Below are 82,216 nucleotides of genomic sequence, written 5' to 3' on the forward strand. Positions count from 1 at the left end.
GGAGCACCCCGCCACCCGGGAGAACGTCGCCACGCTGCGCCGCCGCGGGGCCGTCGTCGTCGAACCCGCCGTCGGCCGGCTCACCGGTGTCGACACGGGCAAGGGCCGGCTGCCCGACCCGGACGAGATCTTCGAGACCTGCCGGCGGGTTCTCGCCCGCGGCGTGCGGGCCCCCGACCTGGCCGGACGCCATGTCGTCGTCAGCGCCGGCGGCACCCGCGAACCTCTCGACCCGGTCCGCTACCTGGGCAACCGCTCCTCCGGCAAGCAGGGCTACGCGCTCGCCCGTACGGCGGCCGCTCGCGGCGCCCGCGTCACGCTCGTCGAGGCCAACACCGGGCTGCCGGACCCCGCCGGTGTCGACGTCGTCCACGTCGGTACGGCCGTGCAGCTCCGCGAGGCCGTGCTGAAGGCCGCCGCGGACGCCGACTGCGTGGTCATGGCCGCCGCCGTCGCGGACTTCCGCCCCGCGGCCTACGCCGAGGGGAAGATCAAGAAGAAGGACGGCGTCGAGGCGCCGACCGTCACCCTGGTCCGCAACCCCGACATCCTCGCCGAGATCTCGGCGGAGCGGGCCCGTCCCCGCCAGGTGATCGTCGGCTTCGCCGCGGAGACCGACGACGTGCTCGCCAACGGCCGCGACAAGCTGCGCCGCAAAGGCTGCGACCTGCTCGTCGTCAACGAGGTGGGGGAGCGCAGGACCTTCGGGTCCGAGGAGAACGAGGCCGTCGTGCTGGCCGCCGACGGCGGTGAGACGCAGGTGCCGCACGGCCCCAAGGAGGCCCTGGCCGACATCGTCTGGGACCTGGTCGCGCCGCGTCTGCTCTGAGAAGCTCGCCGAACACGAGGCGGCGTGCGGGTGACGACCCGGCGACGGGAAACCCGTGAAATGTGACGGATCGCTCGCTCTCAGACGCTATCGTCGTACCGACTACGGCCGTGACCCCAGGTCAGCGGACTCCCAGCCTGCGAGACGGGTTGTCCGCTGCCGGAGTCCGACCGATAAACTGGTCGTGGAACGTCGCGGGGCGCAGCCCCCTGCCGGTCCGCCAATGATCAGCCAGCAGCCGCTGCAACCCCAGGGAGCGATGTGTCCCGCCGTCTCTTCACCTCGGAGTCCGTGACCGAGGGCCACCCCGACAAGATCGCCGATCAGATCAGCGACACCATTCTCGACGCCCTCCTGCGGGAGGACCCGACGTCCCGGGTAGCCGTGGAGACCTTGATCACCACCGGCCTTGTGCACGTCGCCGGTGAAGTGACCACCAAGGCGTACGCCGACATCCCCACGCTCGTGCGGAACAAGATCCTCGAGATCGGCTACGACTCCTCGAAGAAGGGCTTCGACGGCGCCTCCTGCGGCGTCTCCGTGTCCATCGGCGCCCAGTCGCCGGACATCGCGCAGGGCGTCGACACCGCCTACGAGAAGCGGGTCGAGGGCGACGAGGACGAGCTGGACAAGCAGGGTGCCGGCGACCAGGGCCTGATGTTCGGGTACGCGTGCGACGAGACGCCCGAGCTGATGCCGCTGCCGATCAACCTCGCGCACCGGCTCTCCCGCCGCCTGTCCGAGGTTCGCAAGAACGGGACCATCCCCTACCTGCGCCCGGACGGCAAGACGCAGGTCACCATCGAGTACGACGGTGACAAGGCCGTCCGCCTCGACACCGTGGTCGTCTCCTCGCAGCACGCCTCCGACATCGACCTCGACTCGCTGCTCGCGCCCGACATCCGCGAGTTCGTCGTCGAGCACGTGCTGAAGCAGCTCGTCGAGGACGGCATCAAGCTGGACACCGACGGCTACCGCCTCCTGGTGAACCCGACCGGCCGCTTCGAGATCGGCGGCCCCATGGGCGACGCCGGCCTGACCGGCCGCAAGATCATCATCGACACGTACGGCGGCATGGCGCGTCACGGCGGCGGCGCCTTCTCCGGCAAGGACCCGTCGAAGGTCGACCGCTCGGCCGCCTACGCGATGCGCTGGGTCGCCAAGAACGTGGTGGCCGCCGGCCTCGCCGCGCGCTGCGAGGTCCAGGTCGCGTACGCGATCGGCAAGGCCGAGCCGGTGGGCCTGTTCGTCGAGACCTTCGGCACCGCCACCGTCGACGTCGACAGGATCGAGCAGGCCATCACCCAGGTCTTCGACCTGCGCCCGGCCGCGATCATCCGCGACCTCGACCTGCTGCGCCCGATCTACGCCCAGACCGCGGCGTACGGCCACTTCGGCCGCGAGCTCCCCGACTTCACCTGGGAGCGCACCGACCGGGTGGACGCGCTGCGCGCGGCGGCGGGCCTGTAGCCCTCACCGCTCAGGCATCGCATCAGGGCCCCGGACCGCGAACGCGAACGGTCCGGGGCCCCGGTGTGTACCGGGCGGCTCCGGTCGTCGGCGGCCGGTGCTGTCAGTGCGCTCTGGCAGGATCTCTACCGTGAGCAGCGACGACAGGCAGCCCGTGGAGCCCGCAGGTGACGGGCCGGAGCAGCTTGCGCTCATCCGCGAGAGCGTGCGCAGGGCGAAGGTGCCCAAGGCCAAGCCGCGCACCTGGCGCGGGGCCGCGCTCGCCAAGGACCTGCCCGTCGCGCGAGTCATGGTCAACAAGGGCGTTCTCCACCTCGACCAGTACTTCGACTACGCCGTCCCCGAGGAGCTCGACGCCGACGCCCGTCCCGGGGTGCGGGTGCGAGTGCGCTTCGGGGCCGGGGCGCACCGGATCCGCGACGGGCGCCGTGAGGGCGGCGGGCTCGTCGACGGCTTCCTCATCGAGCGTCGCGCCGAATCCGACTACTCGGGCGCGCTGGCCGCGCTCGCCTACGTCGTCTCGCCGGAACCGGTGCTCAGCCCGGACATCCTCGGCCTCGCCCGTGCCGTCGCCGACCGCTATGCGGGCAGCCTCGCCGACGTGCTCCAGCTCGCCATCCCTCCCAGGAACGGCCGCGCCGAAGCCAAACCGTCACCGGCGCCGCTGCCGCCGCCCCCGGCGCCCGGCCCCGGCACCTGGGAGCGGTACGGGCGGGGCCCCGCCTTCATCGAATCCCTCGGGGCCGGCGGAGCGCCGCGTGCCGTGTGGACCGCTCTGCCGGGGCCGCACTGGCCCGACGAACTGGCCCGCGCCGTGGCCGCCACCCTCTCCTCAGGTCGGGGCGCGGTCGTCGTCGTCCCCGACGGCCGGCGCGCCGCCCGGGTCGACGCCGCGCTCACCGCGCTGCTCGGCGAGGGGCACCACGCCCTGCTGACCGCCGAATCGGGGCCGGAGAAGCGGTACGGCCAGTGGCTCGCCGTACGCCGTCAATCCGTCCGCGCGGTGATCGGGACCAGGGCCGCGATGTTCGCGCCCGTGCGGGACCTGGGGCTGGTCGTCGTCTGGGACGACGGGGACTCCAGCCACAGCGACGACAACGCCCCCTTCCCGCACGTCCGCGAGGTCCTCGAACTACGGGCCGCCCACGACGGATGCGCCTTCCTGCTGGGCAGCACCGGCTGCACCGTCGAGGCCGCCCAGCTCGTCGAGAGCGGCTGGGCGGCGCCGCTCGTCGCCGACCGGCCGCAGGTCCGGGACCACGCGCCCCTGGTGCGGACCGTCGGCGATCACGACCTCGCCCGGGACGAGGCCGCCCGCGCCGCACGGCTGCCCAGCATCGCCTGGCAGGCCGTCCGGGACGGGCTCGCCCACGGCCCCGTGCTCGTGCAGGTGCCACGACGCGGCTACGCGCCCAGGCTCGCCTGCGAGCGCTGCCGCACACCCGCCCGCTGCCGCCAGTGCGCCGGCCCCCTCGAAGCACCCGACGAACACGCCCTGCGGTGCGGCTGGTGCGGACGCGACGAACCCGCGTGGCACTGCGCCGCCTGCGGATCCGCACGGCTGCGGGCCCAGATCGTGGGCGCCCGCCGCACGGCAGAGGAACTCGGCCGTGCGTTCCCCGCCGTGCCGGTACGGACCTCGGGGCGGGACCACATCCTCGACTCGGTGCCGTCGCGGCCCGCGCTCGTCGTCTCCACGCCCGGCGCCGAACCCGTCGCCGACGGTGGATACGCGGCCGCACTCCTCCTCGACGGCTGGGCCATGCTCGGCCGGCCCGACCTGCGGGCCGGTGAGGAGGCGCTGCGCCGCTGGATCGCGGCGGGAGCGCTGGTGCGGCCGCAGGCGGAAGGAGGCGTCGTGGTCGTCGTCGCCGAACCGACGCTGCGTCCTGTGCAGGCACTCGTGCGCTGGGACCCGGTGGGGCACGCCGTGCGGGAACTCGCGGAGCGGGCCGAGCTGGGCTTCCCGCCGGTCTCCCGGATGGCGGAGGTGACGGGGCGCGCGTCCACCGTGACCGCCTTCCTGGCAGGCGCGGGGCTTCCGGACGAGGCGGAGGTGCTGGGGCCGGTCGCCCTGCCGGCGCCGCGGGTGCGGCGGACGGGCGACCCGCCTGCGGGGGAGCAGTGGGAGCGGGCGCTGGTCCGGGTGCCACCGGGGAAAGGCGCGGCGCTGGCCGCCGCGCTCAAGTCGGCCCAGGCGGCACGCTTGGCGCGCGGCGGCCCGGACCAGGTCCGTCTCCGCATCGACCCCCCGGACATCGGCTGAGGGGCACCTGCGCTCCGGGAGGGTGCGTCGTGGGCGACGTGGCACCTTCCGGTCCGGCGCAGGGTCCGGCTGCCCGCACGGGTGCACTGGGTGGAGCCCGATCCGGGGTCCGCACGGCCGACCGCCCACCCCGCGCCTCCCTTGGGCCCGGGGCGGGGCCCCGGTTCCGGGAAGGGGGCTGCTCCCGGCCCGCACCTGCTCACCGGCGGGGGCGAGACCGCTGCCTCGGGGGAGGGGGACGCGCAGGGGGTCGTGTCCGGGACGTGAAGCGTCGCAACTCGCGCGGAGCGCGGTGAGGAAAGCAGTCCCGGACATGACCACCGGAGCGGCACCCGGACGCCATACGGACAAGACCGGGCCAGCCCAAGGGCGCCACGCGGACCGGGCCGGCCTTGCCCGGGGACGTCAGGCGGACAAGACCGGGCCCCGCCCGGGGGCGTCACGCGGACCGGGCCGGGCCCGCCCGGTACGTGGACGGGTCCGGGCGAGCCCGGGGCGTACTCCGGGCCGGGCCGGGGGCCGCCCGGAAAGCGCACCGGGCCGGGCCCCGCCAGGGGGCGTAGCAGGGAGCGGGCGCGCTCGGGAGCGGGAAGCCGGTGGGCCGCCCGCACAAGGGCCCGTCAGCTGTTGCGGGGGCCCGGGAATGCCCCCGGGCGCGCGTCCGTCGCCTGGGGTGGCATGGAGCGCGCCGCGGGAACCGCGGCCAGCCCCGGCGGCGGGAGCGTCCGGGGCGCCGCCGGGGCCTCGCCCTCCGCCGACGCGGCGGCAGGCGCAGCCGCGGCCTGCCGCCGGGAGCCGTAACGGCGGTGCACCGCCTGCTTGGTGACCCCGAGCGCCGAGCCGACAGCGTCCCAGGAGAAGCCGAGGGAGCGGTCGAAGTCCACGGCGGCGGTCACAAGGGTTTCGACGCTGTCCCGTAGCTCCTGCGCGAGGCGGACGGTCGGGGCGGGGGCCCTGCCGTAGACAACGAAGCCCGTGGAGGGGCCGGAGCGGCGCGGGCGGTAGACGTTCCCCAGCTGGGCGGTCAGCGTGCGCAACGCGTCCACCTGCCGGCGGACCCGCTCGATGTCCCGCACCAACAGGTGCAGACTGGCCCGGGCTTGGGCGTCGTGGGTTGCGTGGTCGGCCATTGACAAGCCTCTCGAACCGGCGATTAAAAGGGTCAATCTCTCTTGACCAACGCGTCGGCGGCCGGTCTGGTCACGCTTCGGGGCGTATGCGCATATGCGCGGGGCGCACGGTCTCCCGTACGCCCCCTGCGGTCAGGGCTCATAGACTGGTGTGCTGCTCGTCACCGCACGCACCCGCCTGAGAGGCAGTCAGCCACCGATGAAGCTCGTCTTCGCAGGTACCCCCGAGGTCGCCGTCCCCGCCCTGGACGCTCTGATCGCCTCCGACCGGCACGAGGTCGCCGCAGTCGTCACCCGGCCCGACGCGCCCGCCGGTCGCGGCCGGCGGCTGGTCGCGAGCCCGGTCGCCCAGCGCGCGGCCGACGCCGGGATCGAGGTGCTGAAGCCGGCGAAGCCGCGCGACGAGGAGTTCCTGGCGCGGCTGCGCGAGATCGCCCCCGACTGCTGCCCGGTCGTCGCCTACGGTGCACTGCTGCCGAGGGTGGCGCTCGACGTGCCGGCACGGGGCTGGGTGAATCTGCACTTCTCGCTGCTGCCGGCCTGGCGGGGCGCCGCCCCGGTGCAGCACGCGATCCTGGCCGGGGACGAGATGACGGGCGCCTCGACGTTCCAGATCGAGGAGGGGCTCGACTCCGGCCCGGTCTACGGGGTGATCACCGAACCCGTCCGCCCGACGGACACCAGCGGCGACCTGCTGACGCGGCTGGCCTTCGCCGGGGCGGGACTGCTCGCGGCGACCATGGACGGCATCGAGGACGGCACGCTGCACGCCGTGCCGCAGCCGGCCGAGGGCGTCACCCTCGCGCCGAAGATCACCGTCGAGGACGCCCACGTCGACTGGTCCGCACCCGCGCTCCGTGTCGCCCGGGTCGTCCGGGGCTGCACACCGGCACCGGGCGCCTGGACGGTCTTCCGCGGGGAGCGGCTCAAGCTCGTCCAGGTCGGTCTGCTGCCGGACCGCAAGGACCTCGGGCCGGGCGAGCTCGACGCGGGCAAGAATTACGTCCACGTCGGCACCGGCTCGCACGCCGTCGAACTCGTCTGGGTCCAGCCGCAGGGCAAGAAGCCGATGCGTGCGGCCGACTGGGCGCGTGGTGTGCGGATCACCCATGGTGAGAGCGTCGGCGCACCGGTCGTAGGCTGAGAGGGATCAGCCCTTCGAACGCGGAGCACCTTGTGAGTGAGCAGTCCCGTCAGCGTCCCCCCAAGCCGCACCGGCGCCCCAAGAAGGACCCCGTGCGGATCCTCGCCTTCGAGGTGCTGCGGGCCGTCGACGAGAGGGACGCCTACGCCAACCTCGTCCTGCCGCCGCTGCTGAGGAAGGCGCGGGAGAAGGAGGGCTTCGACGGGCGGGACGCGGCGCTGGCCACCGAGCTGGTGTACGGGACGCTGCGCCGCCAGGGCACCTACGACGCGATCATCGCCGCCTGCATCGACCGGCCGCTGCGCGAGGTCGACCCGCCCGTGCTGGACGTCCTCGCGCTCGGTGCCCACCAGCTGCTGGGCACGCGGATCCCGACCCACGCGGCGGTCTCCGCGAGCGTGGAGCTGGCGCGTGTGGTGCTCGGCGACGGGCGCGCGAAGTTCGTGAACGCCGTGCTCCGCAAGATCTCGCAGCACGACCTGGACGCCTGGCTGGAGCGGGTCGCGCCGCCGTACGAGGAGGACGCGGAGGACCATCTCGCGGTCGTCCACTCGCACCCCAGGTGGGTCGTCTCGGCGCTGTGGGACTCGCTCGGCGAGGGCCGCGCGGGCATCGAGGACCTCCTGGAGGCCGACAACGAGCGGCCGGAGGTCACGCTGGTCGCCCGGCCCGGCCGGTCGACCCCCGACGAACTGCTCGACGTCCTCGGCGAGGACTCCGGACTGCCCGGCCGCTGGTCCCCGTACGCCGTGCGGCTGGCCGAGGGCGGTGAGCCGGGCGCCATCGAGGCCGTGCGGGACGGGCGGGCGGGTGTCCAGGACGAGGGCAGCCAACTCGTGGCGATCGCCCTGGCGAACGCGCCGCTGGAGGGCGGTGACGAGCGCTGGCTCGACGGGTGCGCCGGTCCGGGCGGCAAGGCTGCGCTGCTCGGCGCCCTCGCGGCGGACCGCGGCGCCTCGCTGCTGGCCTCGGAGAAGCAGCCGCACCGGGCCAGGCTGGTCGAGCGGGCGCTCGCCGGCAACCCGGGCCCGTACCAGGTGATCGCGGCCGACGGTACGCGTCCGCCGTGGCGTGAGGGCTCCTTCGACCGGGTGCTCGTCGACGTCCCGTGCACGGGTCTGGGCGCGCTCCGCCGCCGCCCGGAGGCCCGCTGGCGCCGGCGCCCGGAGGATCTGGACGGCTTCGCCCCGCTCCAGCGCGAACTGCTGCGCGAGGCGTTGAAGGCCGTACGCGTGGGCGGCGTGGTCGGCTACGCGACCTGCTCCCCGCATCTGGCGGAGACACGCGTCGTCGTGGACGACGTGCTGCGTGGCCGCGGCGGCCCGGCGGCAGACGCGGAACTGCTGGACGCCCGCCCGCTGATGCCCGGCGTCCCCGCGCTCGGCGACGGCCCCGACGTACAGCTGTGGCCGCATCTGCACGGCACGGACGCCATGTACCTGGCCCTTCTGCGCCGCACCGGCTGAGACGACCCGGGCGGCGTCCCATCGGCCCCGGCCCGGCCGGCGGGACGGCGAGGACCGGGCCGCGCGCGTTCGCGCCGACGCCGTCGGGGTGCGCTCATTGGTCCGGCCGTGGCCCCGGCCGCGCGCGCTCGCGCCGACGCCGGTCCGCCGGAGCCGGACGGCTCCGGCAGGGGGCGCAGAGCGCCGGGCCCGCGTCGGCGCGCCACCAGGTTGATCCGCTCGGGGCCGGTCGGTGCGCCGCCCGGTACTTGCAGACCGTCGCGACGAGTCCCGGCGTGCGGACGACTGCGGCCGTCGCCGGGACCGAGCGCGGCTCCGTGGGGGTCACGAACGAAATCACCGGGATTGGGATGGACTGGAGCGGTCCGGTCCCTCCTTGGCCCGGGCCGATTGCGGTCCCGGGGCCGGGAACCGGCCGAGGGCATGGCAGTCTTGGCGCATGGCCGTTCAGATCAATCCCAGCATTCTCTCCGCGGACTTCTCCCGCCTGGCGGAAGAGGCCAAGGCCGTCGAGGGTGCCGACTGGCTCCACGTCGACGTGATGGACAACCACTTCGTGCCCAATCTGACCCTGGGCGTGCCGGTCGTGGAGTCGCTCGCCAAGGCGACGGACACCCCGCTGGACTGCCATCTGATGATCGAGGACCCGGACCGCTGGGCCCCTCAGTACGTCGAGGCCGGGGCGGGGTCCGTCACGTTCCACGTCGAGGCAGCGGCCGCTCCGGTACGGCTGGCGCGCGAGATCCGGGCGAAAGGCGCGCGGGCCTCGATGGCGCTGAAGCCGGCCACCCCGATCGAACCCTACGAGGACCTGCTTCCCGAGCTCGACATGCTCCTGATCATGACGGTGGAGCCCGGCTTCGGAGGTCAGGCGTTCCTCGACATCATGCTGCCGAAGATCCGCCGCACCCGTGAGCTGGTCTCCAAGCACGGGCTTCAGCTGTGGCTGCAGGTCGACGGCGGGGTGTCGTCATCGACCATCGAGCGGTGCGCGGAAGCCGGCGCGGATGTGTTCGTGGCCGGCTCCGCGGTCTACGGCGCGGAAGACCCCGCAGCGGCGGTGCGGAAGCTGCGTGACCAGGCGGCCGCGGTGACCGCCTCCGCTCCCTGGGCCTGCGCCCACTGAAGACGACGGCGCCCTGTTCAACCGATGTTGGCCCAGCGGGGCTGATCAAGGAGGGACGGATCTGACAGGATGGCGGGTCCGGAGTGTGTGCAGCGGTAGTGAACTGTGTACGGCATGAACAGCAGTGAGGAGATCGCGGTGTCTGCTAGGTCGGCGGGACGGTCTGCCCTGCGGATGGGACCCGCCGAGCTTGTACAGGCGGCGGCCATGGCCCGCCGCTTCTACCTCGAGGGCAAGTCCAAGATCCAGATCGCGGAGGAGTTCGGCGTCAGCCGTTTCAAGGTCGCGAGGGTCCTGGAGACGGCGCTCGAGCGTGATCTGGTCCGGATCGAGATCCGCGTCCCCGCGGAACTGGACGCGGAGCGCTCCGACGCGCTGCGCGCCCACTACGGTCTGCGGCACGCGGTCGTCGTCGAGTCCCCGGCCGAGGGCGCCGACGAGTCGCCCGACCCGGAGAATCTGGGCGAGGTGGCCGCCGACCTGCTCGGCGAGCTGGTCGACGAGGGCGATGTGCTGGGCCTGGCCTGGGGCCGCTCCACCATCCACATGGCCGCCGCCCTCGACCGGCTGCCGCCGTGCACGGTCGTCCAGCTCACCGGCGTGTACGACGCCGGCACCGCAGAGCGCGGCTCGGTCGAGGCGGTGCGAAGAGCGGCCCAGGTGTCGGGCGGCGAGGCGCACCCCATCTACGCCCCGATGCTGCTGCCCGACCCCGCGACGGCCGCTGCCCTGCGCCACCAGACCGGTATCGCGCGGGCCTTCGAGTACTTCGACAAGGTCACCGTCGCCTGCGTCTCGATCGGCTCCTGGGAGCCCGGCATCTCCACGGTCCACGACATGCTGTCGGACGAGGAGCGCGCACACTACGCCTCGCTCGGCGTGGCGGCGGAGATGTCCGCCCACCTCTTCGACACCCACGGCCGCCGGGTCGGCCGAGACCTCGGCGAGCGCTGCATCACCGTCGAGGCCGACCGGCTGCGCCGGATCCCCGAGGTCGTCGCCATCGCGGGCGGGCCGCGCAAGGCTGAGGCCATCGCCGCCGTGCTCCGCTCCGGACTGGTCACCAGCCTGGTGACGGACACGGCCGCCGCCGATCTGCTGCTCGCCGCGTCCCCGAATCCGCGCCCGGCGCTGGAGCGGGCGGACCCGGACGACCAGGGCATCGCGTCGGGCCGGTAGCGGCGGGCCGTCCGCGCGCGGCTTCTTGTGCGATCGGACCAAGCCACCCCCGCTGACCTGGACGATTGTCCCGGGACGGTCAGGGGCGCCGGCATGGGAGAATGAAGTACGTGCGATTTCCTCCGGCCGCATCGTCGGGGGGCCGACTCCGATCGACTGGGATGCTAAGCACGTGCGTTTCCTCAATGACATCAAGCCGCCGTACGACCTCACGTACGACGATGTGTTCATGGTGCCGAGCCGCTCGGCCGTCGGCTCGCGGCAGGGCGTGGACCTCGCCGCCCCGGACGGGACCGGCACGACCGTGCCGCTGGTCGTGGCCAATATGACGGCCATCGCCGGCCGCCGGATGGCCGAGACCGTCGCCCGCCGCGGCGGCCTCGTCGTCATCCCCCAGGACATCCCGATCGAGGTCGTCACCGAGGTCATCTCCTGGGTGAAGACCCGCCACCACGTGCTGGACACCCCGATCGTCCTGGCGCCCCACCAGACCGTCGCCGACGCGCTGTCCCTGCTGTCGAAGCGGGCGCACGGCGCCGGCGTCGTCGTGGACGAGGACCGCCGCCCCGTGGGCATCGTCACCGACCACGACCTGGCCGGGGTCGACCGCTTCACGCAGCTGTCCGAGGTCATGTCGAAGGACCTGCTGCTGCTCGACGCGGACATCGACCCGCGCGAGGCGTTCAACATCCTCGACGGCGCCAACCGGCGCTATGCCCCCGCCGTCGACGGCGAGGGCAAGCTGGCCGGTGTGCTCACCCGCAAGGGCGCGCTCCGCGCGACCCTCTACACGCCCGCCGTCGACGACGGGGGGAGGCTGCGCATCGCCGCCGCCGTCGGCATCAACGGCGACGTGGCGGGCAAGGCGAAGCAGTTGCTCGACGCGGGCGTCGACACGCTCGTCGTCGACACGGCACACGGCCACCAGGAGTCGATGATCACGGCGGTCAAGGCCGTGCGCGCGCTCGACCCGCAGGTGCCGATCGTCGCGGGAAACGTCGTCGCCGCCGAGGGCGTACGCGATCTGATCGAGGCCGGCGCGGACATCGTCAAGGTAGGCGTGGGCCCCGGTGCCATGTGCACGACCCGCATGATGACCGGCGTCGGCCGGCCGCAGTTCTCCGCCGTTCTGGAATGCGCCGCTGAGGCGAAGAAGTTCGGCAAGCACGTCTGGGCGGACGGTGGCGTCCGGCACCCGCGCGACGTGGCCATGGCGCTGGCCGCCGGCGCGTCCAACGTCATGATCGGGTCGTGGTTCGCCGGGACGTACGAGTCCCCCGGCGACCTCCAGCAGGCCCCCGACGGGCGCCTGTACAAGGAGTCCTTCGGCATGGCGTCCAAGCGTGCCGTGCGCAACCGGACCAGCGAGGAGTCCGCGTACGACCGGGCCCGCAAGGGCCTCTTCGAGGAGGGGATCTCGCACTCGCGGATGTTCCTGGACTCGGCCCGGCCGGGCGTCGAGGACCTGATCGACTCGATCATCGCGGGCGTCCGGTCCTCGTGCACCTACGCCGGAGCGGGCTCCCTCGAGGAGTTCGCCGAGAAGGCGATCGTGGGCATCCAGAGCGCCGCCGGCTACGCGGAGGGCAAGCCCCTGCACGCCAGCTGGAACTGACCGCACGTCACGTCGGCCGGCCCCTCACACCTGTGGGGGGCCGGACCTCGTTGTTTTCGGCCAACTGCGCTTCATGCGCATGTGCCCGGCGAACCGGGGTAAGCGCTCTTTCGCACTGACATCGGAGCAGGGGAGGACGAAGTGTCCACGGCGAGCACGGTCCCGACCGAACTCACGCAGCCTGGAGTGCAGCGCCCCGACATGACGGCGCTGGATCTCCCGGTGGTGGAGAACCCGGGGGAGGTTGCACCGAAGGACGCACGTGAGATCTCGAGAGTCTTCTTCGTGCGGCTCGCCTCCCTCGAGGAGGGCACCCACGAGTACCAGTACGTGCGCAACACCCTCATCGAGCTCAATGTGGCCCTGGTGAAGTACGCGGCGGGCCGCTTCCGCAACCGTGCGGAGCAGATGGAGGACATCGTCCAGGTCGGCACGATCGGCCTGATCAAGGCGATCGATCGGTTCGAACTGAGCCGCGAGGTGGAGTTCGCGACGTTCGCCGTCCCGTACATCGTCGGAGAGATCAAGCGGTTCTTCCGCGACACGAGCTGGGCCGTGCACGTGCCGCGCCGGCTCCAGGAGCTGCGGATCGACCTGGCCAAGGCCGTGGACGAGCTCTCCCAGAAGCTGGACCACACACCCACCACCGCGGAACTCGCGGAGCACCTCGGCCTGGACGAGGAAGAGGTCATCGAGGGCGTGGTCGCGAGCAACGGCTACACGGCCGGTTCCATCGACATGCCCATGGACGACGCGTCGGACCACGCGGCGGTGCCGCTGTCCGACCGGCTCGGCGAGCCGGACGCCGAGCTGGAGACGGCGGAGAACGTGCAGGCGCTCAAGCCTCTCATCGAGGAGCTCGACGACCGCGACCGGCGGATCCTGCAGATGAGGTTCGGCGCGGAGATGACACAGTCGGAGATCGGCGAGGAGCTGGGCGTGTCCCAGATGCATGTGTCCCGGCTGCTGTCGCGGATCACCGGACGGCTGCGTGAAGGGCTGCTCGTGGTGGAGTGACCGAGCGGGCCCGCCGCCCGCGGCGGACATCCTCCGGAACCCCGGCCCGGCGGCGGACGCCGCGTGGCTCCGGGAGACCGATACCAATGCCCCCCACGGGCAGAAGCGGCGTCCTGCCCGGGCAGGACGCCGCTTCTGTGTCGCGCTTCTGTGCCGTGTCGGCGTTGTGTCGGCGCGGGCGTCGTCCGGTTCGGATCGTGGCGACCGAGCTGTGCCGGCGCGGGCGTCGTCCGGGCCTCGGGCGTTGTGCCGGCTCGGACCCCTCGGCCGCGCCGTGACGTTCCTTCAGTAGGCCGTGGTGGACGTCGCCTGGCGCTCCCACGTCGCCTGGATGCTCTTGCCGCAGGGGAGTTGACGGACCTCGACACGGCCGGCGAGCCGCTGCACCATGTGCCAGCCGAATCCGCCGCCGCCCGCGAAATCCGGCTCCCGGGCGATGGGCGGCTGCGGGCTGGAGTCGTCCATCTGCACGAGCAGCATGTCGTGTCCCGCCGTGAGGCGCAGCCGCCACCAGCCGGCGGTGTGGCGCACGGCGTTGGTGACGAGTTCGGAGACGACCAGCAGCACCGCGTCCGGGTCGACCCAGGGACAGTGCTGCAGCAGAAACTCCGCGGCGGCCGTACGGGCGCCCGCGCTGTGCCTGCTCTCCTCGTGCGGCGATTCCTCGATCACCACCTGCGGCTGTGCGTTCATCACGGCTCGCATACCCAGAAGTCGCAGAAGTATCAACGTCGCGAACGGGCCATGTCCCGTCGTGCCGCCCCGAGTGTCCCGCGCCCGGGTTCCCCAGGGGCCGCGGCACGCCCGGCTGATGCGGAGGCGAGGGTCCCTTACGTCGGAGCGCAATGTTTCCCCGTGGCTCCCGGCAGCGCGCAATGATCGGCCGCCGATGCGCAACAACGATGCATTACGGCTGTGACCAGCAGACTCGTAGGCTCGACCCCCGTACCAGGAGTGGCGGTGACCGCCGGCTCGGCGGTTCCCTCACCCATGCGCGGGCTTCTTCCGCCTGTCCGCGGGCCGCCGCAGGGCCGCCCCCGCCGACCCGCAGCGATGAAGGAGCCCTCACGTGCTGGACCACGGCGCAGCGCCACCCACGACCGAGCCGTCGCCGGACAAGCCCCGAGTGCCCGGCTCCCGTCTGATGCGGCGCAAGCCGGTCGAACGCCTGGTCGCCGAGGGCGAAGGCGGTGCGCTCCGCCGCTCGCTGTCCATGTGGCAGCTGACCATGATCAGCATCGGCGCCACACTCGGCACCGGCATCTTCGTCGTCCTCGGCGAAGCGGTCCCCGAGGCGGGCCCCGCCGTCACCGTCTCGTTCGTGATCGCCGGCCTGACCGCCCTCTTCTCCGCCCTGTCGTACGCGGAACTGGCCGGCACCATCCCGGTCGCCGGCTCCTCCTACTCGTACGCGTACGCCACCATGGGCGAACTCGTCGCCTGGGTCTGCGGCTGGTGCCTCATCCTCGAGTACGGGGTCTCCGTCGCCGCGGTCGCGGTGGGCTGGGGCGAGTACGTCAACGAACTGCTCGCCGGCACCATCGGCGTCACCATCCCCGACGCGATCTCCGCTCCGCCCGGCGACGGTGGCTTCTTCAACCTGCCGGCGCTGATCGTGGTGCTCCTCGCCATGGTCTTCCTGCTCGGCGGTGCCCGCGAGAGCGCACGCGCCAACACGATCATGGTCGTCGTCAAGGTCGCCGCGCTGGTGCTCTTCTGCGCCGTCGGCGTCCAGGGCTTCCGCAGCGGCAACTACGAGAACTTCATGCCGCTCGGCATGGCCGGTGTCAGCGCCGCCGGAGCCTCGCTGTTCTTCTCGTACATCGGTTTCGACGCCGCCTCCACGGCAGGCGAGGAGGCGAAGAACCCGCAGCGGGACCTGCCACGCGCCATCATGCTGTCTCTGCTGATCGTCACCACGCTCTACGTCCTGGTCGCTGCCGTCGCCGTCGGAGCCCGTCCCTGGGAGGGCTTCGGCGACTCGGAGGCCGCGCTGGCCGGAATCATGGAGGACGTCACCGGCCAGAGCTTCTGGGCCGTGCTCCTCGCCGCCGGTGCCGTCATCGCCATCGCCAGCGTCGTGCTGACCGTGCTGTACGGGCAGACGCGCATCCTGTTCGCGATGTCGCGTGACGGCCTGGTGCCGAAGGTGTTCTCCCGGGTGCACAAGAAGAGCGGCGCGCCGCGCGCCAACACGGTGATCGTCTCGCTGTTCTGCGGCGTGCTCGCCGCCGCGGTCCCCCTCGGACAGCTGGCCGATGCCACCAGCATCGGTACGCTCTTCGCGTTCGCCCTGGTCAACGTGGCCGTCGTCGTGCTGCGACGGACCCGGCCGGAGATGAAGCGCACCTTCCGGGTGCCGTTGTCGCCGCTGTTCCCGGTGCTCGGCTTCGCGTTCTGCGTGTGGATGATGTTCAGCCTCGACACCGTCACGTGGATCGTGTTCGGCGTCTGGATGGCGGCGGGCCTCGCGGTCTACTTCGGCTACGGCATGCGCCGGTCCGCGCTGCGGTGACCGCGCGAGGACGATGTCCCACGTGTCCTGATGGATACTGTCCTGACCGGGGAACGTCGTTCCCCGGCACGGACCGAGCATGGTGTGAAAGTTGCTGAACGACCTCGACGAGCGGATCGTCCACGCCCTGGCGGAGGACGCCCGCCGCTCCTACGCCGACATCGGCACGATGGTGGGGCTGTCCGCCCCGGCGGTGAAGCGCCGGGTGGACCGGCTACGGGCAGAAGGCGCCATCACGGGCTTCACCGTACGGGTCGATCCCAAGGCGCTCGGCTGGGCGACCGAGGGGTTCATCGAGATCTACTGCAGCCGCAACACGTCGCCGGAGGCGATCGAGCGCGGCCTGAAGCGCTACCCGGAGGTCGCGTCCGCGTCCACCGTGACCGGTGAGGCGGACGCGATCGTCCAGGTCTTCGCCTCCGACATGCGGCACTTCGAGCGGGTTCTCGAGCGGATCGCGGGCGAGCCGTTCGTGGAACGCACGAAGTCGGTGCTGGTGCTGTCGCCGCTGCTGCGGCGCTTCTCGTCGGGGGCGCCGGCGTAATCCGCCAGCGCCCGTACCGCCGCGCGGGGCTCGTCCCCGCCCCGTCCCTTCCCGAAGCCGGGCCGCGCCCGGACCCTGTCACCGCGCTTCCCGCGGTGTCGTCGAGGCTCCGCCCCGGACTCCCGCACCGCGCTTCGCTCGGTGGCCTCGATCGCCGGCCGGGCCGGAGATGCCCGGCGGCGGGATCGCTCCGCGAAACCAGGTTCAACGGCGGGGGCACGTACAGCCTCGCGGGTGGTACCTCCCGCGTCCGTCAGGGCGCAGGGGGAGTCGGAGGCATGGGGCTCCGGGGCGGAGCCCGACGAGACCGGCAGGGCACCGGTTCCGCCAAGGATCGAGGCGCGGGGGTGTCGGCGGACGCCTGGAGCGAGGAGCTACGCGTGCCCGGCGGGCCGGCCGCGCCGACATCCGGCTGAATCCGGTCGAACAGCGGCTGCGGGCGGTCGTGGCCGCCGTGCTCCGCCCGGGAGCCCCGGTAAGCGGACCCCGGGCCCGGACCCCGGGTCGGGAAGGGGCGGGTGGGGAAAGGGCCCGGGACCCGAGCCCGTGCAACGAATCGTCGGATCCCGCCACCACGACGCAACGGATCGCCCGCCCGTGCGCAACGCTCGCGCCTTGTCCCGGTCGAGTGCCTGACCGTACCGTCATAGGCGTCTCCCTTTCACCCGCCCCATGCCCGAGGTCACCCATGCCCCTGCGCACCGCACTGCTCCAGAGTTCCGGCCGACCGGGCTCGGTCGCCGAGAACCTGAAGGTGCTGGACGAGGCCGCGGGCCGGGCAGCCGGGGCCGGCGCGGGGCTGCTCGTCTGCCCCGAGATGTTCCTGACCGGGTACGCGATCGGGGACGACGTACCGGTGCTGGCCGAACCGGCGGACGGGCCGGGCGCGGCCGCGGTCGCGGAGATCGCGGTACGCCACGGCATCGCGGTGCACTACGGCTACCCCGAGCGCGCGGGCGAGCGAAGCGGGACGGGGGTCCCTCCGTCCGAAGGCCAAGGGGTGATCCACAACTCCGCCCAGCTGATCGACGCGTCCGGCGACCGGCTCGCGAACTACCGCAAGACGCACCTCTTCGGCGCCTTCGAGGAGCGGTGGTTCACCCCGGGCGACGAGCCGGTCGTCCAGGCCGAACTCGACGGCGTCCGCATCGGCATGCTGATCTGCTACGACGTGGAGTTCCCGGAGAACGTCCGGGCCCACGCCCTGGCCGGCACCGACCTCCTGCTCGTCCCCACCGCGCTGATGCATCCCTTCCCCTTCGTGGCCGAGTCCCTCGTGCCCGTCCGGGCGTTCGAGAGCCAGCTCTACATCGCGTACGCGAACCGGACCGGGTACGAGGGGGAGTTCGAGTTCACCGGCCTCAGCTGCCTCGCCGGTCCCGACGGGACGGCCCGCGCCCGTGCCGGGCGCGGTGAGGAGCTCGTGATCGGCGACGTCGACTCCGTGCTGCTCGGCGCCTCGCGGGAGGCCAACCCGTATCTGCGGGACCGCCGCCCGGGGCTGTACGGCTCGCTGAACTGACGCCGACGTCCCTTCCCTCTGCCTCACCCCCTGCTTCATCGAGTTCGTGCAAGGAGTCCGTACCCCATGACGTCCACGGTGCCCACCACCGCCGTCCAGCACAGCGACACGCAGCCGCCGATCACCATGTTCGGTCCGGATTTTCCGTACGCCTACGACGATTTCCTGGCCCACCCCGCGGGTCTGGGCCAGATACCGGCCACCGAGCACGGCGCCGAGGTCGCCGTCATCGGCGGCGGCCTCTCCGGCATCGTCGCCGCGTACGAACTGATGAAGATGGGCCTGAAGCCCTTCGTCTACGAGGCCGACCGGATCGGCGGCCGACTGCGTACCGTCGGCTTCGAGGGCACCGGCACCGGCGGGCTGACCGCCGAGATGGGCGCGATGCGCTTCCCGCCCTCCTCCACGGCGCTCCAGCACTACATCGACCTGGTGGGCCTGACCACCGCGCCGTTCCCCAACCCGCTCGCCCCCGCCACGCCGTCGACCGTCGTCGACCTCAAGGGCGAGTCGCACTACGCGAAGACCATCGACGACCTGCCGCAGGTCTACCGCGACGTCATGAACGCGTGGAACGCCTGCCTGGAGGAAGGCGCCGACTTCTCCGACATGAACCAGGCCATGCGGGAGCGCGACGTCCCGCGTATCCGCGAGATCTGGGCCAGGCTCGTCGAGAAGCTGGACAACCAGACCTTCTACGGCTTCCTCTGCGACTCCGAGGCGTTCAAGTCCTTCCGGCACCGGGAGATCTTCGGCCAGGTCGGTTTCGGCACCGGTGGCTGGGACACCGACTTCCCCAACTCCATCCTGGAGATCCTGCGGGTCGTCTACTCCGAGGCCGACGACCACCACCGCGGCATCGTCGAGGGCAGCCAGCAGCTGCCGCTGCGCCTCTGGGAGCGCGAGCCCCAGAAGCTCGTCCACTGGCCCCTCGGCACCTCACTGTCGTCGCTGCACGAGGGCACGCCCCGCCCCGCCGTGACCCGGCTGAACCGTACGGCGGGCAACCGGATCACCGTGACGGACGCGTCGGGCGACATCCGTACCTACCGGGCGGCGATCTTCACAGCCCAGTCGTGGCTGCTGCTCTCGAAGATCGCCTGTGACGACGAGCTGTTCCCCATCGACCACTGGACGGCGATGGAGCGCACCCACTACATGGAGTCGTCCAAGCTGTTCGTGCCGGTGGACCGGCCGTTCTGGCTCGACAAGGACGAGATCACCGGGCGCGACACCATGTCGATGACCCTGACCGACCGGATGACCCGCGGCACCTACCTGCTGGACAACGGACCGGACGAGCCGGCCGTCATCTGCCTCTCGTACACGTGGTGCGACGACAGTCTGAAGTGGCTGCCGCTGTCCGCGAACGAGCGGATGGAGGTCATGCTCAAGTCGCTCGGCGAGATCTACCCGAACGTCGACATCCGCAGCCACGTCATCGGCAACCCGGTGACGGTGTCATGGGAGAACGAGCCCTACTTCATGGGCGCGTTCAAGGCCAACCTGCCCGGCCACTACCGCTACCAGCGCCGGCTGTTCACCCACTTCATGCAGGACCGGCTGCCCGAGGACAAGCGCGGCATCTTCCTCGCCGGCGACGACATCTCGTGGACGGCGGGCTGGGCGGAGGGCGCCGTGCAGACCGCGCTCAACGCCGTGTGGGGCGTGATGGCCCACTTCGGCGGTACGACCGACCCGGCGAACCCGGGCCCGGGCGACCTGTACGACGAGATCGCGCCGGTGGAACTGCCGGAGGACTGAGGGCCTGCCCCTCAGCGCCAGGGCGTCAGCAGGCAGCGCCCGACCAGGCCGACACCGGCGTCCAGCCGCTCGGTGAACTCCTCGGCCAGGTCGGGCAGGTCCCTCAGCCCCCACAGCAGCCGCGCCGCCGACCAGGCGCTGTCGCGGGCCCGTTCGAGACTCCAGGCGCCGACCAGGTGGGTCAGCGGATCGGCGATCTGGAGCAGGTCGGGGCCGGGCATCACGTCCTCGCGGATGTGCTCCTCCAACTGCACGAGGATGTCGCCGACACGGTCGAACCCGCTTTCCAGGCCGGCCGGTTCACGGCCGAGCACACGGCAGGTGTCCACGACCGCGAGGGCCAGGTCGTGCCCGATATGGGCGTTGATCCCGGCGAGCGCGAACTGCAGCGGCCGTACGCCGGGATGGCGGCGGTACTGGAACAGCGGCCGCCAGCAGGCGGGCGGCCGCCCGCCCGCCGCCGCGGTGTCCACGGCCGCCAGATAGCGGCGGGCGAAGACCACGGCCAGTGTGTCGGCGGCGGTCCGGTCGGTGAAGTGCCCGCCCTCGGCATGCCGGGCGAACTCCTCGGTGACCGTGAGGTAGACCCGGTTGAACACCGCGAGCCCGTCCGTCGGGGGCAGTGCTGAACGCAGTGAGCGCATCCGCTCCACCACGGACCCGACCGGGGAAGGACCGTGGGCCGCCCGCACCGCGAACTGTTCCGTCTGCGCCATGGGGGAAGGGTGCCAGCCCCGGGCCCGTTCGCGTGGAGACGGGCCCGGGGCTTCCCCGGAAAGAGGGACGTTTTTGCAGCGGCTACCGGCCGGACCCCCGGCTGTCGGCCCCGGCCCGGCCGCTTTCCTGCACGCCGCCCGACCCGGCGCCGTAGGAGGAGGTCCCGGCGTCCAGCAGGGGCTCCTCCTCCTGCATCCGCTCCTTCATGTGCGCGGGAGCGAAGGCGCGCAGCACGTGGTAGCCGGTGATGACGACCAGGGTGCCGAGCGCGATACCGCCGAGCTCGAAGTTGTCGGTGACCTTCAGGCTGACGCCGCCCACGCCGATGATGATGCCCGCGGCGGCCGGCACCAGGTTCAGCGGATTGCGCAGATCCACCTTGGCGTTGATCCAGATCTGCGCGCCGAGCAGCCCGATCATGCCGTAGAGGATGACGGTGATGCCGCCGAGCACACCGCCGGGGATGGCGGCGACGACCGCCCCGAACTTGGGGCACAGACCGAACAGCAGGGCGAAGCCGGCCGCCGCCCAGTAGGCGGCCGTGGAGTAGACACGGGTGGCGGCCATGACGCCGATGTTCTCGGAGTACGTGGTGTTCGGGGGTCCGCCGACGGCGGTGGAGAGCATGGAGGCGGCGCCGTCGGCGGCGATCGCGGTGCCCAGCTCGTCGTCGAGCGGGTCGCCGGTCATCTCGCCGACCGCCTTGACGTGCCCGGCGTTCTCCGCGATGAGCGCGATGACCACGGGCAGGGCGACCAGGATCGCCGACCACTCGAAGCTCGGTGCGTGGAACGACGGCAGGCCGATCCAGTCGGCCCGGCCGACACCGGACAGGTCCAGCCGCCAGTGGTCCACGGCCTCCGCACCGCCCAGGGGGGAGTGGATCTTCCCGAAGACCCGGTCCAGTGCCCAGGAGAGGACGTAGCCGAAGATCAGCCCGAGGAAGATCGCGACACGGGAGAAGAAGCCGCGCAGGCAGACCACCGCGAGTCCGGTGAAGAGCATGACCAGCAGGGCGGTCCACTGGTCCTGCGGCCAGTACGTCGAGGCGGTCACCGGCGCCAGGTTGAAGCCGATCAGCATGACGACGGCGCCGGTGACGATCGGCGGCATCGTGGCGTGGATGACCCGCGCGCCGAAGCGCCGTACGGCCAGGCCGGCGAGGAAGAGCGCGGCGCCGACGACCAGTACCGCGCCGGTCACGGTGGCACTGTCGCCGCCGGTGGCCCGGATGGTGGCGGCCACTCCGACGAACGAGAGCGAGCAGCCGAGATAGCTGGGCACCTTGCCGCGGGTGGCGAGCAGAAAGATCACGGTCGCGACGCCGGACATCATGATCGCGAGGTTCGGGTCGAGCCCCATCAGCACCGGAGCGACGAAACTCGCTCCGAACATCGCGACCACGTGCTGAGCACCGAGGCCCGCGGTACGGGGCCAGGACAGCCGCTCGTCGGGGCGCACGACGGCACCGGGAGCGGGGGTCCGCCCGTCGCCGTGCAGAGTCCAGCGCACGCCGAGGTTCACGGGCCGCTCCGTTTCGTCCAGTCGTCAACGATCGGCGTCAATGGTAGTGGTCCCGGCACGCTGCTCCCTGCCCCCTCGGATCCTTCTGGGAGTGATCAAGGGCTGATGGAAGGGTTGCGCCGCACGTGCGGTTTCCGGTTTCCGCTCGCGTACCGCGCCGTGACGTGCGCGGGGGTGCCGGGTCCTCGTCGGGTCGGACCCGGGCATGCTGCGGGCCCGCTTCCTGGGGCGGGTGGTTCAGAGCCGAGGGTCGTGCACCGCCGGTGCGGACTTGTCGGCCTTCACGGTCTGCCGCCCGGCCGAGCGCAGCACACCGGCGCCCAGCACCAGGCCCACGGCGAGCAGCGTCACCAGGCCGAACGACACCATCAGGCTCGTCGCGTCGGCGACCGCGCCGATCGCCGACGGGGCGATCAGGCCGGAGGTGTAGGTGATCGTGGCGACACCGGCGATCGCCTGGCTCGGGTTCGGCCCGCTCCGCCCGGCCGCCGCGAAGGCCAGCGGCACGACCACGGCGACACCGAGGCCGATGAGCGCGAAGCCGGACATGGCGAGTGCCGGATGCGGGGCCAGCACCACCAGCAGCCCGCCGATCGTTGCCAGCACTCCGCCGGTCCGCACCGTCCGCACCGGCCCGAAGCGGTCCACGATCCGGTCGCCGGCGAACCGCGCCACGGCCATCGTCAGTGCGAATGCCGTGGTGGACGCGGCCGCGAGGCCCGGCGAGGTGTCCAGGACGTCACGGAGGTAGACCGCCGACCAGTCCAGGCTCGCCCCCTCCGCGAAAACCGCGCAGAAGCCGACCGCGCCGATGGCCAGTGCCGACTTCGGAGGCAGCGCGAACCGCGGCGGCGGCTCCTCCCCGGCGGAGACGCGCACGTTCAGCACGCCCTGGCAGGCGATCAGGCCGAGGGCGGTCAGCGTCAGGGCCGCCAGTGTGTGGTGCAGCCGGGCGTCGCTGCCCAGGTGGGCGGCGACGGTGCCGCCCGCCGAGCCGATGAGTGCGCCCGCGCTCCACATGCCGTGCAGCCCGGACATGATGGACCGGTCGAGGCGGTTCTCGATCTCCACGCCCAGCGCGTTCATCGCCACGTCGGACATGCCCGCAGTCGCCCCGAAGACGAAGAGCGCCCCGCACAGGGTGAGCAGGTCGGGTGCGAACGCCGGCAGGGTCAGGCTCAGGGTCCACAGTGCGAGCAGACCGCGCAGCGCCGTGCGGGCGCCGAAGCGGTGGCTGACGGCTCCGGCCAGCGGCATCGCCACGGAAGCGCCGAGCGCCGGGAAGGCGAGGGCGAGGCCGAGCTGGCCGGCGCTCGCTCCGGCGTGGTCCTGGATCCACGGAATGCGGGTCGCGAAGCTGCCGGTCACCGCTCCGTGCACACAGAAGACGGCGGCCACGGCGAAGCGCGCGCGCCTCACCTGCCGGAAACCCACCGTCGATTCGCCGGACATGCGGACCATGCGGACACCCCTCCCCGAGAACGTGAGAGGTAAACTATCAGGAAACCTGCCTGATAGTTGAGCGCTTTTCGTCTGGGAGGATTCCGGCATGCCCGCATCCCCGAGTACTGCCCGGACCATCAACGACCGGCTCGCCCTGGAATTCCTCCAGCAAAAGGGCCCGTTGACGGCAGGCCAGCTGAAGACCATGACCGGCCTCTCCCGGCCCAGCGTCGCCGACCTGGTGGAGCGCCTGCAGGAGTCCGGGCTCATCCAAGTGGTCGGCGAGGCGGGCGCCGACCGCAGAGGTCCGAACGCCCGGCTGTACGGGATCGTCGCCGACCGCGCACATCTCGCGGCGCTCGACGTGCGCACCGACAGCGTGTCCGTGGCCGTCGCGGACCTGCTCGGCACGCGCCTCGCCGAGGCGTCCCTGCCGATCGGCGACGCCGACGAGTCCGGCCCGGCCGTGGAGCGCGCAGCCGCCCTTGTGGAGCGCACGGCCAGGGGCGCGGGGGCCGCCACCCTGCACAGCGTCTGCGTCGGCGCGCCCGGTCTCATCGACCCGTCCACCGGCGAACTCCGCGACACCACCGGCCTTCCGGCCTGGCACCGCATGCTCGTGGCCGCCCTCCAGGAGCGGCTGCCCGCCCGGGTGATCGTCGAGAACGAGACCAACCTCGCGGCCGTCGCCGAACAGCGCCTCGGCGCCGCGCGCGACCGTGACTCCTTCGCCTTCCTCTGGCTGGGCCACGGAGTCGGCGCCGGCATCTTCCTGGACGGCCGGCTGCGCAGGGGGGTGTCCGGCGGTGCGGGCGAGATCGGCTTCCTCCCGGTACCGGGAACCGCGGGCATCCCCTCGGCCGTCGACTGCGCGGGCGGCTTCCACTCGCTGGCCGGGGCGGCGGCCATCCGCGAACTCGCACAGCGGTACGGTCTCGCCGGCGCGGTTGCGGCGGACACCGTACGGACAGCCGTCGCCGAGGACCGCCACGACTTCCTCGACGCCCTCGCCGACCGCCTGGCCCTCGGCGCCGCCGCGGTCGCCGCGGTTCTGGACCCCGGCTGCGTCGTTCTCGGTGGCGAGACCGGACACGCGGGCGGCGAACCGCTGGCAGCACGCGTCGAGGCGAAGGTCGCCCGCCTCTCACCGCTGCGGACGCAGGTGCGTGCGGGCACCCTCGGAGGCACCGCGGTCCTGAGCGGCGCCCTGCTGACGGCGGGGGAGTCGGCGCGGGGGGAGCTGTTCGCGGGAGGGGCGTGAAGGTGTGGCGCCGGGCCGTCCGTACTCGGATTCTCGCCCTCGGCGGCCCTACGGGGCGCGCGGGCGGTGGGACGGACACGCGCGCGGCTCCACGGGAGAGCACGTGGGCGGCCAGTCGCCGGCGTCGCGCGCCGAGGGCGAGCCGCCGGGGGCCGTCCGTGCTCGGGCACGTGCCGCCGCGTGGGCGTAACGTCCCTCTATGGGGGGTTCGGGTCGTGCGGGTGGATCGCGTCGCCCGCCCGTCGCCCGGACGGCGTTCGTGGACCTCTGGCGTCGGAGGTGTCCTGTGACCAGGCCGGGTGGGCCAGCGACCGACGCGGACGCCCTGGGTGCCGCGCTGGTGGATACGGTACGCCGGACCGGCGCGGGGGTCGGCGCGCTGTTCCTCCTCACGCCGGACGAACGGATCCTGTGCCTGGACGTGATGTGCGGTGTGCCGTCCGGATTCGCCGATCCGTGGAGCAGGGTCCCGGTCACCGCGCCGGCCCCGGTGGCCGACGCGGTCACCCGGGAGCGGCTGGTCTGGGTGGGCAGCCACGAGGAGCTGGCCCGTTCCTATCCGCGGAGCGCCGTGGCGCTGCCCTTCCCGCTCGCGCTCGCCGCCGCCCCCGTCACGGGGATTCGGCGCTGGGGGTCGCTGCTGCTGATGTGGCCGTCCGGCCATGCGGACCGGATGACCCGGCGCGAGCAGGGGCATGTCGCCACGAGCTGCCGTCGCCTTGCCCGGCTGCTGGACGAGGCGGCCGAGTCCGGTCACCCGTACACCTGCGGGGACCGCCCGCGCGTGCTGCCGGTCGAGGCCGGACACCGGGCGACGCAGCCGCCGCTGGCCGCGGCCGACTTCGCGGAGCGCCTGCCCGGCGGTTCCTGCGCGCTCGACCTGGAGGGACGCTTCTCCTTCATCACGTCCGGAGGCGCCGAGCTGCTGGGCCGCAGCGTGGAGCAGCTGCTGGGCACGCGGCCGTGGCAGTCCTTGCCCTGGCTGGACGATCCCGTGTACGAGGACCGCTACCGCGCGGCCGTGCTCAGCCGCCGGCCCGTGTCCTTCACAGGCTGCCGGCCCCCGGACGGATGGCTGGACTTTCATCTCTACCCGGACGCGAGCGGCATGAGCGTCCGTATCGTGCCCACCGGGGCCACGCCGACCGACGCGCCGGCGCCGCCCGCGCCCAGGGCCGCGTCGGCCCCGACCCGGCCGGGGCACCTCTACCAGCTGCTGCATCTCGCCGCCGCGCTGACCGAGGTGGTCGGGGTGCAGGACGTCGTCGATCTGGTGGCCGACCAGGTCATGCCCGCCTTCGGTGCACAGGGTCTCGTCCTGTCCGCAGCCGAGGCCGGCCAGCTGAGGATCACGGGACACCGCGGATACCCCGCGGCGGTCATCGAGCGTCTCGACGGCCTGCCGCTCGAGACCGGGTTCACTCCGGCCGGGCAGGCCCTGGCCACCGGTATCCCTTCGTTCTTCGCCGATCCGAGCGAGATGGCCCGGATCTATCCCGAGGCTCCGAGAGTCAGCGGAAAGCAGGCATGGGCCTTCCTGCCGTTGATCGTCTCCGGCCGTCCCGTGGGCTGCTGCGTGCTGACCTACGAACGTCCCCATGCGTTCTCGGCGGAAGAACGCGCCGTCATGACCTCACTCGCGGGGCTCATCGCCCAGGCACTGGACCGCGCCCGCCTGTACGACACCAAGCATCAGCTCGCGCACGGACTGCAGCAGGCCCTGCTGCCGCACAGACTGCCCGACATCGACGGGCTGGACGTCGCGGCGCGCTATCTGCCCGCCACGCGCGGCATGGACATCGGAGGCGACTTCTACGACTTGATCCCGCTGGGCCGTACGGCGGCGGCGGCCGTCATCGGTGACGTACAGGGCCACAACGTGGCAGCCGCCGCCCTCATGGGGCAGATCCGTACCGCCGTCCATGCCCACGCGAGCCCGGGCGCGCGACCCGACGAGGTGCTGTTCAAGACCAACCAGCTCCTCATCGACCTCGATCCCGGCCTGTTCAGCAGCTGCCTCTACGCCAACATCGATCTCGAGCGCGGCCTCGTGTGTCTGGCCAACGCGGGCCACCCGCCACCGCTGTTGTGCCGTCCCGGCCGCCGTGCGCACCCGCTTGCGGTGCCGGCAGGTCCGCTGCTGGGCGTCGTTCCGGGCGCGACCTACCCCGTCACCGAGATTCCGCTCGTGCGGGGGATGACGCTCGTCCTCTACACCGACGGGCTCGTCGAGACGCCCGGCACCGACATCGAGGTGTCCATCGACCGTCTCGCGGACAGCCTCGCCCGGGCCGGGGGAGACGACCTCGACCGTGTCGTGGAGGCCCTCGTGAGGCAGGCCCCCGCCGGCCGGCAGCGCACCGACGACATCGCTCTTCTCGTCCTGCGGAGACCGGCCGGCCCGCAGAGGGAGTGAAGGCGGGCCGGTGCCGGAGCAACGGCCCGCCGGGGCCCGGCGGCGGCAAGGGCCGTCAACCGCCGCCGGGCTGTCACAGTGCGCGGTGTCAGCAGGGACCGAGGTCCTGCCAGACACCCCACTCACCGGTGGTACCGGGCTCCTCGCCCTTCGTCCACCACTTGGACTTCCACTGGTGCGACGCGTGGGACACGGTCGTCCCGCCGCCGTAGGCCGACGAAGCGTCCCAGGCGGATGCGGCGCAGTCGCCGGGCGACGGTGTGGGTGTCGGGGACGGGCCCGGGTCCGTGCCGCCGCCGGAGCCCGGCTCGACCAGGGTCGTGCCGCGCGCCAGGTCGCCCGCCAGCGCGTAGGTGGTGCCGCCGACGGTCACGGTCCAGTTGGAGGGTGTGGACACCGGCAGGTAGTAGTTGAACGACAGGTCCACGGTCGCGCCCGGAGCCAGTGACTGCCAGGCCGGGAGCTTCAGCGACACCCGGTGGAAGTCGCCCCGCAGACCGCCGATGTTGTCGCCGGTGTGGTCGCTCCTGACCACCGTGGTGCCGAAGCCCGACTGGTCCGAGGCGTTGGCCGGGGCCGCGGTCGCGTAGTCGAACTGGAACTCCGTGCCGCCCGGCAGCGTCGCGGAGGTGTTGTTGGTGATCTTCAGCTTGGGCGTGATCGGGTAGTTGGAGTCGCCCAGCTTGAAGTCGGTGAAGTCCACGGCGATGTCCACCGCCTCTGCGGGCAGCGCGGTGTTGCTCTTCTTCGCCCCGTACGGCGTCGCCGACTTGAACTTCTCGTACATCGACGTCGTCAGCGTGTCGCCGATCTCGTACTGGCCCTTCGTCGCGTTCCAGTCGTAGTCGCCCGCGAGCTCCCAGACCATCGTGCCGCCGATGCCGCGGTCGACCACGTAGTCCGCCTTGGCCGCCACCGACTCCTCGTCCTCGGTGGAGAGGAAGACCTTCTTCTCGGCGTTCCACAGCCACGGCGCCACCAGCGTGGAGTCGTACTTGCGCACATAGGTGCCGGTCAGCTCGGTGTCCGCGAGGAAGCCGTACCGCGTGACGTAGTCGCCGACGATCCCCTTCTCCAGGTTCTTGGCGTGCCACATCGGGTTGGAGCCCGCGGGGGACTCGTTGCCGTTGTCGTCCTTGTCGTGCCAGAGGTTGTCGATGCCTACGGCGCCGTCACCGCACTTGGTGAGGCCGGAGCCGGCCGGGCAGGAGGTCGCGGCGGCCCTGCCCCACAGGCCGTCCGTGCCGCCCTGCACGTTCTTGTGGCCGCGGGTGTAGTACGGCAGGCCGATGTTGATGCGGCCGGCCGGCATGGAGCCGCGGAAGTAGTGGTACGCCCAGTCGGCGTTGAGGTAGCCGATGCCGCCGTACTGCGCGCTGCCGTAGACGTTCGCCGCCGCCAGCTCGGCGTCCCTGCCGTCGTCGAAGAGGGAGGCGTTCGGGCCGACGTACTCGTTCCAGGCGCCGTGCAGGTCGTACGACATGATGTTGACGTAGTCCAGGTACTTCTGGACCTGGAAGGTCTCCATGCCGCGCAGCAGATAGCCGGAGGACGGTGCCGCGACGGTGAGCATGTAGTGCCTGCCGTCGGCCGCCCCGGCCCGGTCGAGCTTCTCGCGAAGGGTCTTCATCAGCGCCGCGTAGCCCTTGTTGAGGCCGGCCCGGCGGGCGTTGGAGACGGGGAAGTCGGCCGGGTGGCCGGCGTCCTTCATCGAGGTCGGGTACTCGTAGTCGATGTCGACGCCGTTGAAGCCGTACTTCTTGATGAAGGCGACGGCCGAGTCGGCGAACGTGTCGATGCCCGCCTGGTTGACCGAGCCGTCGGCGTTGGTGGCCATCGTGTAGAAGCCGCCGGAGTCCACCCGGTCGCCGTTGTCGTCGAAGTAGCCACCGGTCTCCGCCCAGCCGCCGACCGAGATCAGCGTCTTGACGTCCGGGTGCTGCTTCTTGAACTTGTTCAGCAGGTTGAAGTGGCCCTTGTACGGCAGCGCCGGGTCCATCTCGGCACCGGCGACACCCGGCCAGGTCATGCCGGTCGCGGCGTTCTCGGCGCTGTCGGTGCCGACCGAGAGCCTGTTGGCCGAGTCGATGTGTCCGAAGGCGTAGTTGATGTGGGTGACCTTGTCCCACGGGATGTCGGAGGCGAGGTAGGCGGGGGCACCGTCCTTGCCGGTGCGCCAGCCGGTGAAGTAGCCGATGACCCGGCGCTGGTGGTCCGCGCCCATCTTCTCGCGGCCCTCGGTGTCGTAGACCGAGCAGTACGGGACGTCGACGCCGGGGGTCGCGTAGAGCCCGTCGGGGCGGCAGCTCTCCTGCGACGCGGCGTGGGAGACGCCGGGGGACAGCATCCCGGCCAGCAGCGCGGCTGCGGCGGCGCCGGCGGCGAGCAGTGACGCCCCGGCTCTGGTACGGGTGGGGGACTGCACGATCAGTTCCTCCTGGTGGGGATCCCCTGTATCGCCCGCCGGGAGCACAGGGGGTTCGGGCCTCGTCAACTGGCACATCGGGAAAAGAGGTTGGCCCTGGTGTGCGCACACCGGCGGGCCTGGTCCGCGGAGGTGTCGCAGACATTAAGAGGACTAGACCAGGCGGTCAATAGGTCTGGACCAGGTGGAGGTGAATGTGACGCCGGGTGACGCGGTGTGCGCGAATGTGACGGAGTCCACAGAACTCACCCGCATGGCCGAGTGCCGCCCGTGGCACACTGTCCCTGTATCAGCAGCAGCGCACTCCGGGGTCGGTGCAATTCCGAACCGGCGGTTACAGTCCGCGACCCGTCCGCAGCCAGCGGCCGGTTGACCAGGTGAAATTCCTGGACCGACGGTTAAAGTCCGGATGGGAGGCAGTGCGCGGCGGGTGTCACCGTCAGGTGCGTCGGCCGTCTGCCGATCGCCGTTCATGATCCGGCGACCGGCGTTCCGGCGTCGGCGTTCCCCTGGATGTCGTTCCCGCTTTCTGTCGTACCGACAGGCCCCGGAGTCCGTGCCCGAAGAGGCAGGAGAACCCGGTGGCCACCGCAGCCGACACGGACGCCATGCGCCGAGCGATCACGCTCGCCGCCCGCGGACTCGGCTCCACCAGCCCCAACCCGGTCGTCGGGTGCGTCATCACGGACGCCTCGGGACATGTGGTCGGCGAGGGCTTCCACCAGCGCGCCGGCGGACCGCACGCCGAGATCCACGCCCTGCGCGCGGCCGGGGTCCTCGCCCGCGGCGGCACCGCGTACGTCACCCTCGAGCCCTGCAACCACACCGGCCGCACCGGCCCCTGCGCCCAGGCGCTGACCGAGGCCGGGATCGCCCGCGTCGTGTACGCGGTCGCCGACCCGAACCCGCAGGCCACCGGTGGCGCCGACACTCTGCGCGCCGCCGGTGTCGACGTCGAGCACGGCCTGCTGGAGGAGGAGGCGGAGGAGGGCAACACCGCCTGGCTCACCTCCGTACGCCTCGGCCGCCCGTACGTGACCTGGAAATACGCCGCCACTCTCGACGGCCGTACCGCCGCCGCCGACGGCACCAGCCGCTGGATCAGCTCGCCGGAGTCCCGCGCCGACGTCCACCGGCTGCGCGCCGAGTCCGACGCGGTCGTGGTCGGCTCCGGCACTCAGCGGGCCGACGATCCCCACCTGGCGGTACGGGGCATCGAGGGCGCCACCCAGCCGCTGCGGGTGGTGGTCGACACGAACGCCACCGCGTTGCGGGCCGGCGCCCGGGTGCTGGACGACGCGGCGCCGACGCTCGTCGCGATCGCGGAGGACGCGGGGCCGCCCCCCTTCGTCACGGCCGGGGACGCCGCACCGCCGCCGTTCGCCATGGCCGGTGCCACCGGGCACGACGACACCGCCGCGGCGGCCGAACCGGGCGGCCGCGGCTGCGTGGTCGTGCGGCTGCCGCGGGCGGAGCGCGGGCTGTCCGTGCCCGCGCTGCTCGCCGCGCTCCACGAGCGCGGTGTCCGCTCCGTACTCCTCGAAGGCGGCCCCGCCCTCGCCGGCTCCTTCGTGGCCGCAGGGGCCGTGGACCGCGTCATCGGCTATCTCGCCCCCGTGCTCCTCGGCGCCGGCCCCGCCGCCCTCGCCGACGCCGGAATCACCACCATCACCGAAGCGTTGCGGCTCCACGTCACCGGGGCCGAGCGCATCGGCACCGACCTGCGTGTCACCGCGACCGTCCCCAAGGGAGCCTGAAGTGTTCACCGGAATCGTCGAAGAACTGGGCGAGGTCACCGCCGTCGAGCACCTCGGCGACGCCTCCCGCTTCCGGTTGCGCGGCCCGATCGTCACCGAGGGCGCGAAGCACGGTGACTCCATCGCCGTGAACGGCGTCTGCCTGACCGTCGTCGAGACGGACGGCGACGAGTTCACCGCCGACGTGATGGCGGAGACACTGAAGCGCTCCGGCCTCGGCACGCTCGGGGCGGGCTCCCGCGTGAACCTGGAGCGGCCCACGGCGGTCGGAGCACGGCTCGGCGGCCACATCGTGCAGGGCCATGTCGACGGCACGGGCACGATCGTCGGGCGCACGCCCTCGGAGCACTGGGAGATCGTGAAGATCTCCCTGCCTTCCGAACTCGCCCGCTACGTCGTCCACAAGGGCTCGATCACCGTCGACGGGGTCAGCCTCACCGTGGTCGAGGCGGGCACCGACCACTTCACGATCAGCCTCATCCCCACCACCCTCGCCCTGACCACGCTCGGTCTCAAGCAGCCCGGCGACACGGTCAACCTCGAGGTGGACGTCATCGCCAAGTACGTCGAGCGGCTGCTCGGCGCGCAGGCGCGGGAGAGTGCCGAGTGAGCGCGCTGGACTGGCTGAACGGCGAGGCTTTCACCGCCTTCGGGCAGCACATCAAGTGGTCCGACATGATCGGCAACATCGTCGGTCTGCTCGCCCTCGCCCTCGGCTGGCGGCGCTCGATATGGACCTGGCCGGCCCAGTTCGTCTCCGGCGCCATCCTCTTCGCCGCCTTCGCCACGTCCCATCTGACCGGCAGCGCCGGCAAGCAGGTCGTGGTCATGGCCGTGGCGGTCTGGGGCTACCGGCAGTGGACCCGCGGCCGGCAGCAGGCCCAGGACGGCTCGATCGCGGTCAGGTTCGCCACCTGGCGCGAGCGCGGCTACCTGGCAGGCGGCGCCGTCGTCGGCACCCTCGCCGTCGGCGGGCTCTTCACCCTCTACCCGTCACTGTCCTGGGACCCGTGGCCCGACGCCTACATCTTCGTCGGCACCCTCGTCGCGATGGTCGCCCAGGCCCGCGGCATGGTCGAGTTCTGGTTCGCCTGGCTGCTCGTCGACCTCGTCGGCGTGCCGCTCAACTTCGCCAACGGCTTCGCCTTCTCCGGCTTCGTCTACGTCGTCTACGGCGCGCTCGTCCTGTGGGGCATGCGCGACTGGTGGCTGCGTTCCCGCCGGAGCGGCCGGCCCTCTCTGGAAGGAGCTACGGCATGACCGCGCAGCCCACCTGGTACCTGACCGACAGCGCAGACCTGGCGCTCGACCCCGTCGAGCAGGCCATCCGTGACATCGCGGCCGGCCGGCCCGTCGTGGTGGTCGACGACGAGGACCGAGAGAACGAGGGTGACCTCGTCATCGCCGCGGAGAAGGCCACCCCCGAGGTCGTCGCCTTCATGATGAGCGAGTGCCGCGGCCTGATCTGCGCCCCGATGGAGAGCGACGAGCTGGAGCGGCTCGAACTGCCCCAGATGGTGCAGCGCAACACCGAGTCGATGCAGACCGCCTTCACCGTCTCGGTCGACGCGGGCCCCGCCTACGGGGTCACCACCGGCATCTCCGCCTCCGACCGCGCCACCACCCTCCAGCTGCTGGCCGGCGGCATGGCCGGACCTGCCGACTTCGTGCGCCCCGGGCACATCTTCCCGCTGCGAGCCAAGTCGGGCGGAGTCCTCACCCGCCCCGGCCACACCGAGGCCGCCGTCGACCTCGCCCGCCTCGCGGGCCTGCGCCCCGCCGGCGCGATCGTCGAGATCGCCGGCGAGGACGGAGTGATGCTGCGGCTGCCCGAACTGGTGCCGTTCGCCCGCAAGCACGGCCTGACGATCATCTCCATCGAGGATCTGATCGCCTACCGCCGCAGCGCGGAACCGACCGTCAAGCGCGAGGCCGAAGTGCGGCTTCCCACCTCCGCCGGCGAGTTCACCGCCTACGGCTACCGCTCCACCGTCGACGGCGTCGAGCATGTCGCCCTCGTCCACGGCGAGATCGGCGACGGCGAGGACGTCCTGGTGCGTGTCCACTCCGAATGCCTCACCGGCGACATCTTCCACTCGCTCCGCTGCGACTGCGGCCCGCAGCTCCAGACCTCCATGGAACGCATCACGGAGGCCGGCCGGGGGGTCGTCGTCTATCTGCGCGGGCACGAGGGCCGCGGCATCGGACTGCTGTCCAAGCTGCGCGCCTACGAACTCCAGGAGCGCGGCAGGGACACCCTCGACGCCAACCTGGAACTCGGCCTGCCCGCCGACGCCCGCGACTACGCCGCCGGGGCGCAGATCCTCGCCGACCTCGGCGTGCGCAGCGTGCGCCTCATGACCAACAACCCGGACAAGTCCGCCGCGCTCGTCAGGCACGGCATCACCGTCCTCGGGCGCGAACCGATGCCGGTCCTGGCGGGCGAGCACAACCTCACGTATCTGCGCACCAAGCGCGACCGGATGGGCCACGACCTGCCCTGGCTCGACGCGGTCCCCGTGTCGACCTGCGGCAACCAGTAGTACGTACCGCGCGGCGAGCCTGCTCCACGGAGCCGGCGACAGCAGCGCAGCGAATCTGCGCAGCGACGCAGCCGACCTGCGCGACGAATCTGCGCAGCGACGCAACGAACCTGCGCGACGAATCTGCGCAACGACGCAACGAACCTGCGCGACGGACCTGCGCAGCGAACGAAGATGAACGGCTAGGGAGAAACATGAGCGGCAAGGGTGCGCCCGAACTGTCCGTCCGCAACTGCGGCGACCTCCGGGTGGCGGTGATCGCGGCCCAGTGGCACGAGAAGGTCATGGACGGCCTCGTCGACGGTGCCCTGCGCGCACTGCACGAGCTGGGCATCGACGAGCCCACGCTGCTGCGCGTCCCCGGCAGCTTCGAGCTGCCCGTCGTCGCCAAGGTGCTCGCCGGCCGGGGCTACGACGCGATCGTCGCCCTCGGCGTCGTCATCCGCGGCGGCACACCGCACTTCGAGTACGTGTGCCAGGGCGTCACCCAGGGGCTGACCCAGGTCTCCGTCGACACCGGCGTTCCCATCGGCTTCGGTGTGCTCACCTGCGACACCGAGGAGCAGGCACTCGACCGGGCGGGCCTCGAGGGCTCGAACGAGGACAAGGGCCACGAGGCGGTCACGGCGGCCGTCGCCACGGCGACCATCCTGCGTTCAGTATCCGAACCCTGGCGCTGAGCAGCGGGCGCCTCCGCGTAGTCTGGGACCACCATGCCGAATAAGACGTTCGAGGAGCTCTTCGCCGAGCTCCAGCAGAAGGCCGCCGAGGGCGACCCCGCCACTTCCCGCACCGCCGAGCTGGTGGGCAAGGGTGTCCATGCCATCGGCAAGAAGGTCGTCGAGGAGGCCGCCGAGGTGTGGATGGCCGCCGAGTACGAGGGCAAGGACGCCGCGGCGGAGGAGATCTCGCAGCTGCTGTACCACGTCCAGGTGATGATGGTCGCCCGCGGGATCTCCCTCGACGACGTCTACGCCCACCTCTGAGCCCGCCCCACGACGTCCGTACGCAATGACGTCACCCACCACCGCCACGCGAACGAAGGAAGCCCGCCTCATGTTGCGCATCGCCGTCCCCAACAAGGGTTCACTGTCCGGACCTGCGTCGGCGATGCTCCATGAGGCCGGCTACCAGCAGCGCAAGGAGTCCAAGGAACTCGTCCTCGTCGACCCCGAGAACGAGGTCGAGTTCTTCTACCTGCGCCCGCGTGACATCGCGATCTACGTCAGCTCCGGCAAGCTCGACATCGGCATCACCGGCCGCGACCTGCTGCTGGACTCCGGTGCGAACGCCGAGGAGATCCTTCAGCTCGGTTTCGCCCGCTCCACGTTCCGCTACGCCACCAAGCCCGGCATCGCGAACGGCGTGGCGGACTTCGGCGGCATGACGATCGCCACCTCCTACGAGGGCATCGTCGCCAAGCACCTCGCCGACAGCGGCGTCGACGCCTCCGTCGTCCACCTCGACGGCGCCGTCGAGACCGCGATCGAGCTGGGCGTCGCGCAGGTCATCGCCGACGTCGTCGAGACCGGCACCAGCCTGCGCAACGCGGGACTCGAGGTCATCGGCGAGCCGATCATGACGTCGGAGGCCGTCGTGATCCGGCGCACCGGCGCCGACCCGGCCCACGCCCAGGTGCAGCAGTTCCTGCGCCGCCTCCAGGGCGTCCTCGTCGCCCGCAGCTACGTGATGATGGACTACGACTGCCGGGTCGAGAACCTGGAGCAGGCCGTCGCGCTCACTCCCGGCCTCGAGTCACCCACCATCTCGCCCCTGCACCACGAGGGCTGGGTCGCCGTCCGCTCCATGGTCGCCGCCAAGGAGGCACAGCGGATCATGGACGACCTGTATGCCCTCGGGGCACGGGCCATCCTGACCACGGCCATCCACGCCTGCCGCCTCTGAGAGACGTACGACACCCACCATGTCCTCACCTGCTCCGGCGGCCCGGCCGCCCGCCCTCCCGGTCACGTTCCGGCCGACCCGCACCCGGATCGTCCTGCTGACCACGGGCGCGGTCATGTTCACCACCGTCACCGCGGTCACCCTGCTACTGGACCGGCTCAGCCCGCCCGAGAAGATCAGCTTCGTCTTCACGGCGCTGCTCTTTCTCGGCGTGCTGGCTCTGCTGAGCCGGCCCAAGGTCGTCGCCGACGACGACGGTGTCACCGTCGTCAACCTCACTCGGACGCGCCGCCTCGCGTGGGCGGAGATCCTCCGGGTGAATCTGCGGTCCGGCGACCCCTGGGTCTTCCTCGACCTCAGTGACGGCACCAGCCTGCCCGTCCTCGGTATCCAGCCCGGTATCGCCAGGGCCCGGGCTGTCGAGGACGCCCGCGCCCTGCGTGCCCTCGCCGAGACCCGCGGCACCCGCCCGGAGGAACACCCCGGCACCCGCCCGGACGAACACTGAGCGGCAGCGCCCCTGCCCCCGCCGGGCGGGGGCTCTCTCCATGCGCGGCGGCGCCGGGGGCGCCCCGCTCGCACGGCGCACCGGCCGGTTGGGGCGTCCCGCGACCCGAGGAGTGACGGCGTCCCGGCCCGCCGGGCGCGGGCCGCCCGGACGGTTCGCGGGGCCCTGCCTGCCGGTCTCCCCGGCGCCCGGGGGGAAGCGGCCGCGCGAATAATGGTGCGGGGGAGCTCGTGAGCGGCTGGACGGCTGCACCGCGCAGGAATATCGACGGCGTACGGACGAGCCGTTGTACGGTCCAGCCGTTGTACGGGATCAGCTCAGTGGAGGATCGTGCTGGCCCCGGCCGGACGGACCGCGGCCGGACAGGACCTCCCCGTACGCCTGCATCAGGTCCGGCAGGCGCAGCGTCGACAGATCCTCTCGGGTCGGCGGACTCGGACAGGCCGACAGCCGCAGATCGCGGTATGCGCAGCTCTTCTCGTACAGCGTGCGCAGGAAGCGTCCGTTGCCCAGCTCGTCGATCCAGCCCTGGTCGACGACATGACCGCTGATCGACCGCAGCTCGTCGAGCGCCTCCTCGTCCCACACGTCACCGTTGTCGGCGGCCAGTACCCCGCCGATCGCGGTCAGTTCCAACGGCCGGTAGGAGGGGAAGTCGACACGGGTGGTGAAACGGGACGACAGACCGGGGTTCGCCGCGAGCAGCCGGTCCATGCCCTCCGGATAGCCGGCCAGGATGACCACCAGGTGATCGCGGTTGTCCTCGGCCCGTTTGAGCAGCACCTGCAGGGCCTCGTCGCCGTACGCGTCGCCCTTGCCGTAGCCGGAGTTGGACAGGCTGTACGCCTCGTCCACGAAGAGCACGCCGCCGAGCGCCGAGTCGATCAGCTCATTGGCCTTCACCGCGGTCTGGCCCAGGAACTCGCCCACCAGGTCGGCGCGTTGGGCCTCCACCAGATGATCGCCGCCCAGCAGCCCCAGGGCGTAGAACACCCGCCCGAGGATGCGGGCGACCGTGGTCTTGCCCGTGCCGGACGGCCCGGAGAAGACGAAGTGGCGCTTCGGCGGCTGTACGGGCAGCCCCTGCCCGGCCCGCAGCCGGGCCATCTCCAGCTGTGCCGACAGCGCCTTCACCTGCCGTTTCACCGGTTCGAGCCCCACCATCCGCTCCAGCTCCGCCAGCGCCCGGGCGAGCAGCACCGGGTCGGTCGGCCCGGCGGGGAACCGCGGGGGAGCGGGCTGCGCCGGGACGGTCGCCCTGCGCTGCGGCATCTCGTCCGGCACCACGGGGACGGTTCCCGGCAGTGGCCCGCCGGCGTCGCCACCGAACCGCGGCTCCGGTCCCTGCGGCGTCTCGCCCTCCGCCTGGCCGTCGACCACGTCGCTGCCGTAGCCGGCGAGGGACACGGCGGCCAGGCCGGCCGAGTCGTCGTACGCGTCGATCCCGTCGTACTCCGCGATGGCCGCGAGGCGCGCGGAGGTGTCCATGAACGCCGGATCGATGCGGTGCACCGCGCGGTACAGAGGCAGCGCCGCCGCGCTGCGGCCGGTGCCCTCGTGCGCCCGGGCCAGCCAGTACCGCAGCTCCTTGCGCTGTGGCTGCTCGCTGCGGCAGCGCATCAGCGCGGCGGACAGCATCGGCTCGGCCTGCCCGTACATCTCCAGGCGCACCCGGGCCATGCCGCCGAAGAGCCCGGCCTCGATGCCCAGCAGCGGATCGTCGACCAACGACTCCGTGTGCCGTACGAGCTGCTCCCAGTCCTTGACGAGATAGGCCCGGCAGGCGTGCAGGAAGCGCACCTGGGGGTCGGTGTCGACCGGCGGCAGCGCGGCGAGTGCCCGGTCGAGCTCGGGCACATGACGGCCGTCGAGCCAGTGAGAGGCGTGCGCGAGCAGCAGGTCGCGGGGGCTTTCCAGCACCGGCTGCACCCACCAGCCCAGCCAGTACCAGGAGTTGAGCGTGCGGTGGTGCCGGGTGCGCTGCTCGCCGAAGCGGTCACGGCTGCGGTACATGTGCAGCAAGGCGGTCGAGGTGTCCACGCGCAGGGCGTGCAGGCCCAGCCAGGCGTCGGCCATGCCGGGATCGAGCCGGACGGCCGTACGGAACTCCTCCTCGGCCTGCGGGTACGCACCCATGGTGCAGGCGTCCACACCGCGTACCCAGGCGAGGTCCGCCGGCGCCCCTGCGCCCTGCGTGCCGATGTCCATAGGGTCCCCCCACTCCCCCCACAAACCGTGCGCCAGTGTTGTCGCGCCGGATGGACGCCGACGGGCCGCAGCCGGTGCGGCCCGGCCAGGAACGGCCCGGCCAGGAACGGGAATTGAGGCCCACAGGGTGCATCGTACCTGCGCGCGGGATGGTGAATAAGAGCGCCGTGGCTGCCTCACACGGGACCCGCGACGGTGACCCAGGGTGAGCACCGGTGCCTCGAAAGCGGGCGGCGGAAGCGGCAAGAAGGCAGAACGAAGCCCCCGATCACGGGGGAACAATCGGGGGCTTCGCGTCTGCGGCGGCTCCGAACGGCCGCACATTGAGAACGTAAGACCTGTACGGTCCGCTGGTCAAGCAGAGTTGAGCCACTCTTGGGCCCGAATTCCGACTGCTCAGTATGTCGTGGAAGAGTCGTCACGGTGTGTGACTCTTTGGTGCGGGCCCGCAGTCCCTGCAGGCAGCGGGAGCCACTTGTACCCCTCGGGGCACTCTTTTATCAGGGCATCGGCGAACGGCCGTGAGGGGTCGGCCAGGAAATGGCGTGTCTCCGCCGCCGTCCAGCCGTCCCAGAACCCCGAGAGGCCGGCGCCGTCCCGTGCCCGGCCGCGCGCCCACGACCCCTCGGCACCCAGGTCCATCCAGAGCAGCGCCGCGAGATGCGGCCGCAGCGCCCGCCGTCCCGCCCCGACGCCCTCGATCAGGACGACGGGAGCCGTGGGGAGCCTGCGCGGGGCGAGGAAACGCCGCAGATTCCAGTCGTACGGGTGATACGCCGCGTCCCGGCCGCGCGCCAGCGGCTCGATCACCTGGCTCAGCATCCGCCCGGTCCAGTCGAACAGCTCCGCATGGCTGGCCAGGTCGTCGAGGTGCAGTACGGGCGGGTCGCCGCCGAGTGCGCGCGCGAGCCGGCCGGCGAAGGTGCTCTTGCCCGAACCGGCGTGACCGTCCACGGCGACCAGGCGCACCGGTCCGCAGGAGGGTGGCAGCGCCCGCAGACGGGCCGCTTGCCGGTCGAGGTCGTCCATGGGGCCAGCCTAGGAGGCCGCCGGACGGCGTCGCGGTGAGCCCGGCGGGGCGCCGCAGGTCATGCCAGTGGCTCAGACCAATATCGGACGCTGCGGCGCGCTGCGCGTCTCTGGCAGAAGCGCGGCGGGACCGGCGATAGTGGCCGCACTGCCGCGCACCTGACTTGGGGGTTCCATGGCCGGACCGACTTCGCGCAGAAACGTCCTGGGCGCCGCGATCGCCGCCGCCGCCACCGCAACCGCGGGCGCGGTGTCCGCCTCCGCGGGACCGGCGGCCGCCGCCGGCGCCGAGGCGGCCTCACCACCGGCCCGGGGCCGTCGGCCGGGGACACTCGTGGACAACCGCTTCTGGTCCACCCATACGGACTGGCGGTGTGGCGACCGCGCCGGCACGCGGGCCGTCGCCGGCCGCCGCCCGGGTGTCGTGATCGCCGAACCCGTCGGCACCACCGAACACCCGGACCCGCACACCGGCACGACCGCGTACTGGGAGTACGCCACCTGGACGTCGCCGGTGCACCGCTCACGTGTGCCCGCCACCGAGGTCATCGCCTCATGGAACGCACACACCCCCGTCGGCACCTGGCTCCAGGTGGAGCTGAGCGGCCGGTACTCGGACGGCGTCGCGACCCCGTGGTTCGTGATGGGACGCTGGGCCGCCGGTGACACGGACATCCGCCGCACCTCGGTGGACGGCCAGGGCGACGGCAGGGCGAGCATCTGGACCGACACCTTCTCCGTGGACGATGCCGCGAGCGGGCTGCGCCTCGACACGTACCGGCTGCGGCTCACCCTCTACCGGCGACCGGGGAGCGGGCTCACCCCCACCGTGTGGCGGCTGGGGGCCATGGCCTCCGACATCCCGGACCGCTTCGGGGTGCCCGCCTCCGAGCCGGCCCTCGCCCGCGAACTGATCGTGCCGCGCTACTCCCAGAACACACACGTGGGCCGCTACCCCGAGTACGACAACGGCGGCGAGGCGTGGTGCAGCCCCACCTCGTCCCAGATGATCATCGAGTACTGGGGGCGCACGCCCACCGCCGCCGATCTGGCGTGGGTCAACCCGGAATTCGACGATCCGCAGGTCTGCCACGCCGCCCGTCACACGTACGACCACCAGTACCGGGGCTGCGGCAACTGGCCCTTCAACGCGGCCTACGCCGCCACCTACCCCGACATGAGCGCCGTCGTCACCCGGCTCTCCTCGCTGACCGACCTGGAGACGCTGATCGCCGCCGGCATCCCGGCCATCACGTCCCAGTCCTTCCTCGCGTCGGAGCTGACCGGAGCGGGCTACGGCACCACGGGCCACCTGATGACGGTGATCGGTTTCACCGCCGGGGGCGACGTGATCGCGAACGACCCGGCCTCCCCGAGCAACGAGGCCGTGCGCCGCGTCTACCGGCGCACGGAGTGGGAGAACATCTGGCTGCGCACCAAGCGCTACAACGCGAGCGGGAGAGTGGTCTCCGGCACGGGAGGCGTCTGCTACGTGTACTGGCCGGCCCACCCCACCGCCGCCCAGCGCACGGCACTCGGGGCCGTCGGCATCCACTGACGCACGCCGCCGCTCCCGGAGGCAGTGACCAATCTCTCTACCCCGGGGGCCGGTGCCGCTGGCAATGTGGTGGGGCAATGGGGGATCCACCTGCCCGACGACCGAACGAGACCACCATGACTTCGACCGCCGCCACCCACACCCTGCCGACGACCCGTACCGGCGGCCCGGACGACGAGGGCAACGTTCTCGAGCACATTCTCGGCTGGACACTCGTGGTCGTCCTCGCCATGCTCATCACCCAGGTCGGCCTGATCTAGAGCGGCTCGAGAACGACCGGACCGATCCGGCCGGGATCGTCGACCAGGCCCCCGACCTCCTCCTCACCCGTGACGGGCGGAGCCGAATCGGGCATACTCAACGCGCCACACGCCGCTGTCCAGCTGCTTTCGTGATCCGGAAGGGCACCATCGGCCTGGCAGCACAACCGGCGGCGCGCTCCACACCCATCGCGCGCGACCGCCGCAGCGCCCGACAGGGAGGAGAGCGCCGCAATGCCCGACCGCGCCCCGCAGCCGGTGGACCGTCAGCTGCCCACCGAGGAGGCCGGGGATCTGATCGCCCTGGTCCGCGACATCGTCCAGCGGGAGATCGCCCCCCGCGCGGCCGAGGAGGAGGACGCCGGGCACTTCCCGCGTGAGGTCTTCTCGCTCCTGTCCGAATCCGGACTGCTCGGTCTCCCCTTCGACTCCGAGTTCGGCGGCGGCGACCAGCCTTACGAGGTCTACCTCCAGGTCCTGGAGGAACTCGCGGCCGCCCGCCTCACCGTCGGTCTCGGCGTGAGCGTCCACTCGCTCGCCTGTCACGCGCTCGCCGGTTACGGCACCAGGGAACAGCAGGGCGAGCACCTGCCAGCGATGCTCGGCGGCGGCCTGCTCGGCGCCTACTGCCTGTCGGAGCCGTCCTCCGGATCCGACGCCGCCTCGCTGCGCACGAAGGCGGTCCGGGACGGCGACGACTGGGTGATCACCGGCACGAAGGCATGGATCACCCACGGCGGTGTCGCCGACTTCTACACGGTCCTCGCCCGCTCGGGCGTCGAGGGGCCGCGCGGCATCACCGCGTTCCTGGTGCCGGGCGACGCCCCCGGCCTGAACGCAGCCGTGCCGGAGAAGAAGATGGGCATGAAGGGCTCGCCCACCTCCCAGCTCCACTTCGACGGTGTCCGCGTGTCCGACTCACGGCGTCTCGGGGAGGAGGGCCAGGGCTTCGCCATCGCGCTCTCCGCGCTCGACTCCGGCCGTCTCGGCATCGCCGCGTGCGCCGTAGGCGTCGCGCAGGCCGCCCTCGACCAGGCGCTCGAATACGCCACCGGGCGCAAGCAGTTCGGCCGCCCCATCGCCGACTTCCAGGGCCTGCGCTTCATGCTCGCGGACATGGCCACCCGGATCGAGGCGGGACGGGCGCTGTACCTCTCCGCGGCCCGGCTGCGGGACGCGGGCCGGCAGTTCTCGCAGCAGGCCGCCATGGCCAAGCTGTTCTGCACCGACACGGCGATGAGCGTCACCACCGACGCGGTCCAGATCCTCGGCGGCTACGGCTACACGCAGGACTTCCCGGTCGAGCGCTTCATGCGCGAGGCGAAGGTGCTGCAGATCGTCGAAGGCACCAACCAGATCCAGCGGATGGTCATCGCCCGCCACCTGGCCGGGCCGGAGACGCGCTGACCCGCGCGCTCGGCACCAGGGGTGCCGCGAGTCTGATCCATTCGGGGTCGCGGCGCCCCGGCAGTGTCCGCCCCCGGCTGGCCCACAGCTGGACCAGCTCACCGTAGATGGGCGGATCGGTCGGGCGCAGAACCGATTCTTCGTATGCGGCACGGACGGGCACGACGAGACGCCGGCGTCTGTGTGCGGTCGGGGAGTGCGGGCTCATGTCCGGCCAACGCGCCACGCGCACAAGCGGTTACCGCCGAAACCATCCGAGCGCCAGTGCGAGAACTACCCGCTCCGTCGTCGCGGTCCCGTGGCGGTCGGCCGCCGCGGGCTGGGCGCCGCGGTTCGCGAAGGCCGTGCCGGGGCCCCGCACACACAGGTGAAGCCCACGCGGCGGGTCATCCGCCGTCCAGCGGACCTGACGCACGTACACGCGCGTGGAGTCCACGTCTGGCACCGCGCCGCCGCCGGGGCCGGTGGCCGCACGCACACGTGGAGTCCACTCAGACGGGCCGGGGGTGGTGAGACCCGCAGGCCCGGTGACAGTGACCCGTACGGGCCCCAAGCGCGATGCTCACGGCCCCGGCGTAACGCTCGCAGGTGCGTGCGTGCGTGCGTTCGTGCGTGCGTGCGGTGCGGTGCAGGACAGCGACGCTCGCAGGGGTGTGGGACGGCGACGCTCACCGGCGCAGGGATGTGACGCTCACAGCTGCGGGACCGTGTCGCCCGCATCCCCGCCGAGGATCTCTGTCAGGCGGCCCGCCGCAACGGCTGCACCTTCAGCGGACGCGACCCCGGACCGCCCACATGGGAGAACGGCTGGGTCCGCCAGTCCAGCCCCTGGGGCAGCGTCAGCAACAGCGCGGTGTCCTGCTCCTGCAGCTCCAGCGACTCGTCGGCGGGGCGGGCCGAGGACGCCTCCCGGCCGGTCCCCGAGCACACCGTCAGCCCGAACGGGTTCCACGGGGTGGGGCACAGCGCGTGCTCGGGCAGGACGTCCTCGTCCGCCAGGAGCGCGATCGGCTGTGTGCAGTCCGGGCAGATGACCCGGAACATCTCGAAGGTGTCGTACTCGCTCAGGACGTCCGTGTCCGTGTCAGCCGGCTCGGCCGGATCAACGGGCTCCGGTTCGGTACGCCCGCCGCCCTTGGACGTCACAGTCTTGGTGCTCTGCATGGAGAATCTCCCCCTCGGATGGGCCGATCAGGCACTTGCGGCCTCGACCACAGCAAGCAATGCCCACCGCGCGGGGCAGGTAACCGTAAGGTCACGGCGCAACGGGCGGCAAATCTGTGGTGTTCGTCACATGGCCCCCGCCGGTCGTCGTTCCCGACCCTCGTGGGCTGTGCCGGAGGCGACCTTGGGCAATAGGTTGATCCGCATGGAGGAGCTGGATCGTCAGATCGTGGATTTGCTCGTCAAGGACGGGCGGATGAGCTACACCGACCTGGGCAAGGCCACCGGCCTGTCCACCTCGGCGGTGCATCAGCGCGTCCGCCGTCTGGAACAGCGTGGCGTCGTCCGCGGCTACGCCGCAGTCGTCGACCCCGAGGCCGTCGGGCTGCCGCTCACCGCCTTCATCTCAGTGAAGCCGTTCGACCCCAGCGCCCCGGACGACATCGCCGACCGGCTCTCCGGCGTCCCCGAGATCGAGGCGTGCCACAGCGTCGCCGGCGACGAGAACTACATTCTCAAGGTGCGTGTCGCCACCCCGCTCGAGCTGGAGCACCTGCTCACCCGCATCCGCTCCCTGGCCGGTGTCTCCACCCGTACGACGGTCGTCCTCTCCACCCCGTACGAGGCACGCCCGCCGCGTATCTAGTCTTGCTCCCATGACCGAGAGCACCGCCCACCGAAGCGAACACCGAACCGTGCTGCTGCGCGGGGGAGAAGTCCACAGCCCCGCCGACCCCTTCGCCACCGCGATGGTCGTCGAGAAGGGGCGCATCGCCTGGGTGGGGTCGGAGGGAGCCGCCGACGCCTTCGCCACCGGCGCCGACGAAGTCGTCGACCTCGAAGGCGCCCTGGTCACACCGGCGTTCACCGACGCGCACGTCCACACCACCTCCACCGGCCTCGCCCTCACCGGTCTCGACCTCTCCGGTGCCCGCTCCCTCGCCGACGCCCTGCGCCTCGTACGGCAGCACAGCGCGGCGAACCCCGGCGGCCGGGTGCTCCTCGGGCACGGCTGGGACGCGACACGCTGGCCCGAGCAGCGGCCCCCGAGCCGTGCGGAGCTCGACGACGCGGCCGGTGGGCGGCCGTTGTACCTGCCGCGCGTCGACGTCCACTCCGCCGTCGTCACCACCGCCCTGCTCGACCTCGTCCCCGGCGTCACCGCCCTCACGGGCTTCCACCCCGACGCCCCGCTGACGGCAGCGGCCCACCACGCCGTACGCGCCGCCGCCCACGCGGCCGTCACCCCCGCCCAGCGAGGCGCGGCGCAGCGGGCGGCGCTCGCCCGTGCCGCGTCCCTCGGCATCGGCAGCGTCCACGAGTGCGCGGGACCGGAGATCTCCGACGAGGACGACTTCGCCTCCCTCCTCGCGCTGGCCCGCACGGAACCCGGCCCCCGGGTGGTCGGCTACTGGGCCGAGCAGGTCACCGACGACAAGGGCGCCGAGCGCATCCGCGAACTCGGCGCCGCGGGCGCGGCCGGTGACCTGTTCGTCGACGGCTCCCTCGGCTCGCACACCGCCTGTCTGCACGCGCCCTACGCCGACAGCCCCGGCACCACGGGCACCGCGCACCTCGACGCGGCGGCCGTCGCGGCCCATGTGACCGCGTGCACGGAGGCCGGGTTGCAGGCCGGATTCCACGCCATCGGCGACGCCGCGCTGAGTGCCGTCGTCGAAGGGCTCCGGACGGCCGCCGACCGGCTCGGAGCCGCCCGTGTCCGTGCGGCGAGGCACCGGGTCGAGCACGCCGAGATGCTCACCCCGAAAACCATCGCGGCCTTCGCCGAGTTCGGCCTCACCGCCTCCGTGCAGCCGGCCTTCGACGCCGCCTGGGGCGGCGAGGACGGCATGTACGCCCAGCGGCTCGGTGCCGAACGGGCCCGCACCCTCAACCCGTACGCCGCGCTGCTGCGCGCCGGGGTGCCGCTCGCCTTCGGCTCGGACAGTCCGGTGACGCCGCTCGACCCGTGGGGCACCGTGCGTGCGGCGGCCTTCCACCGGACCCCCGGGCACCGCGTCTCCGTCCGGGCCGCCTTCACCGCCCACACGCGGGGCGGCTGGCGCGCCGTCGGCCGCGACGACGCCGGAGTGCTCGTCCCGGGGGCGCCCGCGGACTACGCGGTCTGGCGCACCGGCGAGCTGCTGGTACAGGCTCCCGACGACCGGGTCGCCCGCTGGTCCACCGACCCGCGCTCCGGCACCCCCGGCCTGCCCGATCTCGGCCCCGGCGCGGAGCTCCCCGTCTGTCTGCGAACCGTGGTCTCGGGGCGAACCGTCTTCGAGGGACCGAACGGGTGACGTAGGGACATTTCGCACCCTGGCGGATACTCCCACCGCTCCGCCGCGACCTGGGGATCTTCCTGCCTGACCTGGCACTTCCGTGAATTTTCGCTGATCAGGCGACTGTTGACAGCGAGCGCCCACCGGCCGGTAGGTTCGGGCCAGTCCACCGAAGAACGTCTGACCGGCAACCTCCACGCAAGTCGTCGAACGCCGCTGGGTCATGGGGTGGTGTGCCGCACCGGCACACCGTCACTGGGAGCCAGGTTCAGCGCCCGCGCCTCGGGGGCAGAGGGAAGGTTTCAGCCGGTCGGCCGGTGCGACCCGGGTGGGGCCCGGCGTTCAGTAGACAACGGCTCTCGGTCGACCCGCAGCCAGCGGGCCCCAGGTCGGCCCGAAGGACGCCGGGCCCGATCCGCTGCGTCCGGGCCCGGCCGCCCGCCCTATTTCCGTCCGCGCCCGCCCGCCCACTTCGTGAAGCTCCGTGTCGCTGCGAGCGCGTTCCGACGGCTCGCTATGGTTGGGCTCTGCGTACGGACTTTAAGGGGCAGCAGTGAACGACGGTGGTGCGGTTCCCCATGGCGGAGCCCAGGGGAGGCGGTACGGCCCGCTCGGCAGAACGCTGGTGATCATCCCGACCTACAACGAGGCCGAGAACATCGGCGCGATCGTGTCCCGCGTACGCACCGCCGTGCCGGACGTGGACGTGCTCGTCGCGGACGACAACAGTCCCGACGGCACCGGCAAGCACGCCGACGAACTCGCCGCCCAGGACGAGCAGGTGCACGTCCTGCACCGCAAGGGCAAGGAAGGGCTCGGCGCGGCCTACCTCGCCGGATTCCGCTGGGGGATCGAGCGCGACTACGGCGTCCTGGTCGAGATGGACGCCGACGGCTCCCACCAGCCCGAGGAGCTGCCCAGGCTGCTGACCGCGCTGAAGGGCGCCGACCTCGTGCTCGGCTCCCGCTGGGTGCCCGGTGGACGCGTCGTCAACTGGCCGAAGCACCGGGAGTTCCTCTCCCGCGGCGGCAGCACGTACTCACGGCTGCTGCTCGGCGTGCCGCTGCGGGACATCACCGGAGGCTTCCGCGCCTTCCGCGCCGAGACCCTTCAGGGCCTCGGCCTCGCCGACGTCGCCTCCCAGGGGTACTGCTTCCAGGTCGACCTCGCCCGGCGGGCCGTGGCCGCGGGGTTCCACGTCGTCGAGGTCCCGATCACGTTCGTCGAGCGTGAGCACGGCGACTCGAAGATGAGCAGGGACATCGTCGTGGAGGCGCTCTGGCGGGTCACCGCGTGGGGCGTGGGAGAGCGGGCGGGCCGCATCCTCGGCCACAGGGCTCCGGCGTCCAAGCCCCCGCGATCTTCCTGACGACCCCCTTACGCCGCTTCGGCGGGTGGCCAGGCACACTGGGAGCATGACGACCGGCGCACCGCCCCCGACCGCCCGCAGGCGCTCTCGCGCCCGCACTTTCCTCCCGCTCGCCGTCGCCGCCTGGTTGGTCCTCGAGATCTGGCTGCTCACCGTCGTCGCGGACGCGGCGAGCGGTTTCGCCGTCCTCGGTCTGCTGGTCGGTGCCGGGGTGCTCGGTGCCGTGGTGATCAAGCGGGCGGGGCGGCGGGCCTTTGCGAACCTCACGCAGACGCTCCAGCAGCAGACGGGCGGGCAGCCCACGCCATCCGCCCCTGCGCGGGGCGAGGGGAACGGGCTGCTCATGCTCGGCGGACTGCTGCTGATGCTGCCGGGCGTCGTTTCCGACGTGGCCGGCCTGCTGCTTCTACTGCCACCGGTCCGGACGCGCCTCGGCAGGCTCGCCGAACGTTCGCTGGAGCGGCGGATGAACGCCGTGATGCCCGACGGCCCGGGCAATCCGTTCCAGCAGGCCCGCATGCACCGCCCGGACGGCAAGGTCGTGCCGGGCGAGGTCATCCGGGACACCGGCGCCGACCGCGCCGACGACGACACCCCCCGCCCGCCGCTGGCCCCCTGACGCCGTCGGCGGGTCGGCCGGTTCCGGTGGGTGCGGGCCGTCCGAGGTGGGCCCTGCCCCTCCCCGTCGTGCGACTGCGCCCCGTGGCAGTGCGAACTCCGGATCCCGGCACCGCGTTTCGCGTGGCATGTCAGGGCTCCGTCCGGGCCCTCCAGCGCCCCAATCGCCGACCGGGCCGGGGTCGCCCCGGTCGGCGAGGCTGATTTCGCGGGCCGCCCGGTGAGCACCCCCGTGGCCCGCCCGGGGGCATCCCCCCGGCCGTCGGGGGAGTGCGGGCACGGCCGTACGCGGGGCCGGGGCTTCCCACGGTTCGCAAAGGAGCCGGGAGGGGGAGCGCTCCGCGCAGCCGCCGCCCCGCCCCCGTGGCCCCGCCTCCACCGCATGACAGAGCCGCGGGGGGGGGGGGGGCGCGGGGGGGGGGGGGGGGCGCGGGGGGGGGGGGGGGGGGGGGGCGCCCCCCCCCGCGGGGGGGGGGGGGGGGGGGGCCCGCCCCCCCCCCCCCCCCCCCCCCCCCGCGGCTCTGTCATGCGTCGCTTGGCGCGCCTGCGCGCGCTACGCGGACTTGCGGCTGTCGCGCGGATGCACCGCGATGTTCATGGCGCCGGAACGAAGGACCGCCAGCCGCTCGGCCAGGACCTCCTCCAGCTCCTCGCGGGTGCGCCGTTCCATCAGCATGTCCCAGTGCGTACGCGCCGGCTTGCCCTTCTTCTCTTCGGGGCCGTCCCCGTCCACGAGGAGTGCCTGGGCGCCGCACGCCTTGCACTCCCACTCCGGCGGAATCTCCGCCTCGACCGAGAACGGCATCTCAAAACGATGTCCGTTCTGGCATGCGTACTCCACCGCCTGGCGCGGGGCCAGGTCGATGCCGCGGTCCGTCTCGTAGCTGGTAACCACAAGTCGCGTGCCGCGGAGAGCTCGCTCACTCATGAATCGTGCCTCCCGGGCTTGTCGCCCACAGGACAGGTGTCGCTGTCGTCGTCATCCGGTCAACGTCCGGTCGGCGGTAAAGATTCCCATTCCGGGTCATGCGTCGCCCGTCGTGCCGCTGCTTTGCCATTGGTTGGGGTACCCACCAGTGCCCGGTTTGTCACTTCTGACAGAAAGTGTCACCCACTGATTTCACTATTCCAGCACGCAGTAACGGTCCGCCTGGCAAGCCAAAGGCGTACACTACCGGCCTTTTACTCAGGCGTCTAAATCCGGTCCGGTACCGGGTTCCCCGCCGCGGCGACCGCACGCCTCACCGGAACCCTCGCGAGCAGCACGAATCCCAGTACGAAGAAGATCACCAAAGAGATGATCGCGTCCCGGTAGCTGCCCGTCATCTGGTACGCTAGGCCGAACACCAGCGGTCCGACCCAGCTCAGCCCCCGGTCGCTCATCTCGTACGCCGAGAAGTACTCCGCCTCCTTGCCCCGCGGGACCAGATGCGAGAACAGCGACCGCGACAGTGCCTGGCTGCCGCCCAGGACCAGCCCGATACCGGCCGCCAGGCAGTAGAACCACACCGGTTCACCCGCGGGCAGGAAGTATCCGGCGGCCAGGATCAGCGTCCAGACCGCCAGCGAGCCCAGGATCGTGCGCTGCGCACCGTACGTACGGGCCAGCCGGCCCATGCCGAGCGCTCCCGCGACGGCGAGCACCTGCACCAGCAGCACCGCCGTGATCAGCGTGGTCTGGTCCAGGCCCAGCTCTTCGGAGCCGTAGACGGAAGCCTGCGAGATGACCGTCTGCACCCCGTCGTTGTAGACGAGGTAGGCGAGCAGGAACGACAGCGTCAGGGGATGCCGGCGCATGTCGCGCAGGGTCGCCCGCAGCTGCCGCCAGCCCGAGCCGACCGCGCCGGTCCCGGACGGCGTGACGCTCCGGTCGCGCAGCCGCCGCAGCGGGATCAGCGTGAAGGCGCCCCACCACAGCCCCGCGGAGGCCAGGCAGATACGGACCGCATCCCCCTCCGACAGCCCGAAGGACTCGTGGCCCGAGTAGACGACCAGGTTCAGCACCAGCACCAGCGCCCCGGACGTGTAGCCGAAGGCCCAGCCGCGCGAGGACACCGCGTCCCGCTCGTCGGGTGCCGCGATCTGCGGAAGATAGGCGTTGTAGAGGACCATCGACACGGCCAGCGAGGCATTCGCGACGATCAGCAGGAACGCGCCCAGCAGATAGCGGTCGCCGTCGAGGAAGAACATGCAGACGGTCGCCGCGGCGCCCACGTACGCGGCGACCGCGAGCAGCGGCTTCTTCCTGCCGGTGCGGTCGGCCGCCGCCCCCGCGAGCGGCATGATCAGGATGGCGAGCACCACTGACAAGGAGACCGCGTACGGGAAGACGGAACCGGCCCGCACCGGAATGCCCAGCGGGTGCACGAAGCCCTCGGCGTCGGCCGCCGCCTTCGCCACCGACGTCAGATAGGGGCCGAGGAACACCGTGAGGACGCTCGTCGAATAGACGGAGCAGGCGAAGTCGTAGAAATACCAGCCCCGTTGCTCGCGTCTGCGCTCCGCCGTTCCTTCGTCCCCGCCGGTGTCCCCGGTACGGTCCGCGGTGTCCGCTGTCACCCCGCGCCCCCTCGCTCGTGCCGTCGCAGAAGCGCCGGATCAGATCCACACGCCCCGGGCGGTCAGCACCGTGCGCAACGTCTCAAGATGATCGGTCATGATGCCGTCCACGCCAAGGTCCAGGAGGGCGGCCATCCGCTCGGCGTCGTTCACCGTCCACACATGGACCTGCAACCCCCGCGCGTGGGCCGCCCGTACGAAGCGCCGGTCCACCACCCGTATGCCGCCCTGCGTCTCCGGTACCTGGGCGCACACCGCGCCGCTGCGGACCGCCGCGGGTATGCCGTACGAGCCGATACGCAGGCCGAGCACCCCGCGCACCCCGTACGAGGTCGCGAGCCGCGGACCCGCGAGCCGCACCGCCCGGGCGACCCGGGCCTCGGAGAACGAACCGACGCACACCCGGTCCCACGCGTCCGCCCGGCGGATCAGACCGACCAGCGGTTCAAGGGCGGACTCGGCCTTCAGGTCCACGTTCCAGCGGGCCTCGGGGAACTCCTCCAGCAGCTCCTCGAACAGTGCCAGCGGCTCGCGGCCGCCGACCCTGGCCTTGCGCACCTCGCTCCACGGCAGTGCCGCGATACGTCCCCGGGCGTCGGTCACCCGGTCCAGCGTCGTGTCGTGGAACGCCACCAGCCGGCCGTCCGCCGTGGTGTGCACATCGGTCTCGAAGTAGCGGTAGCCCGCGTGGGCGGCCCGCCGAAAGGCCGCCGCGGTGTTCTCGATGCCGTCCGCCGCCCCGCCGCGGTGGGCGAAGGCGAGCGTCGCGGGATGGTCCAGATAGGGATGGCGTATGCGCGTCACCGCCGCAGTATCGCCTGTGCGGGTGACCCGCCGGCGACCACCGTGCTGCCTGTTCCCTTCTCCGGGACGGCGAAGACGCGCAGGAACAGCTGGGCCAGCGGCCCGATGGCCAGCGCGTAGGCCACCGTCCCGACACCGACGGTGCCGCCGAGCGCGAAGCCGGTGGCGACGACCGCCACCTCGATCGCGGTGCGCACCAGCCGGATCGACCGGCCCGTCAGCCGGTGCAGACCGGTCATCAGGCCATCCCTCGGGCCAGGTCCGAAGCGGGCCGCGATGTAGAGGCCGGTGGCCGCGCCGTTGAGCACGATCCCGCCCGCCATCAGCGGGATCTGCGCACCCGGTCCGTCCACCCGCGGGACCAGCGCCAGGGTGGCGTCCATCGCGAGGCCGATGACGAACACGTTCGACACGGTCCCGAGCCCCGGCCGCTGGCGGATCGGTATCCACAGCAGCAGGACCACCGCCCCGACGACGATCGACACCACGCCGATCGTCAGCCCGGTCAGCTCCGCCAGCCCCTGATGCAGCACGCCCCAGGGCTCCAGGCCGAGCCCGGCGCACACCAGCAGCGCCGAGCTCACTCCGTACAGCGCGAGGCCGACGTACAGCTGCAGCAGCCTGCGGGTGAGATGCGCGGACACGATGGCGCCCCCTGGTCTGGTGTGGGTGGACTGACGCATGACACTCTGTGGCTACGGAACAAGTACCAGCCATGGCCAATTCGAGGAAGGTGGACTGACTTACATGACGCAGTGGACCTCTGCGGTGGGCGCGGCCCAACTCGCCCGGCAGCTCACCTCCCAGCAGCCGCGCCCAGCCGGGCCGGGCACCCGTAAACCGCCCGCCTACCGGGCGCTCGCCGACGGCATCCGGCTGCTCGTCCTCGAAGGGCGCGTCCCCGTCGCGGCCCGGCTGCCCGCGGAGCGCGAACTGGCGCTCTCCCTGTCCGTCAGCCGCACCACCGTGGCCGCGGCGTACGAGGCCCTGCGCACCGAGGGATTCCTCGAGTCCCGCAGGGGAGCAGGCAGCTGGACCGCCGTACCGGCGGGCAACCCGCTGCCCGCCCGCGGCCTCGAACCGCTCCCGCCCGAGTCACTGGGCTCCATGATCGACCTGGGCTGCGCCGCGCTCCCGGCGCCAGAGCCGTGGCTCACCCGGTCCGTCCAGGGCGCGCTCGAGGAACTGCCGCCGTACGCCCACACCCACGGCGACTACCCCGCCGGCCTGCCCGCGCTGCGGCAGATGCTCGCCGACCGCTACACCGAGCGCGGCATCCCGACCATGCCGGAACAGATCATGGTCACCACCGGAGCGATGGGCGCGATCGACGCGATCTGCCATCTGTTCGCCGGCCGCGGCGAGCGCATCGCGGTCGAGTCCCCCTCCTACGCCAACATCCTCCAGCTGATGCGGGAGGCAGGCGCCCGGCTCGTGCCCGTCGCCATGGCGGAGGGCCTGACCGGCTGGGACCTGGGCCGCTGGCGCCAGGTTCTGCGCGACGCCGCGCCCCGCCTCGCGTACGTCGTCGCCGACTTCCACAACCCGACGGGCGCGCTCGCCGACGAGACCCAGCGCCGGGCCCTGGTGGAGGCGGCCCGCTCGGCCGGCACGGTCCTCGTCGTCGACGAGACCATGTCGGAACTGCACCTGGACCCCGACCTCGCGATGCCGCGCCCCGTCTGCGCCTTCGACCCCGCGGGGTCGACCGTCCTGACCGTCGGCTCCGCGAGCAAGGCGTTCTGGGCCGGCATGCGGATCGGGTGGGTCCGTGCGGCCCCGGACGTGATCCGCTCCCTCGTCGCCGCCCGGGCCTACGCGGACCTCGGCACCCCGGTGCTCGAACAGCTGGCGATCAACTGGCTGATGCGGACCGGCGGCTGGGACGAGGCGGTCGCCATCCGCCGCGAGCAGGCCCGCGAGAACCGGGACGCGCTGGTCGCCGCGGTGCGCCGGGAGCTGCCGGCCTGGGAGTTCGACGTCCCCGGCGGCGGGCTCACCCTCTGGGTCCGCACGGGCGGCCTCTCGGGCTCGCGTCTCGCGGAGGTCGGTGAGCGGGTGGGGGTCCGTGTGCCGTCGGGACCGCGCTTCGGCGTGGACGGCGCGTTCGAAGGCTACGTGCGGCTGCCGTTCACCGTGGGCGGCCCGGTGGCCGACGAGGCGGCCGCCCGGCTGGCGGCGGCGGCGCGTCTCGTGTCCACGGGCGCGACGACGGGTACGGAAGCCCCCCGGACGTTCGTGGCGTAGTCCGGACCGCTCGGCCGGTGCTACGCCTGGACCGTCGGCGGGGTGAGGGGCTTCGCCGGGATTCCCGGCGGCGGCGCGACGGGGACCGGCGCGCCGGGGCCGGGCGGCAGCAGCGCGAGGACCGCCCGGCGGTGGGCCTCCGTCGTGGCGTCGTCGAAGGGGTCGGGCGTGGCAGGGACCTGGAGGCGCACCACCGGCCCGGTACCGAGCCGTGCGTACCCCCGGCCAGGAGGGACGTCGGTCGTCGGCGTGGTGCGCGGCGTCGCGCCGAGGACCTCCTGCACGGCCACGAAGTCGGCCGCGCCGAGCACGACCCGGGCGCGGGTGTGCGTCCGTACCGCCTCCGTAAGGGCGCCGAGGCTGTCGAACTGCTCGGCCACGACCACGATGACCTGCGCGGCCCGCCCGTGGCGCAGCGGCACGGAGAGCATGTCCTGGGGGTCCCGGTGGCCGTCCGCGGCGGCCAGGTGTCCGAGGACGCTGGGCCGGTCCACCAGGATCCACAGCGGCCGTCTGGTGTCGTCGGGCACCGGCTGCCCCGCCTGCCGGGCGCGGTTGGCGGCGATGAGGCGCCGCTCGGTCTCTTTGGAGGCCCACTCCAGGCTGGAGAGGGCGCCGGCCGGTCCGCACTCGACGGCCAGGACTCCGGTGCGTCCGGTCAGGCAGGCGTACTCGCCGGTTCCGCTGCCCTCTACGACGAGGACGTCCCCGTACTGCAGCGCCTGCAGGGCGATGGAGCGGAGGAGGGTCGTGGTGCCGCTGCCGGGCTCGCCGACGGCGAGCAGGTGCGGCTCGGTGGAGCGGGGCCCGGTGCGCCACACGACCGGGGGCGCCTGGGTGATCTCGTTGCCGACCGCCACCGGCACCGTGCGCTGGACCGCGTCGGCGTCGGTGAACCCGAGCACGGTCTCACCGGGGACGGTGACGAAGCGCTGGGCGGCGACGGCGGTGGGGAGGGCGGGCAGCACGCTCATGACGAGTACGTTGCCCTCCTCGTCCCAGGTGAAGAGGTGTTCGCGACCGCGCCCGGACTTCGCGTGCAGCAACTGCTCGATACGGGCCCTGGCGGCGGCTTCGCCGTCGGTGAAGTACGCGGGGTACGCGATGCGCAGCCGGGTGAGCCGGCCGTCCGCGTCGAACGCGTACTCGCTGAAGACCTTGCTCCACTCCCCGCCGTGGGCGTACAGCGGGGTCGGGTCCTCGGGGACGGAGAAGTACGGGACGAGCGCCTCGTAGAGCGCCTTGAGGCGTCCGGCCTCGGCCTCGTCGGGTCCCGTCCTGACCGGAGTCCTTACGCGTCCGTGCCACGCGGCCGCGGCCATCACCGTGATGAGGGCCATCAGGGGCCCGTACGGGACGACCGCGACCGCGAAGACGCAGAGGGCGACGAGGAACAGGGTCGGACCACGCCGTTCCTTCGGGGTGGCCGCCCATTTCTGCCGGCCCGTCGCGGCCAGCTTCCGCAGGCCGCGGGAGACCGTGATCAGCGGATGGAGGACGTCGGTGGCACTGTCGGCGGCCGTGCGCGCGATCTCGCGGCTGCGGGCGATCTGCGCGCCACCGCTGCTCAGAATGCGGGGGAGTGGACGCCGGGCCACATCGTCTCCTTGAGTGCGGAAGGACAGGCGGTCAGAACTGGATCCCGCCCAGCAGGCCGGCCAGGCTCGTCGTGCCTGCCGTGATGCTGGGGGCGATCGCGGTACCCGCGAGGAAGAAGCCGAAGAGTGCGGAGACGAGTGCGTGCGATGCCTTCAGGCCGTCCTTCCGGAAGAACAGGAAGACGATGATGCCAAGGAGCACGACGCCGGACATGGACAGAATCATGGGTTTCTCCTGGGTGAGGGGACAGTCACCATCAGTTCTCCCAGGCTTACCGAAAGTATCAATGCGACAAAAGGTGCAAAAGGGTGAAATTATCAGCATTTCACTGCGTTGGCGGACGGCCGGTCGTTGCCCGGCGGGCAAAGGGCAGGACGACGCGGCACAGTGCCTCCGCGACCTGATCCTTGCCGCCGCCGCCCGGCATCATGTCGGCCGCAGGGCCAGTACCCTGTCGATTCACTCGTACGGCTGTCCTGCCGTGCGCCCAGGTCAAGCGTGTGAAAGGCGGTACGTCCGATGAGTGAGGCCCCGGACTCCGAGGTGATCGAGCTCGCGACCAAGGTCTTCGACCTGGCGCGTCAGGGGGAGACCGAGGCATTGGCCGCGTACGTCGACGCGGGCGTCCCGGCCAACCTCACCAACGACAAGGGCGACACGCTCGTCATGCTCGCCGCCTACCACGGCCATGCCGACGCGGTGCAGACGTTGCTGGCCCGCGGGGCGGAGCCGGACCGGGCCAACGACCGCGGCCAGACGCCGCTCGCCGGCGCGGTCTTCAAGGGCGAGGACGCCGTGATCCGTGTCCTTCTCGCCGGCGGCGCCGACCCGGAGGCCGGCACGCCGTCCGCCGCGGATACGGCGCGGATGTTCGGGAAGACAGAACTCCTGGAGCTGTTCGAGGGCCGCTGACCGGCCGGCGCGCAGCGCCGAGGACGTCGCCACGGGGGCGCCGTAAATGTGGTCGCGGTGGCGAAATGGGTGGGTCATCATGACGTCAGCCCCATCCCGGACGACATCAACCGGGAGTTTCCCCTGGGGCCACCGAAGAGAGGCAGAGGAAGATGCTCTACACCAAGCGGAAGACGCGTATGACGACGGGCGGCCCTACATGCTGCTGCGCGGCCTAGGCACTCCACTTCCCGGTCGCGTCGACAGCTTGATGTGAGGCATTCCCCATGTTCGAACCAGTCATAGCGCCGAGCGGTACCCTGCTCGGCCTGCTGCAGAGGGGCCGCGGCGACGGCACGCTCCACGCGCTCGCCGCTCCCCGTGCCGAAGCGCTCGCCGCCCTCAACCACTGCGTTCTCAACGACCCCCGCCACGACTGGCAGGTCGAGAACCGCTCCCTCTACTACGCACGCCTGTACCTGGACCTCCACGGCAGCCTCGAGGAGATCGAGCGGCACCTGTGCGACCTCGACGACCACCTCGACACCGAGGAGACCCGGACCGGCCTCGCCCTCGCCGTGCTCGGCCACCTCGCCTCCTACGGCAGAGGCGACGCACTCGCCCTGCTGCGGCGGTACGCGGTGAACGGTGCCAACTGGGCCTGGGCGCTCGACGAGCTCGCACTCCGCGACGACGACGCCGGCCTTCGCGCGCTCGCCGCCCCTGTGCTCGCCCGGTTCCCCGCCACCGCGGAGGGCCAGGCCGAACTCGCCGCCGCCATGCGCGAGTCCTTCGAGCCTCGGCCCTGGCGGCTGTGGGCGGAGGATCCGCGGGAAACGGTCGGCGCCAGGATCAGGACCGCACGGGAAGCGGGCTCCTTCGACCGCTGGCAGCGCCAGATGCGCCCCTCCGGGCCCCGCCCCGGCTGGAGCGTCCAGGCCGTTCTCGAATGGGCCGACCAGGGCCTCGAACGCGGCAGTGCACTGCATGTCCCGGCGGCCCGCTGTCTGACCGCGGTCGCCGGACCGGACGACCGCGCCGCCATCGTCGAGGCCGCCCGCAGCGGCTCCGACGGTGCTCGCTGCGCCGCCCTGCACTACCTCGCCGAGTCGCGCGACTCCGTCGTCCTCGACCTGATCGAGGCGGCGGTGGCCGCCGGGTCACGGACCGTCGCGGAGGCCGCCGTCGCCGCGTTCGAGCGGATGTGCGGCGACGAGGCGACGGACCGGGCGCGCAGCTGGGTGCACCGCCCCGACGACCTCGGCGCGTCCGCGGCCGGCGTGCTCGCCTGCCGCGGCGGCGCGGGCGATGCCAAGCTCGTGCTCGGCGCCCTGCGCGAGACGATCCGCACGGAGGGACCCGACGCGCCCCGGCTGTGGACCCTCGTCGACGGCGCCGGACGCCTCGGCATCGGCTGCGCCGCTCCCGTCCTGCGACACGTCTACCGGGAGACGGCCTCCTCGCATCTGCGGGGCCGCGCCGCCCGGGCACTCGCCGCCACCGACCCCTCGTTCGCCAACGGCTTCGCGGTCGAATGCCTGTGGGACTGCGAGGAGACCACCAGAGAAGTCGCCGCGCTGCACGCGGAGACGGGGGACGTACGCGTCGCCGAGCGGCTGCGCCGGCTCGCCGCGGACCCCGCGGAGGAGGCCGAGGTGCAGACCGCCGTGCGGAGCCGGATCGGGCCCGACACACCGGCCGTGTGACGTCCCGGACATCGGCGGGGCCCCCGCCGGGCGCACCGCACGGGGGCGTTCGGCGATGGTCGGGGGCGGTTGAAGGGGCGATTGGCGCCCGCCGCCGGCGCCGTACGGGGGCCGCTGAAGGCGATTGGCGCCCGCCACCGCCACAAATCCTCACGGGACGTTCCGCATAGGAAAAGATCCGCCGTGGCGCCATGCTGCCGGAGGCGGTGTACGACCCGGGTGATCGGGGTGCCGGAAAGCGTCGACGCGCACGGCCCGCGGGGTCGCCGGCGCGGACCCGACGTGCGGGCGGGTCGGTTCCAAGGAGGTCATCGCCTTCGAGACGGGCGGCACGCCCACGGTGTCTCCCCCATGCGGGGCAGTTCCAGCGCGAACGCGGCACCCGGGTCGCCGGTGTGCGGATGCGTGCGCATGACGGGCATCCCCACCCGCGATGCGGGCGGCGGCTCGGTCCGCCGTTTCGACGGCGCCGCCTCAGGGCCGGCCCGGGACCGGCGTGGTGCGGAGCCGGCCCTCACCGGGTGCAGGCGGAGCCGGGACACCCGGGCGGGGGCGGTCCGCTCTGCGTCCGTTTCGACCGTTGTCGGTGCGAGGACCTAATCTGTGCACCGTGACTTCGCCTGCCCCGACGGACACCGTTCCGCCCCAGCTCAGCGCGGGGCCGCGCCCCGCGCAGGGCCCGGCCGCCGACGAAGGGCTCGCGCGGCGGCTCCGCGCGCTCGCGTGCACCGCGCCGCTGCACGATCTGGACGTACGCAAGGCGAATCTCGCGGGGGAGTACTCGGTCTACGCCATGGCGGAGGTCGCGCTCGCGGCGATCGATCTCGTCACGCTCAACATGGACTTCGACACCGGTGCCGACCACGACCAGATAGTGGCGCGTCTGCTGCCGCGCGTGGCCGCCCAGGCCCCCCGGAGGCCCGCCGCCGAGCACGAGCGCGTGGCCCGCTGGGTGCTGGAGAACCTGATCAACGTCGGCAGCGTCGACCGCGGGTTCCGCGCCGTCTACGGCACCTTCGGCACGGACGGCGTCTACACCCGCCGGGACTACGACTTCAAGCTCGTCGAGGAGGTGCCGGGCTACGACGGCACCGTCTATCTCCGCACCACCGACGAAGCGGTCAACGTACTGGTCGGCGCGCTCGACACCGACGTGACCAGCGCGCAGATCGCGGCCGAGGTGAAGCTGGAGGTCCTCATCAACCGCGGCCGCCTCGCCGACGCGCAACTCGCCGCCGAGCAGGCCCGCTACCGGACCGTGCAGTATTCGGAGACCCTGCGAAGGACCCTGGAGGCCACCCGGCGCAACGTCCGGGCCGTGGACTGGCTCCACACCGTCCCCGACATGATCGCCGAGGCACTGGACCACGTGGCCGACCGCTACCGCCACGAGAACGCGATCCTCACGAACATCCGCAAGGCCCGCGACGAGGCCGAGGAGCCGGAGCACAAGCGGCGCGCCGCCGAGCTCGTGGACATCGTCAAGGACTGCATCCGGCGGCACACGCAGCTCCAGTCCCGACTCCTGGAGGCCGGGCCGCTGTTCCGCGCGGAACAGGACCGCCAGGCATTCGCCCGGCCCACCGCCCGCACCGGTCTCGATCTGTACGGGCAGCTGGTGGCACCGTTGCTGCCGCTGCCCGTCGAGTCGGCGATCCGCGTCACGGACGCGTTCTTCGCCCGTGGCACCGGGCTGCGCACGCCGCCCTCCGTCCGGGTCGGCGACCTGGTCGATCTGCTGCTGACGCCGCCGCCGGAGCGCGAGCACCTCGGCGCGGAAATGCCGGAACCGGACCTGATCGCCACCCCCGACGACAGTCGCTTCAGCGAGTCGCAGCTGGCGAGCGCCATGGAGCTGCTGGACCTCGAACACGACGCACCGCGCCGCCTCTCGGGCCTGCTGGCGGAGGCGCGGGGCCGGGACCCCGAACTCCCCTACCTGGTGGCGCTCCTCGCCGTCCACGCGGCGAGCCCTCCGGTCGGCACCGCCTATCGGCAGGGTGAGCGGCGTCTGCTGTTCGCCGTCGACGACGGCACCGAGCTGGACGACCCGGAGTTCGGCGGCGCCGATCTTGTCGTCGGTACGGCGCTCCTCGACGCGGCGGGCATGGCGGCGGCCCGCTCGGAGGCGACATGACCCGCCCCGCTCCCGACCGCGGTCCCGTCTGCGACGGCGGCCCGGTCACCGATCGCGGCCCCGCCCGCCCTTGGGCCCCCGCCTGCGGCGGCAGCCCCGCCCATCACCAGGGTCCCGCCCGATATCGGGGCCCGGCCCCGCACCGCCGCTCGTCCGCGCATCCGAACCGACACCACCCCGCCATCAAGGAGCCCACACCGTGAGCGACCACCACGCCGAGCCCGGCGCCGCGTGGAGCGAGCCGGTCACCCCACAGGGCCCGCCGGCCGGCCCCGTCTCCGCCGCCTCCGTCACACCCGCCGACGCCGCCGACGCCGCCCGCCTGGTCTCCTTCGGCCTGCAGCCCAAGCTGCTCCCCGCCCGCGACGCCGAATACGCCGAACTGCTGCGCCGCTACCGCGAGGACACCGCCTTCGCGCGCCTCGCCGACGCCGTCGCCACGGGCCTGGGCCTGGTCGTCCTCGAAGTGTCCCCACGGGCCGGCATGGCCGTGACGGCCGACGAGGACTCGGTGTTCGCCGTCCGCATGGGTGACTACGCGCGACGGGCCTCCGCCGACTCCGCGGACCGCTTTCTGCATGGACTCGCCCATCTCGCCGTCGCCGCCATGGCCTTTCCCCGCCCCGAGGACCTCGCCGACGACGGGTACGTGGGCCGCATCACCGTCAACGGCGTCGACGCCTTCGTACGCCAGGCGTGCCGCCGCCTCGAGGAGCGTGCGGACGAGCAGGGCGAGAACACCGACCCGGCCAGCGACGCCCCCGGTCTTGAGGCCGCCTGGCGGGTGTACGCGCGCCGCAGCGCGGCCGGTGCCACCAAGGACGCCCGGCGCCTCGCCGGTTCCACGACCGGCATCGTCGGCAAGGCCGTCGCCTTCCTCACCGACTCCGGCTTCCTCCAGCGGACCGGCGACGACGCCGGCGGCGCGTACCGCACGACCGCCCGCTATCAGCTCCAGGTCCGCGACATGGCGGGCAGCGCCGCGATGGCCGAACTGCTGGAGCTCGGTGTCGTACCGGTCAGCGACGGCTCCGCGACGCTCGTCGCCCCGCCGGACGGTGACGACCTCGAGCTGGCCGCCGACGCCGGCCTGCCCTTCCACGCGTAACCCGTTCAGCACGCGCCACCGGCGCACCTTCACGCGCCACCGGCGCACCTTCACGCGCCACCGGCGCACGCACACGCGCCACCGACGAAACCGAGAGTCCGCCGCCATGCACGAGTTGTCCCGCGTCCGCCTCTACTCCATCGGCCCTGCCGGTGCGCGCTACGCCGACACCGTGCTCGACCTGCGTGGTGTCGGCGCCCCCGTGCCGGACCCGGCCCCCATGCAGGCGGAGTTCTTCGAGGAGGAGCCGGTCGGCCCGCCGCGCCGCCCCGCGCCCGCGGGTGTGCTCTTCCTGGAGAACGGCGGAGGCAAGTCGGTCCTGCTCAAGCTGATCTTCTCGGTGATGCTGCCCGGCCACCGCAACACCCTCGGCGGGGCGAGCTCCGGGGTGCTGCGCAAGTTCCTCCTCGCCGACGACTGCGGGCACGTCGCGCTGGAGTGGCAGCACACCCTCACCGGCGAGCTGGTCGTGGTCGGCAAGGTCAGCGAGTGGCGGGGCCGGCAGGTGTCCAACGATCCGCGGAAGTTCGCGGAGGCGTGGTACTCGTTCCGTCCCGGACCGGGCCTCGGCCTGGACTCTCTGCCCGTCGCCGAGTCGACCGCCGTGCGCCCGCCCGTCGAGGGCGTCTCCGGCGCCCAGGGGCGCCGCCGCACCATGAAGGGCTTCCGCGACGCGCTCACCGAGGCCGGCAAGGCGTACCCGCACCTGGAGGTGTACTGGGAGGAGATCCACGACCGGTGGAACGAGCACCTGGGCGACCTCGGTCTCGACCCCGAACTCTTCCGCTACCAGCGTGAGATGAACGCCGACGAGGGCGAGGCGGCCGGCCTCTTCGCGGTGAAGAAGGACTCCGACTTCACCGATCTGCTGCTGCGGGCCGTCACCGACACCCGTGACACGGACGGCCTCGCCGACCTCGTCAGCGGATTCGGGAACAAGCTGGGCCGCCGTGCCGAACTCACCGCGGAACGGGACTTCACCGCCGGATCCGTCGATCTGCTCGGCCGTATCGTCGAAGCCGCCGGGACCAGGGCGCGGGCGCGCGACGTCCACGCCGGCGCCGAGCGCCGCATCCGCACCCTGGCCCACCGGCTCTCCGCGCGTGCCGCGGAGGAACGGTCCCGGGCCGCCGAGCTGGCCCGGCAGGTCACCGCCGCCGCGCACACGGCCACCGAGGCAGAAGAGGCCCGCGGCCGCAGCTCGCTGATCGCCGCGGAGTTGGCCTTCCGGCACGCCTCGCTGGCACTGGCCGCCGCGGAGAAGGGCGCGGCGGCGCAGCGCAGGGAACTCATCGACGCCCGTACGATGCACTCCGCCTGGCTGGCCGCGGAGGCCGTGCTGCGCCACCGGGCGGCCGGCGACCGATCCGCCCGTGTCGCTGCGGCGATCCGCGAGGCGGAGCGCGACGCGGCCCCCGCGCTCGCCGCCCGTGCCAAGGCCGCCGGTGACCTGGTGCGTGCCCTGCACACGGCGGCCGAGGACGGTGAACGCGTCGCCGACGAGGAGGAGGAGCGGTCCCGCGCGCTCCAGGAGACGGCGGAGGCCGCCCACCGCGACGCGACCGCCGCCGCGACCGAGGCGCAGCGCGCCCGCAGCGAGATCGGGCACCTGCGCCAGCGGCTCAGCGAGGTGGAGCAGGAGACCGCGCAGGCGGTACGGGCCGGATGGCTCGACGACACCGCGCCCGACGCCGACCCGGCGCGCGCCGCGCTGGCGGCGAGCGACGCCGAGAAGTCGGCCGTGGCCGCGTGGGACGAGGCCCGGGAGGCAGCCCGCTCCACGGCGGACCGCGCGAAGGAGACGGCCGCCGCGGAGAGCCGCGCCGAACTGGCCGCGGCTCGCGCGGCGGACGCGGCGCAGGCCGCTGAGAACGCCTACGAAGCGGAACGCCGCGCCGCCGAGTCCATCGCGGCGGACGAACGCCTCACGGACCTGCTGAGCCTCGCCCCGCCCGTCCCGACCGGCGCCGTTCCCTCCCCGCGCAGCGGCGCCACGGCGGCCGACGACGCCACCGCCACGCCGGACCCGCAGTCCGGGGCAGCGGTCCCGACCGTCGCGGCCGCCTCCCGCGAGCAACCACTGCGCACCCCGGGCGGTCCCCTCACCGTCGAGGAACTCGACGGTTTCGCCGACGAGTTGCGCGAACTGCTCGACCGGTCCGTCTCCTCCGCCGAGCGGCAGCTCTTCGATCTGCGCACCGCCGCCGCCGACGACGCCCGCATCCTCGGCGCCCTCGGCGACGGGGGACTGCTGCCGCCCGGGCCCGACGTACTGGCCACCGTCGAGTACCTGGGCGAACACGGCATCCCCGCCCTGCCCGGCTGGCGCTATCTCGCGCAGTCCGTCGACCCCGCCGACCACGCCGCCGTGCTCGCGGCGCGGCCGGAGCTGGTCGACGGTGTGGTGATCACCGACCCGGCCTCGCACCTGAGGGCGCGTGACGTGCTTGCGGGCGCGGCCCTGCTGCCGCGCTCCGCCGTGGCCGTGGGTACCGCCGCCGCGCTGCTCGCCCCCGTTCCGCGGCCCGGCGCGGACGACGACGCGGGCGTGTTCCTGGTGCCGCCGAACCCGGCGATGCACGACGAGCACGCCGCCGACGAGGAGCGCCACGCGCTGCGCGCCAGGGCGGCCGCACGGGACGAGGACATCCGTGCGCTCGCCGCCCGTCTCGCCGCCGACCGGGCCATCGGGGCCCGCCTCGGCGCATGGCGCGCGGACTGCCCGCCGGGCATGCTCACCGAGCTCGCCGATGGCGCCCGCAGCGCCCGCGAGGCCGCGGAGGAGGCCCGGGAAGCGCTCGCCGAGGCCCGTACCGCCCGCGCCGAGGCCGAGGAGGCGGCCGCCGACGCCGCCCGCGTCCGCGACGAGCGGCAGGACGCCGCGCAGCGCGCCCGCAGGGCCGCCGACGCCCTCGCGGGCCTCGCCTTCCGGCTGCGCGAGCGGGCCGGCTGGCAGGTGAAGCTCCGGGAGCTGGCCGACGAGGCCGCCGAATCGGAGGCACGCGCCGCGAGCTGCCTGGAGCGCGCCAAGGCCGCCGACGAGGACCGCCGCGCCGCCCAGCGCGCGGGGGACGACGCCCGGCGTACGGCCCGCGCGCTGCGGGCGGAGCGCGCCGAGATCGCCGGAGCGCCCGAGCCCCTTCCCGACCAGGACCCCGATGCGCCGCGTTCCTCGCTGCCCGCCCTGAGGGAGGCGTACCGCGCGGCGTCCCAGCTCTACGAGAAGGTCGGCGTCGGAGCCGACCTCCGCGCAGAGCAGGCTCGCGCGGAGAGCGACGAGAGCGCCGCGCTCGCGGAGCTCGACCGGCTGACCAACAAGGTCCGTACCCGCGCGGCACAGCTGCTGGAGGAGACGGACGGCGCCGACGGTCCGTCCCGCCAGGCAGCCGTGGTCAGGGCCGAGTCGCTGGTGCAGATGCTGGAAACGCGCGCCTCCGAGGCGAGCGAGAAACTGGGCCGTCTGCGGGGCGAGGCCGAACGCCTCGCCCCCGCCGACGGCGAGGCGCACACCGAACTGCCCGGCGATCTCGTCCCCGTGGACGCAGAGCACGCCCAGGCACTCCTGCGCACGGCCACCGGCGAACTCGCCTCCTGCACCGACACCCTGGAGGCGGCCCGCGCCGCCCACGCCGGTCTGCTCCACGCCCACCGGGCCGCCCAGGACGCGGCCGGCGGTTTCGACGAGACGGCCGCGCTCCTGCGCGACCTGCTGCGCGACCACCACCACGAGGAGGAGGCACCGCAGCCTCCGGAGCCGTATCCCGGCAGCCTCGAGGAGGCCAGGCAGTCGGCCGCGGAGGCGCGCCGCTCGCTGCGCGGCTGCGCCGGGGACCTGTCGGCCGCGGAGTCGGCCGTGCGGGAGGCGAGCGACGTACTCGTACGGCACGCCAACTCCACCCGCTACGAGCAGGTGCGCACCCCGGCCCGTCAGCAGATCCGCGAACTGCCCGCGGCCGCCCTGCCGGAGCACGCGGCGAAGTGGGCGGAGGCGTTCGCACCCCGGCTGCGGGTGTTGACCGACGAACTGGAGCAGCTCGAACGCAACCGGGACACCATCGTCGACCGGCTGCGCGGTCTCGTGGAGTCGGCGCTCGCGACGCTCCGCTCCGCGCAGCGGCTCTCCCGGCTGCCGGACGGGCTCGGCGAGTGGTCGGGGCAGGAGTTCCTGCGGATCCGTTTCGAGGAACCGGACCAGGCGACGCTGGCGGAGCGCCTCGGCGAGGTCGTCGACGAGGCGACCCGGGCGGCGGTGAAGAAGAACTCCGACCTGCGCAGGGACGGCATGTCGCTGCTGCTGCGCGGAGTGCAGGCGGCCCTCGAACCGCGGGGCGTGGCCGTGGAGATCCTCAAGCCCGACGCGGTGCTGCGGGCCGAGCGGGTGCCGGTCGGTCAGATGGGCGACGTCTTCTCGGGCGGCCAGCTGCTGACCGCGGCGATCGCCCTGTACTGCACGATGGCCGCGCTGCGCAGCAACGACCGCGGCCGGGACAGGCACCGGCACGCCGGGACACTCTTCCTCGACAACCCCATCGGCCGGGCGAACGCGACGTATCTCCTCGAGCTCCAGCGTGCGGTGTCCGACGCGCTGGGCGTGCAACTGCTCTACACCACGGGGCTGTTCGACACCACGGCACTGGCGGAGTTCCCCCTGGTGATCCGGCTGCGCAACGACGCCGACCTGCGGGCGGGACTGAAGTACATCAGCGTCGAGGAGCACCTGCGCCCCGGTCTGCCGCAGGTCGATCCCGGTGGCGCGACGGTGCACGGAGAGATCACCGCGACGCGGATGTTCAAGCGGGCACCGCTGCCCGAGCAGTCGGCGCACGGACCCGCCACGGAGCAGCCCGAGCCGCGGTCCGCAGGCCGCCCCTGACCGGGGCAGGTGACGTGCCCGCGCGCCGCCGCGCGCGTGGGTGCCACATGTGAGCCGTGGTCAGGCGCCGGTTCTGTGATCACGCGCCGCCGCGCATGGGTGTCACGCCTGCGAGAGGCTGCCGTCGCGCCGCCGTATGCGTGAGGTCCCGCGGGCGGCGGCGCGGGCCGCCCGGCGGGCACGGCGGCGGTCCCGGCGCAGCCGGCGGGCGGTGCTGCTCGGCACCGAGACCACGCCGTGGCGCTGGTTCCACACCTGGCGCGTGACCCACACGTCGAGCACGGCCCAGGTGGCGACCACCGTGCTGCCCACGGAGCCGAGCACAACCGGGAACGCCAGCCACGCCCCGGAGAGCGTGAAGAGCAGCGCGGCCATCGCCTGAATCATCGTCAGGGAAATGATGATCACCGCCCGGACGGCGGCTGCGCGGACGGGGTCGGCCATGCGCCGTCTGGTCGCCGGTTCCTCGACCCAGAGCTGCCGCGGCACATACGCGTCGTCCGCCGTCGGCGCCGCGTCACGACGCTCATCCGTGTCCATGAATCGTGTCACTCCCCGCCTCTGTCCCGACTCCACGGTGGGTGCCCGGATTCTGCCGCTCTACTCCGACTGCCCCACGTCCGCGGCACACTCCGCACGGCCGTTCGGCCCGGGCCGCCTGTGACAGCGGCCGGATCCGGTGCGCGTGGCGACTGCGAACCCTCGGCGCCCCCACCCGGAATGACGAACGACCAGGGGCGATGATTCCCGCAGAGGGAAGAGTTCCAGCCATCTGCCCTGGTCCGAAAAGGACTGTGCCGCCGCTGAGTCCGGGCGCGGCCGAGAACGCCATCTCCGCGAATGCCGGGACAACGCGCGATCGCACCGTTGCGCTGCGGCCGAAAACCGTCCGGACGAGTCTTCGAGTTGACTGTGTGACAGTAGTAGGCTCACGCCGTTTGCTGACGGAACAGCACCCGCACCGTGCGGGGTCGACCAGGGGGAGGCCATGCGCTTTCGCGGGAAGTCCATCCGCCGGAAGATCGTGGCGCTGCTGCTCGTCCCGCTGGTCTCGCTCACGGCTCTGTGGGGCTTCGCCACCGTACTGACCGGTCGGGAGGCGAACCAACTCCTCGCAGCGGCCTCGGTGGCCGAGCAGGTCGGAAAGCCCGTCGTGGACAGCGTCGGCGTCATCCAGGAAGAGCGCCGGCAGACACTGGTCTATCTCGCCGACCGCCGCGCGGCCGACGCGCTGCCCGCGCTGCGCAGCCGCCGCGAAGCCACCGACCAGGCCCTGGCCGACATTCGGGAGAATGCCCGGAAATCGTCGGTCAGGAGCGACATGACCCCGCAGTCGCGCGACCGTCTCACCACCCTCATGGACGCTTTCGACGGCATCGGAGTACTTCGCCGGTCCGTGGACACGAACACCATCACCCGCCCGCAGGTGCTGGAGTTCTTCAACCGGATCATCGATCCCTCGCACAGCTTCCTGCTGTCGCTGCACCCCCTCGAGGACGTCGAACTCGAGCGCCAGGGCCGGGCGCTCGTCGGCCTGTCCCGCGCCCGCGAGATGCTCGCCCGCGAGGACGCCCTGATCGCTTCCTCGCTGACGGCGCGGAAGGTGTCGGCCAAGGAGATCCGCGCGCTCTCCGACCACGCGGCCCACCGCCGGATCCACTACGAGACGACCTTCGAACTGCTGCCGGCCAAGGACCGTGAGCGGTTCGAGGAGTACTGGGGCAGTCCGGAGACCGCGCCGCTGCGAGAGGCGGAGGAGCGCCTGATCGCCGGCGGCCCCGCCGACGGGCTTCCCGCGTCCGAGGCCGAACGCTGGCAGCAGGCCGCCACCCCGGTCCTCGACAACCTCGACCGGGAGGCAGCAGAGGCCCGCGACCGCTACCAGGACCGCGTCGAACCCGCCGCGTACGGCGTCTTCGTCAAGGCCGGTGTGGCAGGCGTCCTCGGCTTCCTCGCCCTGCTCGTCTCCGTCGTCGTCTCCGTACGGATCGGCCGGGACCTGGTCCGCGACCTGTCGCGACTGCGCAGGGAGGCCCACGAGGTCTCGGGCGTACGGCTGCCCAGCGTGATGCGCCGCCTTGCCGCCGGGGAGCATGTCGACGTGGAGACCGAGGCGCCGCGCCTCGAGTACGACAAGGACGAGATCGGCCAGGCCGGGCAGGCGCTCAACACCCTCCAGCGGGCGGCCGTCGAGGCAGCCGTGCGCCAGGCCGACATGCGCCGCGGCGTATCCGAGGTGTTCGTCAACCTCGCCCGCCGCAACCAGGTCCTGCTCCACCGTCAGCTGTCCCTCCTCGACACCATGGAGCGGCGCACGGAGGACACGGAGGAACTGGCCGACCTGTTCCGCCTCGACCACCTCACCACCCGCATGCGGCGGCATGCGGAGGGCCTGGTGATCCTCTCGGGCGCCGCCCCCTCCCGGCAGTGGCGCAAGCCCATCCAGCTGATGGACGTCGTGCGGGCGGCGGTCGCCGAGGTGGAGGACTACGAACGCATCGAGGTGCGCAGGCTGCCGCGGATCGGCGTGGGCGGCCCCGCGGTCGCCGACCTGACCCACCTCATAGCCGAACTCCTCGAGAACGCCACGGTCTTCTCGCCCCCGCACACCGGCGTGCAGGTCCTCGGCGAGCGCGTCGCCAACGGCTTCACCCTGGAAATCCACGACCGCGGTCTCGGCATGGCGGCCGACGCCCTCCTCGAGGCCAATCTGCGGCTCGCCGAGACCCCCGAGTTCGAACTCTCCGACACGGACCGGCTCGGCCTCTTCGTCGTCAGCCGCCTCGCCCAGCGCCAGAACGTGCGGGTGTCGCTCCAGCAGTCCCCGTACGGCGGCACCACCGCCGTGGTCTTCATACCCGCGGCGCTGCTCACGGAGGCGCCCGAGACCCAGGGCGCCGGGTTCCGGCTGGACCGCAAGAGCCAGAGCGCGGCCGGACGGCGCGACGGCAGGCAGGCGGCCCCGTCGCAGCGGCACACCGGCCTCACGGGCGCCGCTCTCCTCGACGGACCCGTCGAACTGGAAGCACCCGTCGAGGCGTTGGGCCTCGACGAGCGCGACCGCTCGCTGCTGGGCGACGACCGGTCCCTGACCGGCGACCCGGACCGCCTTGCCGACCCGGACGACGGCGACAGCGAGCAGGGCGGCATCTTCCGGTCACGCCGGCGCGACCGCCGCGGTGACGGCCCCCGCCCGCAGCAGGCCCCCGCGCAGCCGAGGGAGCGCCGCGCCGCAGGCCCGGTGCCGCTGCCGAGGCGCCGCCCGCCGACGCTCGTCGCCGACCACGGCCGGCGGGTCGACGAACGAGGCACCAACGGCCGCAGCCACCCGGCCGCCGAACCGGGGCGCCCCGTGGAACCGGCGCCGTTCACGCGGCCGCCGCTCACGGCCGCCCCGACGCCCCTTGCCGCCGAGCGCCGCGACCGGTCCGCGAGCCGGCCGCCGGCCGGTCCGGTGCCCGTGCCCCATTTCCCGGACCCCGGGACACGTCCGGTGGGGAGGCCCGCCGACGGCCCGGCACCGCCGCTCCTCGACGAACTGCCCCGCCGGATACGGCAAGCCAGCCTCGTGCCCCAGCTCAGGACGACGCCGGAACCCGCGCAGCCTTCCGCCGCGGACGCGGGGCGCGGTCCGGAGCGGGACGCCGAAGAGGTGCGCGACCGTATGGCCTCCATGCAGCGCGGCTGGCAGCGCGGCCGCCGCCGCAACGCAGAGGGCGCCGCCGCGGAGCAGAAGGAAGACCAGACCGGCGACGGCCGGACCGCACCAGGACCGACATCTGAGGGGGACGGTCGATGACCGCACCGCACGCCGCAGCAACCGACGCCACCGGCGCCCTCCCCGGGGCCCGGCGCCCGGGCGGGCTCAACTGGCTCCTCGACGAGCTGGTGGACCGCGTCGCCACCATCCGAAAGGCCCTGGTCCTCTCCAGCGACGGCCTCGCCACCGGCACCTCACGGGAGCTCACCCGCGAGGACGGCGAGCATCTGGCCGCCGTGGCCTCCGGCTTCCACAGCCTCGCCAAGGGAGTCGGCCGCCACTTCGAGGCCGGTCAGGTCCGGCAGACCGTCGTCGAACTCGACGAGGCGTTCCTGTTCGTCACCGCGGCCGGCGACGGCAGCTGCCTCGCCGTCCTCGCCGACGCCGACTCCGACGTGGGCCAGGTCGCCTACGAGATGACGCTGATGGTCAAGCGCGTCGGAGCCCACCTCGTCACGGCGCCCCGGACCGGACCGGCCGCCGGAGGATGAGGGCCGGCCATGAGTGACTCAGTCCGGCACAGTCACAGGTCGCACCACTGGATCGACGCCGACGCGGGCCCGGTGGTGCGCCCGTACGCCATGACCCGCGGCCGCACCGGTCACGCCGGCCGCCACCGGCTCGACCTGATCGCCCTCGTCGTACCCGAGCCCGCGGCCGACGATCCCGGTCGCGACCAGACGCTCTCGCCGGAACACGTCGAGATCGTGGAACGCTGCGGTGACGTCCCCCAGTCCATCGCCGAACTCGCCGCCGGGCTCGACCTGCCCGTCGGTGTCGTCCGCGTCCTCGTCGGAGACCTCGTCGACGACGCACTCGTACACGTAACCCGTCCCGTACCTCCGGCGGAACTGCCGGACGTGAGCATTCTCCGTGAGGTGATCAATGGTCTTCGGGCGCTCTAGCCGCCGCAAGGCGCCGATCGAGCCGGTCACTCTGAAGATCCTGGTCGCAGGTGGCTTCGGTGTCGGCAAGACCACCCTGGTGGGCGCGGTCAGCGAGATCAAACCGCTGCGCACGGAGGAGAGACTCACCGAGGCGGGCAGGCCGGTCGACGACATCGCCGGCGTCGAGGCCAAGACGACCACCACGGTCGCCATGGACTTCGGCCGCATCACCCTCCGCGAGGACCTGGTCCTGTACCTCTTCGGCACACCGGGACAGGACCGCTTCTGGTTCCTGTGGGACGAACTGGCGCAGGGCGCGCTCGGCGCCGTCGTGCTCGCGGACACCCGCCGCCTGGACGACTGCTTCGCCGGCATCGACTACTTCGAGCGCCGCGGCATCCCCTTCGCCGTCGCGGTCAACTCCTTCGAGGGGGCGAAGCGGTACCCGGCAGAGACCGTACGTGCCGCGCTCGACCTCGACCCGGAGGTGCCCGTCCTGATCGGCGACGCGCGGGAGAGGGAGTCCGTCAAGGACATCCTCGTCGCGGTCGTCGAGCATGCGCTCGCCCGCGCGGACCGGGTGCGGGAGCCCGCCGTCACCTGAGCCCCGGCTTCTTCGTCGCCGGTCCGTACCGACACGGCCGCTGCCCCCGGGAGACGGATCCGCCGAAGTGACACGGCCCGTACCCCCACCGACCGGGGTACGCGCCGTGGGCTGCGCGGGTGCGCCGGGCGGCCGACGAGACGGGAGTCTCCACCTGCCGTGACGGGGCGTCAAGGCAACGAGCTGAAAAGCGCTTCAGCGGTTCTCCGCCAGCCACGTGCCGGCGATCTCGGCAAGCTCGGCGTCCCTGCCCGCCAGCATCATCCGGATCATCCGCACATCACCGCGGAGCGACCACGCGAGGTGCCCGAACGTCGCCGGGTTGTTCTTCTCGATGAAGAAGTGCGCCGGCCAGGCCGTCCCGTACCCGATGAGCGGCAGCGCCGCCGCGTACCGCTTACGCCCCCGGGCCAGCCCGTAGACGCCGACCGCGAGCCCGGTCAGCGTCCCCGTCAGATGGACCCACCGGGTAGCCGCCCGTGAGTGCATCGCGACGTAGTAGGGCCAGAACTCCTCGTACGACTCGACCGTCCGCTGCTCTGCCATGCGGGCACCGTAGCCGCCACGGCCCCCGCCGTCAGCCCGGCCGGTGCCCCGCGACCGAACGCACGGCTACGGGGAAGTCGAAGTGCGTGCCGGGGAACGGCTCAGGCCGGTACGTGAAATGCCACCACTCCTCGGGGAGGTTGGCGAACCCCACAGAGGCCAGCGTGCTCCTCAGCAGATCCCGGTTGGCACGCTGCTCGGCAGTGATCCCCGGGTCGTCGGTGTGCGACCGCGTGTCGAAGCAGTCGAAGCCGGTCCCCATGTCGAGGGAGTTGTCGGGGAACCGCGCGGTCTGCGGCGCGGTGCACGGCACGAGCGCCTCACCGTGCACGTACGGCCGGGTGCGCTGCGCCGGCAGCTGCACGATCGTGAGGTCGACCGTGCTGCCGCGACTGTGCCCGGACCGCTGTGCGAGGTAACCGTCCGCGAAGAGGCGCGACTTGTCGACCCGCGGATAGAACTCCCGCTTCATCGCCTCGTCATCGAGATCCTCCGCCCACCGCACGAAGTGGTCGACGGCCCGCTGCGGGCGGTAGCAGTCGTACACCTTCAGCGAGTATCCCCGCCGCAGCAGCCGGGACTGCGCCTGTCGCAGCGCCTGCGCCGCCGGCCGGGTGAGGATGCACACCGGCTGCCGGTAGCCGTCCACCGGCTCTCCCACGAAGTTGTGGTCCGTCGTGTACCGCATCTCCTGGATGATCGTCGGCGCCACGGTACGCAGCGCCACGAACTCCCGCGGCGCCTTCGGTTCTGGCGCGGCCCGGGCGGCGGGCGCCGCCGACGTGGTGCAGAGCAGCGCGGCGGCCGCGGCGGTCAGGACGCGTACGGCGCAAGCAAGTCGAGTCATGCGCCCCGGTCTACCAGCAACCACCGGGCCGGGACAGAGTGATCGGTTACAGTCCGCCCGTGTCTCCTCACTCCTACTGCGACCGTTGCGGAACGCCCTACGGCGCCGACGCCGGCTGGCCCCGCACCTGCCCCGCCTGCGGCGGGACCGCCTACCGCAACCCGCTGCCCGTCGCCGTCGCCCTGCAGCCCGCCCACGACGAGCACGGCACCGGACTCGTCGTCATCACCCGCACCATCGAACCCGCCCTCGGCGGCACCGCGCTGCCCGGCGGTTTCATCGACCACGGTGAGGACTGGCGGCACGCGGTGGTACGCGAACTGCGTGAGGAGACCGGTATCGAGGCCCCGCGGGGCGACGTACGCCTCGCCGACGTCCTCAGCTCCCCGGCCGGGCACCTGCTCGTCTTCGGACTTCTTCCCGAGCGCCCCGCCGCCGGACTGCCGCCGTCCGTGCCCACCGACGAGACCGAGGGCTGGGACCTGCTGCACGCCCCCAGCGACCTCGCCTTCCCGCTCCACACGACCGCGGTCCGCAACTGGTTCGCCGGCGCCTACGACCACTGCGCCGTTCGCCGGTAACCAGAGCACCTGAACCACAGCCCCCGGGCGGTAGGCACTGAACCAGAGCCCCGGAACCGCAGCCGGCCGGTCGGGCGCGTCACTCCAGACCGCGCACCCGCACCGGCCCCTCGACCGCCACCGCGCCGTCTTCCGTGGTCCGTTCCACCACCACACGTCCACCCGCCAGCCGCGTCGTGTAGCGCTCGATCTCCGGTTCGTCCCACCCGGCGCCGGTGTCGCGCACCACCAGCCCGCCACCCCTGCGCCCCGCGGCCGGCGCCCACACCTCGAGAGCGATCCGGGCCGGCGCCCCGCCCCCGTCGCCCCGCCCGTCGAGCACGGGCAGCACCGCCCCCGCCCGTGCCAGCACCGGGACACGGGACAGCGGCGCCTCCACGAGCACCTGCCCGGGCCCCTCGTACGGCCGGCCCGTCGCCGTGTCGTACCACCGGCCACGCGGCAGCCGTACGGCCCGACGGTCCGAACCCGGCTCCAGGACCGGCGCCACCAGCAGCGCGTCGCCCAGCAGGAACGCGTCCTCGCAGTTCCGCAGCGCACGGTCCTGGGGAGTCCGCCACCACAGCGGACGCACGTACGGTGCACCGGTGAGCCGCGCCAGCTGCGCCAGCGTCACGAAGTAGGGGCCCAGCCGCTCGCGCTCCACCAGGGCGGCCCGCGCGTGCGCCGCCACCTCCGGCCCGTACGCCCAGAGCGGCCAGGACTCCGTCGTCCGCGACAGCGGCAGATACGCCGCCAGCTGGAGCCGACGCAGATACAGCTCCGCCGGCACCCCGCCGGCTCCGCCCACGTCCGTACCCGAATACGGAACGCCGCAGAGTCCCAGCCCCAGCACCAGCGACAGTGAGGCCCGCAGTGCCGGCCACCCCGTCGTGACGTCACCGGCCCAGGCACCGCCGTACCGCTGCATGCCCGCCCAACCGGACCGGGAGATCACAAAGGGCCGTTCGCCGGACCGTTGCCGGCGCAGCCCCTCATGGGCGGCCGCCGCCATGGCCAGCCCGTACACGTTGTGCGCCTCCCGGTGGTCGCCGCCGCGCCCGTCCAGCGCGTGCCGTGCGGAACGGGGCAGCGTCAGACCGTCGAAGGAAGCGCAGGCCACCGGTTCGTTCCGGTCCAGCCACACGCCGGAGAAGCCCTGCGCCGCCGTCTCCCCGTACAGCTCCTGCCACCACTCGCGCACCCGGGGGTCCGTGAAGTCGGGGAAGACACACTCCCCGCGGCCGGCCGTACCCCGCACCTCGGCCCCGCGCCCGTCCCGTACGAACAGTCCCGCGGCGGAGCCGTGGCGATACAGGGCGTCCCCGGGCTCGGCGGGCACCGCCGGAGCGACCGCCCGGACCAGCCGCACCCCGTCCTCGCGCAGGTCCTTGGCGAGGGCGGGCAGCCCGGGGAAACCCTCGGGCCCCCCGGGCAGACCGGCCTCGGGGACATCGCCGCCGACATCGCCGCCGACATGGACGGCCGACAGCGGAAGGTCTCTCTCCCGATGTGCCTCCACGGTCCGCCGCACGCTCTGCTCCCCACCGGTCCGCAGCAGATGCTGCGGGCCCAGCGCCCAGGACGGCGGCAGCGCGGGCGCGCCCGTCAGCTGTGCCCAGCCGCTCAGGACACGCGCCGGTGTCCCCACCAGTACCCAGCTGCGCAGCGGGCCGCCGTCCATCCGCAGCTCGATCGTGCCGGGCCTGTCATGGCCGGAACCGGCTCCTACCTCGCCCTCGCGGACGGTCACCCGGCCGTCCCAGCTGTTGTCGTGGAAGGCGAGATGGGTGCCCGCGTCGGCGACCACGGTCTGCACCGGCATCGTGATGTGCAGGGGGCCGTCCTCGGGACCGAACCCGGCCGGCGGAGCGCTGTTCCACAGCCGGTACGAGCCGTCACGCAGCCGGGGCCCGGACGTACGGCCGCCGAGACCGAACAGCCGCGCGTCCGCCGGGATCTCGCTGCGCTGCACCCAGCGCGCCGGTCCGCCCGCGGCAGGCTCCCACCAGCGCGGCGGCAGGTCACGGCGCAGCAGCACGCCGCCGGGCGTACGGATCTCCACCGCGCCATGTCGTGAGACCGCGACGGTCAGCCGCTCGGAGACCACCTTCCAGCCGCCGTCCTTGTCCGGTTCGAGACCCACCCGCGGATCCGGCTCCGGAGGAGCGCCGGACAGCGCGTACGACGGCTCCGGCAGCGCACCGTCCCAGCCGCGGAACACCGCCCCTCCGACGGTCACCACGATCCGCAGGCCGGAACGCGCGAACCGCACGGCCCCTCCGCCGGGCAGCACCTCGGCACCGATGGCGGGACCCGGCACTCTGGCCCGTTCCGCACCCCGCGGCGGCAGACACTCGGCATCGGTCCGGCGGCGGCGCCACGCCGAGCGGGCCGCCCGCAGCCCCTGTGCCGTACCCAAAGTTCTCACCGCGCGCACCAGATCACGACCGTCCATGCTGTTCACCCTGCCACCCGGATGCGGGCTCAGATGCTCTGTTCAACTGGCGTTCACCCATGGTGGGAGCACATATGCGGCGACCCGGTCATGGGTGATCCGCCCTGGTGCGAACGACGATCACATGGCATCGTCCTGTCAGCCGCGTCCGCGCACACCCCAGCCCGTGCGCGGCGCACGCACACACCGCGTAGAGCCAGCCCGGGAGCCGCCCCATGACCTCAGCAGCGAACCCTGCCCCTCTGTGGCAGCCCGATCCCGACCGCGTCGCCGCCGCCCGGATCACCCGCTTCCAGGGCTGGGCCGCCGAACGCCACGGCGCGCCCGCCGAGGGCGGCTATCCGGCGCTGCACCGCTGGTCCGTCGACGAGCTGGAGACATTCTGGCAGGCGGTCGCCGAGTGGTTCGAGGTCCGCTTCTCCACGCCGTACGACCGGGTGCTCGGCGACCGCGCCATGCCCGGCGCCCAGTGGTTCCCCGGCGCCACCGTCAACTACGCGGAACACGCCCTGCGCACCGCCGAAGACCCGGCGCGCGCACATGACCCGGCGCTCCTGCATGTGGACGAGACACACGAGCCGTCACCGATCAGCTGGGCCGAACTGCGCCGCCAGGTCGGTGCCTTGGCCGCGGAGCTGCGGGAGCTCGGCGTACGCCCCGGCGACCGCGTCAGCGGCTACCTCCCGAACATCCCGCAGGCCGTCACCGCATTGCTGGCCACGGCCGCCGTCGGAGCCGTCTGGACCTCCTGCGCCCCCGACTTCGGCGCCCGCAGCGTCCTCGACCGCTTCCAGCAGGTCGAACCGGTCGTCCTCTTCACCGTCGACGGCTACCGCTACGGCGGCAAGGAGCACGACCGCACCGGGACCGTCGCAGAGCTCCGCCGTGAACTGCCCACCCTGCGCGCGGTCGTCCACATCCCGTTGCTCGGCACCGACGCCCCCGAAGGCGCCCTCGACTGGTCCGCGGTGACCTCGGGAGACGCCGAGCCGGTCTTCGAACCGGTTCCCTTCGACCACCCTCTGTGGGTCCTCTACTCCTCCGGCACCACCGGCCTGCCCAAGGCGATCGTCCAGTCGCAGGGCGGCATCCTGCTCGAGCACTTCAAGCAGATCGGCCTGCACTGCGACCTCGGCCCCGGCGACCGCCTCTTCTGGTACACCTCCACCGGCTGGATGATGTGGAACTTCCTCGTCTCCGGCCTGCTCACCGGCACCACCGTCGTCCTGTACGACGGCAGCCCCGGCCATCCCGACACCGCCGCCCAGTGGCGTGTCGCGGAGCGCACCCGGGCCACCCTGTTCGGCACCTCCGCTGCGTACGTCATGGCCTGCGCCAAGGCGGACGTCCACCCGGGGCGGGACTTCGACCTCTCGCGTGTCCAGTGCGTCGCCACCACCGGTTCGCCACTGCCCCCGGACGGCTTCCGCTGGATCCACGACGAGGTGGCGGACGACCTGTGGATCGCCTCCGTCAGCGGCGGGACGGACGTGTGCAGCTGCTTCGCCGGCGCCGTTCCCACCCTCCCGGTCGTGATCGGCGAGCTGCAGGCCGCCTGCCTCGGCACCGACCTCCAGTCCTGGGACCCGCAGGGCAAACCCCTCGTCGGCGACGTGGGGGAGCTGGTGGTGACCAACCCGATGCCCTCGATGCCGATCCGCTTCTGGAACGACCCCGACGGCAGCCGCTACCGCGACAGCTACTTCGAGACGTACCCCGGTGTGTGGCGGCACGGCGACTGGATCACCATCACCGACCGCGGGTCGGTGATCATCCACGGCCGCTCCGACTCCACTCTCAACCGGCAGGGTGTCCGGATGGGCTCCGCCGACATCTACGAGGTCGTCGAACGCCTCCCCGAGATCCGCGAATCCCTCGTCATCGGCCTCGAGGAACCGGACGGCGGCTACTGGATGCCGCTCTTCGTGCACCTCGCGGAGGGCGCCGTACTCGACGACGGCCTGCGCACCCGGATCAAGCGGTCCATCCGCGAGAACCTCTCCCCGCGCCACGTCCCCGACGACATCATCGAAGTCCCCGGCGTGCCCCACACGCTCACCGGCAAGCGCATCGAGGTCCCGGTCAAGCGCCTCCTCCAGGGCACCGCGCTCGACAAGGCGGTCAACCCCGGCTCGGTCGACAACCTCGAACTCCTGCGCTTCTACGAGGACATCGCCCGCACCCGAACGCGCCCGTAGCGCCGCCACCCGCCGTGGGCGGCTCCCACGGGTGAGGCGCCAACCTCCGTACGTGGTCTCGGACTCCCCCAGCACACGGGCGAAGTCCGAGGCCGGCCGGGCCGCGTCCGCGGGAAGCAGGTCGGCGGCCGTGATGCGGACCCCGGACGCCGACGCGAGCCGGAACCGCGCTCCGGCCGAAGGCGGCCGGCCCCTGGCGCGACCGCACCTACCTCCTGTACACCGCGACCGAGACCCTCCTGCTCCTCGACGACGCGGTGTTCAAGGTCGGACTGCCACTGTGGATCGTCCACGCCACCGACGCACCGCACGGACTCGCCCCACTGCTCATGGTCCTCGCGGCGTTCGCGGTGGGCGCCCTCGCGCTGAGTCTGTCGACCGCCGGCGGGATGTGGACCGCGACGGTCACCCTCACTCTCGCAGCCGTCGCCCTGACGTTCGCCGAGATGCTGCACGCCACGGCGTCATGGGAATTGTCCGTAGCCCTGGCACCGGACGAGGCACAGGGCGCCTACCTGGGCGTCCACGGCCTGGCCAATTCGGCCCAACGCAGCCTCGGCCCGCTCGTCATGACCGCCACCATCGCAGCCGGCCCCATCGGCTGGGCCCTGCTCGGCGCCGGCCTTTCCACGGTCTGCCTGGCACAGAGCCGACTCATACGCGACCGACTGCGGAAACCGGCATTGTCAGTGCCGGCCACTACGGTGAGTCACAACTGATCGACAGCTCACCGGGGGAATCGGCATGGCGAACACCAAGCAGTCCAAGCACCAGTCCAAGCACCGGTCCCGGCAGTCCGGACCGTCCAAGCGACCCGGGCAGTCCAGGCGGTCCGGCGGCGACGCAGCCGTGCGGCGCGCCCTGCGCCGCGAAGTCCCGAGCACCGTCGGCATCCTCGCCGACGAACAGGACTTCACCCGGATGTGCCGCTACCGCACCTTCCCCTTCGACGACTACACCGCCTATCTGCGGCAGTCCGAACGGCTGCTGAAAACCCTGTCCACCCAGCAACTGCACACCTCCGTCGCCCTCTTCGACCCCGACGAGTTCGCCGAGTTCTGTGCGGAAGCGGGCATCGACGCGGACGCCCCGGCGGGCCGCAGCCGCTTCACCGCCGAACTCGCCGGCCGCGGCCCCGGCGTCCCCTACACCGGACAGCCGCTGACCACCCTGCTGCCCGAGCTCGTCAACCGGACCGTACGCCAGGCCACCTGGGAGTACGCCACCCTGCTCCTCGCCGGCCTCGGCGTCTGCGCCGACTGCGGCCAGGACATCGGCAGCGCCGTGTTCGACCGGGCCTCCCGCATCCTGATGCGCCTCCTCGAGCTCGTTGGGCCGGGCGAGCACCACCTCGTTTGCAGCGTCTCCGCCCCAGACGAACAGCTCCTGGCCGTGCTGCACGCCCGCGGCGGCCCGTCCTCCTCCGCACAGATCGACGCCACGGAGGGCGCTGAATTCGTCACCGTCCTCGCCGCGGGCATCGCACTCGAAGGATCCGGCGGAGTGGTGCTGCGCACCAGCACCCCGGGCACCCCGGACCATCTCCACGGCTGGCGTCTCCACCGGGGCCGCCTCGACCCCCTGACCGCGGGCGAGGTGTTCAGCGCCTACTGCACCGATGCCGCCACCGGCGACCCACTGTCCCCGGAACCCGGCGTGGAGTACTGTGCCGGGTTCCCCGTCCCCAGTGACGAGCCGGAGGGCCACCACTGACACCGAAGGGGGCTTCCCGCTCCCGGCGGAAAGCCCCCTTCTCCCGTCTCGCCCGAGCATCCGGGCCCGTGCCGCCCGGCGTCTACTCGCCGGACAGCACCGCCTGCGCGGCGACCCGGGCCTCCTCCGCGGTGTCCGCGGCACGCGCCGCCGCGGCCGCCCGCTCGCACTGGGCGAGCGTGTACTTCGCCAGTGTCGCCCGCACATACGGGATCGACGCGGCGCCCATGGACAGCGACGTCACACCGAGGCCGGTGAGCACACAGGCGAGCAGCGGATCGGAGGCAGCCTCACCGCACACACCACAGCTCTTGCCCTCGGCCCTCGCCGCCTCGGCGGCGAGCGCCACCAGGTCGAGCAGCGCCGGCTGCCACGGGTCCTGCAGCCGGGACACCGCACCCACCTGCCGGTCCGCCGCGAAGGTGTACTGCGCCAGGTCGTTCGTCCCCAGCGAGAGGAACTCGACCTCCTGCAGGATCGAACGTGCCCGCAGCGCGGCGGACGGAATCTCCACCATCGCCCCGAACTTCGCCTGCAGCCCGGCCTCGCGACAAGCGTCGGCGAACGCCCTGGCGTCCGTACGGTCCGCCACCATCGGCGCCATGACCTCGAGGTAGACTGGCAGTCCCTGCGCGGCCTTCGACAGCGCGGAAAGCTGCGTCCGCAGCACCTCCGGGTGATCCAGGAGCGACCGCAGCCCACGCACACCCAGCGCCGGATTCGGCTCGTCGCCGGGGGTCAGGAAGTCGAGCGGCTTGTCCGCACCCGCGTCCAGCACCCGCACGACCACCCGACCCTCCGGGAACGCCTCGAGCACCTTCCGGTACGCCTCGACCTGCTTCTCCTCCGACGGAGCCTGCTTGCTGTCGTCGAGGAACAGGAACTCCGTACGGAACAGTCCGACGCCCTCGGCACCGGCGTCCACGGCGGCCGGCACGTCCGCGGGCCCGCCGACGTTCGCCAGCAGCGGCACCTTGTGCCCGTCGGACGTGGCACCCGGGCCGCTGGACGCAGCCAGCGCCGCCTTCCGCTCGGCCGCGGCCCGCTCCATCTGTGCCCGCTTCTCGTCGCCCGGCTCCACGAAGATCTCTCCCGTGCTGCCGTCGACCGCGATCAGCGTGCCCTCGGCGAGCTCGCCCGCACCGGGCAGAGCGACCACCGCGGGAACGCCGAGAGCCCGCGCCAGAATCGCGCTGTGGCTGGTCGGCCCGCCCTCCTCCGTGACGAAGCCGAGCACCAGGGCCGGATCCAGCAGTGCCGTGTCGGCCGGTGCGAGGTCCCGCGCGATCAGCACGTACGGCTCGTCGCTGTCGGGCACACCCGGCATGGGCACACCGAGCAGCCGCGCCACGATCCGGTTCCGTACGTCGTCCAGGTCGGCGACCCGGCCGGCCAGATACTCGCCGGCACCCGCCAGAAGGGCACGGTAGGCGGCGAACGCGTCGTACACCGCGCGCTCCGCCGTGCTGCCGACGGCGACACGGCGCTCGACGTCAGCCATGAGCTCCGGGTCCTGCGCCATCATGGCCTGCGCCTCGAGCACGGCCTGTGCCTCACCGCCTGCCAGGTTTCCCCGAGCGATCAGGTCGGCCGCCACGGCTTCCACGGCCTTGCGGGCGCGCCCCTGTTCGCGCTCCGTGTCCTGCGCGGGGTTCTGCTTGGCCGGCGGCTCGAGAACCGCCGTGCCCATGTGCCGCACCTCGCCGATCGCCACCCCGTGGCTCACGCCGACGCCTCGCAGCGTTGTCTCCATTTCACCGTCTCCGATTGGGCGGCGGCCCAGCCGCCGCGATGGTTGTCGGACTCGCCGTCACCGACGTCGGCGGGTCACTGCCAGCCGAAGAGGCTCTCGCCGGCCTTCACATCGCCGTCCTCGCGGACGTCGGACAGGGCGTCGGGCGTGGCCTCGAGTGCCACGACTGGGCAGATGGCGGACTTCCCGGCAGCCTCGACGGCCGACGGGTCCCAGCGCACCACGGCCTGGCCCCGCTGCACGGTGTCACCTTTGTTGACGAGAAGCTCGAAGCCCTCGCCGTTGAGCTGGACGGTGTCGATACCCAGGTGCGTCAGTACACCGTGTCCTTCCGTGTCCACGACCACGAAGGCGTGGGGATGCAGGGACACGACGATGCCGTCGACGGGCGAGAGGGCCTCCGACGGCTCACGCACGGGATCGATAGCGGTTCCCGGACCGACCATCGCACCGGAGAACACCGGATCGGGCACTGCGGTGAGTCCGATGGCCCGGCCGGCAAGAGGGGACGTCACTGTGGTCATGGAGCCTCCCAGGGGCGGAGATTGGTACGGCGCCGCCACCGCATGCCGCGGACGACGCGCTGTTTTGAAGAGTAGGTCATGAGAAGTCCTAGATCCGTCCGGGTTCTACCAGTTGACGAACCTAGGGGGCACCAGAAGTGATTTGCACCGGATGCCGGTTCCGCTGTACTGTCGTAGCCCTGCTCGACCCCGACGCGACAGTGAGTCGGGGGTCGGCGGAGCGCTTATCAAGCCGAGATCCTAACTGGTCTAAACCACTGCACGCCCTCAGGGTGCCTGCAGGGGGGTGGTCAGGAGGGCCGGAAAAGCCTGGTAGTGTTTGGAACACCGAAGGGAAGCGCCCGGAGGGCCCCTGAAAAGGGTCCGAAGGAAGCGTCCGTTCCTTGAGAACTCAACAGTGTGCCAAAAATCAACGCCAGATATGTTGATACCCCGTCCATCTTCGGATGGTCGAGGTTCCT

At 72.5% G+C, this 82,216-nt stretch carries 65 protein-coding genes, 1 pseudogene and 1 riboswitch (1 of these 67 only partly in view); of the genes and pseudogenes, 45 read left to right on the forward strand and 21 right to left on the reverse strand.

Annotated elements, in window-relative coordinates; genetic code table 11:
* From coaBC to AB0903_RS02855, 3 genes are all read left to right on the forward strand, one after another.
* Nucleotides 1–829, forward strand: partial view of a bifunctional phosphopantothenoylcysteine decarboxylase/phosphopantothenate--cysteine ligase CoaBC gene (gene coaBC / locus AB0903_RS02845; protein ID WP_366698263.1) — the 3' portion only. Its footprint begins 398 nt before the window's first position; only the last 829 of its 1,227 coding nucleotides appear in the window; its start codon lies off the left edge, out of view; it ends in the stop codon at nucleotides 827–829.
* A 261-nt stretch (nucleotides 830–1,090) separates the two neighbouring features.
* Nucleotides 1,091–2,299 carry a methionine adenosyltransferase gene (metK, locus tag AB0903_RS02850; protein ID WP_366698265.1) on the forward strand — a complete coding sequence of 403 codons (1,209 nt, stop codon included), beginning with the start codon at nucleotides 1,091–1,093 and terminating at the stop codon, nucleotides 2,297–2,299.
* Nucleotides 2,300–2,429: 130 nt separating this feature from the next.
* The gene (locus AB0903_RS02855; RefSeq protein WP_366698267.1) at nucleotides 2,430–4,565 is read left to right on the forward strand and encodes a primosomal protein N'; all 2,136 of its coding nucleotides are present in this window, start codon (nucleotides 2,430–2,432) and stop codon (nucleotides 4,563–4,565) included.
* Between the two features lie 620 nt (nucleotides 4,566–5,185).
* On the opposite strand, the gene AB0903_RS02860 is transcribed toward AB0903_RS02855, so the two are convergent.
* A complete protein-coding gene (locus AB0903_RS02860; RefSeq protein WP_366698269.1) occupies nucleotides 5,186–5,695 on the reverse strand; it encodes a hypothetical protein in 510 nt (169 codons plus the stop codon).
* Nucleotides 5,696–5,894: 199 nt separating this feature from the next.
* Here AB0903_RS02860 and fmt point away from each other — a divergent pair, with 199 nt between their 5' ends.
* The 6 genes from fmt to AB0903_RS02890 all read left to right on the forward strand — a co-directional run bounded on the left by fmt (nucleotide 5,895) and on the right by AB0903_RS02890 (nucleotide 13,242).
* Nucleotides 5,895–6,839: a methionyl-tRNA formyltransferase gene (gene fmt / locus AB0903_RS02865; RefSeq protein WP_366698271.1), complete on the forward strand. Its 945-nt coding sequence runs from the start codon at nucleotides 5,895–5,897 to the stop codon at nucleotides 6,837–6,839.
* Between the two features lie 32 nt (nucleotides 6,840–6,871).
* Entirely contained in the window at nucleotides 6,872–8,305 is a 1,434-nt protein-coding gene (locus AB0903_RS02870) for a transcription antitermination factor NusB (RefSeq protein WP_366698273.1), read from the forward strand.
* A 439-nt stretch (nucleotides 8,306–8,744) separates the two neighbouring features.
* A complete protein-coding gene (gene rpe, locus AB0903_RS02875; RefSeq protein ID WP_366698275.1) occupies nucleotides 8,745–9,431 on the forward strand; it encodes a ribulose-phosphate 3-epimerase in 687 nt (228 codons plus the stop codon).
* Nucleotides 9,432–9,545: 114 nt separating this feature from the next.
* Complete coding sequence (locus AB0903_RS02880) at nucleotides 9,546–10,610, forward strand: sugar-binding domain-containing protein (protein WP_366698277.1); 1,065 nt, start codon at nucleotides 9,546–9,548, stop codon at nucleotides 10,608–10,610.
* 172 nt (nucleotides 10,611–10,782) lie between these two features.
* Complete coding sequence (locus AB0903_RS02885; protein ID WP_366698279.1) at nucleotides 10,783–12,225, forward strand: GuaB1 family IMP dehydrogenase-related protein; 1,443 nt, start codon at nucleotides 10,783–10,785, stop codon at nucleotides 12,223–12,225.
* A 201-nt stretch (nucleotides 12,226–12,426) separates the two neighbouring features.
* Nucleotides 12,427–13,242: an RNA polymerase sigma factor SigF gene (locus tag AB0903_RS02890; RefSeq protein WP_366698420.1), complete on the forward strand. Its 816-nt coding sequence runs from the start codon at nucleotides 12,427–12,429 to the stop codon at nucleotides 13,240–13,242.
* A 285-nt stretch (nucleotides 13,243–13,527) separates the two neighbouring features.
* Here the strand turns inward: AB0903_RS02890 and AB0903_RS02895 are convergent, their stop codons facing one another.
* Complete coding sequence (locus tag AB0903_RS02895) at nucleotides 13,528–13,935, reverse strand: ATP-binding protein (RefSeq protein WP_366698281.1); 408 nt, start codon at nucleotides 13,933–13,935, stop codon at nucleotides 13,528–13,530.
* 376 nt (nucleotides 13,936–14,311) lie between these two features.
* On the opposite strand from AB0903_RS02895, the gene AB0903_RS02900 reads away from it, so the two are divergent.
* The 5 genes and pseudogenes from AB0903_RS02900 (at nucleotide 14,312) to AB0903_RS02920 (ending at nucleotide 19,587) form a co-directional block, all read left to right on the forward strand.
* Nucleotides 14,312–15,757: an amino acid permease gene (locus AB0903_RS02900; protein ID WP_366698283.1), complete on the forward strand. Its 1,446-nt coding sequence runs from the start codon at nucleotides 14,312–14,314 to the stop codon at nucleotides 15,755–15,757.
* Nucleotides 15,758–15,848: 91 nt separating this feature from the next.
* Nucleotides 15,849–16,301: an Lrp/AsnC family transcriptional regulator gene (locus AB0903_RS02905; RefSeq protein ID WP_366698285.1), complete on the forward strand. Its 453-nt coding sequence runs from the start codon at nucleotides 15,849–15,851 to the stop codon at nucleotides 16,299–16,301.
* 169 nt (nucleotides 16,302–16,470) lie between these two features.
* Nucleotides 16,471–16,776, forward strand: a pseudogene (locus tag AB0903_RS02910) (SAV2148 family HEPN domain-containing protein); the annotation flags it as partial.
* Nucleotides 16,777–16,989: 213 nt separating this feature from the next.
* Entirely contained in the window at nucleotides 16,990–17,823 is an 834-nt protein-coding gene (locus tag AB0903_RS02915) for a carbon-nitrogen hydrolase family protein (protein ID WP_366698422.1), read from the forward strand.
* Between the two features lie 66 nt (nucleotides 17,824–17,889).
* On the forward strand, nucleotides 17,890–19,587 hold the full coding sequence (locus AB0903_RS02920) for an NAD(P)/FAD-dependent oxidoreductase (RefSeq protein WP_366698287.1): 1,698 nt from the start codon (nucleotides 17,890–17,892) through the stop codon (nucleotides 19,585–19,587).
* An 11-nt stretch (nucleotides 19,588–19,598) separates the two neighbouring features.
* Here AB0903_RS02920 and AB0903_RS02925 read toward each other — a convergent pair whose 3' ends face one another.
* The 3 genes from AB0903_RS02925 to AB0903_RS02935 form a co-directional block, all read right to left on the reverse strand.
* Complete coding sequence (locus tag AB0903_RS02925; RefSeq protein ID WP_366698289.1) at nucleotides 19,599–20,303, reverse strand: DUF5995 family protein; 705 nt, start codon at nucleotides 20,301–20,303, stop codon at nucleotides 19,599–19,601.
* An 82-nt stretch (nucleotides 20,304–20,385) separates the two neighbouring features.
* Entirely contained in the window at nucleotides 20,386–21,828 is a 1,443-nt protein-coding gene (locus AB0903_RS02930) for a solute carrier family 23 protein (RefSeq protein ID WP_366698291.1), read from the reverse strand.
* A gap of 237 nt (nucleotides 21,829–22,065) precedes the next feature.
* Nucleotides 22,066–23,280: an MFS transporter gene (locus tag AB0903_RS02935; RefSeq protein ID WP_366698424.1), complete on the reverse strand. Its 1,215-nt coding sequence runs from the start codon at nucleotides 23,278–23,280 to the stop codon at nucleotides 22,066–22,068.
* Nucleotides 23,281–23,377: 97 nt separating this feature from the next.
* Between AB0903_RS02935 and AB0903_RS02940 the strand changes: the two genes are divergently transcribed.
* Both AB0903_RS02940 and AB0903_RS02945 read left to right on the forward strand, forming a co-directional pair.
* Complete coding sequence (locus AB0903_RS02940) at nucleotides 23,378–24,532, forward strand: ROK family transcriptional regulator (protein ID WP_366698293.1); 1,155 nt, start codon at nucleotides 23,378–23,380, stop codon at nucleotides 24,530–24,532.
* 286 nt (nucleotides 24,533–24,818) lie between these two features.
* Entirely contained in the window at nucleotides 24,819–26,948 is a 2,130-nt protein-coding gene (locus AB0903_RS02945) for a SpoIIE family protein phosphatase (RefSeq protein WP_366698295.1), read from the forward strand.
* A gap of 88 nt (nucleotides 26,949–27,036) precedes the next feature.
* On the opposite strand, the gene AB0903_RS02950 is transcribed toward AB0903_RS02945, so the two are convergent.
* A complete protein-coding gene (locus AB0903_RS02950) occupies nucleotides 27,037–29,373 on the reverse strand; it encodes a chitinase C-terminal domain-containing protein (protein ID WP_366698297.1) in 2,337 nt (778 codons plus the stop codon).
* Nucleotides 29,374–29,669: 296 nt separating this feature from the next.
* Nucleotides 29,670–29,800: riboswitch (FMN riboswitch) on the forward strand.
* A 154-nt stretch (nucleotides 29,801–29,954) separates the two neighbouring features.
* Here AB0903_RS02950 and ribD point away from each other — a divergent pair.
* The 8 genes from ribD (at nucleotide 29,955) to AB0903_RS02990 (ending at nucleotide 36,086) form a co-directional block, all read left to right on the forward strand.
* Nucleotides 29,955–31,130, forward strand: a complete 1,176-nt coding sequence (gene ribD / locus AB0903_RS02955; RefSeq protein WP_366698299.1) for a bifunctional diaminohydroxyphosphoribosylaminopyrimidine deaminase/5-amino-6-(5-phosphoribosylamino)uracil reductase RibD — start codon at nucleotides 29,955–29,957, stop codon at nucleotides 31,128–31,130.
* Nucleotide 31,131: 1 nt separating this feature from the next.
* Nucleotides 31,132–31,740, forward strand: coding sequence for a riboflavin synthase (locus tag AB0903_RS02960; RefSeq protein ID WP_366698301.1), 609 nt, complete (start codon nucleotides 31,132–31,134; stop codon nucleotides 31,738–31,740).
* A gap of 5 nt (nucleotides 31,741–31,745) precedes the next feature.
* On the forward strand, nucleotides 31,746–32,390 hold the full coding sequence (locus AB0903_RS02965; protein ID WP_366698426.1) for a nicotinamide mononucleotide transporter family protein: 645 nt from the start codon (nucleotides 31,746–31,748) through the stop codon (nucleotides 32,388–32,390).
* On the forward strand, nucleotides 32,387–33,673 hold the full coding sequence (locus AB0903_RS02970; RefSeq protein ID WP_366698303.1) for a bifunctional 3,4-dihydroxy-2-butanone-4-phosphate synthase/GTP cyclohydrolase II: 1,287 nt from the start codon (nucleotides 32,387–32,389) through the stop codon (nucleotides 33,671–33,673). Before AB0903_RS02965 ends, AB0903_RS02970 begins: the two co-directional genes overlap by 4 nt.
* A gap of 194 nt (nucleotides 33,674–33,867) precedes the next feature.
* Nucleotides 33,868–34,353 carry a 6,7-dimethyl-8-ribityllumazine synthase gene (gene ribH / locus AB0903_RS02975; RefSeq protein ID WP_366698305.1) on the forward strand — a complete coding sequence of 162 codons (486 nt, stop codon included), beginning with the start codon at nucleotides 33,868–33,870 and terminating at the stop codon, nucleotides 34,351–34,353.
* Between the two features lie 33 nt (nucleotides 34,354–34,386).
* Complete coding sequence (locus AB0903_RS02980) at nucleotides 34,387–34,659, forward strand: phosphoribosyl-ATP diphosphatase (protein ID WP_264242247.1); 273 nt, start codon at nucleotides 34,387–34,389, stop codon at nucleotides 34,657–34,659.
* A gap of 70 nt (nucleotides 34,660–34,729) precedes the next feature.
* Nucleotides 34,730–35,578, forward strand: coding sequence for an ATP phosphoribosyltransferase (gene hisG, locus AB0903_RS02985; protein WP_366698307.1), 849 nt, complete (start codon nucleotides 34,730–34,732; stop codon nucleotides 35,576–35,578).
* Nucleotides 35,579–35,597: 19 nt separating this feature from the next.
* Entirely contained in the window at nucleotides 35,598–36,086 is a 489-nt protein-coding gene (locus AB0903_RS02990) for a PH domain-containing protein (RefSeq protein ID WP_366698309.1), read from the forward strand.
* Nucleotides 36,087–36,398: 312 nt separating this feature from the next.
* Here AB0903_RS02990 and AB0903_RS02995 read toward each other — a convergent pair whose 3' ends face one another.
* The gene (locus AB0903_RS02995; RefSeq protein WP_366698311.1) at nucleotides 36,399–38,294 is read right to left on the reverse strand and encodes an AAA family ATPase; all 1,896 of its coding nucleotides are present in this window, start codon (nucleotides 38,292–38,294) and stop codon (nucleotides 36,399–36,401) included.
* Nucleotides 38,295–38,690: 396 nt separating this feature from the next.
* Nucleotides 38,691–39,323, reverse strand: a complete 633-nt coding sequence (locus tag AB0903_RS03000; protein WP_366698313.1) for a hypothetical protein — start codon at nucleotides 39,321–39,323, stop codon at nucleotides 38,691–38,693.
* 175 nt (nucleotides 39,324–39,498) lie between these two features.
* Here AB0903_RS03000 and AB0903_RS03005 point away from each other — a divergent pair, with 175 nt between their 5' ends.
* The 3 genes from AB0903_RS03005 (at nucleotide 39,499) to AB0903_RS03015 (ending at nucleotide 42,548) form a co-directional block, all read left to right on the forward strand.
* Nucleotides 39,499–40,881 (forward strand): peptidase C39 family protein, encoded by a 1,383-nt coding sequence (locus tag AB0903_RS03005; RefSeq protein WP_366698315.1) that lies wholly within the window; start codon nucleotides 39,499–39,501, stop codon nucleotides 40,879–40,881.
* 116 nt (nucleotides 40,882–40,997) lie between these two features.
* Nucleotides 40,998–41,141 carry an SCO1431 family membrane protein gene (locus AB0903_RS03010; protein WP_366698317.1) on the forward strand — a complete coding sequence of 48 codons (144 nt, stop codon included), beginning with the start codon at nucleotides 40,998–41,000 and terminating at the stop codon, nucleotides 41,139–41,141.
* Nucleotides 41,142–41,375: 234 nt separating this feature from the next.
* Nucleotides 41,376–42,548: an acyl-CoA dehydrogenase family protein gene (locus tag AB0903_RS03015; protein WP_366698319.1), complete on the forward strand. Its 1,173-nt coding sequence runs from the start codon at nucleotides 41,376–41,378 to the stop codon at nucleotides 42,546–42,548.
* A gap of 738 nt (nucleotides 42,549–43,286) precedes the next feature.
* On the opposite strand, the gene AB0903_RS03020 is transcribed toward AB0903_RS03015, so the two are convergent.
* Nucleotides 43,287–43,712, reverse strand: coding sequence for a hypothetical protein (locus AB0903_RS03020; protein WP_366698321.1), 426 nt, complete (start codon nucleotides 43,710–43,712; stop codon nucleotides 43,287–43,289).
* A gap of 205 nt (nucleotides 43,713–43,917) precedes the next feature.
* On the opposite strand from AB0903_RS03020, the gene AB0903_RS03025 reads away from it, so the two are divergent.
* From AB0903_RS03025 to fxsA, 4 genes are all read left to right on the forward strand, one after another.
* Nucleotides 43,918–44,358 carry an Lrp/AsnC family transcriptional regulator gene (locus AB0903_RS03025; protein WP_366698323.1) on the forward strand — a complete coding sequence of 147 codons (441 nt, stop codon included), beginning with the start codon at nucleotides 43,918–43,920 and terminating at the stop codon, nucleotides 44,356–44,358.
* Between the two features lie 10 nt (nucleotides 44,359–44,368).
* A complete protein-coding gene (locus tag AB0903_RS03030; protein ID WP_366698325.1) occupies nucleotides 44,369–46,012 on the forward strand; it encodes an amidohydrolase in 1,644 nt (547 codons plus the stop codon).
* Between the two features lie 535 nt (nucleotides 46,013–46,547).
* Nucleotides 46,548–47,363: a polyprenol monophosphomannose synthase gene (locus AB0903_RS03035; RefSeq protein WP_366698327.1), complete on the forward strand. Its 816-nt coding sequence runs from the start codon at nucleotides 46,548–46,550 to the stop codon at nucleotides 47,361–47,363.
* 46 nt (nucleotides 47,364–47,409) lie between these two features.
* Nucleotides 47,410–47,982, forward strand: a complete 573-nt coding sequence (gene fxsA / locus AB0903_RS03040; protein WP_366698329.1) for an FxsA family membrane protein — start codon at nucleotides 47,410–47,412, stop codon at nucleotides 47,980–47,982.
* A gap of 552 nt (nucleotides 47,983–48,534) precedes the next feature.
* Here the strand turns inward: fxsA and AB0903_RS03045 are convergent.
* The 4 genes from AB0903_RS03045 to AB0903_RS03060 form a co-directional block, all read right to left on the reverse strand.
* A complete protein-coding gene (locus tag AB0903_RS03045) occupies nucleotides 48,535–48,909 on the reverse strand; it encodes an RNA polymerase-binding protein RbpA (RefSeq protein WP_003959706.1) in 375 nt (124 codons plus the stop codon).
* 266 nt (nucleotides 48,910–49,175) lie between these two features.
* Complete coding sequence (locus AB0903_RS03050; protein WP_366698331.1) at nucleotides 49,176–50,540, reverse strand: MFS transporter; 1,365 nt, start codon at nucleotides 50,538–50,540, stop codon at nucleotides 49,176–49,178.
* A gap of 39 nt (nucleotides 50,541–50,579) precedes the next feature.
* A complete protein-coding gene (locus tag AB0903_RS03055) occupies nucleotides 50,580–51,344 on the reverse strand; it encodes a glycerophosphodiester phosphodiesterase family protein (RefSeq protein ID WP_366698333.1) in 765 nt (254 codons plus the stop codon).
* A complete protein-coding gene (locus AB0903_RS03060) occupies nucleotides 51,341–52,027 on the reverse strand; it encodes a hypothetical protein (protein ID WP_366698335.1) in 687 nt (228 codons plus the stop codon). Before AB0903_RS03060 ends, AB0903_RS03055 begins: the two co-directional genes overlap by 4 nt.
* Nucleotides 52,028–52,091: 64 nt before the next feature.
* Between AB0903_RS03060 and AB0903_RS03065 the strand changes: the two genes are divergently transcribed.
* Nucleotides 52,092–53,591, forward strand: coding sequence for a PLP-dependent aminotransferase family protein (locus tag AB0903_RS03065; RefSeq protein ID WP_366698337.1), 1,500 nt, complete (start codon nucleotides 52,092–52,094; stop codon nucleotides 53,589–53,591).
* Nucleotides 53,592–53,611: 20 nt separating this feature from the next.
* Here AB0903_RS03065 and AB0903_RS03070 read toward each other — a convergent pair whose 3' ends face one another.
* Both AB0903_RS03070 and AB0903_RS03075 read right to left on the reverse strand, forming a co-directional pair.
* Nucleotides 53,612–55,189 (reverse strand): hypothetical protein, encoded by a 1,578-nt coding sequence (locus tag AB0903_RS03070; protein WP_366698339.1) that lies wholly within the window; start codon nucleotides 55,187–55,189, stop codon nucleotides 53,612–53,614.
* A gap of 31 nt (nucleotides 55,190–55,220) precedes the next feature.
* Nucleotides 55,221–55,415 carry a hypothetical protein gene (locus tag AB0903_RS03075; RefSeq protein WP_366698341.1) on the reverse strand — a complete coding sequence of 65 codons (195 nt, stop codon included), beginning with the start codon at nucleotides 55,413–55,415 and terminating at the stop codon, nucleotides 55,221–55,223.
* A gap of 294 nt (nucleotides 55,416–55,709) precedes the next feature.
* On the opposite strand from AB0903_RS03075, the gene AB0903_RS03080 reads away from it, so the two are divergent.
* From AB0903_RS03080 to AB0903_RS03100, 5 genes are all read left to right on the forward strand, one after another.
* On the forward strand, nucleotides 55,710–56,102 hold the full coding sequence (locus AB0903_RS03080; protein WP_366698343.1) for an ankyrin repeat domain-containing protein: 393 nt from the start codon (nucleotides 55,710–55,712) through the stop codon (nucleotides 56,100–56,102).
* A gap of 266 nt (nucleotides 56,103–56,368) precedes the next feature.
* Nucleotides 56,369–57,787, forward strand: a complete 1,419-nt coding sequence (locus tag AB0903_RS03085) for a HEAT repeat domain-containing protein (protein WP_366698345.1) — start codon at nucleotides 56,369–56,371, stop codon at nucleotides 57,785–57,787.
* 610 nt (nucleotides 57,788–58,397) lie between these two features.
* Complete coding sequence (locus tag AB0903_RS03090) at nucleotides 58,398–59,924, forward strand: hypothetical protein (RefSeq protein WP_366698347.1); 1,527 nt, start codon at nucleotides 58,398–58,400, stop codon at nucleotides 59,922–59,924.
* 199 nt (nucleotides 59,925–60,123) lie between these two features.
* The gene (locus tag AB0903_RS03095; protein ID WP_366698349.1) at nucleotides 60,124–61,032 is read left to right on the forward strand and encodes a hypothetical protein; all 909 of its coding nucleotides are present in this window, start codon (nucleotides 60,124–60,126) and stop codon (nucleotides 61,030–61,032) included.
* Nucleotides 61,033–61,138: 106 nt separating this feature from the next.
* On the forward strand, nucleotides 61,139–65,905 hold the full coding sequence (locus AB0903_RS03100) for a hypothetical protein (RefSeq protein WP_366698351.1): 4,767 nt from the start codon (nucleotides 61,139–61,141) through the stop codon (nucleotides 65,903–65,905).
* Nucleotides 65,906–66,007: 102 nt separating this feature from the next.
* Here AB0903_RS03100 and AB0903_RS03105 read toward each other — a convergent pair whose 3' ends face one another.
* The gene (locus AB0903_RS03105) at nucleotides 66,008–66,445 is read right to left on the reverse strand and encodes a hypothetical protein (RefSeq protein WP_366698353.1); all 438 of its coding nucleotides are present in this window, start codon (nucleotides 66,443–66,445) and stop codon (nucleotides 66,008–66,010) included.
* A 448-nt stretch (nucleotides 66,446–66,893) separates the two neighbouring features.
* On the opposite strand from AB0903_RS03105, the gene AB0903_RS03110 reads away from it, so the two are divergent.
* From AB0903_RS03110 to AB0903_RS03125, 4 genes are read left to right on the forward strand one after another with little or no spacing between them, the layout of a single operon-like run.
* On the forward strand, nucleotides 66,894–69,704 hold the full coding sequence (locus AB0903_RS03110) for a nitrate- and nitrite sensing domain-containing protein (RefSeq protein WP_366698355.1): 2,811 nt from the start codon (nucleotides 66,894–66,896) through the stop codon (nucleotides 69,702–69,704).
* Nucleotides 69,701–70,156 carry a roadblock/LC7 domain-containing protein gene (locus AB0903_RS03115; RefSeq protein WP_366698357.1) on the forward strand — a complete coding sequence of 152 codons (456 nt, stop codon included), beginning with the start codon at nucleotides 69,701–69,703 and terminating at the stop codon, nucleotides 70,154–70,156. Before AB0903_RS03110 ends, AB0903_RS03115 begins: the two co-directional genes overlap by 4 nt.
* A 9-nt stretch (nucleotides 70,157–70,165) precedes the next feature.
* The gene (locus AB0903_RS03120; protein ID WP_366698359.1) at nucleotides 70,166–70,570 is read left to right on the forward strand and encodes a DUF742 domain-containing protein; all 405 of its coding nucleotides are present in this window, start codon (nucleotides 70,166–70,168) and stop codon (nucleotides 70,568–70,570) included.
* Nucleotides 70,551–71,156 carry an ATP/GTP-binding protein gene (locus tag AB0903_RS03125; protein ID WP_366698361.1) on the forward strand — a complete coding sequence of 202 codons (606 nt, stop codon included), beginning with the start codon at nucleotides 70,551–70,553 and terminating at the stop codon, nucleotides 71,154–71,156. The genes AB0903_RS03120 and AB0903_RS03125 overlap by 20 nt, the downstream gene beginning before the upstream one ends.
* Before the next feature lie 195 nt (nucleotides 71,157–71,351).
* Here AB0903_RS03125 and AB0903_RS03130 read toward each other — a convergent pair whose 3' ends face one another.
* On the reverse strand, nucleotides 71,352–71,702 hold the full coding sequence (locus tag AB0903_RS03130; protein WP_366698363.1) for a DUF962 domain-containing protein: 351 nt from the start codon (nucleotides 71,700–71,702) through the stop codon (nucleotides 71,352–71,354).
* Nucleotides 71,703–71,733: 31 nt separating this feature from the next.
* Complete coding sequence (locus AB0903_RS03135; RefSeq protein WP_366698365.1) at nucleotides 71,734–72,549, reverse strand: M15 family metallopeptidase; 816 nt, start codon at nucleotides 72,547–72,549, stop codon at nucleotides 71,734–71,736.
* 59 nt (nucleotides 72,550–72,608) lie between these two features.
* Between AB0903_RS03135 and AB0903_RS03140 the strand changes: the two genes are divergently transcribed.
* On the forward strand, nucleotides 72,609–73,130 hold the full coding sequence (locus AB0903_RS03140) for an NUDIX domain-containing protein (RefSeq protein WP_366698367.1): 522 nt from the start codon (nucleotides 72,609–72,611) through the stop codon (nucleotides 73,128–73,130).
* Between the two features lie 79 nt (nucleotides 73,131–73,209).
* Here AB0903_RS03140 and AB0903_RS03145 read toward each other — a convergent pair whose 3' ends face one another.
* Nucleotides 73,210–75,567 (reverse strand): glycoside hydrolase family 31 protein, encoded by a 2,358-nt coding sequence (locus AB0903_RS03145; RefSeq protein WP_366698369.1) that lies wholly within the window; start codon nucleotides 75,565–75,567, stop codon nucleotides 73,210–73,212.
* Nucleotides 75,568–75,782: 215 nt separating this feature from the next.
* Between AB0903_RS03145 and AB0903_RS03150 the strand changes: the two genes are divergently transcribed.
* From AB0903_RS03150 to AB0903_RS03160, 3 genes are all read left to right on the forward strand, one after another.
* A complete protein-coding gene (locus AB0903_RS03150) occupies nucleotides 75,783–77,765 on the forward strand; it encodes an acetoacetate--CoA ligase (RefSeq protein ID WP_366698371.1) in 1,983 nt (660 codons plus the stop codon).
* 257 nt (nucleotides 77,766–78,022) lie between these two features.
* Complete coding sequence (locus AB0903_RS03155; protein ID WP_366698373.1) at nucleotides 78,023–78,484, forward strand: hypothetical protein; 462 nt, start codon at nucleotides 78,023–78,025, stop codon at nucleotides 78,482–78,484.
* 25 nt (nucleotides 78,485–78,509) lie between these two features.
* A complete protein-coding gene (locus AB0903_RS03160; protein WP_366698375.1) occupies nucleotides 78,510–79,478 on the forward strand; it encodes a hypothetical protein in 969 nt (322 codons plus the stop codon).
* A gap of 82 nt (nucleotides 79,479–79,560) precedes the next feature.
* Here the strand turns inward: AB0903_RS03160 and ptsP are convergent, their stop codons facing one another.
* Both ptsP and AB0903_RS03170 read right to left on the reverse strand, forming a co-directional pair.
* The gene (gene ptsP, locus AB0903_RS03165) at nucleotides 79,561–81,231 is read right to left on the reverse strand and encodes a phosphoenolpyruvate--protein phosphotransferase (protein ID WP_366698377.1); all 1,671 of its coding nucleotides are present in this window, start codon (nucleotides 81,229–81,231) and stop codon (nucleotides 79,561–79,563) included.
* Nucleotides 81,232–81,305: 74 nt separating this feature from the next.
* Nucleotides 81,306–81,755, reverse strand: coding sequence for a PTS glucose transporter subunit IIA (locus AB0903_RS03170; protein WP_366698379.1), 450 nt, complete (start codon nucleotides 81,753–81,755; stop codon nucleotides 81,306–81,308).
* Nucleotides 81,756–82,216 lie beyond the last annotated feature (461 nt).

It is taken from the genome of Streptomyces sp. NPDC048389 (genome assembly GCF_040706335.1).
GTDB lineage: Bacteria > Actinomycetota > Actinomycetes > Streptomycetales > Streptomycetaceae > Streptomyces.

Excerpts from the sequence above, each read along its gene's own strand:
- AB0903_RS03000 (WP_366698313.1), bottom strand. The coding sequence starts at position 39,323 with ATGGACGACCTCGACCGGCAAGCGGCCCGTCTGCGGGCGCTGCCACCC.
- AB0903_RS03005 (WP_366698315.1), top strand. The coding sequence starts at position 39,499 with ATGGCCGGACCGACTTCGCGCAGAAACGTCCTGGGCGCCGCGATCGCC.
- AB0903_RS03065 (WP_366698337.1), top strand. The coding sequence starts at position 52,092 with ATGACGCAGTGGACCTCTGCGGTGGGCGCGGCCCAACTCGCCCGGCAG.
- AB0903_RS03075 (WP_366698341.1), bottom strand. The coding sequence starts at position 55,415 with ATGATTCTGTCCATGTCCGGCGTCGTGCTCCTTGGCATCATCGTCTTC.
- rpe (WP_366698275.1), top strand. The coding sequence starts at position 8,745 with ATGGCCGTTCAGATCAATCCCAGCATTCTCTCCGCGGACTTCTCCCGC.
- AB0903_RS03130 (WP_366698363.1), bottom strand. The coding sequence starts at position 71,702 with ATGGCAGAGCAGCGGACGGTCGAGTCGTACGAGGAGTTCTGGCCCTAC.
- AB0903_RS02980 (WP_264242247.1), top strand. The coding sequence starts at position 34,387 with ATGCCGAATAAGACGTTCGAGGAGCTCTTCGCCGAGCTCCAGCAGAAG.
- AB0903_RS02860 (WP_366698269.1), bottom strand. The coding sequence starts at position 5,695 with ATGGCCGACCACGCAACCCACGACGCCCAAGCCCGGGCCAGTCTGCAC.
- AB0903_RS03135 (WP_366698365.1), bottom strand. The coding sequence starts at position 72,549 with ATGACTCGACTTGCTTGCGCCGTACGCGTCCTGACCGCCGCGGCCGCC.
- AB0903_RS03085 (WP_366698345.1), top strand. The coding sequence starts at position 56,369 with ATGTTCGAACCAGTCATAGCGCCGAGCGGTACCCTGCTCGGCCTGCTG.
- ribH (WP_366698305.1), top strand. The coding sequence starts at position 33,868 with ATGAGCGGCAAGGGTGCGCCCGAACTGTCCGTCCGCAACTGCGGCGAC.
- fmt (WP_366698271.1), top strand. The coding sequence starts at position 5,895 with ATGAAGCTCGTCTTCGCAGGTACCCCCGAGGTCGCCGTCCCCGCCCTG.
- fxsA (WP_366698329.1), top strand. The coding sequence starts at position 47,410 with ATGACGACCGGCGCACCGCCCCCGACCGCCCGCAGGCGCTCTCGCGCC.
- AB0903_RS03100 (WP_366698351.1), top strand. The coding sequence starts at position 61,139 with ATGCACGAGTTGTCCCGCGTCCGCCTCTACTCCATCGGCCCTGCCGGT.
- AB0903_RS03115 (WP_366698357.1), top strand. The coding sequence starts at position 69,701 with ATGACCGCACCGCACGCCGCAGCAACCGACGCCACCGGCGCCCTCCCC.
- AB0903_RS02995 (WP_366698311.1), bottom strand. The coding sequence starts at position 38,294 with ATGGACATCGGCACGCAGGGCGCAGGGGCGCCGGCGGACCTCGCCTGG.
- AB0903_RS03020 (WP_366698321.1), bottom strand. The coding sequence starts at position 43,712 with ATGCAGAGCACCAAGACTGTGACGTCCAAGGGCGGCGGGCGTACCGAA.
- AB0903_RS03010 (WP_366698317.1), top strand. The coding sequence starts at position 40,998 with ATGACTTCGACCGCCGCCACCCACACCCTGCCGACGACCCGTACCGGC.
- AB0903_RS02935 (WP_366698424.1), bottom strand. The coding sequence starts at position 23,280 with ATGTCCGGCGAATCGACGGTGGGTTTCCGGCAGGTGAGGCGCGCGCGC.
- AB0903_RS02915 (WP_366698422.1), top strand. The coding sequence starts at position 16,990 with ATGCCCCTGCGCACCGCACTGCTCCAGAGTTCCGGCCGACCGGGCTCG.
- AB0903_RS03125 (WP_366698361.1), top strand. The coding sequence starts at position 70,551 with ATGGTCTTCGGGCGCTCTAGCCGCCGCAAGGCGCCGATCGAGCCGGTC.
- AB0903_RS02880 (WP_366698277.1), top strand. The coding sequence starts at position 9,546 with ATGAACAGCAGTGAGGAGATCGCGGTGTCTGCTAGGTCGGCGGGACGG.
- AB0903_RS03150 (WP_366698371.1), top strand. The coding sequence starts at position 75,783 with ATGACCTCAGCAGCGAACCCTGCCCCTCTGTGGCAGCCCGATCCCGAC.
- AB0903_RS03030 (WP_366698325.1), top strand. The coding sequence starts at position 44,369 with ATGACCGAGAGCACCGCCCACCGAAGCGAACACCGAACCGTGCTGCTG.
- AB0903_RS03110 (WP_366698355.1), top strand. The coding sequence starts at position 66,894 with ATGCGCTTTCGCGGGAAGTCCATCCGCCGGAAGATCGTGGCGCTGCTG.
- AB0903_RS02925 (WP_366698289.1), bottom strand. The coding sequence starts at position 20,303 with ATGGCGCAGACGGAACAGTTCGCGGTGCGGGCGGCCCACGGTCCTTCC.
- AB0903_RS02990 (WP_366698309.1), top strand. The coding sequence starts at position 35,598 with ATGTCCTCACCTGCTCCGGCGGCCCGGCCGCCCGCCCTCCCGGTCACG.
- AB0903_RS03045 (WP_003959706.1), bottom strand. The coding sequence starts at position 48,909 with ATGAGTGAGCGAGCTCTCCGCGGCACGCGACTTGTGGTTACCAGCTAC.
- AB0903_RS02895 (WP_366698281.1), bottom strand. The coding sequence starts at position 13,935 with ATGAACGCACAGCCGCAGGTGGTGATCGAGGAATCGCCGCACGAGGAG.
- ptsP (WP_366698377.1), bottom strand. The coding sequence starts at position 81,231 with ATGGAGACAACGCTGCGAGGCGTCGGCGTGAGCCACGGGGTGGCGATC.
- AB0903_RS03060 (WP_366698335.1), bottom strand. The coding sequence starts at position 52,027 with ATGCGTCAGTCCACCCACACCAGACCAGGGGGCGCCATCGTGTCCGCG.
- AB0903_RS03015 (WP_366698319.1), top strand. The coding sequence starts at position 41,376 with ATGCCCGACCGCGCCCCGCAGCCGGTGGACCGTCAGCTGCCCACCGAG.
- AB0903_RS03120 (WP_366698359.1), top strand. The coding sequence starts at position 70,166 with ATGAGTGACTCAGTCCGGCACAGTCACAGGTCGCACCACTGGATCGAC.
- AB0903_RS03170 (WP_366698379.1), bottom strand. The coding sequence starts at position 81,755 with ATGACCACAGTGACGTCCCCTCTTGCCGGCCGGGCCATCGGACTCACC.
- AB0903_RS02890 (WP_366698420.1), top strand. The coding sequence starts at position 12,427 with ATGACGGCGCTGGATCTCCCGGTGGTGGAGAACCCGGGGGAGGTTGCA.
- AB0903_RS03025 (WP_366698323.1), top strand. The coding sequence starts at position 43,918 with ATGGAGGAGCTGGATCGTCAGATCGTGGATTTGCTCGTCAAGGACGGG.
- AB0903_RS02940 (WP_366698293.1), top strand. The coding sequence starts at position 23,378 with ATGCCCGCATCCCCGAGTACTGCCCGGACCATCAACGACCGGCTCGCC.
- AB0903_RS02920 (WP_366698287.1), top strand. The coding sequence starts at position 17,890 with ATGACGTCCACGGTGCCCACCACCGCCGTCCAGCACAGCGACACGCAG.
- AB0903_RS03105 (WP_366698353.1), bottom strand. The coding sequence starts at position 66,445 with ATGGACACGGATGAGCGTCGTGACGCGGCGCCGACGGCGGACGACGCG.
- AB0903_RS03145 (WP_366698369.1), bottom strand. The coding sequence starts at position 75,567 with ATGGACGGTCGTGATCTGGTGCGCGCGGTGAGAACTTTGGGTACGGCA.
- AB0903_RS03160 (WP_366698375.1), top strand. The coding sequence starts at position 78,510 with ATGGCGAACACCAAGCAGTCCAAGCACCAGTCCAAGCACCGGTCCCGG.
- AB0903_RS02970 (WP_366698303.1), top strand. The coding sequence starts at position 32,387 with ATGACCGCGCAGCCCACCTGGTACCTGACCGACAGCGCAGACCTGGCG.
- hisG (WP_366698307.1), top strand. The coding sequence starts at position 34,730 with ATGTTGCGCATCGCCGTCCCCAACAAGGGTTCACTGTCCGGACCTGCG.
- AB0903_RS03080 (WP_366698343.1), top strand. The coding sequence starts at position 55,710 with ATGAGTGAGGCCCCGGACTCCGAGGTGATCGAGCTCGCGACCAAGGTC.